Source organism: Pelomonas caseinilytica (genome assembly GCF_021353235.1).
Taxonomy (GTDB): Bacteria; Pseudomonadota; Gammaproteobacteria; order Burkholderiales; family Burkholderiaceae_C; genus Pelomonas; species Pelomonas caseinilytica.
This window is the reverse complement of the sequence record NZ_JAJTWT010000006.1, coordinates 112,613-222,892: the sequence shown is the minus strand read 5'-3', so window position 1 is coordinate 222,892 and position 110,280 is coordinate 112,613. Positions and strand designations below refer to the sequence as shown.

Sequence of the window (110,280 nt, the reverse complement as noted above, 5' to 3'; positions counted from 1 at the left end):
GCCACTCGAGCAGCCGCACCAGCCACAGGTTGCGCTCGGCGAGCGCCGCCTGCGGGTCGGCGGCGTTCAGCAGCGCCGTGAGGTCCCAGTTCCGTTTCGTCAATTCAGTGGTCCATGATGCTGCGCATTGCGGGCCGAGCGCTGGGCCGCCCCCGAGCCGGCCCGCGCTGGCGATGTGCTTGCGGCTCAACGCCGCAAGCATCGCCGTCCCCCCGGGGGACCGACCAGACTCGCTCGCGTTCAGCGATGCGAGGTTGGGCGAGGGGCTTCAATGCAAGCTGGCGCTGTCGGCGAGCAGGAATTCGGCGACCTCGGCGTAGAAGACCTCGCAGCCCTCGGTCACGCACAGGAAGCGCCCGCGCATGGTGCCCTGGGGCGTGCCGATCTGGGCCCAGGAGCTGTACTGGAAGCGCTGCCCCGGCGCCAGCACCGGCTGGTGGCCGACGACGGCCAGGCCGTCGACGACCTGCACCTGCCCGCGGGCGTCGGTGATCTCCCAGTGCCGGCCGACGAGTTGGGACAGCACGTCGCCGGTGTTCTCGATCGTGATCGTGTAGCTGTACGCGTAGAGCCCCTGCTCGAGATGGGTCTGCTCGGGGAGGGACTGGACTGCGACGCTGCAGCTGAATCGGGGGTTCGCCATCGGTGGATTCTCGGGCCCGAACGCTATGCTGGGCGCATGTTCCTCGGGAAGCGTGATCCTAATTGCTGCGCTGGCTCTGGCTGCCTGCCGCGCTGCTGAGCCTGGCGGCGCCGGCCCAGGAGCTGGTGCTGCGAACAGTTCAACAGAGCGGCTCGCTGATCAAGTACGACCCCGACGGTGCCACGGCGCGGCCGGGGCTGTGCCTGGAGATCCTGCGGGCCGTCGAGCGCGCCGATCCCGGACTGCGCTTCTCCGGGCTGGAGCAGCAGGTACCGCTCAAGCGCGTGGAGCGCCTGCTGGCCGACGGCCTGGTCGACGCCTTCTTCTGCCTGCTGCGCTCGCCCGACCGCGAGAAACAGTGGCGTTATGCCTCCGTGCCGCTCTATGCCATCCGGCACGTCATCGCCCAGCGTGCCGACGACTCCCGCCGCGTCGAAAGCCTCGCCGAACTGGCGGCCCTGAGCCAGCACAAGCCGGTGCTGGTGACGCGTGGCACGGTGCTGGCCCGGCGCCTGGCGACCGCGGACGTCGCCATCGCCGAGGTCGGTTCCGAGCGCGAAGCCCTGCAGATGCTGGCGCTGGGCCGCGCCGACGCGGTCTACGGGCAGGACATCAGCCTGGCCCGCTACATCACCGACGGCCCACTGGCCGACAAGCTCAGGCTGGGCCGCACCGTCTTCCATGAAGAATCCCAGTACGTCGCGCTGCGCGCGGACCTGCCGGTCGCCACCGAAGAGCGGCTGACCCTGGCCCTGCGCAAGCTGGAGCGCGACGGCACGCTGCGTCAACTCGCCGAGAAATACCGATGAAGCCCCTGTACCTGCCCCCCGACGGCCGGCCGCGCTGTGCTTGGTGCGCCGCCGCCGCTGGCGATGTGCTCTACCTGCGCTACCACGACGAAGAATGGGGCCGGCCGGTGGCCGACGACTTCCGGCTCTTCGAGAAGCTCTGCCTCGAGGGCTTCCAGAGCGGGTTGTCGTGGCGCACCATCCTCAACAAGCGCGAGGCCTTCCGCGCGGCCTTCGCGGGCTTCGACTTCCACAAGGTCGCCGCCTTCGGCGAGGCCGACGTGGCGCGGCTGCTGGCCGACTCCGGCATCGTGCGCCACCGCGGCAAGATCGAGGCGGCCATCCACAACGCCGGCCGCTGCGTCGAGTTGGTGGCCCAGGAGGGCTCGCTCGCCGCCTATCTCTGGCGCTTCGAACCGCCCAAGAACTCGGTGGCCCACAACCTGTCGCAGTCGGCGCCCTCCGAGGCCCTGTCCAAGGACCTGAAGAAGCGCGGCTGGAAGTTCGTCGGGCCCACCACCATGCATGCGCTGATGCAGGCCATGGGCCTGATCAACGACCACCAGCCCGGCTGCCACCACTGGGCCGAGGCCCAGAAGGCGCGGGAGGCCTTCCGCCGCCCCAACTCCTAGAATGCGCGGCCATGGCCGCCGCACCCGACTACCGCATCGCCCCCAGCCTCCTGTCCGCCGATTTCGCCCGCCTGGGCGAGGAGGTCCGCAACGTGCTCGCCGCCGGCGCCGACTGGATCCACTTCGACGTGATGGACAACCATTACGTGCCCAACCTGACCTTCGGCCCCATGGTCTGCGAGGCGCTGCGCAAGCATGCGGTGAAGCCCGACGGCAGCCCCGCCGTCATCGACGTGCACCTGATGGTGCAGCCCGTGGACAGCCTGGCCCAGGCCTTCTGCCGCGCGGGCGCCGACATGGTGACCTTCCATCCCGAGGCCAGCGCCCACGTCGACCGCACGCTGCAGCTGATCAAGGCCGAGGGCAGGCAGGCCGGGCTGGTGTTCAACCCGGCCACGCCGCTGGACGTGCTGGAGTGGGTCATCGACAAGGTGGACATGGTGCTGCTGATGAGCGTCAACCCCGGCTTCGGCGGCCAGAGCTTCATCCCCTCGGCGCTGAAGAAGCTGCGCAAGGCGCGCGAGATCATCCAGGCTCATCAGCGCGAGACGGGCCGTGACATCCGCCTGGAGATCGACGGCGGCGTCAAGGTCGACAACATCCGTGAGATCGCCGCAGCCGGCGCCGACACCTTCGTGGCCGGCTCGGCCATCTTCGGCAAGCCCGACTACAAGGCCGTCGTCGACGCGATGCGTAGCGAGCTGGCAAAGGCCTGAAATGCAATACGACCACAGAGGCACAGAGGCACAGAGCAAGCACAGAGATGAACCGCCTCTGTGCCTCTGTGCCTCTGTGGTTGCATTTCTTCGCTCAGCACTTCACTGACATGGCCGCCGTCCTGCTCGTCTGCACCGCCAACATCTGCCGTTCGCCCATGGCCGAGGCCATCTTCAAGGCGAAGCTGGGCGAGGTGTTCAAGACCATCGCCTCGGCCGGCGTGCATGCCGACCCGCGCGGCGGCCCGGTCGACGCCCGTGCCGCCGCCGCCCTCGGCCGGCACAACTACAGCCTCGACCGCAAATGGCGCTCGCGCCGCATCGAGCCCGAGCAGCTCGGCCAGTACGACCTCGTGCTGGCGATGGAGGCCGATCACGTGGAGGCTCTGCGCAGCAAGGCCGCCCCCGAGCACCACGCCCGCATCCTGCTGCTGACCGACTTCGTGCCGGAGCTGGCCGGCCAGGACATCCCCGACCCCTACTTCGGACCGGCCCAGGGCTTCGACGCCGTCATCGGCATGCTGGAGCGCGCGGCCCAGCGGCTGCTCACCGAGAGCCGCGAGGGCCGGCTCAGGCTGGGCTGATCAGGCCGCCTTGCTGGCGAAGCTGGCGACCTCGCGCGTGTCCGGCCCGGTGCCGCTGAAGCGGTCCAGCGCCAGGTAGATGACCGGCGTGACGTAGAGCGTCACGGCCTGGGACAGCACCAGGCCCCCCACCACCGCCAGGCCCAGGGGCTGGCGCAGCTCGGCGCCCGCGCCCAGGCCCAGGGCGATGGGCAGGGCCCCCATCAGCGCGGCCAGCGTCGTCATCATGATGGGCCGGAAGCGCAGCACGCAGGCCTCGCGGATGGCCTCGGCCGGCGCGAGGCCCTGGTTGCGCTGGGCGTCGAGGGCGAAGTCGATCATCATGATCGCGTTCTTCTTGACGATGCCGATCAGCATGACGATGCCGATGGTGGCGATGATGGTCAGCTCCATGCCCGCGAGTTGCAGCGTGATCAGCGCGCCCACGGCCGCCGAGGGCAGGCCGGCGAGGATGGTGATGGGGTGGATGTAGCTCTCGTAGAGCACGCCCAGCAGCACGTAGATGACCGCCAGCGCCAGACCGATGAGCAGCAGCTGGCCACCCTGCGAGTCGCGGAACACCGCCGCGTCGCCGCCGTAGCTCGTGATGACGCTGGCCGGCAGATGGATCTCGCGGCCATAGGCCTCCAGCGCGCCGGTGGCATCGCCCAGCGGCACGCCGGGCGCCAGGTTGAAGCTGATGGTGATGGCCTGCAGCTGGCCCTGGTGGTTGACGGCCGTCGGCCCCAGGCCGCGCTGCACCGTGGCGAAGGCGCTCAGCGGCACCTGCGCGTTGTTGCGTCCGCGCAGGTAGATCTTGTCGAAGGCGTCCTCGCTCGCGCGGTCGGGGTCGCTGGCCTCCATGATGACCTGGTAGGTGTTGCTCTCGGCATAGATGCTGGAGACCTGGCGCTCGCCGAAGGCGTCGTAGAGGGCGTTGCGCAGGTCGCCCATCTGCACGCCCAGCACGGCGGCGCGCTCGCGATCGATGACGAGGTTGGCCTGCAGGCCGCGCAGCTGCGAGTCGCTGGTGACGTCGCGGAAGCGCTCGTCGGCACGCAGCTTGTCCTGCAGCTTCACCGACCAGGAGTTCAGCTCGCCGGCCGACACCGACTGCAGCGTGTACTGGTAGCGACTCTTGCTCTGCCGGCCGCCGAGCTGCAGGTTCTGCACCGGGCTGAGGTAGACAGCGATGCCAGGCACGGCGCGCAGCTTCTTGCGCAGGCCTTCCAGCACCTGCGGCATGGCCTGGCGGTCCTTGCGGGGCTTGAGGTTGATGAAGAGGCGGCCCGTGTTGGTCGCGTTGCCCCCGCCGCCGATGCCGGCCGAGACGCTGGCCACGTTGGGGTCGTTCTGCACGATGGCCGCGACCTTCTCCTGCAGCAGCGTCATGGCCGTGAAGGAGATGTCCTCCGACGCCTCGGTGCTGCCGCGGATCTGGCCGATGTCCTCCTCGGGGAAGAAGCCCTTGGGGATGGCGATGTAGAACCACACCGTCGCCGCGAAGCTCACGACTGCCATGCCGATGACCCAGCCGCGGTGGCGCAGCGCCAGGTCCAGCGTGCGCGTATACAGGCCCAGCACGGCATCGAAGGCGCGCTCGAAATGGCGGCCCAGCCAGCCTTCCTCGTGCGCCTCGTGATGCTTGAGCAGCCGGCTGCACAGCATGGGCACGAGGGTCAGAGAAACCACCGCCGAGACGAGGATGGACAGCGACACCACGACGGCGAACTCGTGGAAGAGCAGGCCGATGACGCCGGGCATGAAGAAGATCGGGATCAGCACCGCCACCAGCGAGATCGAGATCGACATGATGGTGAAGGCCATCTCGCGCGCGCCGCGGATGGCGGCGTCGAAGGGGGCCATGCCGTCCTCGATGTGGCGGTGGATGTTCTCCAGCATGACGATGGCGTCGTCCACCACCAGGCCCACGGCCAGCGTGATGCCCAGCAGCGAGATGTTGTCCAGCGAATAGCCGAGGGCGAACAGCAGGGTCAGCGCGCCGATCAGCGAGATGGGCAGGGACAGCGTCGGGATCAGCGTCGCCACGGCGCGGCGCAGGAAGATGAAGATGACCATCACCACCAGCACGACGGTCAGGGCGAGGGTGAAGTAGACGTCGTGCAGGGACTCGCGGATGGACACCGACCGGTCGTTGAGCGTGTCCATCTTGATGGAGGCCGGCATCTGCGCCGCGAAGCGCGGCAGCATGGCCTTGACCGCGTCGACCACCTTGACAGTGTTGGCGTCGGGCTGGCGCTGGATGGCCAGCACGATGGAGCGCTCGCCCTGGAAGCTGCCGAAGCTCTTGACGGTCTCGAAGCTGTCCTGCACGTCGGCCACGTCGCGCAGGTAGACGGGCGCACCGTTGCGGGCGGCGATGACGATGTTGCCGAACTCGGCGGCGCTCTTGAGCTGCTTGTTGGCCTGGATGGTGAGGGTCTGGCGGCTGCCGTCCAGCACGCCGACGGGCGTGTTGGCATTGGCCAGGCGGATGGCGCCCTGCAGCTCCTCCAGCGTGATGTTGCGCTGGTTGAGCAGCTCGTTCCTGACCTTGACCCGCACCGCGAAGCGCTTCTGGCCGAAGATCATCACCTGGGCCACGCCGTCGATGGTGGACAGGCCCGGCGACAGCAGATTCTCCGCGTAGTCGTTCAGTTCGGAGAGGTTGATGGACGGCGAGGTCAGCGCCACCAGCAGCACCGGCGCGTCGGCCGGGTTGACCTTGCGGTAGCTCGGCGGCGTCGTCATCTCGGCCGGCAGGGCGCGCAGGGCGCGGAACAGCGCAGCCTGCACGTCCACGGCCGCGGCGTCGATGTTGCGCGACGGATCGAACTCCAGCGTCAGCGAGGTGTTGCCCAGGGTGTTGACGGAGGAGATCGTCTGCAGGCCGGCGATGGTGGAGAACTGCTTCTCCAGCGGCAGCGCGACCGACGACGCCATGGTGTCGGGCGCGGCCCCGGGCAGCACCGCCTGCACGTTGATGATGGGCGTGTTGTAGGACGGCAGGGCCGCCACCGGGATGCGGCTCCAGGCCGCCAGGCCCGCGATCACCAGCGAGATGTTCAGCAGGACGGTCATCACCGGCCTGCGGATGAAGAGCTCCGCCCACCTCATCGGGACGCTCCGGGCGCCGCCTCCGAAGCGGACTGCGCCCCCGCGACGGAAGCCGCCGATGCGGCGATGCCGCCCGGCTTCACCACCGGCGCCTGCAGCCGCACCGGCGTGCCCGGGCGCAGGTTCTGCTTGCCGTCCACGACGACCTGCTGGCCGGGCTGGAGGCCTTCGACGACGGCCTGCTCGCCCATGCCCGCGCGCACCTGCACCGGCACCAGCCGGGCCGTGTCGTCGGGCGCCACCACGTAGACGAAGCGCTCGTTGCCGCGCAGGATGACGGCCACCTGCGGGATGACGGTCGCGCCCTTGAGGGTGCGCAGCGTCATGCGCACGCGCACGTACTGCCCGGGCCACAGCGCCTGGGCCTTGTTGTCGAACTCGGCCTTGACCTTGATGGTGCCCGTGGCCGTGTCGACGAGGTTGTCCACGACGGTGACGCGGCCCTTCGCGGCGGCGGCGCGGGGCAGGCCGGCCGACGCCGGGCTGGCCGCCAGGGCCTCGACCGCCAGCGGCCCGGCGCGCGTGGCGTCCAGCAGCGCGCCGAGCTGGGTCTCGGGCAGGCTGAAGGCGATGCTGATGGGGTCGAGCTGGGCGATGTTGACCAGGGGCGCGGCGGTGGCGCTGGCCTGCACCAGGCTGCCGGGGAAGACGCTGACGATGCCGGCACGGCCGCTGATGGGCGCGCGCAGCGCGTTGTAGCCCAGGGTCACCTGGGCGGCCTGCACGGCGGCCTCGTCGCTGCGCAGCAGGCCCAGGGCGGCGTCGAGGTTGGCCTGGGCGGTGTCGACCGCGCTCTGGGCGATGAAGTTCTGGGCGACCAGCTCGCGGGCACGCTTGAGCTGGCGCTCCAGGTCGGCGGCCGAGGCGCGGTCGCGCGCGAGCTGGGCACGCGCCTTCTCCAGCGCGGCGCGGTCGGCACGGTCGTCGAAGCGGAACAGCAGCTCGCCCCTCTTCACCGACTGGCCGTCCTTGACCAGCACCTGCGCCACGGTGCTCGTCGTCTGGGCCCGCAGGTCCACGCTCTGCAGGGCGGTGACGGTGCCGCTGGCCTCGACGGTGATGGGCACGTCCGCCTGCACCACCGGCACGACACCCACCGTCTGGGCCACCGCGCTCGCGGCACCGGCGGGCGCCGCGGCCCCGGGCGCCGCGACGTCGGCCTTGCGCCCGCAGGCGGCGAGGGTCGCCGTCAACAGCAGGGCCGGCAGCAGCGTCAGGGCGGGGAAGGGAGCGGTCGAGGTGGCGCGCATGAGGCTGGATCTGCCGGAAGTCATGGGGATTGACGCGAAAAACAGTCCAGCTTAACCGCCCTCCTTTGCTCGATGGTTGCTGACGGCATCCAATGCGGCGGGGCCGTTCAGGGTCTGTTCACCCGAGGTTCGGAGTGGGCGGCCTAACTCGACAGTGCGCACGCCAGCCGCGCGCCGGCCACGGCGTTGTGCTTGACCAGGGCGATGTTGGTGGCCAGGCTGCGCCCGCCCGTCAGCGCCTTGATGCGCGCGAGCAGGAAGGGGGTGATGGCCTTGCCCTGCACGCCCTGCGCCTGAGCCTCGGCCAGGGCCTGGGCGGTGATGGCGTCGATCTCCTCGCGCGGCATGGCCTGGGCGGCGGGCACCGGGTTGCTGACGACCACGCCGCCCTCCAGGCCCAGCGCCCACTTGGCGCGGATGAAGCGGGCCTGTTCGTCCGGCGCGTCCATGCGGAAGTCGGCCTTCAGGCCGCTGTCGGGCGTGAAGAAGGCGGCGAAGTTGTCTTGCCCGATGCTGAGCACCGGCACGCCGTGGGTCTCCAGGTACTCCAGCGTCAGCGCGAGGTCGAGGATGGACTTGGCGCCCGCGCAGACCACCGTCACCGGCGTGCGCGCCAACTCCTGCAGGTCGGCCGAGATGTCGAAGCTCTCGGCGCCGCCGCGGTGCACGCCGCCGATGCCGCCCGTCACGAAGACCTCGATGCCGGCCAGGTGGGCGCAGATCATCGTGGCGGCCACCGTCGTCGCGCCGAGGCGCCCGGTGGCGACGGCATACGGCAGGTCGCGGCGGCTGAGCTTCATGGCGTCGGGCGCCTGCGCCAGCTGTTGCAGTTCGGCGTCGGCGAGGCCCACGCGGATGCGTCCGCCAATGACGGCGATGGTGGCCGGCACGGCGCCCTCGGCGCGGACGACGGCCTCGACCTCGCGGGCCGTCTCCAGGTTCTGCGGCCAGGGCATGCCGTGGGCAATGATGGTGGACTCCAGCGCGACGACGGGCCGGCCTTCGGCGCGGGCGGCGGCCACTTCGGGCGAGAGTTGGATCAGTTCATGCATCGGGGGGCTCATCGTTCTTTGAGGAAACTCGGGTCGAGGTCGGGATGGACGCTGTCCTCGGTCTGCAGCGTCAGGGCGGCGAGGTCCAGGCCCAGCCGGGCGGCGGCGCCGAAGTCATCGCGGTCGCGCAGCAGGGCGGCGCAGATGCCGGCCGAGAGCGCGTCACCCGCGCCGGTCACGTCGACGACGTCCACCTCGGGCGCCGGCCAATGGCGGGGTTCGCGGCCCGGCTCGCTCAGCAGCAGGCCGCGGGCACCTTCCGACACCAGCACGCGGGCCACGCCGCGCGCATGCAGGGCCGCGAAGGCCGCGGCCGGCTCGGCCGCCACGGTGGACAGCTCGCCGGCATTGAGGATGAGCAGGTGCAGGCCGTCCAGGCGATCCGGCAGGCGCTCCATCTTGGCCTCGGACACGGCCACGCACACCAGCGGCGCGCCGCCGTCGCGCGCCTCGGCGAGCAGCAGCGGCCAGGCGTCGGTCGGCAGGTTGCCGTCGGCGACGACCAGGGCGGCGCCCGCGCGCAACGCCTTGCTCGCCTCGAGCGCCCAGGGGTTGAGGGTCTCGACCAGCGGCATGGCCGCCAGGCCCAGCTCGAGGCTGCCGTCGGGCGCCAGCACGGCGGTGTAGCTGTCGCTGGCGTGGCGGCGCAGGCGGATGACGGCGCGGGTGTCGATGCCGACCTGGGCGGCCTGCTCGAGCAGCATGCGCCCGCCCGCGTCGTCGCCCACGGCCGCCACGAGCGCGACGGGCAGGCCCAGGCGCGCGAGGTTCTCGGCGACGTTGCGCACCACGCCGCCGGGCGTCTCGTGCGATTCGCAGGGGTTGGACGAAGCCGGCAGGGCACGCGCCAGCAGGCGCAGCTTGCGGTCGATGTTGAGGCCGCCGATGCAGACGATGGGGGCGGCAGGGGTGTTCATCGCGCGATTCTAGGAAGCCCCGTGGCGGCCTTGCGTTAGAGTCCGCAGCGGTGCGGCGCCATGCCGCCCACGTCGCTCGGACGGTTCCGGGCGCTCACGTGACACTGCCATGACCTCTTCTTCCGGCTCTGCCTCCGGCAGCAAGCGCCGCTTCGCACGCATCGACCGCCTCCCGCCCTACGTCTTCAACATCACGGCCGAGCTCAAGCTCGCGGCCCGCCGGCGTGGCGAGGACATCATCGACATGAGCATGGGCAACCCCGACGGGGCCACCCCGGCGCACATCGTCGCCAAGCTCTGCGAGGTGGCCCAGCGGCCCGACACCCACGGCTATTCGGCCAGCAAGGGCATCCCGCGGCTGCGCCGCGCCATCTCGCACTGGTATCAGCGCCGCTACGGTGTCGACATCAACCCCGACGCCGAGGCCATCGTCACCATCGGCTCCAAGGAGGGCCTCGCCCACCTGATGCTCGCCACGCTGGACCGCGGCGACACCGTGCTGGTGCCCGACCCGAGCTACCCCATCCACATCTACGGCGCCGTCATCGCCGGCGCCGACATCCGCGCCATCCCGGTCTCCAGCGAGGTGGACTTCTTCGCCGAGCTGGAGAAGACCATCCGCGGCAGCTACCCCAAGCCCAAGATGATGGTCTTCGGCTTCCCGTCCAACCCGACGGCGCAGTGCGTGGACCTGGCCTTTTTCGAGCGCGTCGTGGCCCTGGCCAAGAAGCACGACATCCTCGTCGTGCACGACCTGGCCTATGCCGACATCGTCTACGACGGCTACGTGGCCCCGTCCATCATGCAGGTGCCCGGCGCCAAGGAGGTGGCGGTGGAGTTCTTCACCCTCAGCAAGAGCTACAACATGGCCGGCTGGCGCGTCGGCTTCATGGTGGGCAACGCCGACCTCGTCGCGGCCCTGGCGCGCATCAAGAGCTATCACGACTACGGCACCTTCACGCCGCTGCAGGTGGCCGCCATCGCCGCGCTCGAGGGCGACCAGCAGTGCGTGAAGGACATCGCCGCCAGCTACCAGCGCCGCCGCGACGTGCTCTACAAGGGCCTCACCGAGGCGGGCTGGGCCGTCGACTGCCCCAGGGCCAGCATGTACATCTGGGCCCCCATCCCCGAACCCTACCGTGCGCTGGGCTCGCTGGAGTTCGCCCGCCAGTTGCTCGACAAGGCCAAGGTCTGCGTGTCGCCGGGCATCGGCTTCGGCGACCACGGCGACGGCCACGTGCGTTTCGCCCTGATCGAGAACGAGTCGCGCATCCGCCAGGCGGTGCGGGGCATCAAGGCGATGTTCAAGGCGGACGGGGTGCTCAAGGCATGACGACGAAGCCCCTGGCCTTCATCCTCGACCTCGACGGCACTCTGGTGGACACGCTGGGCGACTTCGTCGCCGTGCTGGGCCTGACGCTGGCGGACCTCGGGCTGCCCGGCGTCGACCGGGGCTTCGTCGAGCGCACCATCGGCCGCGGCGGCGAGAACCTCGTGCGCCAGACCCTCGCCCACGTGGGCGCCAAGCCGGGCCTGTTCGACCACGCCTGGGCGCTCTACCAGGAGCATTACGCGGCGGTCAACGGCGCCCATGCGGCGGTCTACCCGGGCGTCGTCGAGGGGCTGGAGCTGCTGCGCGCCACCGGCCGGCCGCTGGCGGTGCTGACCAACAAGCCGGCCGCTCCGGCGCGCGAGCTGCTCAGGCGCAAGGGGCTGGACGGCTACTTCAGCCACGTCTTCGGTGGCGACGACTTCCCGCGCAAGAAGCCCGACCCGCTGCCCCTGCTCAAGACCTGCGAGGCCCTCGGACAGCGGCCGGCGTCGACGTGGATGATTGGCGACTCACGCAACGATGCCGAGGCCGCGCGCGCGGCCGGCTGCCCGGTGGTGCTGGTGACCTACGGCTACAACCACGGCGAGGACATCCGCGCCGTGCCGGCCCTGCGCCACCTGGACCGGCTCGACGAGATCAGCGCCTGCGTTCGCGCTTGATGCCGAGCAGGGCGTCCTTGAGGCTGTCGTCCGCGGGCTTGTCGCCCAGCCAGATGCGCAGCAGGGCGGTGAAGAACTCGGGCTCCTTGATGGGGTCGGTCATGATGGTCTTGCCGTTGAGCAGCAGCGTGGAGCCCACGCCGGGGACGTAGTCGACCGAGAAGTTGTCACCGCTGTTGAGCTGCTTGCGGCTGGCGAAAACCTCGCTGAGCTTGAGCACGCCGTTGATGCACTTGACGAACTCCTCGCGCGGCGCGTTGGCCTCCATGCCCTTGGTGAAGAGCTTGCCCAGCTCGTTGCCGTCGATGTCGCGCAGCATCTGGATGTGGATGCGCTTGGGTCCGGGCGCGGCCAGCACCTCGGCCGTGGTGCCGGCCTTGTGGGTCAGGTACAGGCCGGCCGTGTAGACCTTGACCACGAACTTGTAGCGCACGCCGGCGCCGTTGAGCACCAGCTTCTGCCCGGCCAGGTCGAGCGTGGGCTCGTACTTCACGTTGGCCACCTCGACGGCCTGGGCCCAGGCCGCTTCTCCCCCCAAACTGCCCACGGCCAGGAGGGCCGCGACGATATATGCGCGCATGTCTCGCTCCGTTGTCCTGCCGCGATGGCGGCATCTTCGTGAACCGAAGTATGGCCCGACAAGCGCGGGAGGCCGCTGCTACACTGGCCCGGACATGTTCATCACGCGCAAGTACATCACGGGGTCGAGCGACCGGGGAGCCTGGCCCTGGCGTCGCTGCTTCACTGCCGATTGATGCCCCGTCGTCCTGGGCCATGTAGGCTTTCAGCCATGCCCAAGACTCTTGTTTGAACGTTCTCCCACTCGAGACGCGCCGATGCCGCCGCAGGCTGGCATCACCTTCCAGCAGACAGCGCGGATCCGGCTTTGCCGGGCCAATGCTGTCGCCCCCTTGAGGGGGCGCGCGCAGCGCGTAGGGGGTGGGCCCATGACATGATCACCGAACTCGAATTCCAGAGCCTGGCCGCCGAAGGCTACAACCGCATCCCCCTCATCGCCGAGGCGTTTGCGGACCTCGAAACCCCGCTGTCCCTCTACCTCAAGCTCTGCGCGGGCTCCGGCCCCTGCCGCAACAGCTTCCTGCTGGAGTCGGTCGTCGGCGGCGAGCGCTTCGGGCGCTACTCCTTCATCGGCCTGCCCGCGCGCACGCTGATCCGCGCCACCGGCAACCACTGCGAGGTGGTGACCGACGGCGCCACGGTCGAGACCCACGAGGGCAACCCCCTCGACTTCATCGCCGCCTACCAGGATCGCATCAAGCCCAAGATCCCCGCCGGCCTGCCGCGCTTCTGCGGCGGCCTGGCCGGCTACTTCGGCTACGAGGCGGTGCGCGCCATCGAGAAGAAGCTGGCCCACCGTCACCCCGGCGAAGGCCTGGACACGCCCGACATCGTGCTGCTGCTGTCGGAGGAGGTCGCCGTCATCGACAACCTCTCCGGGCGCCTCTACCTCATCGTCTGGGCTGACCCGCGCCAGCCTGAGGCCTACTTTCGCGCCACCAAGCGGCTCTCGCAGCTGCGCGACAAGCTGACCTACTCCGTCAGCGTGCCGCGCGTCAGCCGCAGCGAGTCCCACCCGGTCACCCGCGGCTTCGCCAAGGCCGACTACCTGGCCGCCGTGCAGAAGGCCAAGGACTACATCGCCGCCGGCGACCTGATGCAGGTGCAGGTGGGCCAGCGCCTGTCCAAGCCCTACAAGGCCGAGCCCATCGCGCTGTACCGGGCCCTGCGGGCGCTCAACCCCAGTCCCTACATGTACTTCTACGACCTGGGGGACTTCCAGATCGTCGGCGCCAGCCCCGAGATCCTCGTGCGCGAGGAGCATTCCGGCGACGGCAGCCGCAAGGTCACCATCCGCCCGCTGGCCGGCACCCGCCCGCGCGGCTCGACGGTGGAGCGCGACCTCGAACTCGAGGCCGAGCTGCAGGCCGACCCCAAGGAGCGCGCCGAGCACCTGATGCTGATCGACCTGGCCCGCAACGACATCGGCCGCATCGCCCGCACCGGCAGCGTCAAGGTGACCCAGGCCTTCGTCGTCGAGCGCTACTCCCACGTCATGCACATCGTCAGCAACGTCGAGGGCGTGCTGCGCCCCGAGGTCGGCCAGCTCGACGTGCTCAAGGCGACCTTCCCCGCCGGCACGCTGACCGGCGCGCCCAAGGTCAGGGCCATGGAGCTGATCGACGAGCTCGAGCCCGTGCAGCGCGGCATCTACGGCGGCGCCTGCGGCTACCTGAGCTTCGCCGGCGACATGGACCTGGCCATCGCCATCCGCACCGGCATCATCAAGAACGGCATGCTCTACGTGCAGGCGGCGGCGGGCGTCGTGGCGGATTCGGTACCCGAGCTGGAGTGGCAGGAGACCGAGGCAAAAGCACGCGCCCTGCTCCGCGCCGCCGAACTCGTCGAGGAGGGTTTCTAAATGCTGTTGATGATCGACAACTACGACAGCTTCACCTTCAACCTCGTCCAGTACTTCGGTGAACTGGGCGCCGACGTGAAGGTGGCGCGCAACGACGAGATCACGGTCGCCGAGATGGCCGCGCTCGACCCCGACCACATCGTCTTCTCGCCCGGCCCCTGCACGCCCAACGAGGCGGGGGTCTGCGTGGAGGCCATCCAGCATTTCCTCGGCAGGAAGCCGCTGCTGGGCGTCTGCCTGGGCCATCAGTCCATGGGCCAGGCCCTGGGCGGCAAGATCATCCGCGCGCAGCGCCAGATGCACGGCAAGGCCAGCACCCTCACCACCGACCAGCGCGGCGTCTACACCGGCCTGCCCAAGGACTTCTCCGTCATCCGCTACCACTCCCTCGTCATCGAGGAGGCGAGCTGCCCGGCGGTGCTGGAGATCACCTCGCGCAGCGACGACGGCGAGATCATGGGCGTGCGCCACCGCGAGCTGGCCGGCACCGCCACGCCCATGGAAGGCGTGCAGTTCCACCCGGAGTCCATCCTCAGCGAACATGGCCACGCGATGCTGCGCAACTTCCTGGAATTGAAATGACAGCCCCTCGCCCGGTCTTGCGCCGGCTGGACGCCGGCAAGCCCAGTCGGTCCCCCGAGGGGACGGCGCTCGCCCCGCGCGCCTGTTTGCCACATCGGAAGCCACGCCATGGCTGACTACGCACACTTCGAGAACGCTGGCTCTCGCTCTCCGGTGGTTGTCGACCTGCGCAGCGACACGGTCACGAAGCCAACGGCCGCCATGCGCGAGGCCATCGCCCGCGCCGAGGTCGGCGACGACGTCTTCGGCGACGACCCCACCGTCAATGCGCTGCAGGAGCGCGTCGCCGCCCTGCTCGGCAAGGAGGCCGCCCTCTTCATGAGCAGCGGCACGCAGAGCAACCTCTGCGGCCTGCTGGCCCATTGCGGCCGGGGCGACGAGTACATCGTCGGCCAGCTCGCCCACACCTACCGCTACGAAGGCGGCGGCGCGGCGGTGCTGGGCAGCATCCAACCCCAGCCCCTGCCCAACCAGCCGGACGGCACGCTGAAGCTGGAGGACATCGAGGCCGCCATCAAGCCCGACGACCCGCACTTCGCCCGCACGCGGCTGCTGGCGCTGGAAAACACCTGGAACGGCAACGTGCTGCCCAACGGCTACGCCGAGGCCGCCTGCGAGCTGGCCCGCGGGCGCGGCCTGGCCACGCATCTGGACGGCGCCCGCCTCTTCAACGCCGCGGTGGCCTCGGGCCGCACGGTCGCCGACCTCGCCCGCCCCTTCGACTCGGTGTCCCTCTGCTTCAGCAAGGGCCTGGGCGCGCCCGTCGGCTCCATGCTGGTGGGCCCGCGCGAGCTCATCCAGCGCGCCCACCGCGTGCGCAAGATGGTGGGCGGCGGGCTGCGCCAGGTCGGCCTCCTGGCCGCCGCGGCCGACCATGCGCTGACCCACCACGTCGAGCGCCTGGCCGACGACCACGCCCTGGCGCGCCGCCTGGCCGAGGGCCTCGCGGCCCTGCCGGGTGTCACGGTCACGCCACCGCAGACGAATATCGTCTTCGCCCAGGTCGGGGGCGGCCGCGGCGCGGCCCTGCTGGCCCACTTGAAGTCGCGCGGCGTGCTGGCCACCGGCCTGATCGGCCTGCGCTTCGTGACCCACCTGGACGTCGACGCGGCCGGCATCGACCACGCCATCGCGGCAGCCCGCGAGTTCCTGGAAGCCTGAGCATGTCCACGTCCACCCTGCTGACCTCGCTCTTCGAGCACAAGGCCTGGATCGACCCGCTGTTCTTCGACCAGCTCGACAAGGTCGATGCCGCGGCCCATCCCGAGGCCCACCACCAGGCCTTGCGCATCCTCAACCACATCCACACGGTAGACCGCATCTGGGCCGGTCACCTCAAGGGCGAACCCCACGGCCTGACGGGCACCAACACCGAGGACACGCCCACGCCCGCCGAGCTGCGCGCCGCCTTCGCGCGCCTGGACGCCTGGTACCTGGACCACGTCCGCTCGCTGCGGCCCGAGCAGCTCGACGAGGCCATCGCCTTCCGCTTCACCGACGGCGACGCCGGCCGCATGACGCGCGGCGAGATGCTGGCCCACGTCGTCACCCACGGCAGCAACCACCGCGGCGCCGTGGGCGTCTGGCTGCGCCAGGCCGCAGGCGCGCCACCGCGCGACCTGCTGACCCGCTATCTGCACCAACACGAGCCCGAGCGCCGTGCATCCTGAGCCGAGGTCCGACATGCCCATCACCGACACCGAAGCCCTGACCCGCGTCATCGAGCACCGCGAGATCTTCCACGACGAGATGCTGACGCTGATGCGCCGCATCATGGCCGGCGAGATGTCGCCCGTCATCGCCGCGGCCCTGATCACCGGCCTGCGCGTCAAGAAGGAGACCATCGGCGAGATCACCGCCGCGGCCCAGGTCATGCGCGAGCTGTCCAACAAGGTGCCGCTCGGGCCCCTGCCCCACCTCGTCGACGTGGTCGGCACCGGGGGCGACGGCGCCCACAGCTTCAACATCTCGACCTGCTCGATGTTCGTGGCCGCCGCGGCCGGTGCCCAGGTGGCCAAGCACGGTGGGCGCAGCGTCAGCAGCAAGACCGGCAGCGCCGACGTGCTGGAGGCCCTGGGCGCCAACATCCAGCTGACGCCGCGCCAGGTGGCCGCGTCCGTCGCCGAATGCGGCATCGGCTTCATGTTCGCGCCCAACCACCACCCGGCGATGAAGAACATCGCCCCGGTGCGCCGCGAGCTGGGCGTGCGCACCATCTTCAACATCCTCGGCCCCCTGACCAACCCGGCCGGCGCGCCCAACATCCTGATGGGCGTCTTCCACCCCGACCTCGTCGGCATCCAGGTGCGCGTGCTCCAGCGCCTGGGCGCCGAGCATGCCCTCGTCGTCTACGGCAAGGACGGCATGGACGAGATCTCCCTCGGCGCGACCACGCTGGTGGGCGAGCTCAAGGACGGCGCCATCCGCGAGTACGAGGTGCACCCCGAGGACTTCGGCTTCGCGATGGCCAGCAACCGCAGCCTCAAGGTCGAAGGGCCCGAGCAGTCGCGCCAGATGCTGCGGGCCGTGCTGGACGGCAGCACCGGCCCCGCGCGCGACATCGTGCTGCTCAATGCCGGCGCCACGCTGTATGCCGCCAACGTCGCCGCCAACCTGCCCGACGGCATCGCCCGCGCCCGCCAGGCGCTGGACAGCGGCGCCGCCCGCGCCAAGCTCGATGCCTTCGTCAAGGCCACGCAGGGCCTGGGAGGCGCGATATGAACGGAGCATCCAGAGAACGAGTGGCGGGCCGAGCGCTGGGCCACTCCCGAGCCGGCCCGCATCCCCTCGGGGGATCGGCCGGCGTACTCGACGGCCGAGGGGCACCATGAGCGATATCCTGAACCGCATCGTCGAGGTCAAGTGGGAGGAGGTCGCCGCCGCCAAGGCGCGACGTTCGCTCGCCTCACAGCGCGAGGAGGCCGAGGCCCGCAAGGACGAGCGCCTGGGCTTCGAGCGCTCGCTGCGCGCCACCATCGCCCAGGGCCATGCCGGCGTCATCGCCGAGATCAAGAAGGCCAGTCCCAGCAAGGGCGTGCTGCGCGAGGACTTCAAGCCCGGCGTCATCGCCGAGACCTATGCCCGCAACGGCGCGGCCTGCCTGTCCGTGCTGACCGACGAGCGCTTCTTCCAGGGCTCGGCCGCCTACCTGCGCGAGGCCCGCGCCGCCTGCGAGCTGCCCGTGCTGCGCAAGGACTTCATGGTCGACGAATACCAGGTCATGGAAGCCGGCGCCATGGGAGCCGACTGCATCCTGCTGATCGCCGCCTGCCTGGCCGATTCGCAGATGGCCGACCTGGAAGCCGCCGCCCGCGCCGTGGGGCTGGACGTGCTCGTCGAGGTGCATGACGGCGCCGAACTTGACCGTGCGCTGAAGCTGAAGACGCCGCTGGTCGGCATCAACAACCGCAACCTGCGCACCTTCGACGTGACGCTGGACACCACGCTGGCCCTGCTGCCGCGCGTGCCCGCCGACCGCCTGCTGGTGACCGAGTCCGGCATCCTCAGCCAGGCCGACGTGAAGCGCATGCTCGATGCCAACGTCAACGCCTTCCTCGTCGGCGAGGCCTTCATGCGTGCGCCCGACCCAGGCCAAGCCCTGGCAACATTGTTCGGATGAAGCTTCCGCTCGAGATTCCCGACACCGACTGGCGCCCCGTCGTCGAGGCCTGGGCGGCCTCGCCCGCGGGCCAGAAGCTGCAGGCCTTCCTGGCCGAACGGCAGGCGGCGGGCGCGGTCATCTACCCGCCCGAGCCGCTGCGGGCGCTGACGCTGACGCCGCTGTCGCAGACCCGCGTCGTCATCCTGGGCCAGGACCCCTACCATGGCCCCGGCCAGGCCGAGGGCCTGTCCTTCAGCGTGCCCGAGGGCGTGCGCCACCCGCCCAGCCTGCAGAACATCTTCAAGGAGATCGAGCGCGACCTGGGCGTGCCGCGGGCCCGGTCGGGCAGCCTGGTCCATTGGGCCAAGGGCGGCACCCTGCTGCTCAACGCCGTGCTCACCGTGGAGGACGGCCAGCCCGCCAGCCACGCCAACCGAGGCTGGGAGGCGTTGACCGACGCCATCATCAAGGCGGCGGCCGAAGACCCGGCACCCAAGGTCTTCATGCTGTGGGGCAGTTATGCCCAGGCCAAGGCGCCCCTGATCGCCGCGGCCGGCCAGGACCACCTCGTGCTCAAGGCCAACCATCCCTCGCCGCTGTCGGCCCTCAAGCCGCCGCGGCCCTTCATCGGCTGCGGGCATTTCTCGACGGCCAAGGCCTGGCTGGAGGAGCGCGGCCGAGGCGCGCCACGCAAGGCCTGAGGGCGGCGCTTCAAGGGCCGGATTGTTCCGCCCGCAGCAACTCGCCGTTCTACCGGGCCGGCTTTTTCCCGAAAGGCCGGCTGCCTACAGTGACAACTTATCGGCACTCCCCAACAACAACCAGGGTGTCGATCAGGAGAGTCACCATGAACACCCGATCCCTTTTCACGCTGATCACTGCCGCGACGGCCGTCACGGCGCTGGCGGCGGGCATGCTGCTGGCGATCAGCGCGCCGGCACCCGCGGCCGAGGACTTCGGCCAGGCGATGCAGGTCGCCGCCGCCAAGGACGAGGCCTGAGGCGACAGCCTCAGGTCGAGCAGCGCATCTTCACTCCGCCCAGCGCCTCGCGGCCGATCAGCTCGACGACCCAGTCGACGAAGACCCTCAGCTTGCTGCTGAGGTGCCGGTTGGGCGGATAGACCACGTAGATGGGCACCGGGTCGGTGTCCCAGTCCTCCAGCAGCCGCACCAGCTCGCCGGTCTTGAGCAGCGGCCCCGCCATGAAGCAGGTCACCTGCACCACGCCGAGGTGGGCCAGGCCCGCATTCAGGTAGGCGTTGGCATCGTTGACGGCCAGCACGTGGTTGCCCACCACCTCCACCACCTCGTCGCCACGGCGGAAGTTGTCCGGCATGACCTTGCCGGTGCGCGCCGAGAAATAGCCCACCATGCGGTGCGGCGGCTGGCCCAGCTCCAGCGGATGCGCCGGATTGCCGTGACGGCGCAGGTATTCCGGCGTCGCGCAGGTGATGAAGCGGAATTCGCCGATGCGCCGCGCCACCAGGCTCTGGTCGGTCAACTCGCCGCCGCGGATCACGCAGTCGATGTTGTCGCTGATGAGGTCCACCGTCCGGTCGCTGACGCCGAGTTCGATCTGAATGTCTGGGTATTTGGCGTAGAAGTCCGGCAGGTGGGGAATGATCATCTCGCGACCCACCACGCCCGGCACGTCGATGCGGATGCGGCCGCGCGGCGTCATGCGCGCCTGGCTCATGCTGCCTTCCAGCTCCTCGAGGTCGCCCAGCAGGCGCATGGCGCGCTCGTAGTAGGCGGCGCCGTCGGGCGTGACCGTCACGCGGCGCGTGGTGCGGTTCAACAGCTTGGTGCGCAGGTGGCTTTCCAGCGTCTGGATGAGGCGGGTGACCGTGGCCTTGGGCAGGTCCAGCGAGTCGGCCGCCTTGGTGAAGGTGCCGGCCTCGACGACCCGGACATAGGCCTGCATCGCAGTGAGTCGGTCCATGGCATTGGGCTGGTAGGAAGAAAACCGATTGTTCCACGTCGAGGAAAAGTGAGTCGCCCCACAGGGCGTTTATCCCAGCGGCCTCGATCACTATCTTTCGGCCCATGGACAAGATCGCCTCCCCTGCCACCTTGCGCCTCGGCCCCGCCCCGGGCCTGGTGGCGCAGGTCTACACGGCGCGCCGCCCGCTGGACGGTGACGACCGCGCCCTGCTGCTGTGGCTGCACGGCGGCAACTTCACCAGCGGCTCGCTGGAATCCACCCGGGCACGCAGCGAGATGCTGGCCGAGGCCGGCGCCGATGTCGTCGCCCTGGACTATCCGCTCGCGCCCGAGCACCCCTTCCCGGCCGGGCTGGGCGCCGCCTTCGAGGCCTTGCAGGCCCTGGCCGCCAAACCGGCCAAGTTGACGGGTTCCGCGCATACCGCCCTCTTCGTCGCCGGCGAGGAAGCCGGGGGCAACGTCGCCGCGGCGCTGGCGCTGATGGCGCGTGACCAGCGCGCGCCCCAGCTCGCGGGCCAGTTGCTCGTCTCGCCCATGCTGGACCCCCAGCTCGGCAGCCCTTCCATGCGCGAGGGCGAATGCGGGGGCTGCGAGTGCATCTACACCAAGGGTTGGCAGGCCTACCTGGGCGACAGCGCCCGCGCCGACCACCCCTATGCCGTGCCCCTGGCGTCCAGCCGCCTCGCGGGCCTGGCGCCCGCCCTGGTGCTGAGCATCGCCGGCCATCCGCTGAACGACGAGTCGCGCCGTTATGCCGCGGCGCTGCGCGAGCACGGCGGCAGCGCCGCCGAGAGGACGCTGCCCGCCATCGCGCCCGGCTACGTGCTCAACCCCGTCCACGAGTTCCTGCGAGAGGCGGCGCGCCGCGCGCTGTCCCTGCCCGCCTGATTCCTGCCTGACCTTCGGAGAGAAATAGAAATGCTGTCCACCCCACGTTTGAATCGTCGCTTCGGCCTGATCGCCGGCGCCGCCGCGCTCGTCGCCCTGGGCGCCGTCGGCATCGGCCAGTTCGGCAGCCATGCCGCGCAGGCTACCCCCACCTCGGCCGCGCCACCGGCCACGCCGGTCTCGGTGGCCCAGGTCGTCAGCCAGGAGGTCTCGGCCTGGAACGAGTTCTCCGGCCGCCTCGAGGCCGTGGACCGCGTCGACGTGCGCGCGCGGGTCTCGGGCGCCGTGCAGGCGGTGCATTTCCGCGAGGGCAGCCTCGTCAAGGCGGGGGACCTTCTCGTCACCATCGACCCCGCGCCCTACCAGGCCGAAGTCGCCCGCGTCGAGGCCCAGGTCGCCGCCGCGCAGGCGCGGCTCACCTACACGCAGAGCGAGCTGGCGCGATCCAAGGCGCTGCTGGACGAGCGCGCCGTCGCCCGCCGCGACTACGACGAGCGCGACAACGCCGCCCGCGAGGCCGCCGCCAACCTGCGCGCCGCCCAGGCCGCGCTGCAGACGGCCCAGCTCAACCTCGGCTACACCCAGGTCCGCGCCCCCGTGGCCGGCCGGGTCGGCAAGATCGAGGTGACCACGGGCAACCTCGTCGCCGCCGGCGCGGGCGCGCCGGTGCTGACGACGCTGGTGTCGGTCAGCCCCATCTATGCGAGCTTCGACGCGGACGAGAAGATCGTGCGCGATGCCCTCGCCTCGTTGCCTGGCGGCGCGGCCGAGCGCAAGGGCATGGAGCGCATCCCGGTGGAGATGCTGGCCGGCTCGGACAAGAGCCTGACCGGCCGCTTGCAGCTCGTCGACAACCAGGTCGACGCCAGGAGCGGCACGCTGCGGGTGCGCGCCGTGTTCGACAACAAGGACGGCAGCCTCATCCCCGGCCAGTTCGCCAAGCTGCGCATGGGCCAGGCCCGCAACGAGGCCGCCCTGCTCGTCAACGAACGCGCCGTCGGCACCGACCAGGACAAGCGTTACGTCATCGTCGTCGGCGAGGGCAACCAGGCCGAGTGGCGCGGCGTGACCCTGGGCGCCAGCGTCAACGGCCTGCGCGTCGTGACCAGCGGCCTCAAGGGCGGTGAGCGTGTCGTCGTCGGCGGCGTGCAGCGCGTCCGGCCCGGGTCCGTCCTCGCGCCCAAGGAGGTCGCGATGGACGCCAAGCCGGAGCTGACGGCCCAACAGGCCGCCGCCAAAGCGAGCTAGCCCACCCCCTACGCGCTTCGCGCGCCCCCTCAAGGGGGCAGCAGCCAGTGGACCGGCAAGGCCGGATCCACGGCTTTCGCTCGATCTCGCGACGGCCTCAGGCGTCGCAGTCCTTGAAAGGACAAGCTCAATGAATCTCTCCAAATTCTTCATCGACCGCCCCATCTTCGCGGGCGTGCTGTCGCTGCTGATCTTCATCGGCGGCCTGCTGTCGATCCGCGCGCTGCCCATCTCGGAATACCCCGACGTGGTGCCGCCCTCGGTCGTCGTGCGCGCCCAATACCCTGGCGCCAACCCCAAGGTCATCGCCGAGACCGTGGCCACACCCCTCGAGGAAGCCATCAACGGCATCGAGGACATGCTCTACATGAGCAGCCAGGCCACGACCGACGGCCTGATGACGCTGACCGTCAGCTTCAAGCTCGGCACCGACCCCGACAAGGCCCAGCAGCTGGTGCAGAACCGCGTCTCGCAGGCCGAGGCGCGCCTGCCCGAGGAGGTCAAGCGCCTGGGCGTGACGACGGTCAAGAGCAGCCCCGACCTGACCATGGTCGTGCACCTGACCTCGCCCAACGAGCGCTACGACATGACCTACCTGCGCAACTACGCGGTGCTCAACGTCAAGGACCGCCTGGCGCGCATCCCTGGCGTGGGCCAGGTGCAGCTGTTCGGCGCGGGCGACTATTCCATGCGCGTCTGGCTGGACCCGCAGAAGGTGGCCGAGCACGGCCTGTCCGCCAACGACGTGGTGCAGGCCATCCGCGAGCAGAACGTGCAGGCCGCCGCCGGCGTCGTCGGCGCCTCGCCCGGCCTGCAGGGCATCGACCTGCAGCTGTCGGTCAACGCCCAGGGCCGGCTGCAGTCGGTCGAGGAGTTCGGCGACATCATCGTCAAGACCGGCGCGAACGGCGCCGTGACGCGGCTGCGCGACCTGGGCCGCCTGGAACTCGGCGCCTCGGAGTACGCGCTGCGCTCGCTGCTGGACAACAAGCCCGCCGTGGCGGTGCCCATCTTCCAGGCCCCGGGCGGCAATGCGCTGGACATCTCGAAGAACGTGCGCGAGACCATGGCCGAGCTCAAGGCCGGCATGCCCGAGGGCGTGGAGTACACCATCGTCTACGACCCGACGCAGTTCGTCCGCGCGTCCATCGAGTCGGTCATCCACACGCTGCTCGAAGCCATCGCCCTGGTGGTGCTGGTCGTCATCCTCTTCCTGCAGACCTGGCGCGCCTCCATCATCCCGCTGCTGGCCGTGCCGGTGTCCATCATCGGCACCTTCGCGGTGATGCACGGCTTCGGCTTCTCCATCAACGCGCTGAGCCTCTTCGGCCTGGTGCTGGCCATCGGCATCGTGGTGGACGACGCCATCGTGGTGGTGGAGAACGTGGAGCGCAACATCGCCGCCGGGCTGTCGCCGCGCGAGGCGACCTACCGCGCCATGCGCGAGGTCTCCGGGCCCATCATCGCCATCGCGCTGACGCTGATCTCGGTCTTCGTGCCGCTGGCCTTCATCACCGGCCTGACGGGGCAGTTCTACAAGCAGTTCGCGCTGACCATCGCCATCTCGACGGTGATCTCGGCGATCAACTCGCTGACCCTGTCGCCGGCCCTGGCCGCCATGCTGCTCAAGGACCACCACGCGCCCAAGGACGCGCTCACCCGCGGCATGGACCGCGTGCTGGGTGGCTTCTTCGGCCGCTTCAACCGGTTCTTCGCCCGCAGCTCGGAGAAGTACGGCAGCGGCGTGAAGACGCTGATGTCGCGCAAGGCCGTGATGATGGCCGTCTACCTGCTGCTGGTCGCGTCCACGGCGGGCCTGTTCAAGGCCGTGCCGGGCGGCTTCGTGCCGGGGCAAGACAAGCAGTACCTGATCGGCTTCGCCCAGCTGCCCGACGGCGCCACGCTGGACCGCACCGAGGACGTCATCCGCCGCATGACCGACATCACGCTCAAGACCCCGGGCGTGGAGCATGCGGTGGCCTTCCCCGGCCTGTCGATCAACGGCTTCACCAACAGCTCCAGCTCGGGCATCGTCTTCGCGACGCTCAAGCCCTTCGACGAGCGCAAGGGCAAGGCCCTGTCGGCCGGCGCCATCGCCGGTCAGCTGAACGCGCAGTACGGCCAGATCGAGGACGCCTTCATCGTCATGTTCCCGCCGCCGCCCGTGCAGGGCCTGGGCACGACGGGTGGCTTCAAGCTGCAGCTGCAGGACCGCGGCGGCCTCGGCTACGAGGCGCTGGACCAGGCCCTCAAGGCCTTCATGGCCAAGGCGTCCAAGACGCCGGAGCTGGCCGGGCTGTTCTCCAGCTTCCAGGTCAACGTGCCGCAGCTCTATGCCGACCTCGACCGCACGCGCGCCCGCCAGCTCGGCGTGGCCGTGACGGACGTGTTCGACACCATGCAGATCTACCTCGGCAGCCTCTACGTCAACGACTTCAACAAGTTCGGGCGGACCTACTCGGTGCGGGTGCAGGCCGACGCGCCCTTCCGCGCCCGGGCCGAGGACATCGGCGCGCTGAAGGTCAGGTCGAGCACCGGCGAAATGGTGCCGCTGTCCGCGCTGATGAAGGTCAAGCCCAGCTTCGGCCCCGAGCGCGCGCTGCGCTACAACGGCTTCCTGGCCGCCGACATCAACGGCGGCGCCGCGCCCGGCTATTCGTCGGGCCAGGCCCAGGCCGCCGTCGAGCGCATCGCCGCGGAGACGCTGCCACCCGGCATCGGCTACGAGTGGACCGACCTGACCTACCAGGAAAAGATCGCCGGCAACTCGGCCATCTGGGTCTTCCCGCTGGCCATCCTGCTGGTCTTCCTGGTGCTGGCCGCGCAGTACGAGAGCCTGGCCCTGCCGCTGGCCATCCTGCTGATCGTGCCCATGGGCCTGCTCGCGGCGATGACCGGCGTGTGGCTCAGCCATGGCGACAACAACGTCTTCACGCAGATCGGCCTCATCGTGCTGGTGGGACTGTCGGCCAAGAACGCCATCCTCATCGTCGAGTTCGCCCGCGAGCTGGAGTTCGCCGGCCGCACGCCGGTGCAGGCCGCGCTGGAGGCCGCGCGGCTGCGGCTGCGGCCCATCCTGATGACGTCCATGGCCTTCGTGATGGGCGTGCTGCCCCTGGTGCTCTCGACCGGCGCCGGCGCCGAGATGCGCCAGGCCATGGGCGTGGCGGTGTTCGCCGGAATGATCGGCGTGACCGGCTTCGGCCTGTTCCTGACGCCGCTGTTCTACGTCATCGTGCGTCGCCTGTCGGGCAACGCGCCGCTGAGGCATCACGGCGGGCAGGTCGCTGCGCCGGCATCGCCCGCCCAGCAGGCGCAAGCCGCGGCCGCCCTCGACCACGACGCCCTGCCGCAAGGAAAGTGATCATCATGAAATTGACTCTGACCCCACTTTTTGCAGCACTGCTGCTGGCGGGCTGCGCCTCGGTCGGCTCGGTCGATCCGGCCCGGCTGCCGCAGCCGCCGGCCGCCTACAAGGCGGTGTCCGCGAACGAGGCGCCTGCACTGACCGCGAGCTGGTGGCGGCCCTTCGCCGATCCGGTGCTCGAGGATCTCGTCGCCCGGGCCATGGCCGCCAATACCAGCGTGCAGTCGGCCGCCAGTCGCCTCGCCCTGGCCAGGGCCGCGCTTGGCAACGCCGGCGCGGCGCGGCTGCCGCAGGTCGGCGTGTCGGCCGGTGCCGGCCGCTCGTCCGCGCCGGGACAACCGGTCCCGCAACCCGCGACGCAGTACAGCGCTGGCCTCAACCTCGCCTACGAGCTGGACCTGGGCGGGCGCCTGCTGCACGAGCGCAATGCCGCCGCGCTGGACGTGCAAGCCCAGGAGCAGCTGCTGGCCGATGCGCGTCTGCTGGTGCAGGCCAACGTCGCCCGCGGCTACCTCGCGCTGCGGGCCCTGGACACCGAGCGCGAGATCGTGCGCGACACCGTCGCCGCCTACGGCGAGACCCAGGCGCTGACGGAGAAGCGTGCTCGCGCCGGCGACGTGGCCGACCTGGACGTGGCCCGCGTGCGCGCCGAACTGGCTGCCAACGAGGCCGAAGCCCTGGCCCTGGACCGGCGCCGCCTCGAACTGGAGACGGCCCTGGCCGTGCTCGTCGGCGAGGCGCCGTCCAGTTTCAGCCTGGCGCCGGCCCCCTGGACGACCGCCCTGCCGACCGTGCCTGCCGGCCTGCCCAGCGAGCTGCTGCAGCGGCGGCCCGACCTCGCCGCCGCGCGCAGCCGGCTCGAGGCCGCCCAGGCCCGCGTGGGCGTGGCCCGCGCCGCCTGGTGGCCCAGCCTCTCCCTGACGGCCCAGGGCGGCGGCGTGTCGGGCGAACTGTCCAACCTGCTGAAGAGCGGCGCCAGCACCTGGGGCATCGGCCTGCTCGGGGCCCTGCCGATCTTCGATGGTGGCCGCCGCCAGGCGGGCGTCGATGCGGCCAAGGCGCAGATGGATGGCGAGGCCATCGCCTTCCGCGAGCAGTTCCTGCTCGCGCTGAAGGATGTCGAGGACCAGCTCGGCGCGCTCACGCTGCTGCAGGCCCAGGGCGAGGCCAGCGCCCGCGCCGTCAGCGCCGCCGGTCAGGCCCTGAAGCTGTCGGACACGCGCTACCGCAACGGCCTCGTCAGCCAGCTCGAACTGCTGGACGCCCGCCGCAGCGAACTGGCCAACCGCCGCTCGGCCCTGCAGGTGCGCTCGGCGCAGTACCAGGCCACCGTCGGCCTGATCCGGGCGCTGGGCGGTGGCTGGAGCCCCGACGCGGGCGTCAAGCTGGCGGGCGTTTGAGGACGGCGATGTTCACCAGTGTCCGCGTCACGAAACCCAGGCTTTCGTAGAGCACGATCGCCGTGGTGTTGGTCGTCCAGGCGTGCAGGAAGGCCTGCTCGCCGCGGTGCTGGATGTCGGCCGTCACCGCGGCCGACAGCCGGCGCGCCAGGCCCCGGCCGCGGAAGTCGGGGTGGGTGCAGACGCCGCTGACCTCGACATGGCCCGGGAAGCGCATGCGTTCTCCGGCCATGGCGGCCAGACGGCCGCCGACGCGCAGGCCGATGAAGCGGCCCATGGTGTGGGTGCGCGGCAGGAAGGGCCCGGGCTCGGTCAGCGTGGCCAGGACCAGCATCTCGGCGGCGTCGGCATCGGTGAGGACCTCCACGCCCTCATCGGCTTCGAGAACACGCGTCGCCATCATCTGCACGGCGAGGGCCTCCTTCACGGCCACCAGGCCCGGCGGCACGACGGGGGGCGGCACCTGGGCGAGGAAGACGGCGTCGTCGCCCGGCTGCACGAGTGCGGCGAGCGCCGCCAGGCTGGCTGGGCTCTCGTCGGGCGTGGCGGCAAAGCGGTTGATGTCGGCCTTGAAGCGCCGCGCGCGCTCGTCGCCGATGGCCCAGTGCGGCTGGTGCTGCAGGCTGGCCCAGACGGGGCGGTCGAGATCACGACTCATGATGGCACCCGCTGCATCAACGGCGCTTCGATCAGGGCATCCTCCAGAGCCGCGAGCTGGGCCAGAAGATCGCCTTCCAGCCCAGCGCAGGCCTGGGCCACGGCTGCCTCGATGGCTGGCCAGGCTTCGCGCCGGGAGCGCTCCACCAGCTTCTGCCCGCGACCGCTGAGGCCGATGCGGCGCACGCGCCGGTCCTGGTCCGAAGACGCCGAGCTGACCAGCCCTTCGTCCTCCAGCCCTTTCAACGAGCGTGTGACGACCGGCTGGCTGACGCCCACCGCCTGGCTCAGCTCACCGACGCTGAGCGGCCCCAGCCGGTCCAGCGCCGCCAGCAGCGGAAACCAGGCCGCCGGCTGCTCGAAGCCATGCGCCGCCAGCACGGCCTGGGTCTGCGCCTGCAGCGTCTCGCCAATCCGCTTGAGCCGTGTGCCCAGGCTCAGGTGGCCCAGCTCCTTGACGACGTCCTCGACCATGCGCTGCCTTCCATTGCGATATGCATATCATGCTATGCATATGGCGGCAGGGCGTCAACGGCGGGTCGTGGCAAGGGCGCGGGGCGAAATGACCCGCCAATGAGGGCCGACGTGGGCCGACGCTAGGGCAGCGTCTTGCAGCTGGGCTTGCAGACCACCTCGTTGCGGCCGAGCAGCCGGATGGACTGCAGGCTGGCCGGGGCGCGGTGCTTGCCGCATTTGAAGCAGGAGCGGGTGTGGCCGCTGCCGAGGAAGGGCGATCCGCCCACCTTGGATGAATAACGCAGGCCATCTTCGCGAACCGCGGTCACGGTGTCTTTGCTCATCTTCGTACGGGTCGGAACGAAGCGTGCATTGAGTCACAGGCCAGATGACAGCGCCACCTCGCTAGCCCCAGTTTCCGGCCGAAACACGCCCAAACCGCGGGCTTCCCCTAGTCCCCATTCGCGGGATCGGCGGGCGGAGACAATGCCGCCCCCATGGCCAAGCTCTTTTTCCGCTACGCGGCGATGAACGCCGGCAAGTCCACCGCCCTGCTGCAGGTGGCGCACAACTACGAGGAGCGCGGCCACCGCGTGCGCATCTTCACCGCCCGGCTCGACGACCGCTACGGCCGCGGCTTCGTGACCTCGCGCCTGGGCCCGCAGCGCGAGGTGGAGCAGTTCGACGCAAGCACCGACTTCATCGCGCTGATGAACGACCAGCCCGGCATCGCCTGCATCCTCGTCGACGAGGCGCAGTTCCTGAGCAAGCACCAGGTCCAGCAGCTGCACGAGATGGCCCATCTGCGCAACCTGCCGGCCATCTGCTACGGCCTGCGCACCGATTTCCAGGGCGAACTCTTCCCCGGCTCGGCCACGCTGCTGGCCCTGGCCGACGAGATGGACGAGATGAAGACCATCTGCGACTGCGGACGCAAGGCGACCATGAACATGCGCGTGGACGCCCACAACCGCAAGGTCACCGAAGGCGCGCAGGTGGAGATCGGCGGCAACGCGCGCTACCGGTCGGTGTGCGGACGCTGCTTCCGCCAGGGATGACGGAGGCGCCGCTGCCCGATTCGTTGAGGGGCCACGGCCCCCCAATGAATCGGCCCCTCGCGGGGCCGGCGGCGGCTACTTGGCCGCGATCTGCGCGTCCAGTTCCTTGCAGGAGGGCGAGCAGACGGGCTGGGACTTGCCCAGCAGCTTCTTGGACTTGAGCATGGCGCGCGGCCGGTGCTTGCCGCAGAGGAAGCAAGACATCGTCGCTGCACCGAAGGAAGAGGTCGCCGCGAAGGGCGAACCGGGAGCTTTGGAGCGGTAGCGCAGACCATCCGCTTCGATGGTGGTCTTGGTGGTTTCTTTGGCCACGCTGGTCCTGTCGAAGAGTGTTGTGAAGGGGGCGTGTGGGCAAACACGCGGGCCCCATATTTTCCACGATGTGCGAAACCGCGGGGCTAGGGCTTTCAACACCCCTTGAACGAAGCCGGCCTTTTTCCCGCCCAGGCGGCCTGGCCCTCTGCCAAATCGGCCGAATCCCGGGCCTTGACGATGTCCGCCGCCAGCGCCGCCTCGTCGAGGCGGCCGGCGGCGATGGCGTTGAGATGCCGCTTCATCGGCAGCAGCGCCAGCGGCGCCATGGCGAGGAGTTCGGCCGTCAGGGCAGCGACGGCGGCGTCCAGGGTCTGGACGTCGGGCAGCAACTGGTCGAGGTAGCCGCAGCCCAGCAGCGCCGTGGCGTCCAGCGTGCGGCCGGCCAGCAGCACCTGTTTGGCGGTGGCCAGGCCCAGGCGCTCGACGAAGCGCCGCAGACCGCCGGCGTAGAAATGCAGGCCGATGCGCGTGGCCGGCACGAACATCTCGACGGCCGGCGCGCCGAGGCGGAAATCGCAGGCCAGCGCCAGGTCCGAGGCGCCTCCGTAGACGCCGCCGTGCAGCCGCGCGAGCGTGATGGGCCGCGCCGCCTCCATCGCATCGGCCAGCTCGCCGAAGCGAGCGCCGGCATCGACCGTGCCCAGGGCGCCGAGGTCGAAGCCGCTGCAGAAATGCCGGCCCTCGCCCGCCAGCACGAGCACACGCACGGCGTCGTTCGCATCGACGGCGGCAATGAAGCCGCGCAGTGTCGCCAGGTCGTCGACCGCCAGGCGGTTCGCCTGGCGTGGCCGCCGCAGGGTGATGCGTGCGACGGCGCCCTGGATGTCCAGCAGCGGCGGCTGGCCGGTCGTCATGAATGCCTCCGCATCACCCGCCCCTGCCGCGCATAGCCCGCGCCGATGCGCGCGAGGCTGGCTTCGCGCTCCTGCTCGGCCAGTTCGCGCAGGGCGGCGGCCTGCGCGGGTCGCAGGGCGGCGTCCCGGCGAACGACGAGTTCGGCCAGCAGCGCCCAGTCCACGTCGAGGAGGTCGGCCCGCCACAGCTCGGCGTCCGGCGGCAGGTCGTCGAGCAGGGCCCGCAGGGCCTGAGTCGCGGAGTCGGCATCGACGACGGCTGCCAGCTCCGGCCAGCGCGCAAGCAAGGGCGGCGCATCGCCCAGGGGCGGCCACAGCGCGCACAGCCATTGCGGCGCGTGATGATGCACTTGCGAGCCGCCGGCCGCCTGCCGCACCTCCACGCTGGCATCGGCCAGCCGCCTGACCAGCGCCGTCCAGGCCTGCGGCTGCCAGGCGGCCAACAGGCGCGGATGGCCTTCGCCCGAGGGGCTCACCAGCGGGATGTCGAGCACCGGAGCCTCGTGCGCCGCGGAGGGCGGCGGCACCTGGGGCAGCTCCAGGCTTTGCAGCACCTGGCGGGGATCGGGCGTCGGCGGCGGCGAGGCCTGAAAGTCCAGCGTCGGCGCGTCGACGGCAGGCGGCTCGGGTTGCGGCTCCGCGGCCGCGGCGGTGTCGATCGACGGCTCGACGGGCTCCTGCAGCAGGTCGGCTTCGGCGAACCCGCGCGGGTAGACGGGCTCGGGCGGCGGCGGCGCGATGACCAGCACCGAGGCTTCGAGCACGGCGAAGTCCGACACGGACTCGGGCAGCTCCACGTCCTCGATGTCCAGGGTCTCGTAGCCCCGCGCCTTCAGCCACGCCACCTTGGCCTCGTCCGGCCGCGGCCGGCCCGCGCGCAGCAACGAGCGCAGCTGCAGGTCCAGCGGCGCGGGGGCCGGCATCTGCCAGCCGTCCAGCGCATGCGTCGGGTCGAAGCCGTCGGCCTCGGCTTCGACGGCAGCCGCCTGCAGGCACGGCAGGGCCAGGTCGGGCTCGGCGTCCTGCGGCGACGACAGGCCTGCGAGCGCCAGGTCCACCGGCGCGGGCGCGGGCACACGCCAGCCGTCCAGCGCGTGGGTGGGGTCGAAGGCGTCCGGCTCGGCCATGGCGTTTACAAGCCAGACATTGTCATGCCGTAAGCTCGCCGCCCCACCGTCACAAAAACGTCATGTTGCACACCCGCCGCCGCCTGTTGGGCCTGGCTCTGGCCGCCCTGTCCCTCGTCAGCGCCTGCACGACGACGCCCCCGCCGACCGCCGCCGCGCCGCAGCGCCCCAAGCTCCTCGTGCTCGTCGTGATCGACGGCCTGCCGATGCGCCAGGTCACCGGCTACCGGGACCAGCTCGCGCCCGACGGCTTCGCCCGTTTCCTCGACCACGGCCGCTGGTTCTCGCAGGCCCATTACGGCCACGGCCACACCGTCACGGCGGCCGGGCACTCGGTGATGCTGACCGGCGCCTACCCGCAACGCAGCGGCATCATCAGCAACGAGTGGCGCGACCCCGTGACCGGCGAGCCGGTCTACAACACCGGCGACGCGGCCTACACCTACCTCGACAACCCCACGGCGCCGCTGTCGGGCACCAGCCCGCGCAACCTCAAGGTGGAGACCCTGGGCGACGTGCTGCGCACGCGCTCGCCGCAGTCCAAGGTCATCGGCATCTCCGGCAAGGACCGCGGCGCCATCCTGCCGGCGGGCCACAAGGGCACGGCCTACATGTACATGAGCGAGACGGGGCAGTTCTCGTCCAGCACCTATTACATGGCCGCGCGGCCGCAGTGGGTCAAGGACTTCAACGCCGCCAGGCCCGCCGACGCCTTCTTCAAGAAGACCTGGGCGCCGCTGCTTCCCGAGTCGACCTATTCCCGGTCGGTGCCCGACGGCCAGCCCTGGCAGATCGCCAGCGGCAACGGCAACCGCCTGCCCGCCGTGGTGGGCGACAAGATGGACGCCCCGGGCCCGCGCTTCTACGGCAACCTGCTGGCCTCGCCCTTCGCCGACGAACTGACGCTGGCCTTCGCCCGCGCCGCGGTGAAGAACGAACAGCTCGGCCGCCGCGGCGTGCAGGACATCCTGTCGGTGAGCCTGTCCAGCCACGACTACATCAACCACGCCTTCGGCCCCGAGTCGCGGCTGTCGCACGACCACCTGCTGCACCTGGACCGCCATCTGCAGGCTTTCTTCCAGTTCCTGGACCGGGAGGTCGGCGCCGGCAACTACCTGCTGACGCTGACCGCCGACCACGGTTTCACCGACACGCCCGAGTGGGCCACCAGCCAGGGGCGCGATGCCGGACGCTTCACCTGGGGTCCGTCGCTGGCGGCGGTGAACGCCGGCCTGGCCGCGAGGTTCGGCGTGGACAAGCTGGCCTGGAACTTCTCCGCCTCGGGCCTGCTGCTCGACGAGAAGCTGGCCGCCGAACGTGGCCTGAAGTTCGCCGACGTGGAAGCCGCCGCCCGCGAGGAGCTGCTGAAGCTGCCCGGCGTGGAGGCCGTCTTCACCCGCGAACAGCTGCTGGGCAGCGACACGACGACGCCCTACCTGGAGGCCATGCGCAAGTCCTACGACCCGACGCGTGCCGCCCAGCTGCAGATCGTGCTCAAGCGCCACTGGATCATGAGCTACCGCCCCGGCGGCAGCACCCACGGCAGCCCGCACGACTACGACACCCACGTGCCGCTGCTGTTCTGGGGTCCGGGCTACGTCGGCCAGGGCGAGGTGAAGCAACGCGTCGAGATCGCCGACCTGGCGCCCACGCTGGCCGCCATCGCCGGCCTGCCCGCGCCGGCCCAGGCCCAGGGCCGCGACCTCCAGCTCAAGCCCTGAGCAGCAGCTCCGTCGCCGATTCGCCCCACTGCGCCTCCGTCAGCGCCAGCCCCCCGAGGCGCCCGACCAGGGCGGCCGCCTGGGCCGGCCCGGTGGACGGCAGGATGAGCAGCAGCCGGCCGTCGTCCAGCCGGGCGCAGCCGTCTTCGGCGCGGATGCCGGCGAGCAGGGGCGCCGCATCGGCGCCGGGCGCCGTCGTCGCGACGCACAGCGGCCAGGCGCGTGTATCGCTCAGCAGCGACTGCAGCAGCTCCAGGCCCGCCTGGGCGAGCAGCAGCTGCCCGGCCGGCGGGCGCGGGCGGGCCAGGGCGCTGATGTCGACGCCGGTACAGGCCCGGCCGCCATCGGGCGTCGGCTGCTCCACCCACCAGAAGCGGCGCCCATCGCGCCATGATTGTTCATAGCCGACCCGCGGGGCGCGCGGGCCGCGGCCTTCGGGCTCCGCCGGGCCGATGCCGGCCGCCTGCGCCGCGCTTGCCATCTCCACGCGCGTGGGATGCTCGCCCTCGGCCAGGCCCCAGGCGGCGCGGTAGGCCGCATTGGCCAGGCGCAGCCGCCCGTCGGCATCGAAAAGAGCCAGCAGCAGCGGGCCATCGGCCAGCGCTTGCCACCAGAGATCGCTCGGATTCACCCGGGCATTGGAACCCAGTCCAGCGACGGTGGAGTCAGCGACGCTGGATTTCGCCCGAGCCGCTGACGCTTTGGCGCAACTGCGGCCGGCCGGCGTAGCTGAGGTCGCCGGAGCCGCTCAGTTCGGCGTCCAGCTGCTCGGTGACGCCCAGCGATGCGTCGCCCGAGCCGTTCAGCTCGACACGGGCGCTGCAGCCGGCCAGCGAGCGCGCGTCGACGTCGCCGGAGCCGCTGATACGCCAGGTCTGCTGCTCGGCGCGGCCCGACACCCGCACGTCGCCAGAGCCGCTGATGCTGACGGTCAGCACCTTGAGATCCACCAGGCCGAGGTCCACGTCGCCCGAACCTTCGACGTCCAGGCCGAGGCTGTCGCCCTTGAAGCGCTCCACAGCCAGGTCGCCCGAGCCATTGACGGCCACGGCCTGGAGGGTGCGGGCATCGACGCGCACCGAGGGGGCCCTGCGCGTGCTGAAGCCGGCATCGCGCTTGACGCGCACGACCAAGGTGCCTCCCTCCACCGCCGTCTCGACCAGGGGCTCGATGTTGTCGTCGGCGACGACGGTCGCCTGGTCGGCGGCGGCCTGGGACAGCCGCACGTCGACCGGGCCGTCGATGCGCAGCCGGGTGAACGGCGCCAGCGCCCGGACCTTCTCGACCTTGACGCCCGAACCGCGCACCCGGTTGCGCCCGCTGCCGTAGTCCATGGGCCCGTTGAAGCTGGCCGACCAGCCGTCAACCTCCTTCTTGATGCGCAACCGCCAGTCGTTGTCGCCGGCGAAGGCGGCACCGGCGGCAAGCAGGGCGAGGGCGGCGCAGAGGGTCGGCAGGGCGAGGCGTTTCATGGAGGGCTCCCGGTCGGCAATGCGGCAGTCTGTCGCGGCGGCATGGCGCTTGCCGGCGCGGCGCGATGGACTGCAGATCCGCGGTGATGGACCGTAGGATGACGGGACCAGCAGGAGAGATTTCATGAAGTGGGAAGGCCAGCGGGAGAGCGAGAACGTGGAAGACGTGCGCGGCAGCAGCGGCGGCGGCGGCCTGCCCATCGGCGGGCGCGGACTCAGCCTGGGCGGCGTCGTCATCGCCCTGCTGGCCTCCTGGATCTTCGGCGTCAACCCCCTGGCGGTGCTGGGGCTACTGGACGGCGGCGGCGGCCCGGCGCAGGCGCCCACGCCGGCCCAGACCCATCCCCAGGACCCCGAGGCGCGCTTCGTCAGCACGGTGCTGGCCGACACCGAAGACGTGTGGAGCGCCTATTTCCAGCGCACCGGCCAGGCCTACCCTGCGCCCAAGCTGATCATCTACCGGGGCCGCTACCCCACCGCCTGCGGCGCGGGCGAAGCCGCCATGGGGCCTTTCTACTGTCCGGCGGACCGCAAGGTCTACATCGACCTGGGCTTCTACGACACGCTGCGCGAGCGACTGGGCGCGCCGGGCGACTTCGCCCAGGCTTATGTCATCGCCCACGAGGTCGGCCACCATCTCCAGAACCTGATGGGCACCACCGACAAGCTCGACGCCGCCCGGGGGCGGGTGTCGCAGCGCGAGGCCAACGCCATGAGCGTGCGGCTGGAGCTGCAGGCCGACTGCTTCGCCGGCGTCTGGGCCAACCTGTCGCAGCGCGGCAAGGGCTGGCTGGAGCAGGGCGACGTGGAGGAGGCCCTCAATGCCGCCACCCAGATCGGGGATGACACCCTGCAGAAGCGCGCCCGCGGCACCGTGGTGCCCGAAAGCTTCACCCACGGCAGCAGCGCCCAGCGGGTCGGCTGGTTCAAAAGGGGGCTGGAAGCCGGCGACCTGAAGGCCTGTGACACATTCAACAAGTCGTCGTCGGCAGGCTGAGCGCCACCCGTTCGAGGGGGGATGAGGCCTACCGACCTGCCCGGCTTCTGTGAAACACTGTCTTAGACGGCTCACATGCCTGCACTAGCATCGCGGCCGTCCAAGCCATGCAACCGGTGTTGCGCAGGCCAAGCAGGGTTCCAAAAATGAATGAGCGCACTCCCTCCGATCCCGAACTGGGCGGGCCTGCCGGCCCGTCCGCACCGCCTGCCGCGTCGGGCCGGGTGGTGGCGTCTCGCCGGCAATTCGCCAAGGCGGGCGCGGCGGCGCCCGTCGTGCTGGGCAGCCTGCTGAGCAAACCGGCCCTGGCCTCCCAGGCCTATAACTGCACCGTTTCGGGGCAGATGTCCGGCAATGCCTCGCCCCGCCCCGGCAAGGTGGACTGCAAGACCATCGGCAAGTCGCCCGGCTACTGGAAGAACGCGGCGAGCTGGCCGGCCGGCACCGTCAAGGGCGTGATGCCCGCCGGCAACTGCAGCTTCGCCAACAATACCAAGGGCACCGTCTTCGGCGGCTTCACGAGCGGCGGCCAGGCGCTCGTGGACGCCTTCCGCTACAAGTCCGAGTCGTCCAACTGCAACGTCTACGGCTCTCGCGACCCCGTCTTCTCCACCTGCTCGTCCAAGGCGTCGATGCTCCAGGTGCTGAACACGCCGGGCGGCCTGAACGACACCATGATCTACGCCCTGGGCCGCGCCACCGTCGCCACCATCCTGAATGCCCTGAGCGTCGGCACCGACTACCCCATCACCGTGGCGCAGGCCATCAAGATGTTCAACGCGGTCTGCCCCCTGGGTGGCAAGTACCAGGTCAACGGCAGCGTGTACTGGGACGACAACCAGGTGCTGGCCTACTTCCAGAGCCTGTACTCCTGAGCACCGGCGCAGTCGATGTGACACTTCGGGCGTCCACTGCGACGCCCGAAGTCATTTCAGTCCCGACCGCTTCCGTGACCCGGCCCCCCTCCTCGTCCCCGCCCCGCTGGACGCTCACCCACGGGGCCGACCTGTCCATCCACGTCTGGGGCGACGACTGCCTCGTCCACCACGCCCTGTCCAACGACACCCATCGCCTGGCTGCCTGGCTGGTGCCGGCGCTGCGACGGCTGGGGCAGCAGCCGCCAGCGACGCTGGAGGAACTGGCCACCCTGATGGAGGCCGACGAGGACAGCGCCCGCGACGCCCTGGAGCAGCTCGAGCGGCTGCTGCTCGTCGAGCCATGCTGACCGTCGGCAGCCTCGAGCGGCCCGAGCTGCTGCGCCGCCTGCGCGAGGGCCTGACCCTGCGGACCGGCCCCTTCGCCTACCGCATCCACAGCCGCTGCGCTCCCGTGGCTGACGGCCTGGCCACCCTGTATGCCGACTTCGAGGTGGAGGCGCCGGGGGGCATCGCCGACTTCCACGTCCACGTGCGGCCGGTGCGCGGGCCGCGCCGCTGGTGGCGCCCACAGGTGGAGTTCCGGCTCGACCAGCACAGCCCCTTCCTGCCCCTGCCCGCCGACCACGCCTTCGCGCTGCTGGAATGGGGCATGAACTGGTGCCTGGCCAGCCAGGCCAACCATCACCTGCTCTTCCACGCCGCCGTGCTGGAGAAGAACGGCGAGTGCCTGGTCATGCCGGGCGACCCCGGCGCGGGCAAGAGCACGCTGACGGCCGCGCTGATGCTGTCGGGCTGGCGGCTGCTGTCCGACGAGATGGCCATGATCGACCGCGACAACGGCCTGGCCGTGCCGCTCGCCCGGCCCGTCAGCCTCAAGAACCGATCCATCGACATCATCCGCGCGTTCTCGCCCCAGGCCGTCCTGGGCGAGGCCGCGCGGGACACGCACAAGGGCACGGTCTCGCACCTGCGGGCCTCGCCAGCCAGCGTGGCGGGGCGGCTGATCCCGGTGCGGCCGACCCAGCTGCTTTTCCCGCACTGGAGCGCCGGCGCCGCCACGCGGCTGACGCCCGTTCCCAAGGGCGAGGCCTTCGAGCGCCTGGCGTCCCACGCCTTCAACTACAGCCTGCTCGGCCGTCTGGGCTTCGAACTGACCGCCGCCCTCATCGATGGCTGCCAGTGCTGGGACTTCGGCTACTCCGACCTGCCCGACGGCCTTGCCGCCCTGGAGGGCCTGCGCTCATGACGCCCCACTGGCAGGCCCTGCTGCTGGCGCTGCGCGAACCGGCCCGCATGGCCGCGTTCGACGACGCCACCTGGGACCTGCTGATGCGCCAGGCGCTTTCAGCCGGCGTGCTGGGGCGGCTGGCGGCGCTGGCACGGCAGGCCGGCATCGAGGCCGCCCTGCCCCTGCCGGTGCGCCGGCACATGGGGGCGCTGCTGGCCGTGTCGGACCAGCAGCGCCGCGCGGTGCGCTGGGAGCTGGTCCTGCTGAGCCGCGACCTGGCCGCCCTGCGCGGGCCGGTGCTGCTGCTCAAGGGCGCCGCCTACGTGGCCGGCGAGCTGCCGCCGGCCCCCGGCCGGTTGTTCTCGGACATCGACCTCCTGGTGCCGCGCGACCAGCTCGACGAGGCCGAGGCGGCCCTCATGCTGGGTGGCTGGGTCAGCGCCGCGGGCACCGCCTACGACGAGCGTTACTACCGCCAATGGATGCACGAGCTGCCGCCCATGGTCCACCTGCGCCGGCAGACCAACCTCGACCTGCACCACAACATCCTGCCGCTCACGGCCCGCATCAAGACGCCGTGCGGCCCGCTGCTGGCCGCGGCGCAGCCGGTGCCGGAATTCCCGCGCTTCAGCGTGCCGGCCCCCGTCGACCAGGTGCTGCACAGCGCCACTCACCTGATGCACGAAGGCGAGTGGGGCCATGGCCTGCGCGACCTCGCCGACCTGGACAGCCTGCTGCGCCTGCATGGCCGCGAGGCCGGCTTCTGGGAGGCCCTGCTGGCGCGCGCCGCCCTGCTGAACCTGGGCCGGCCGCTGTTCTACGCGCTGACCCAGTGCCGGCGCTGGCTGCACACGCCCGTGCCCGACGACGTGCTGGCGCGCTGCCCCTCGCGCCCCGGCCGCCTGGCGCAGCGCCTGATGGACGCCGTGCTGCAGCGTGCGCTGACCAGCGCCCACCGCGGCTCGACGGCACCGGGTACACGGCTTGCCGAATTCATGCTCTACGTGCGCAGCCATTACCTGAGAATGCCCCTGCACCTGCTGCTGCCCCACCTGATCGTCAAGGCCGTGAGCCGGCCGCCGCCGGGCAGGGACCAGCAGGACGAGGCCGACCCGGCCGCCCAGCCCTGAGCCCGCATGGACAACAAGCCCAAACCGTTCTCGATGATCCGCGAGTTCCATCTCGCCGACTGGTTCACCCTGGGCAACGCCTGCGCCGGCATGGGCGCGTTGTTCTCGGTGATGAGCTTCCTGCGGGGCGGCGACACCCGCCACCTGCAGTACGCCTGCGCCCTCATTCCGCTGGCCCTGGCCTTCGACGTGCTGGACGGGCGCATCGCCCGCTGGCGGCAGAAAAGCTCGGCCCTGGGCCGCGAGCTGGACTCGCTGGCCGACGTCATTTCCTTCGGCGTGGCGCCGGCGGCCATCGCCTACGGCTGCGGCATGCAGGGCCTCTACGACCGCATCGTCCTGGTCTTCTTCGTGGCCTGCGGCGTCAGCCGGCTGGCCCGCTACAACGTGACGGCCGAGAAGCTCAGCGGCGGCACCGGCAAGGTGGCCTACTTCGAGGGCACGCCCATCCCGACGTCGATGCTGCTCGTGGCCGTGCTGTGGGTGGCCGCCGCCCAGGGCGCCATCGGCGAGGCGCTGTGGGGCGGCGTGTGGTGGCTGGGCGGCTTTCGCCTGCACCCGCTGGTGCTGCTGTTCGCCGTCTCGGGCTCGCTGATGGTGAGCCGGATCCGTATCCCCAAGCTCTGAGCCGCGTTCAGGCGGTACGGCGCGACAGCCAGCTCAACGGCGAATCCTGGGCCCCGCGCGGCGACTGCGACTCGAGGAAATCGCTGGCCGGCTGGCTGCGGTATTCGCTGACGGCGCCGCCATCGAGGCAGGCGTCCAGGCCGAAGGCGGTGCCGAGGTCGGCGGGATCAGGTTCGCCGCGCACAGCGGCGTCACGGCGGAAGAAACGCAGCGCTGGTACGAATCGCATGGCGGAACCTCTCTGGCTTGGCGCCGATAACCTCATCGGCAACGTGGCCAGTGTGAGGGATTCATATGACAAGAGAACCCCCCGACTGTGAGTAAATATTGCCCCGGCTGGCATTACCACACATCCAGGGTGGGCCGTTTCCCCAGTAGGCATCGGGGTTTGTGGCTGATTCGCATCAGCGCGGGAGCGTTGTGCGATTGCAAATCCAGAGCCATCCCCCCAGGTCTATTGATCCAAATCGGTCCGGTTGAGCTTAAGCTGCGCCCTCCCTGACCCCCCCGGGCTTTCCCGCATGACCTCAGCAGTACTGAAATGGATCGCCAATGGCCTGATCGGCCTCGTCGTGGCGGGCACGCTGTGGATGGCCCAGGCCGTGCAGACCGGCGACCACGGCGCCGCTTCGCTGATGCTGGCCCAAGTCAGCGCTCCCGACGCCGCCGCGTCCGCCCCGGCCGCCCCCGTCGCCCGCTGATCAGCCGAGCGCCCGCCGCGCACCTTCGGCCAGGGCCTGGCCGATCTGGTCGAGCAGCGCCCCGCGCCCCTGCAGTTGCCACTGGTGCCAGTAGAGCGCCACGTCCACCCCCACCTCCGGCCTGAGCACGACGAGCTGTCCCGCCTCCACGAAAGGCCGCAGCTGGATCTCCGGCGCCACACCCACACCCCAGCCCATCACGGCGGCGCGCACATAGGCTTCGCTCGACGGCACGAAGCGCTCGCGCAAGCGCGGCGCGCGCACCCCGAAGGCCTGTGACACCCACTGCACCTGGCTGTCGTCCTTGCGGTTGAAGACGAGGAAGGGCGTATCGGCGAAATTGCCGGCATGCAGTCCCTCCCGCAGATAAGCCGCCTGGAAGCCCGGGCTGGCCACGGCCACATAGCGCATCACGCCCAGCGCCTGCACACGGCACCCCTGCAGGGCCTCCGCCACCGTCGAGACGCAACCCAGCACCGCGCCCTGGCGCAGGCTGTCGTGGGTGAAGTCCTGGTCGTCCACCACCAGCTCCAGCCCGTAGCCCTCGCGCAGTCCCTGTTGCACGAGACCGTCCAGCGCCGGCAGCACCCAGGTCGCCAGGCTGTCGGCGTTGACGGCGATGGCCAGCCGCGACTGCGGCGACACCCTCTCGCCCAGCTCCCGCGCCACGTCCACCCGCAGCGCCTGCAGCTGGCGGGCGAAGCGCAGCAGCACCTTGCCCGCCTCCGTCAGGCGCAAGGGACGGGAGCGCACCACCAGCGGCTGGCCGACCTGGGTTTCCAGCGCCCGCAGCCGCTGGGAAACGGCGCTCTGGGTGATGGACAGCCGCTGCGCGGCGCGCTCGAAGCCCTGCTCGTCGGCCAGGGCGGCGAGGCAGTCGAGCGCAGCGGGGTCGTATTCGTTCATAAGCACCGCTAATGTATGGCGAAGAATATGAATGGCCCTTCTTGAAACGGCTCGCCCTGCGGAGAATCGCCCGATGCCTGCCTCCGCCCTGGCCTCCCCTGCCGCGACCGCCGTGTTCGCCCAAGGCTGGGCCATGGGTGCGGGCCTGATCCTGGCCATCGGCGCGCAGAACGCCCTGGTGCTGCGCCAGGGCCTGCGGCGCGAGCACGTGGGCGCCGTCGTCGCCGTGTGCACGCTGTCGGACTGGCTGCTGATCGCCCTGGGCGTCTTCGGGCTCGGCACCCTGATCCAGGCAAGCCCGATGCTGCTCCAGGTCTTCCGCTTCGGCGGCGCAGCCTTCCTGCTGGCCTATGCCGTGCTGGCCGCGCGGCGGGCCTGGCGGCCCTCGGCCGGACTGCAGGCGGGCAGCCACCCCGCCACCCTCGGCGCCACCTTGTCGGCCGCCTTCGCCTTCACCTACCTCAACCCCCACGTCTACCTGGACACCGTCGTGCTGCTCGGCGGCCTGGGGGCTCGCCAGCCGCCCCAGCTGCGCGCGGCATTCGCGATCGGCGCCGGCCTCGCGTCGGTGATGTGGTTCGGCCTGCTGGGCTTCGGCGCGGCGGCGGCGGCGCCGCGGCTGCGCCATGCCCGCACCTGGCAGATCATCGACACCGGGGTCGCGCTGCTGATGGCGACCCTGGGCCTGCAACTCCTGCTTCAACCCCTCTGAGAACCTCCATGAAGATCGTCGTCCTCGGCGCCGGCATCATCGGCATCGCCACCGCCTGGTATCTGCTCGACGAAGGCCACGAGGTCATCGTGATCGACCGCCAGGCGGACGCCGCGCTGGAGACCAGCTTCGCCAACGGCGCACAGATCTCGGTCAGTTTCTGCGAGCCCTGGGCCAATGCCGATGCGCCCTTCAAGGTGGCCAAGTGGCTGCTGCGCGACGACTCGCCGCTGCTCTTCCGCCCGCGCCTGGACCCCAACCAGTGGCGCTGGGGCCTGGCCTTCCTGATGCAGTGCACGAACGCCGCGTTCGAGCGCAATGTGGAGCAGCTGGTGCAGCTCGGCCGCTACTCGCACGCCTCGCTGAAGGAGCTGGTCGCGCGCACCGGCATCGAGTACGACCGCCTGGAGCGCGGCATCCTGCACTTCTTCTCCAGCCAGGCCGATTTCGATGCCGGCGCCTCGGGCGCCGAGATCATGCGCCGCCACGGCGTGGACCGCCGGGTGCTGAGCCGCGAGGAGGTGCTCAAGGTGGAACCGGCGCTGGCCGCCTTCGGCTCGCGCATCGCCGGCGGCACCTTCACGCCCAGCGACGAGAGCGGCGACGCCCGCGTCTTCACGCAGAAGCTGGCCCAGCTCTGCGCGGCGCGCGGCGCGCAGTTCCTCTACGAGCACGACATCCTCGGCCTGCAGCGCTCGGGCGATGGCATCGAGGCGGTGCAGCTGGCCGACGTGCGCAGCGGCGAGCGCAAGTCCCTGAAGGCCGACGCCTTCGTCGCTGCCATGGGCTCCTACACGCCGGCCCTCGTGAGGCCGCTGGGCGAATCGCTGAACATCTATCCCGCCAAGGGCTACTCGGCCACGCTGCGGCTCAAGCGGCCCGAGGCCGCCAGCGTCGTCAGCCTGCTGGACGACAGCCGCAAGATCGCCATCTCGCGCCTGGGCGACCACGTCCGCATCGCCGGCACGGCCGAGCTGTCGGGCTTCGACACCTCGCTCGACACCCCGACCGCCCAGGTGCGCTGCGCGGCCCTGGTGCGGCGCTACGAGGAGCTCTTCCCCGGCGTGGCCGACACGACCGAACCGAACTACTGGACGGGCCTGCGGCCGAGCACGCCGACCAACATCCCCTACATCGGCCGCAGCACCCGCGCCCGCAACCTGTGGCTCAACGCCGGCCACGGCACGCTGGGCTGGACGCATGGCGCCGGCTCGGGCCGAGCCATGGCGGAACTCATCGCCGGGCGCCGCCCCGACATGGCCTTCGGCTTCTACGGCTGCTGATCAGAGCGTCTTCAGCAGGGCGTCCACGTCCTTCTGCTGCGGGAACTTCTTGCCCAGGCGGGACAGGCCTTCCAGCTCCGTCCTGGCGGCCGCCTTGTCGCCGGACTGGATGAGGATCTGCGCCAGGTTGAACTTGTAGCTGGGCTGGTCGGGCTGGTCGGCGATGAGCTGGCGCTGCACGCTCAATGCCTTGTCGAACTGCTTCTCGTTGGCCAGCACGGTGGCGTAGGTGTCGCGCAGGGCGCCGTCGTCGGGCTTGAGCTTCAGGCCGCGCTCGGCCAGCTCGCGCGCGCCGGGCTTGCCGGTCTTGCTGCGCAGCCAGGCGACGTTGTTGATGAGGGGGATGGCGTCGGGGCTGCGCTTGAGCAGCACTTCGTAGCGGGCCAGCGCGCCTTCCACGTCGCCGCGGGCCAGCGTCACGTCGGCCACGGTCGCGGCGAAGTTGGCGTCCTGCGGATGAGCCGCCTGCCACTGCGCCTCGAAGGACAGGGCCTCGTCGCGCTTCTTGGCCGCCAGCAGGGCGGCGAACAGGCGCGCCGGCGCGTCGCCCGGGTCGCGCAGCTGGATGGCCTTGCGCAGGGCGGCGATGCCGGCATCCATGTGCTGGCGGCCGAGCTCGATGTCGGCCTCGGCGATGAAGGCGTAGGCCTCCTGCGGGGATTTCTTCTGGCGCTCGTGCAGCGTGGCCAGGGCTTCGTCCACGCGGCCCTGGCGCACGGCCAGCGTGATCAGCAGCCGCTGCGCGGCCACCGAACCGGGCTCGGCCTCCAGCGCGCGCTTGACCTCGCGCTCGGCGCCGGCGTAGTCCTGCTCCACGAAGCGCAGCTGGGCCAGGCCCAGCCAGCCCTGGGCACGCGACGGCGCCAACGCCGTCAACCGGGTGTAGGTCTTGGCGGACTGCGCCTTGTCGCCCGTGGCCAGCTGGATGCGGGCCAGCCGCTCGAGCAGGTCGGCATTCAGCGGCAGCGCCGCCGAGGCCTCCTGCGCTGCCTGGCCAGCCTTCACCGCGTCGCCCAGGCGCAGGTAGTGGTCGACCAGCGCCAGCCGCAGCGACGCCTCGGTCGGCTCCTCGCGCACGGCATTGCTCAGCACCTCGGTGATGCGCTCGACGGGCGCCTTGGTCTGCACCAGCAGGTCGGCCAGGGCCAGGCGGGCCTGGGGAACGGCCTTCTGGGTGGCGACGAAGTTCTCCAGCCGCTTGACGGCGGCATCGCCGCGGCCGGCCTGCATGTCGATGGCCACGAGGCCGAGGACGGCCGGCAGGTAGCCGGCGTCGGCCTTCAGCGCGGTCTCGAAGGCCGCCTGGGCGGCCGCCGTGTCCTTGCGCACCAGCTGGATGCGCCCGCGCAGCGCGTCCGGCACCGGGCTGCCCTTCATCTTGGGCTCGAGCTTGTCGATGGCCGCCAGCGCCGCCGGCAGGTCCTGCCGGCGCATCAGCGTGTTGACGAGCATCAGGTCGTAGTTGCTGCCGACGTCCTTGGCGGCCAGTTCGCGCAGCTGGACGATGGCGGCATCGGCCTTGGCCCGGCCGCCGCCGCCCGGCGTGGCGCTGTCGCGCACGATGGCCGCCAGGGCCAGGGCAGCCTGGGTCTTGGCGTCGTCGGGCCGCAGCTTGGCCGCGCCGCCGAAGGCCTGGTCGGCCGCCTCGAAATTGCCCTGCATGAGCTGGGCCTTGCCGGCCAGAAGCAGGGTCTCGGCATCGGCCTTGCCGCCTTCCACCACCGGGCGCAGGGTCTCCAGCGCCTTGGCCGGCTCGCGGCGCTGCAGCTGCAGGCCGGCGAACTGGCGGCGCAGCGAGGTGTCCTCGGGCGCCAGCTTGAGGGCCTGGTTGAGCAGGTTCTCGGCATCGGCCAGCTCGCCGAGCTGCTGGTGGGCGCCCGAGGCCAGGCGCAGCAGCGGCAGGTAGTTGGGCATCGCCTTGAGCAGCGGCTGGGCCAGCTCGCGCGCCTTGGCGGCATCGCCCTTGGCCAGCGCGACCTGAGCCTGCAGGAAACGGCCCTGCGGCTTCTTGGCGACGGCCGGCGGCATGTCTTCCACGAGCTTGGCGGCCGCCTCCACCTGCTGGCGGCCGAAGGCCAGGCGGACCAGCAGCGAACGGGCGTCGAGGTTGGCGGTGTCCAGCGCCAGCACCTGCTGCAGCAGCGGCTCGGCGTCTGCCGGCTTGCCGCGCGACAGCAACACCTCGGCCTTGAGCAGCAAGGCCTTGGCGGACTTGGGCGCGCGCTGCAGCAGCCCGTCGAGTGCGGCCAGGGCCTCGTCCGCGGCGCCGGAGGCCAGCTTGACGCGGGCGCCCGCGACGACGGCCTCCTCGCTGTCCGGCGCCAACTGCAGGGACTGCGCCGACGCCTCCTTGGCCTGGTCGAGATGACCCTGGGCCAGATAGGCCAGCGCGAGCTGGCGCTGCAGCGCGGCCATGGCCTGGGGATTGGCCAGCTTCTGCTCGCCGAACTCGCTGATGAGCTTGCGCGACTGGCCCGAGCTCAGCAGCGTCTGGGCCAGCAGCGGCACCAGCTCGTCCGGCGGGGTGCCCAGCTCCGAGGCCCGGCGCAGCTCGATCTCTGCGCCGGCCAGGTCGCCGCTGTCGAGCAAGGCCTTGCCGAGCAGGAAGCGGGCCTGGGCGTTGTAGCCGTTCTGCTGCAGCAGGTTCTTCAGCTCGATGACGGCGCCGGCCGTGTCCTTCTGGTCCATGCGCTTCTGCGCGGCGGCAAGCAGGTCCTGCTCCGAGCGTTGGCCGCAGCCGGCAAGGGCGGCGGCAAGCAGGACCGGGGCGAAATGGCGCGTCTTCATCGGTTCTCCGGGAAACTGGCGCGCGATTGTGTTCCTAGAATCCGCCCCCCTTGTCAGGACTGGCCCCAGGGCCGGCAAGATGTCATGAGCACCCGCCCCGCCTTCTGCGCCATCGACTTCGGCACGTCCAACTCGGCCGTGGCCGTGCCCGATGCCGCCGGGGCGATGCAGCTCGTCGAGCTGGAACCCGGCCAGCGCACCATGCCCACGGCGGTCTTCTACTTCGCCGAAGGCCGGCACGACGCCGACGGCCCGCCGCGCGCCTTCGGCCGCGCCGCCGTGGCGGCCTACGTCGAAGGCCACGATGGCCGGCTGATGCGCTCGATGAAGAGCATCCTCGGCTCCAGCCTCATCGAGCAGACCACCGACGTCGGCGGCGGCCGCGGCGCCAAGTACGCCGACATCGTGTCCGGCTACCTCAAGCGGCTGCGCCGCCTGGCCGGCGAGCCGGGCCGCGCGGTGCTGGGCCGGCCCGTCTTCTTCGTCGACGGCGAGCCCGAGCGCGATGCCGCGGCCCAGGCCCAGCTCGAGGCCTGCGCGCGCGCCGTCGGCTTCGCCGAGGTGCACTTCCAGTACGAGCCGATCGCCGCTGCCTTCGACTTCGAGCGGCAAGCCCGCCACGAACAGCTCGTGCTGGTGGCCGACATCGGCGGCGGCACCAGCGACTTCTCCATCGTGCGCGTCGGCCCCGAGCGCATGTCTCGGCTGGAGCGCCGGGACGACATCCTTGCCAGCCACGGCGTCCACATCGCCGGCACCGACTTCGACCGCCACATCGAGCTGGCCGGCCTGCTGCCCGAATTCGGCTACCGCGCGACCGGTCCGAGCGGACGCGAGGTGCCCAGCGGCATCTACTTCGACCTCGCCACCTGGCACCTCATCAACACCTGCTACGCCCCGCTGCGCGTGGCCGAGTGGCGCGGCATGAAGAGCTGGTTCGGCGACGTGCGCCACCATGCGCGGCTGATGACGGTGCTGGAAGAGCGCCTCGGCCACGAGCTGGCCGCGCGCGCCGAGGGCGCCAAGATCGCCATCTCCGGCGGCGCCGACACCACCGTCGACCTCGGCCACGTCGAGCCGGGCCTGGTGCTGCCGCTGAGCGAGCGCCTGGCCGTGGACGCCCTGCGCGCCGACCTCGACCGCATCATCTCGACGGCCCACGAGACCGTGGCCCTCGCCGGGCTGCGGGCCGACGACATCGACGCCCTGTACTTCACCGGCGGCTCGACCGGCCTGCGCCTGCTGGTGGACGGCATGGCCGCGGGCTTCCCGCGGGCCGCTCGCGTCAGCGGCGACCGCTTTGCTTCGGTCGCGACCGGCCTGGGCCTGCACGCCCGGCGGCTGTTTGCCTAGGCTTCAAGGGCCGCGACACGTCCGCGATCATCAGCACCGCGCTGACCAGGCCCTCCACGGCCTCCTCCAGATCCGCCGGCGGCTCCAGGGATTCGATCTCCTCCAGCAGCGCATCGGCATCCTCGAGGTCGTCGGGGTCCAGGTGCATGTAGATCGCGGCCAGCGGCTCCAGCAGCGGCTCCTCGGGCAGGCGCATCAACGCCGGGTGGGCGTCCAGCGCGTGGGCGAAACCGGCCACCCAGGGCAGCACCGTCTCGCTCGGCCCGGCCTCGTCGTCCAGCTCGAAGACCCAGGGGTCGAACCACTGGCGGGCGGCGATGGCGACGTTGAGCTCCTTGTGGCGGCGGCGCAGCAGGGCCAGCAACTCGTCGTCGACCCGGGACGGCACGGGATGCCCGCCCTCGCTGTCCAGCAGCGGGGGCAGCCAGGCGGCCAGCGGCACCGGCTCGGGCTGCAGCAGCACGCCGCACAGATAACCATCCAGCATGCTGACATCCAACGGCTCCAGCGGCGCCGGCAAGGCGTCCAGCAGGGCTTGCAGGCGCTCCAGGTCGGCTTCGGTGAAGGCTTCGGCGCGTGGCGCGGAGGTGGGTGCGGGCATGGGCGGGATTATGGGCAGGCGGCGCGTGGGTGAATATTGCCCACCTCTGCCGACGCCTCGCCCCTAAAGTGCGGCTTCCCAACGACGCCCTCGCTTGAGGGCTTCATGACCCGGCAGTCCGCTGACCGGGTCTTTTTTTGGCGGTACGCGTCATCCCTTCACGCGGCGGCTGCGCTGGCGGCGCGGCTTCCGGGACAGCGCTTTCATACTGCCGGCCATGCCCGCCGACCTCGCGTTGCGCTTCGACCCCGCGGTCGTCGTGCTGTCCTACCTCACCGCCGCCTTCGCGTCCTTCGTCGCGCTGGACCTGGCCCAGCGCGTGCGCGCGCCCGACGCGGCGGTGGCGCGCGGCTGGTGGCTCGCCGGTTCGCTGTCCCTGGGCACGGGCATCTGGGCCATGCGCTTCGTCGGCATGCTCGCGCTCAGGCTGCCCTTCGCCGTCGGCTACGACGCCGCGGTCACCCTGCTGAGCTGGCTCGCCGCGGTGGCGGTGTCCGCCATCGCGCTGCGTGTCGCCGCCGAGGACCGGCTCACGCCGCGGCGGCTGGCGATCGGCGCCCTGAGCATGGGCGCGGGCATCTGCGCCATGCACTACACCGGCATGGCCGCCCTCGTGCTGGCTCCAGGCATCCGCTGGAACTGGGCGTTGGTGGCCGCCTCGGCCGGCGTGGCCACGGGCGCATCCGCAGCGGCGCTCGGCATCTTCTTCTGGCTGCGGCGGCTGCCGCACGACTGGGCGCGCTGGGGCCAGGGCCTGGCGGCGCTGGTGATGGGCGCGGCCGTGGCCGGCATGCACTACACCGGCATGGCCGCCGCCGGCATCGACGCGGCCTCGGTCTGCCTCAGCGCCGGCTCGCTCGGTGGCGACAACCTCGGCAGCCTGGTCGCGGCCGCCACCTTCGCGCTGCTGCTGCTGACGCTCTTCACCTCGGCCCTGGACGCCCGCAGCCAGCGCCGCACCAGCCGGCTGCAGCAGTCCCTGCAGGCCGCCACGACGGAGCTGCACGAGCAGGCCCTGCGCGACCCGCTGACCGGCCTGGCCAACCGCCAGCTGCTCGACGACCGGCTGCAGCACGCCGTCGCCCGCGGCCGGCGCGAGGGCGTGCGCCTGGCTCTGCTGACGGTCAATCTCGACGGCTTCAAACCCATCAACGACAGCTTCGGGCTGAGCGCCGGCGACCACGTGCTGCGCGAAGTGGCGCGGCGGCTGCAGGGCCTGGCCCGCGGCCACGACACGCTGGCGCGGCTCGGCGCGGACGAGTTCGCCCTCATGCTCGAAGGCGAGGTCGGCGAGACGACGCTGGCCCAGGTGGCCCAGCGCCTGCTCGACGCCCTGGCCGCGCCCATGGCCGGCGTGCCGGGCGCCGGCAGCCAGCCGCTGCGCCTGTCGGCTTCGGTGGGCATCGCCTTCTACGGCGGCGAGGGACCGGGCGAGGCCCTGATCGCCCAGGCCGACTCGGCGGCCCGGTCCGCCAAGCGTGCCGGCGGCAACGGCTTCGCCTTCTTCGAGGCCCACATGCAGGCCGGCGTGCGCGAGCAGGTCGAGCTGGCCCGCGACCTGCGCGCCGCCCTCGCCGGCGAGCCGGGCGGCGGCACCCTCGCCCTGCACTACCAGCCCAAGGTGGCCACCGAGGAGGGCGACATCACCGGCGTCGAGGCCCTGCTGCGCTGGCAGCATCCGCAGCGCGGCGCCGTCGGCCCGGGCGTCTTCATCCCGGTGGCGGAGCGCTTCGGCCTCATCGTGCCGCTGGGCGACTGGGTCATCGCCGAGGCCTGCCGCCAGCTCGCCGCCTGGCGCGACGAGGGCCTGCAGATGCGCGTGGCCATCAACCTGTCCGTGCAACAGCTGCGTCAGCCCGATGCCCTGGTGCGGCGTTTCGAGGAGGCCCTGGCACGCCATGCCATCGCGCCCGGGCAGCTGACCTGCGAGATCACCGAGTCCGTCGCGATGGACGACGCCAGCGCCACCCAACGCGCCCTGCAGCGCCTGGCCACCCTCGGCCTGGCCCTGTCCATCGACGACTTCGGCACCGGCTATTCCAGCCTGGCCTACCTGCGCCGCCTGCCGGTGTCGCAGTTGAAGATCGACCGCAGCTTCGTCCAGGACCTGGAGACCAGCGCCGATGCGCGCGCCATCGTCAAGGCCGTCATCGAACTCGCCCATGCCTTGAGCCTGCAGGTGGTGGCCGAGGGCGTGGAGACGGAAGGCCAGGCCGCCGTGCTGCGGGGCAAGCGCTGCGACAAGCTCCAGGGTTTCCTGTTCGCGCGCCCCATGCCGGCCGAGGAACTGAGCCGCTGGGCCCGCGACCACCGCGGGTCGGCCACGGGGCTGCGCTTCAGCGACTCGCTCTACAGCGAGCTGGACGAAGGGGCCAACGTCTAGCCCCGCGGCCCGGCGCGGCGTTCAGACCGCCATCCGCTCGGGCGCGACGTAGAAGCGCCGGAACTCCTCGAAGTCCATGGTGTCGGCCGCCTCGATGCGGGCCTGCTCGGCCAGCGAGTCGGCCGCCATCTTCTCGAAGCGGCGCTGCAGCTCGTCAGGGAAAGGCAGGGCCAGCAGCCCGGCACGCGTGGCATCGCTCTGGCGGCTGATGAAGGCGACGTGGCTGTCGTCGAAGTCCTGGGCCATGACCGCAAGCACGCGGGCCGAAGGGCACAGGTCCGGCTGGGCGAGCCGCTGCGCCACGCGGGCCAGCGCGGCGCCGTAGGCATTGCCGCCGTGGGCCGCGTCCAGGGCCCGGGCATGCACGGCGCAGGCCGCGAGGATCTCGCCGGCCCAGTCGGCCAGCGACCGCTCGCCACCCTGCCAATGCTCCAGCATCAGGCCGGGCTCGCGGCCACGCGCGGCGACGCGGTGCTGGTTGCGCGCGTTGGCGGCGATCTCGGCGGGCGAATCGTGCGGGCTGTCGGCGTGCAGGCAGTGCAGCAGGAAGGCGTCCAGCACGCGGATGGTGTCGGCGCCGATGCCGACCGGCTCGAAGGGGTCGAGGTCCATCAGCCGCACCTCGACGTACTCGACGCCGCGCTCGCGCAGCGCATGCAGCGGGCGCTCGCCCGAGCGGATCACGCGCTTGGCGCGGATGGTGCTGTAGAACTCGTTCTCGATCTGCAGCAGGCTGGTGGACAGCTGTTGGTAGTCGCCGCCGGGCGTCTGCACGCCGATGGCCTCGTAGGCCGGGTAGGGCCGGGTGAGCGCGTCCTGCAGCGAGGCAGCATAGCTCTCCAGGCAGTTGTAGCTGACGGCGATGCTGGCCTGGGCGTCGCTCTGGTAGCCCAGCCGTCCCATGCGCAGCGACGTGGCGTGCGGCAGGTAGAGGGTGTGCTCGGACAGCCGCTGCAGGCCGTGGTCGCGGTCGTGGACGAAGCTGTCGCACAGCGCCGGGCTGGCGCCGAACAGGTAGAGCAGCAGCCAGCCGTGGCGGCGGAAGTTGCGGATCAGGCCGAAATAGCCGTCGGTGCCCACCCCCGGCAGCGACCAGTTGTAGTGGATGCCGGAGATGGTCTGCATGCGCCGGCCGTAGCGCTGGCCCAGGCCCACGCGGTAGACGCTCTTGGCGCGGCCGACGTTGCTGCTGCCGTAGCGGCCGATGGGAATGGTCTCGTCGGTCGGCAAGCCGCAGGGCATGGAACTCACCCACAGCCGTTCGTCGGCAAGCGCCCGGTAGACGGCCTGGTGGATCTCGGTCAGCTCGCGCAGGCAGTCGTCAACGCCGGCATGCACGCCGGTGATGAGCTCCAGCTGCGACTCGCTGTAGTCGGTCGTGATGTGGGGGTGCGTCAACGCCGAGCCCAGGGCCAGGGGATGCGGGGTCAGCGCAAGGCCGCCCCCGGGCAGGGCACGCAGGCTTTCCTTTTCGATGCCGCGGCGGATGCCGAGCAGTGTCTCTTTGTCGTTCATGGCGTCCGGGGGACCAGATGGGCCCGAGACGGTAGCAGAACCGCGCTACAGCTGCCCCGGCGCGTCGTGGTCGGCCAGGCTGGGCCTCAGGGCATGTTCGCCGGCCTGGATGCCTTGGTGATGGCTGAGGTAGAGCGGCACGTGGTAACGCTCCAGCCAGCCGACGGCCTTGAGCCGGTCCAGCACCGGGCCCTTGACTTCGGAGAATTCCAGGCCCAAGTCCTCGGCGGCCAGGGCCGCGTGCAGCTCCTGCAGGGCCACGAGGCCGGAGACGTCGATGTGGTTGACCGGGCCCATCAGCAGCAGCACGCGGCGCGGCTCGCCCACCTTGGCGCGATGCTCGGCCACCAGGGCCAGCACCACGTCCACCAGGCCGCGGGCGTTGGTGAACACCAGGCTTTCGTCGATGCGCAGCCCCACCACCTCGGGCCGGCACTCGACGACATGGCGCTCGACGTTGCGGTAATGATGGGTGCCCGGCACCCGGCCGATGCGGGCGACGTGGGGGCGGGCCGTGCGCTGCAGCAGCAGGGCGATGGAGCCGACGACGCCCAGGGCCAGGGCCGCGCCCACGCTCCACAGCAGCACCGCCGCCGTGACGGCTGCCATCAGCAGGCCCTCGGCGCGCGCATAGGCCCAGGCCTCGCGGTAGTGGCGCAGCGTGAAGCCGCCGAGCACCGCCACGAGGATGGTCGCCGCCAGCACCGGCTTGGGCAGATAGGCCAGGGGCCGGGCCAGCAGCAGCATGGCCAGCAGCATGAAGACGGCGACGAAGACCAGGCTCCAGCGGCTGCGCGAGCCGGCCTCGTGCAGCAGGATGCTGCGCGAGAAGCTGCCCGCCACCGGCATGCCGCCGGTGAACGAGGCGACCAGGTTGGCCGCCGCCAGGCCGCGCAGTTCGGCCGCGGGCAGCAGCTTCTCGCCCCGCCGCTGGGCGAGGGATTCCGACACCGCCAGGCTGGACACGAAGGCCATCAGCCCCACCAGGGCGGCCGAGGGCAGCAGCTGCAGCCACAGGGGCTTGTCCAGCGACGGCAGGGCCAGGGGCAGGGCCAGGGACGGCAGCGCCCCGACCTGGGCCACGCCGGAAGCGGCCGGCGTGAAGGCCGACAAGCCCATGGCCCCCACCAGCAGCAGCAGCGGCGCCAGCCGCGCCAGCAGCCGCGGGCCGGCCCGGCGCGACAGGAGCAGCAGGGCCACGGCGCCGCCGCCCCACACGGCGCTCACCGGCCGCAGGCCGCCATGCACGGCCGACGTGGCGAGGTCGGGCAGCGTGAAGCCGGCGGCGGCGCTGCCCAGCAGCACGGGCAGCTGGCCGGCGGCGATCATCAAGGTGGCGCCGTTCTCGAAGCCCCGCAGGGCCGGCACCGACAGCAGGCTGGACAGGGCGTCCAGCCGCAGCAGGGCCGCCAGGCCCAGCAGGGCGCCGACCTCGGCCGCCAGCACCAGGGCGCCAGCCTCGGCCGACACGCCTGCCGGCAGCCCGGCCAGGGCCTGCGCGATCATCAGCGCCAGCACCGCGACGGGGCCGAGACCGAGCACCGGGCTGGAGCCCAGGGCCGCGTAGGCCAGCAGCGGCAGCAGGCTGGCGTACAGCCCCACCTGCGGCGGCAGGCCGGCGAGCATGGCGTAGGCCAGGCTCTGCGGGATCAGCAACACGGCGACGATGGCGCCGGCCATCAGGTCGGCGCGCCAGGTGGACTTCATGTCAGTTGTCCATTCCGCGTTCGCGGCATCGGCGACGCGTGAAACGAATGCGGGGTTTCATCCCGGCCGGCCCGGTATGGCGATGGACTCCCGTCCAGCGATGCAAGTTCGGGCGAGGGCCCCATCAATCCACCTTGGCCCCGGAGACCTTGACGACCCGCGCCCACTTGGCCGTCTCGGCGGCGATCAGGGCGGCGAACTCGGCCGAGCTGCCGCCGCCGGCGACGGCCCCCTGCCCCGCCAGCCGCTCGCGCAGGGCCGGCGTGGCCAGGGCCGCGGCGGCCTCGCGCTGCAGTCTCGCCACCTGGTCGTGCGGCTGGCCCGCCGGGGCCAGCAGCCCGAACCACGAGCTGGCCTCGAAGCCCTTGAGCGGCGCGCCGCCGGCTTCGGCGATGGTGGGCAGCTCGGGCACGGCCGGGCTGCGCTGCGCGCTGGTCACGGCCAGGGCCAACAGCTTGCCGGCCTTGATGTGGGGCAGGGCCGAAGGCAGGTTGTCGAACATCAGGTCCATGTTGCCGGCCATCAGGTCCATCAGCGCCGGGCCCGAGCCGCGGTAGGGGAAGTGCAGCATGTAGCTGCCCGTCATGGCCTTGAACAATTCGCCGGCGAGGTGGATGGACGTGCCGTTGCCGCTGGAGGCCATGTTGAGCTTGCCGGGGTTGGCGCGGGCGACGCGAACGAGGTCGGCGACGCTGCGGATGCCATAACGCGCGGCATTGGCGGGGTTGAGCACCAGCACGTTGGGCACCGAGGCCACCAGCGTGACGGGCGCGAAGTCCTTCACCGGGTCGTAGGGCAGCCTGGGGTAGAGCGCCGCATTGATGGCGTGGGTGCCGACGGTGCCCATCAGCAGCGTGTGGCCGTCCGTGGCCTTGGCCACCTCGGCGCTGCCGATGTTGCCGCCGGCACCGGGCTTGTTGTCGACGACGACCGCCTGGCCCAGGCGCTGCTGCAGCTCGGGCGCCATGGCGCGGGCCAGCAGGTCGGTCGTGCCGCCCGGCGTGAAGGGCACGACGAGGCGCACGGGCCGCGACGGCCAGCCGGCCTGGGCCAGGGCGGGCAGAGCGAGGCTGCCGGCCAGGGCAGCCGCTTGTCGGCGGTTGAACTTCATCATGGTCTCCATCAGTCATCAGCGTTCCGGCCGAGCGGCGGGCCGCGCTAGGCCGGGCCGCCTGGCGATGCGTCCAGCGCCGTGCGCCTGGGCGAGGGGCACCCTCCCCCCACTCTATCTGTCGACCTTGACCCCGGACAGCTTGACGACCCGCGCCCACTTGGCCGTCTCGCCGGCGATGAGCTTGGCGAACTCGGCGCCACCGCTGCCCTGCACCAGCAGGCCGCGCGCGCCCAGCCGTTCGCGCAGGCCCGGCCCCGCCAGCGCCGCGACGGCGTCGCGCTGCAGCCGGGCCACCTGCTCGGCCGGCTGGGTGGCCGGCGCGAAGAGCCCGACCCAGGCGCTGGCTTCGTAGCCCTTGAGCGCCGGCCCGCCGGCTTCCTCCAGCGTGGGCAGCTCGGGCAGGCTGGGGCTGCGCCTGGCCGTGGTGACGGCCAGCGCCAGCAGCCGGCCCGAACGGATCTGCGGCAGGGCCGAAGGCAGGGCGTCGAACATCAGGTCCATGTTGCCGGCGATGACGTCCTGCTGGGCCGACACCGTGCTGCGGTAGGGGAAGTGCAGCATGTAGGTCTGGGTCAGGCGCTTGAAGAGTTCGCCGGCCAGATGCGACGGATGGCCGTTGCCGCCCGAGGCGATGTGCAGCCGTCCGGGCTGGGTGGTCGCGGCGTGGACGAGGTCGGCCACGTTGCGGATGGCGAGGCTCTGGGCAACGCCGGGGTTGATGAGCAGCACCAGCGGTGCCGTCGCGATCAGGCTGATGGGGGCGAAGTCCTTGACGGGGTCGTAGGGCAGGCGGCGCGACAGCAGCGGGTTGATGGCATGCGTGCCGACCGAACCCATCAGCAGCGTGTGGCCGTCGGTGGCGCTGGCGACCTCGGCGCTGCCGATGTTGCCGTCGGCGCCGGGCCGGTTGTCGACGGCCACGGGCTGGCCGAGGCCGCGCTGCAGTTCGGGCGCGAGCAGCCGCGCGGCGATGTCGGCCGAGCCGCCGGCCGCGTAAGGCACGACGATGCGCAACGGCCGGTTGGGCCAGGCGTCGGGCCGCTCGGGCCGGTCTGGCTGCGCCGAGGCGGCCGAGGCGGCCAGCCACAGCAACAGGCCGCGGCGCCGCGGCAGGGCCTGCGTCATGACGGACCGAGCAGGACAGTGAGACGCACCTGGCCGTTGAGACAGGCGGCATCGAAGTCCTGCAGGATGGAGGCCAGGGTGTCGGCGTCGGGGGCCTCGACGGCGGTGATGCCGACGCCGCGATTGCGGCCCTCGGCCTTGGCCTTGTAGAGCACCATGTCGGCCCAGTTGACGGCCTGCTCCCAGTGCAGGCGCAGGGCCGGCGCGCCGGTGGCGGCGGCGCCGCCGAGGGGGAAGCTGGCGAAGCCGATGGAGGCGGTCACGCGCAGCGGGCCCTCGGGCGTCTCGACGTCCTCGCCGCCCACGCTGCGCAGGATGCGGTCGGCCATCTGGCCGAGGTCGTGGGCCTGCATCTCGGCGGCGAAGACGAGGAACTCCTCGCCCCCCCAGCGCACGACGAGGTCGGTGTCGCGCACGGCGGCGCGGATGCGCCGGCCGACCTCGACGATGACGGCGTCGCCCGCCGCATGGCCGTGCCAGTCGTTGACGTTCTTGAAGTGGTCGATGTCGATCATCATCAGCGCGCCATGGAAGGCATCGGCCGGCGCCTCGCGGGTGCGCTGGTCCATGACGGCGAGGAAGTGGCGGCGGTTGGACAAGTCGGTCAGCGGGTCGCGTTCGCTCTGGGCGCGCAGCAGGCTCTGGTTGGCGGTCAGCCGTGCCTGGGCCCGGCGCATGCGCAGCAGCGTAACGCCGATCAGCGCGATGGACAGCAACAGCAACACGCCGACGGCGACGCCGACCTTCTGCGCCAGCCGCTGGTTCTCCAGCTGCTGGTCCTTGAGCTGGCCGTCGCGGGCCAGCAGCTCGAGGTCGCGCTGCTTGGCGGCGCTGTCGTACTTGCGGCGCAGCTCCTCCAGGGCGCTGGCGCGGTTGCGCTCGTTGGCCAGGGCGTTGAGCCCGCGCTCGTCGTGGAAGGCGGCCAGGGCCTCTTTGTACTGGCCGGCCTCGGCCCAGGTGTCGCCGAGCTCGCGCAGCTGGCGGGCGCGCGGCACCAGCTCCGACGGGTCCACGCCGATCTCGCCGACCTTGGCGAGCTCCTGGCGCGCGGCGTCGAACTGGTGCAGCTTGATGTGGGCGACGGCCAGGTTGTGGTGCAGGTTGCGCTCGAAGGCCTTGTCGCGGAAGCGCTGCAGCACGGGCAGGGCCTTCTGGCCGGCGGCCAGGGCCTCCTTCGGCAGGCCGAGGTGCATGTAGGCGTCGACGAGGTTGGAGCGCGTGACGGCGGCGAAGTGAGGCGCGTCGGCCTGCTCGGCGAGCACCAGGGCCGCCTCCAGGGCGCTGCGCGCGGCGCCGAGATCGCCCGCGCGGCGCTCCACCACGGCCTGGAAATTGCGCACCCGGCCCGCGGCCGTCAGGTGGCCCTGGGCCTCGACCTCGGCGGCGCGCAGCTCGGCGCGCGCGGCGTCGACGTGGTCCTGGGCCTGCAGCACCAGGGCCAGGTTGCCCAGGCTCATGGCGATCAGGTAGCGGTCCTCGCCGGCGCGGGCCAGGGCCAGGGCGCGGCGCGCGGTGGCCTCGGCCTCGACGACGACGCCCTGGCCGGTCTGCTCGCGCAGCAGCAGGCGCAGGGCTTCCCAGGTGCTGCGGAAGTCGCAGCCCAGTTCGCGCAGGGCGCGCGCCTCGTCACCCGCGGGGCAATGCTTGTCCAGGCCCGAGAGGGCACGCGTCGCCAGCCCGCCGGCCGGCTTGCCGGCACGCTCCTGGATGAGGGCGCGCAGCAGCCAGCCGCGGTCCACGCCGTCCTCGCGGCCCATCAGCCGCGCGGCCACGGCATCGGCCGCCTCGGCCTGGCCGGCCGCCAGCAGCACGCGGCCCCGCGCCAGCAGCCAGGCGGGCTCGCGCGGCTGGCCCGGGCCGGCGTGGGTGGGCCAGCGGCGGTTGAGCTCGGCCAGCATGGCTTCGGGGTCGTCGTAGGCGCGGCGCGTGATGCTGGCCAGCAGGGTGTCCTCGGCCGCCGGGTCGGGCCCCGTGACGGGCGCCGCCGGCACGGCAGTGGCGGCAAGCGCCAGGGCGAGGGCGAGGGCGGCCTTCCTCATGCGCCGACCGGCCGCGGGCCGTCATCGAAGGGCAGGAAGCCGCTGCCCGCCACCGACACGGCCCCCGGCAACGGAGGGGGGCCGCTGAGGGCCATCAGGCCGACGCGACCCTCGCTCCAGGCGGACTCGAGGCGGGCCGTCAGCTGGGCGGCGGCCAGGGCGTCTTCGGCATCGATGCGCTCGACCCCGTAGGCCTTGTTGCGGCCATGGGCCTTGGCGAGATACATGACGGTGTCGACGAGGTCGATGGCGCGCTCCCACGACAGGCGCAGGCCGTTCGGCGGCACGGGCAGGCTGACGAAGCCGATGGAGGCGGTGGCGTGGATGTCCCGGCCCTCGTGGCGCACGGGCCGGCCGCCGATGAGGTCGAGCAGGCGCTGGGCGAGCTGGGGCGCGAACACGCCCTCGCGGGTGCGCGCGACGATGAGGAACTCCTCCCCGCCCCAGCGCACGATGAGGTCGTCGTCGCGCACCGCCTCGCGCAGCCGGCGCGCGATCTCGACGAGCACGGCGTCGCCCGCGGCGTGGCCGAAGCCGTCGTTGATGCGCTTGAAGTGGTCGACATCGATGAGGAAGACGCTGGCCGAGAGGCCGTCCTGGCCCGACAGCGACTTGATGGCGGCCTGGAAGTGCCGGCGGTTGGCCAGGCCGGTGAGCGGGTCGGTCTCGCTCTGGCGCTTGAGCGAGGCATTGCTGTGGGCCAGGGCCTCGTTGGTGCGGCGCACGCGGCGGAAGGCCTGGTAGAGCAGGCCCAGCGAGACGGCCACGCAGCCGCCCAGGGCCGTCCACAGCGTCAGCGCCAGGTTGCGCTGGTGGACCTGCTCGGCCTTGAGGGCGTTGTCGCGGTTGAGCAGCTCGATGTCGCGGGCGCGCTGCTCGGCGTCCTGGCGCTCCTGGGCTTCCAGCAGCAGCTTGCGCGTCTCGTCGCGCAGCACGCGGTCCACCATGCGGCGGTGCTCCTGGTAGGCGGCGACCGCCCCGGCCAGGTCGCCGGCGCGCTCGAGGTAGCCGGCCAGTTCCTTCCAGCCGTCGGAGGCATAGGACAGGGCCCCCTGCTGCTCGTCCAGCGTGATGGCGGCGCGCGCTTCGGCACGGCCTTCGGCGATGCGACCGAGGGCGATCTTGGCCAGGCCGATGTTGGAGCGGGCCACGGCCTCGGCGCCGGTGTTGCGCGTGGCGCGGGCCAGCGGCAGGGCCTGCTGCGCGAGCTCCAGCGCACGGGCGGGGTGGCCCTGGCGCAGGTGGTAGTCGGCGAAATTGGCCAGGCCCAGCGCCCGCACCGAATCGGCGCCCGCGGCGGCGGCCTGCTCCAGGGCGTCGGAGTTGGCCTGCAGGGTGATGCTGGAGTCGCTGTCGTCGGCATGCACGATGCCGCGCATCGTGTGGACCTGGTTCAGCGTCATGGGGTCGGGGTCCTTCTGGGCCTCGGCCAGGGCCTGGGCGACCAGTTGGCGCGCCCGCGCGGGCGTGTCGGCGCGCAGGGTCGTGAAGGCCTGCTCCACCAGCGACAGGGCCACGCGCCAGGGCTGGCCGATCTCCTCGGCGACGCGCAGCGCGCGGTGGCCCTGGGTGAGGGCCGCGTCCAGCTCGCCGGCATCGCTGCTGATGGCCGCGAGCTGGCGGTAGTAGCGCCAGCGGTAGATGGGCGGCGCGGCATCGACCTGGGCGGCGTCGATGGCGACCAGCTGCTTGCGGGCCTCGCGCAGGTCGCCATGCTGGCGCAGGAACTCGGCGTTCGCGCCGGCCGCCGCGAGCACCGCGGCGGCGCGCTGCCCGGGCACGGGCCAGGCGCGCAGCTCCTGGGTGATCTGGTCGGTCAGGGCGCGGTCGCGGGCGATGGCGGCCAGCAGGCCGCGCAGGGCCAGCACGTCGAGCCGGCCGGGGCTGTCCGCCGGCAGGGCCTCGCCCCGCGCTCGCAGCTCCTGCTCGTAGATGGCGGGCTTGGCGCGGCTGGCGCGCTCGATGCGGTCGAGGTCGTGGGCCAGGCTTGCGTCGACGGACGCCGATGCCGCGGCAGCCGGCGCGCGGGGAGCGTCCGGCCCGCCGCCTTCGCCCGGCGAACAGGCGGACAGCAGCGCCAGCGCGGCCAAAGCCGCGCACAGGCTGGAACGTGGGGCCGGAGATCGGTACATCGGGGCGACTGAAGCACGAGCCGGGGCTCGTGGCCCCGAATCGTCCATTTCAGCGCGGATCGGCATGCCGGTTGCCGGGGCGCCGCGCCGAGTCCGTTGAAATTGCACGCGCCGCCCGACCGGCGGGTCAGGCCGGCCGGCCCTGGTAACCCCGCGGCACGGCACCCAGCAGGCGGCGCGTGTACTCCTCACGCGGCGCGGCGATCAGCGCGGCCGTGGGCGCCTGCTCGACCACGTCGCCGTTCTGCATCACCAGGACCTCGTCCGAAATGAACTTCACGACGGCGAGGTCGTGGCTGATGAAGATGTAGCTCAGGCCGAACTCGTCCTGCAGGTCCTTCAGCAGGTTGAGCACCTGGGCCTGCACCGACACGTCCAGCGCCGAGACTGCCTCGTCCAGCACCAGCACCTCGGGCTGCAGCGTCAGGCAGCGCGCGATGGCGATGCGCTGGCGCTGGCCGCCGCTGAACTCGTGCGGGTATTTGGCCAGGGCCGATTCGTCCAGGCCCACCCGCTCCAGCAGGGCCACGGCGCGGGCCTGGCGCTCGGCGGCATCGGCGCCGATGCCGTGGATCTCCATCGGCTCGCGCAGCGTCTGGCCGATGGTGAAGCGCGGGTTCAGCGAGGCATAGGGGTTCTGGAAGACCACCTGGATGCGGCGGCGCATGTGCAGCCAGTCGGCGCCGCTCATGCGCAGCAGGTCACGACCCTCGAACAGCACCTGGCCCCCGGAGGGCTCGTGCAGGCGCAGCAGGGTCAGGCCCATCGTCGTCTTGCCGGAGCCGGACTCGCCGACGACGCCCAGCGTGTGCCCCTTGCGCAGCTTGAAGCTCACGCCCTTGACGGCCTGGAACTCGCGCTTGCCGAACAGGCCCTGCTTGAGCCAGAAGCTCTTGCGCAGGCCGGTCACCTCCAGCACGACCGGGGCGTTCGCGTCCTTGGCCTTCACGTCGGTGGAGGCGGCGCGGCCCGCGATGTGGTCGTCGATGACCATCAGCCGCGCCGGGTTCTCGGTGAGCGACGGCCGGCAGGCGAGCAGGGCCTTGGTGTAGGCGTCCTGCGGATCGTTGAAGATGCGCTCGACCGGCGCGTTCTCGCGCACCTGCCCGTGGCGCATGACGACGACCTGGTCGGAGATCTCGCCGACGACGCCGAGGTCGTGGGAGATGAAGAGCAGGCTCATCCGGTGGCTTTCCTTGAGCCGCGCCATCAGCTCCATCACCTGGCGCTGGATGGTCACGTCCAGGGCGGTGGTCGGCTCGTCGGCGATGAGCAGCTTGGGCGCGCAGGCCAGGGCCACGGCGATCATGACGCGCTGCTGCTGCCCGCCCGACATCTCGTGCGGGTAGGCCTGCAGCCGCCGCCGCGGCTCGGGAATGCCCACCTCGGCGAGCAGCTCCTCGGCGCGCGCCAGCGCCTGGCGGCGGCTCATGCCCAGATGCTTCATCAGCGGCTCGCAGATCTGCGTGGCCACGGTGAAGACCGGATTGAGCGAGCTCATCGGGTCCTGGAAGACGCAGGCGATGTCCTTGCCGCGGATGGCCTGCAGCTCGCGCTGGCCGGCCTGCAGCAGGTCGCGGCCCTGGAAGAGGATGCGGCCCTCGCGCTCGGCATTGCTCGGCAGCAGGTTGAGGATGGACATGGCCGTGACGCTCTTGCCCGAGCCGGACTCGCCGACCAGGGCGACGGTGCTGTTCTCGGGCACGTCGAAGCTGACGCCCTTGACGGCCAGTTGGCGCTGCGCCTGGCCGCCGACCTTGCCCATGCGGAAGGCGACCTTGAGGTCTTGGATGCTGAGCAACATGAAGCTTTACTCCAGACCGCGAAGCTTGGGGTCCAGCGCATCGCGCAGCGCGTCGGTGAACAGCGCGAAGGCGGTGACGAAGACGGCCATGAACACCGTCACGGCGCCGAGCTGCCACCAGTAGCCGAGGATCATCTCGTTCTGCGCCTCGGCCAGCATGGTGCCCCAGGAGACCTGGTCCACGCCCACGCCCAGGCCCAGGTAGCTGAGGATGACCTCGCTCTTGATGAAGCTCACGACGTGCAGCGACAGCTGCACCAGGGCCACGTGCGAGACGTTGGGCAGGATGTGCTTGAACATGCGCGAGGCCTGGGAGGCGCCGATGGCCTCGGCCGAACGCACGTACTCGCGCCCGCGGTGCTTGATGAACTCCGCGCGGATGAGGCGGTAGATGCCGGTCCAGCCCGTCAGCGCCAGGATGGCCACGACCGAGCCCACGCCGCGGTGGAAGATGGCCGCGAACGCGAAGATCAGCAGGATGCTCGGGATGGCGGTGAAGACGTTGTAGACCCACTCGAGGAAGTCGCCCACCTTGCCGCCGAAAAAGCCCGAGACGGCCCCGAGCAGCGTGCCGATCAGCGTCGCGGCCAGGGCCGCGGCCAGGCCCACGAAGATGGAGACCTCGGCGCCCTTGATGACCTTGGCCAGCACGTCGCGGCCGAGGCGGTCGCCACCCAGCGGCAGCGTCTGGGACCGCACGGCTTCCTCGGTCTTGAAGGCCTTGGCACGCTCGGCCCACTCGGCGTAGCGCGGCGCCAGCGGGTCGATGTCGCTCAGGTCGACGTTGGGCCCCTTGGGCGCGGCGATGGCGCCGGTGTCCTCGGGCGGCTGCGGGCCGAGCAGGGTCGGCGGCGCGTTGGGCACGCCGATCTCCTTCTGCCAGCCGGCCGCGACGAGGTTGGTGGCCGCCGCCAGCACCAGCACGAGGAAGAGGCCGACGACGACCATGCAGGCCATGCCGACGCGGTCGGTCTTGAGCCGGCGCCAGGACGCGGCCCAGACGCCGCCGGAGGAAGAGGACAGGACGGCGCTCATTTGAGGACGACTCGCGGATCGACGAACTTGTAGAGGATGTCGACGACGAGGTTGACCGTCATCGTCAGCGCCGCCAGGTAGACGGCGAAGGCCTGGATGACGGGGTAGTCGCCGCGGTTGACGGCCAGCAGCAGCTCACGGCCCAGGCCCGGGATGGAGAAGAAGACCTCCAGCAGGAAGCTGCCGACCAGCACGCCCGGCAGCAGCACCGACACGTTGGTGAGGATGGGGATCATGGCGTTGCGCAGCACGTGCTTGAGCAGCACCGTGCCTTCGGCCAGGCCCTTGGCGCGGGCGGTGCGGACGTAGTCGTGGCCGATCTCGTCGAGGAAGAAGCTGCGGTACAGGCGGATCTGCGGGGCCATGGACACCGCCACGGCCACCAGCACCGGCAGCGGGGCGTAGGTGGTGAGGTTGGTCCAGGTGCTGGCCGTCCAGCCCTGCACCGGGAACCAGCCCAGGCGGAAGGCGAAGAGGTACTGGGCCAGGATGACGTAGACCAGCAGCGAGATGGACACCGCCACGGTGGACACCACCATGACGGCGCGGTCGGTGAGGCTGCCGCGCACGGCCGCCACGGCCATGGCGAAGGGGATGGCCAGCAGCACCTCGAGCACCAGGATGGGCACGGTGACGGTGAGCGTGGCGGGCAGCCGCGTGGCGAACAGGTGGCCGACCGACTCGTTGGTGGCCCAGCTCTTGCCCCAGTCGAAGGTGACGATCTGCTTCACGAAGATGAGCAGCTGCTCCCAGACCGGCTTGTTCAGGCCGAGCTGCTCGCGGATGGACTCGATCTGCTCCGGACGGGCGTTGAGGCCGCCGAGGATGATGGCCGGGTCACTGCCGAAATACTTGAAGAGGAAGAACACCAGCAGCACGACGCCGAGCAGGGTCGGGATCATCTGCCACAGGCGTCGGACGAGATAGGCCGCCATCACGGAGCTCCAGAAACCACAAACCCCGCCAGAGCGCGGGGTTACACGAAACGGGCGGAGTCTATGCGAGCGCAACGTCAGGCAGGCATGCCGGTTTCACTAGACTCCGCGACTTCCCCGCCACCGCGCGCCGCCGCCATGAAGTTCTCCGCACTGCTGACGACCCTGCTGATGGCCTGCGCCGCCACCGGGGCACAGGCCACCGAAAAGGTGCTGCGCTACGCCTTCCGCGTGGCGGAAACCGGCTTCGACCCCGTGCAGGTCACCGACAAGTATTCCAAGGACGCGATCGCCAACATCTTCGACGCGCCGCTGGAGTACGAGCTCGGCACCCGCCCCTTCAAGCTGCGCCCGGCCACGCTGGCCGAGATGCCCGAGGTCAGCGCGGACTTCAAGACCCTGACCTTCCGCGTCAAGCCGGGCATCTACTTCTCCGACGACCCGGCCTTCGGCGGCAGGAAGCGCGAACTGGTCGCCCAGGACTACGTCTACTCGATCAAGCGCCACTACGACCCGCGCTGGAAGAGCGGCAACCTCTACCTGCTGGAAAACGCCAAGATCCTCGGCTTGTCGGAGCTGCGCAAGGAGCTGATGGCCGCGAAGAAGCCCTTCGACTACGACCGCGAGGTGGAGGGCCTGAAGGCCCTGGACCGCTACACCTTCCAGATCAAGCTCGGCGTCCCCGACCCGCGCTTCATCAACAACTTCGCCGACGCCGGCACCTTCGGCGCCGTGGCGCGCGAGGTCGTCGAGTTCTACGGCGACCGCATCATGGAACACCCGGTCGGCACCAATGCCTTCCGCCTCGCCGAGTGGCGGCGCAGCTCGCGCATCGTGCTGGAGCGCAACCCCAACTTCCGCGACATGCGCTACGCCGAGGTGCCGCCGCCGGGCGCCGATGCGCGGCTGAAGGCCGAGGTCGCGGCGCTGCAGGGCAAGAAGCTGCCGCTGGTGGACCGGGTGCAGATCGACATCATCGAGGAGAACCAGCCGCGCTGGCTGTCCTTCGTGAGCGGCGAGTTCGACGTCATCGAGGAAGTGCCGGCCGACTTCGCCGGCGAGGCCATGCCCAAGGGCCAGCTGGCGCCCAACCTCGCCAAGCGCGGCATGCACATGCAGCGTTATCCCCGCGTCGACGTGTCGGTCAGCTACTTCAACATGGAAGACCCCGTCGTCGGCGGCTACACGCCCGAGAAGATCGCCCTGCGCCGCGCCATCAACCTGGCCGTGGACCTGGACAAGGAGATCAACCTCGTGCGCCGGGGCCAGGCCATCAAGAGCCAGGGCCCCATCCCGCCCATCGCCTTCGGCGGCTCGCCCGACTTCAAGACCGAGATGAGCGACTTCGACCCCGCCCGGTCCAAGGCCCTGCTGGACCTGTACAGCTACGTCGACAAGGACGGCGACGGCTGGCGCGACCTGCCCGACGGCCAGCCGCTGGTGCTGGAATACGCCACCTCGCCCGACGCGCAGAACCGCCAGCTGACCGAGCAGTGGCAGAAGAACATGGCCGCCATCGGCATCCGGATCAAGTTCAAGATCGCCCAGTGGCCCGAGCAGCTCAAGGCCTCCTCCGCCGGCAAGCTGCAGATGTGGGGCGTCGGCTGGGTGGGCACCACGCCGGACGGCGACACCTTCATCGCCATGGGCTCCAACAAGTCCAAGGGCGCCGCCAACCGGGCGCGTTTCGACCTGCCGGCCTACGAGGCCCTGTACGACAGGCAGAAGGCCCTGCCCGACGGCCCCGAGCGCCAGGCCGTCATGCAGGAAGCCCAGCGCCTGCTCGTCGCCTACGCGCCCTACAAGTTCCACGTCCACCGCGTCTGGACGGACATGGCCCAGCCCTGGGTCAAGGGCTACAGCCGCAACCTCTTCGTGCGCGACATCGGCAAGTATGTCGACATCGACACCCAGGCCCTGCCCCAACGCCGTTGAAGCCACCGTTGAAGCTCTGCCCATGAAACACCTGCTCGCCGCCCTCGCCGTCTGCCTCGGCCTGCACGCCTCCGCACACGGTGCCGAGCCCGTCAAGACGCTGCGCTATGCCTTCAAGGTCGCCGAGACCGGCTTCGACCCGGCGCGCCTGTCGGACATCTACTCGCGCACCCTCACCAGCCACATCTTCGAGAGCCTCTACACCTACGACCCGCTGGCCCGGCCGACCCGGATCGTGCCGCTGATCGCCGCGGGCGAGCCGGAGATCAGCGCCGACTACAAGACCTTCACCGTCAGGGTGACGCCGGGCATCTACTTCGCCGACGACCCGGCCTTCAAGGGCAGGAAGCGCGAGGTGACGGCCCAGGACTTCGTCTACAGCGTCAAGCGCTTCGCCGACCCGGCGACCAATTCGCAGGGCTGGAGCAGCTATGAGGACCAGGGCATCGTCGGCCTCAACGAACTGCGCGAGCAGGTGCTCAAGACCAAGAAGCCCTTCCCCTACGACACCGAGATCGCCGGGCTGAAGGCCCTGGACCGCTACACGTTGCAGATCAAGACCCATGAGCCGCGGCCGCGGCTGGTGGAGTCCATCCTCGCGGGCAACGACCTCTACGGCGCCGTGGCGCGCGAGGTGGTCGAGTTCTACGGCGACCGCATCATGGAGCACCCGGTCGGCACCGGCCCCTTCGTGCTCAAGGAGTGGCGGCGCAGCTCGCAGATCGTCTTCGAGCGCAACCCGACCTACCGCGAGCGCCACTACGAGGCCACGCCCGCGCCGGGCGACAAGGAGGCCCAGGCCATCTACGCGAAGTTCAAGGGCCGTCGCATCCCGATGATCGACCGCGTCGTCGTGGACATCATCGTGGAGACGCAACCGCGCTGGCTCGCCTTCCTGAACAACGAGCACGACTTCATCGAGCGCATGCCCGAGGAGTTCATCACCCAGGCCGCGCCGGGCGGCAAGCTCGCCCCCAACCTCGCCAAGCGCGGCATGCGGGCCGTGTTCACGCTGTCGCCCGACGTGACCCTGACCTGCTTCAACATGGACGACCCCATCGTCGGCGGCATGGCGCCGGCGAAGATCGCGCTGCGGCGGGCGATGTCCCTGGCCTACGACGTCAACCGCGAGATCCAGCTCGCGCGCCGCGGCCAGGCCATTCCGGCCCAGGCGCCCTCCATGCCCAACACCTCGGGCTACGACCCGGCCTTCAAGAGCGAGATGGGCGACTACGACCCCGCCCGCGCCAAGGCCCTGCTCGACATGTACGGCTACGTCGACAAGGACGGCGACGGCTGGCGCGACATGCCCGACGGCTCGCCCCTCGTGATCGTGCGCAACACCGAGCCCAACTCGCTGAACCGCTCCATCGACGAGCTCTGGGACAAGGCGCTGCGGGCGGTGGGCATCCGCATGGAGATCAAGATCCAGCAATGGCCCGAGAACCTCAAGGCGGTGCAGGCCGGCAACTACCAGAGCTGGCCGGTGGGGTCGATGGCGTCGCAGCCCGACGGGCAAGGCCTGCTGCAGCGCTACTACGGTCCCGCCAGCGGCACGGCCAACCTGACGCGCTTCAAGGACGCCCGCTTCGACGCCCTCTACGAGCGCATGCAAGCCCTGCCCGATGGCCCCGAACGCGACGCGCTGTTCAAGGAAGCCAAGCGCATCGCCGTCGCCTACATGCCCTACAAGGTGCACGTGCACCGCATCGTCACGGACATCGAGCAGCCCTGGATGAGCGGCTTCTACCGGCCGCTGTTCTGGCAGGACTTCTGGCAGTTCGTCGACATCGACCCCGCCAAGCAGCCCGTCCGATGATTTCCGCGGGTGCGTCCCGCTGGATCGACAGCCTGTCGCAAGGCGCTGGCGGGCCCGCGCCCTGCCGCTAGGCTTCGCCTCATCAACACCGCAAGGAGCCCACGATGAACGATGCCGAAGAACTCGCCAAGCTGGCCGACCTGCACGCCCGCGGCGTGCTGACCGACGAAGAGTTCGCCAAGGCCAAGGCGCGCCTGCTCGCCGGCACGGCGGGCCCGGCCGCGAGCGCGGCACCGGCCCCCAACCTCGGCGCCGTCAACGGACTGCGCCGTTCGCGCATGGACCGCTGGATCGGCGGCGTCTGCGGCGGCATCGCCCGAGCGACGGGGCTGGACTCCTGGGTCTGGCGCCTGATCTTCACGGTGCTCTTCCTGGCCTTCGGCAGCGGCATACTCCTGTACATCCTCCTCTGGATCTTCGTTCCGGAGGAATAACGGAGGCCGCTAGGCCGACCCCTCAAGCGACTGCCACGGATCCGGCTTTGCCGGGCCGTCGGCAGTGCCCCCTTGAGGGGGCGGCCGTCAGGCCGTAGGGGGTGGTCTCATGAAACAGCTGGCAGGACTCGACGCGAGCTTCCTTTACCTGGAAACGCCGCAGATGCCGATGCACGTCGGCGCCCTGCACCTGCTGGAGCTGCCCGAAGGCTACGACGGCGACTACGTCGAGGACCTGCGCGAGCACATGCGCGCACGGCTGCCGCTGCTGCCGGCCCTCAGGCGCAAGCTGCTGGCCATGCCCCTGGGCCTGTCCAACCCCGGCTGGGTGGACGCCGACCCCGACCTCGACGAGCACATCGTCGAGATCGCCCTGCCCGAGGGCAGCGGCATGGCCGAGCTCGAGGCCCAGGTCGGCCTGCTGCATCCGGTGCTGCTGGACCGCAGCCGGCCGCTGTGGAAGTTCCATGTCTTCACCGGCATCGAGCCCGGCCCCGAGGGCCAGCCGCGCGTGGCCCTGTACACGCAGTTGCACCACGCCGCCGTCGACGGCCAGGCCGCCGTGGCCCTGGCCCAGGTCATCCTCGACCTGAGCCCGGAGCCGCGCGCCATTGAGACCCTCGCCGCGCGTGGCAGGAAGCGCGGCCAGCTCGGCACGGTCGGCCTGCTCCGCGCCGCCGTGTCGCAGCAGTGGAAGCAGACCGTCAAGCTGGCCCGCTCGCTGCCCAGCGCCGCCGGCATCGTCGGCAACATGGCGGCGGGCTATGTGGGCGGTGCGGCGGCCGGCGCGTCCATCGACAAGCTGCGGGCCCTGCTGGCCGGCGTGGCCTCGCAGACCACGGCCGTGGTGCGCGGCAAGACCTCGGTCGCCAGCCTCGGCCCGGCGCCGCGCACGCGCTTCAACGTGAGCCTCTCGGCCACGCGCTCCTTCGCCGGCGTGACCCTGCCGCTGGCCGAGCTCAACCGCACGCGCAAGCGCCACGGCGCCAGCCTCAACGACGCGGTGCTCTTCGTCATCGGCGGCGCGCTGCGGCGCTTCCTGACCAAGCACGGCCCGCTGCCGCGCAAGAGCCTGGTCGCCGCCGTGCCGGTGTCCACGCGCGCTGCCGGCGACACCACCTCCAACAACCAGGCGACGATGACCTTCATGAGCCTGGGCACCCACCTGGCCGACCCGGCCGAGCGCCTGGCCCACGTGATGGCCTCCAGCCAGGCCATGAAGGCCCAGATGGCCCAGCTCAAGAGCCTGATGCCGACCGACTTCCCCAGCCTGGGCATCCCCTGGCTGATGCAGGCCGGCGCCATGCTCTACGGCCGCGCCAAGGTGGCCGAGAAGCTGCCCGTGGTGGCCAACGTGGTGATCTCCAACGTGCCGGGGCCGCAGGTGCCGCTGTACCTGGCCGGCGCGAAGATGCTCACCAACTACCCGACCTCCATCGCCGTGCACGGCCTGGCGCTGAACGTGACGGTGCAGACCTACAACCAGTCCCTGGACATCGGCCTGATGGCCTGCGGCGAGGCCCTGCCGGAGACGGCGGAGCTGGCGGCCCACGTCGAGACGGCCTTCATGGAATTCCAGGCCCTGGCGGTGGCCGATGCCGAGCCGGCTCCGGTCGCGACGAAAAAGGCCGCTGTGAAGACGTCAGGAAAGAAGCCCGCCGCCAAGGGGGCCAGCCCGGCGCGGCGCAAGACGGGAGGCAAGGCCGCCGCCCGCCGGGGCGCAGGGCGCAGCGCCTGACGCGGCCGGGCGGCCCGCCGTCACCTCGGCCAGCCGCGACGGATCCAGTCGAGGAGCACGCCGCCGCTGAGCAAGGCCAGGACCCAGATCGCCATCTGGCTGCCAGCGCCGTCCCCAGGCACCGCCGACGCCGCCGGCTGCGGCACCTCGGCGGCGAAGGGATCGGCCGGAGCCCCGCGTCGCTGCCCGGCGGGCGCCTCGGACCTTGCCGCGACCAGGGCCGGCGCCGGAGAGGCCGCAGGCTGCCCGGTCCACCGCAGGGCGACGCCCTCGTCGCGGCCGGCCGGCGCCTGTACGGTGGCCGTGTGACCGGCCGAGGTCGTCAAGACCGCGGCCAGCACACCGGAAGCGACCATCCATTTCCTGTTCATCCCTCTCTCCCTGTCGACGAAGCGCGCGGACGGACACACCTCGAAAAGCGGCGAGCCTAGGCAACCGACGGCGCCGTGCCGGTGCGAATGGCGCCACTCGACCTGCGCAGCCACGAAACGCCTTTCGCGGGCATCGAGCCGGCCCGCCGCGGCAAACCCGCAGACGACGCGCTGCAGCGACTGGCTAACATGCCCGGGTCCATCCCCGCTCACGCCGCATGCCCGCCACCCGTTCGCCGCGCTTTGCGCGCTGGCAGTCCCACCCCGCCGAGGTCAATCCCGACTGGTCCGATCTCAAGGCCCCCAACGCCTGGCTGCTGATGCTGGAGGGCCGCGCGCCCTGGGAATACGCCGCCCTGCTGGCCGCCCTGCCCTGGCTGCGCAAGCTCCCTCCCGGCGACGGCCATCCCGTCCTCGTCTTTCCCGGCCTCGGCGCCAACGACCTGACCACCGCGCCGCTGCGCGCCCTGCTCGACTCGCTGGGCTACACCACCCAGGCCTGGGGCCAGGGCTTCAACTTCGGCCCGCGCGCGGGCGTGCTGGAGCAATGCAAGGCCGACCTGCAGGCCCTGCAGCGGCGCCATCACCGCAAGGTCAGCCTGCTGGGCTGGAGCCTGGGCGGCATCTATGCCCGCGAGCTGGCCAAGGAGTGCCCCGACCTCGTGCGCTGCGTCGTCACGCTGGGCACGCCCTTCACCGGCCATCCGCGGGCGACCAACGCCTGGCGCTTCTTTGAGCTGGTCAGCGGCCACTCGGTGTCCGACCACGAGCTGATCGAGCAGATCCGCCAGCCGCCCCCGGTGCCGACGACGTCCATCTACTCCAAGAGCGACGGCGTGGTGGCCTGGCGCTGCAGCGTCAACGAGCCCTCGCCGCTGGCCGAGAACATCGAGGTGCAGGCCAGCCACATCGGCCTGGGCGTGAACCCGATCGCGCTCTACGCACTGGCCGACCGCCTGGCCCAGCCCGAAGGGCAGTGGCAGCACTTCGAGCCCAAGGGCGCGCGGCGGTGGTTCTACAAGACGCCCTCGCGGCACGGCTGAGTACCTCGGCCGGAACCCCACTGCCGGGCCGGCGGCGCTTCTCGCGGTAAGGTATGGCCTTCAACCCGGACATGACCATGCAACACCACACCCTCGCCGCCGAAGACAAGGCCGCCAAGAAGGACGCCGCCCCCGAGAAGATGGAGGAGCAGCTGCTCTTCAAGAGCCGCTACGTGATGGTCTTCGGCGAGATCGACGACAAGGTCGCCCACGCCACCTGCCGCCGCCTGCTGGCCCTGAGCCAGGAGTCGGACGCGCCCATCACCCTGCTGCTGTCCTCGCCCGGCGGCCACGTGGAGAGCGGCGACGCCATCCACGACATGATCCGCTTCGTGCGCGCGCCGGTCACCATCATCGGCACCGGCTGGGTCGCCAGCGCCGGCACCCACATCTACCTGGCCGTGCCCAAGGAGCGCCGCCTGGCGCTGCCCAACACCCGCTTCATGATCCACCAGCCCGCGGGCGGCGCCGGCGGCCAGGCCAGCGACATCGCCATCCAGGCCAAGGAGATCATCCGCGCCCGCGAGCGCATCGCCGGCGTCATCGCCCGCGAGACCGGCCAGCCGCTGGAGCGCGTGCGCGTCGACATCGAGCGCGACTTCTGGATGAGCACCCAGGAAGCCATCGACTACGGCCTGGTGTCGCGCGTCGTCGAGAAACAGAGCGAACTGGGATGAGACCACCCCCTGCTCGCTTCGCGAGCCCCCTCAAGGGGGCGCTGCCAGTGGCCCGGCAAAGCCGGTTCCACGGCAGCCGCGCGCGAGACGGCGGCGCTTCGCGCGCCTCGGGGCATGGTGGCATGCTGCCGCCTGGCTGGGGCGGCGCATCGGCTTTGCAGCACTGATGCAGGTCTCGGCCAACGGCGTCCGCATCGAGGTCGACATCCACGGCCCCGACGACGGGGAGCCGCTGCTGATGATCATGGGCCTGGGCATGCAGCTCATCGCCTGGCCCGACGGCCTGGTGGACGAGCTGGTGGCGCGTGGCTTCCGGGTCATCCGCTTCGACAACCGCGACATCGGCCTGTCCCAGCCCTTCGACCACCTCGGCCTGCCCAACATCCCGCTGGCGGCCCTGCTGCACACCTTCCACCTGCCGGTGAAGGCGCCCTACCAGCTGGCCGACCTGGCGCGCGACGCCGTCGGCGTGCTCGACGCCCTGGGCATAGGCCGCGCCCATGTCTGCGGAGCCTCCATGGGCGGCATGGTCGCCCAGCACCTGGGCTTCTCGCACGGCCAGCGGCTGCGCAGCCTGACGCTGATGATGACCACCAGCGGCCACCGCGGCCTGCCCAAGGAAAGCCTCAAGGTGAGGCGCGCCCTGCTGTCGCGCCCGCGCCCCGGCCGCACGCCCGAGGAAAAGCTCGACAACATCCTCGACCACTACGTGGGCCTCTACGGCGTCATCGGCAGCCCCGGCTACCCGGCCGAGCCCCGCCAGCTGCGCGAGCGCATCGCCCACGGCGTGAAGCGCGCCTTCCGGCCGCAGGCGGTGGCCCGCCAGCTCGTCGCCATCGCCGCCGACGCCCACCGCGCCGAGAGGCTGGCACGCATCGAGGCGCCCACGCTCATCCTCCACGGCCAGGACGACCCGCTGATTCCCGTGGCCGCCGCACACGACCTGGCGCAACGCATCCCCGACAACCAGCTCGAGATCATCCCGGGCTGGGGCCACGACCTGCCCGAGCCGCTCTGGCCGCGCCTGGCCACGGCCATCGCCGCCGTGGCCCAGCGGGCTTGAGCGGGCGTTCCGTCAAGCGCTTCCCTGGGGCGGCCCGGGCGATCACCGCTGGATGAGCTCGACCCGATGGCCGTCAGGGCATGCGTATAGGCGGCCGCACTCCGTCCCCGCGGTGACTATGACCGCCGGATGCCCTGGTCCGCCGACCTTCACCGGAAAAGCGACCTTGGTCCCCGACAGTGTGATGAAGCCTTCTGCTGCGAGCGCCTCGACGAGGTCAACACGCAGATTGCGGCGGTCGTCTGAAGTGAAACCACCCCCGGCCCAACCCCGCGCGCTGAACGCGGCGCGGGTCTGGTCCGCCCCCCGAGGGGGCGGCGATGCTCGCGGCTTCGAGCCGCGAGCACATCGCCGGCGCGGGCCGGCTCGGGAGCGGCCCAGCGCTCGGCCCGCAAATGCCCCGTTTCATTGGCTGCGGGTGGTGAGCAGCACCATGGACAACTGAGATGGCGGCTCGCCATGACGAGGGCCACGTCGTGTTTGCCACAACGCCTCCACCGGCCGTCGCCCCCGCGCTCACCACCGCCGCAGGGGCCCGAGAGCCCGTCGTGGGCTAGTTTTCGACTCTATTTGCTCGGAACAGCCCCCGGGCTTGACGGTCACCGTACACGTGTACTATCATACTAGTACACATTGGCAGTTCGCATGACTCCCACCGACTTCGTCCACATCAACACCGGCTCGCCCGAGCCCATCTACCGCCAGCTCATCGAGCAGGTGAAGCGGCGGGTGGCGGCGGGGCAGCTGAAGGCGGGCGACGAGATTCCGTCGGTGCGGGAGCTGGCCCAGGCCCTGGCCGTGCACCCCATGACCATCTCCAAGGCCTACTCCATGCTGGAGATGGCCGGTGTGCTGGAGCGCCGCCGCGGCCTGTCCATGGTCGTGGCGGCCCAGCACCACCGGGCGCAGCCGGCCGCCTCGCGCATCGAGCTGCTGCGGCCCTCGCTGCAGAAGGCGGCCGACGAGGCGCGGCAGCTGGAACTGCCCAAGGCCGAGGTCCTCGGCCTGTTGGAACAACTGCTGGACGGAAACACCCCATGAAGCCCCAGACGCCGCACTTCCCGCACACCGAGACGCCCAGCGCCGACCTCCGCGGCGTGAGCCTGGCCTACCCCCGCGGCGCGCGGGTGCTGGACGGCCTGGACTGGCAGTTGCTGCCCGGCCAGGTGGTGGGCCTGCTCGGCCGCAACGGCGCCGGCAAGACCACGCTGCTGGAGACGCTGCTGGGCCTGCGCGATCCGGACGCCGGCTCGGTGGCCCTCTTCGGCCAGGACGTGAAGCGCCTGGACGACGAAGCCCGCAGCCGCATCGGCTACGTGCCGCAGCAGAGCGACCTTTTCGAGGGCTTCACGCCCGCCCAGCTGCTGGCCTATTTCCGCAGCTTCTACCCGCGCTGGAACGAGGCCCGGGTGGAGGGTCTGCTGTCCCGCTGGGACATCGCCCGCGACAAGCCCATCCGCAAGCTCTCCGGCGGCCAGAAGCAGCGCCTGTCCATCATCCGCGCCCTGGCCCATGAGCCCGACCTGCTGGTGCTGGACGAGCCCGTGGCCAGCCTCGACCCCGTCGGCCGGCGCGACTTCCTGCGCGAGCTGGTGGAGCAGGTGCTGGACCGCGGCACCACCGTCGTCTTCTCCACCCACATCCTGTCCGACCTGGAGCGCGTCGCCTTCAACCTGGCCTTCCTCAGCGAGGGCCGCATCGCCCTGCAGGCGCCGCTGGACGAGCTGCTGGAGCAGGTGCGGGCCTTCACGGGCACGGTGACGGAGCTCGCCGGCCTGTTCGCCCGGCTCGGCGCCCAGCCGCTCAAGCGCACGCCGCTGGAGGCCGGCCGCGAACGCGTGCTGGCGCGGCTGCCGGCCGGCGTGGCGGCGCCGCTGGATGCGCAAGCCGTCAACCTCGAAGACCTGTTCGCGGAGCTGACCTGATGAACGCCGCCGCCTGGAACCAGATGCTGCTGGCCCCCTGGCGCCAGCGCGACCGCATGGCACCGTGGGGCCGGCGCCTGCTCGCCGCGCTGATGCTGCTCAGCATCGCCGCGGCCCTGTACGTGGCGCCCGGGTTGTGGCCGCAGGTGGTGGCCGCCAGCCTGGCCCTGGCCGCCGCGACGCTGTGGATGGTGCTCATCGGCAGCCTGCTGGTGCAGAACCACCCGCATGCCGCGCGCTTCGTGCCTGGCCATGCGCGCCAGCTGCGGCAGGCGGCGCTGGCGGCCTGGGCGCTGCTGTCGGCCACGGCCGCCGTCCTGCCCTGGCTGTTGCTGCCGGGCACGCCCTCGCTGCCGGCCCTGCTGCTGCTGAGCGCAGCCGTCCTGGCCTTCGCGGCCTGGGCCGTGCGCCAGTGGATGCTGTGGTTCCTGCTGTCCTTCGGCCCGGCCCTGTTCTTTGGCGCCGGGCTGGACCGGCGGCTGGCGCCGCTCTGGCAAGCCCTGCGCGCGCTGTGGGAGGCGCAGACCCTGCCCGTGCTGGCGCTGGGCCTGTTCGGCCTCGGCTGGGCCGTGGCCCGGCTCTTCGGCGACGGCGATGCCGCTCACTTGCAGGCCTATGCCTGCCGGGCCCGCCTGCAGCGCGCCGCGCGCGGCGGCATGAACGGCAAGCGGGACGACGCCGGCGCCTTCGGCCGGCCGGGCGAATGGCTGGCCCGCCCCTTCGACCGGGCCGCCGCCGCCTGGCTGCGCCACACCCTGGCCACGGCGCGGCCCGACGAGGCCAGCGTCATGCAGCGCGCCGAGATCGTCCTGCACGGCCAGCAGCACTGGCTGCGCCAGGCCCTGGGCACGCTGTTCGCGCTGGGCCTGGCGGCGCTGGGCTTCCTGTTCGCCTTCACGATGGCCGGCAAGGACCTGCAGGGCCACTGGCAGCAGGGCGCCTACGGCATGGCCATCGGCCTGGCCAGCATGGGCTTCAACCCCGGCTTCTCGCTGCCCAACATGCTGTGGCACAGCCGCCGCGAGCAGGCCCTGCTGCGCTTGCTGCCGGGCATGCCGCTGGGCGCCCGCCAGAACCACGCCCTGGCCTGGATGCAGTTGCGCCAATGCCTGGTCGCCTGGACGTTGACGACGGCGGCGCTGGCCGGGCTGGCTCACGCCACCGGCGACACGTCCCTGTTGTGCCTGGCCCTCGGCACGCTGCCGCTGAGCCCCGGCGCGCTGCTGCGCCCGCCGGCCCGCATGAAGGCGCCGTCCGCCTGGACGGTGGCCCTGCCCATCTTCGGCTTCCTGGTGCTGGGCTGGGGCCTGTATGCGCTGCAGAAGCACTGGAGCGTGCCGCTGCCGCTGCTCGCCGCCGCGAGCGTGGCAGCGACGCTGGCCGTGGGCGCCTGGTGCTGGCGGCGGGCCCTGCGCGCACCCGACGCGCTGCCGGCCGGGCGCTGCGCCTGATCCCGGCCCCCTTACTGACGGATCTCGGGCTCGGCCAGCTGGGCCAGCAGCGTCAGCGATTCCTGCCAGCCCAGGTAGCAGGCCTCGGCCGGAATGACCGCCGGAATGCCTTGCTGCGTGATGCGCACCTCGGTGCCGCAGAACACCGCGCGCAGCTCGACGGTCGTCTGCATCTCGCCCGGCAGGTTGGGGTCGTCGAAGGTGGCGGTGTAGCGCAGCCGCTGGCCCGGCTCCAGCTCGAGGTAACGGCCGCCGAAGCTGTGACCGTCGCCGGTCGTGAAGTTGGTGAAGGACATGCGGTAGCTGCCGCCGACCTGGGCGTCCATCTCGTGGACGGTGCCCGTGAAGCCGTGGGGAGGCAGCCACTTGGCCATGGCGGCGGGGGTCGTGAAGGCGCGGTAGACGCGCTCGGGCGGGCAGCGCAGCACGCGGTGCAGGGTGACGGTGGTGGTCATGGTCGGGTCTCGGTGTGGTCAGAGGACGGCCCTCTGACCTTGACGACGATCAGACCGCGCCCGGATCGACAGCGCCATCCCGAAAAAGCCCGAAGCCCCCGGCGGGCCGAGCGACGGGCCACCCTTCAGATCACAACGGCAGCTCGGTGAAGTAGCGCCCGCCGTGGAAGATCAGCGGCTGTGCGCCCGGCCGTGCGGTGCAGCGCTCCACCTCGCCCACGAAGATGACGTGGTCGCCCTCCTCATAACGGCTCCGGTTGGCGCATTCGAAAGCGGCAACGACGCCGTCCAGCACCGGCGCGCCACCCGCGCCCTCGCGCCAGGGCACGCCGGCGAAGCGGTCGATGTCGCGCGTGGCGAAGCGCTGCGCCAGCTCCTTCTGGTCGGCCGCGAGGATGTTGATGGCGTAATGCGTGCCGCGGGCGAACACCGGCAGCGAGCCGGCCCGCCGGGCCAGGCTCCACAGCACCAGCGGCGGGTCCAGCGACACGGAGTTGAAGGAATTGGCCGTCAGGCCGACCAGGCCGCCCTCCTCCGAGCGCACGGTGACGATGGTCACGCCGGTGGCGAAGAGCCCCAGGGCGGCGCGGAATTGCTGGCTGTCCATGGGGGGATTGTCGCTACTGCGGACATCGCACAATGACGGCATGGATGCCGACGACTTCACCGTTTCCGACGATCTCCGCTTCACCCACCCGCTGCCGCGCGGCTTCGGCGCCTGCACCGATTGCGCCGCCGGCCGCTGCACGCCGCCACGCCAGCGCAGCCGCCGGCTCTTCACCGGCCTGCTCGGTGCCGCGGGCGCCGCGGCGCTGGTGCCCGCCTGGGCGCGCGAAGGCGTGGACGTGGGGCCCAAGAGCAAGTTCACCGGCTTCGTCTCGGCCGACCAGCTCGAGCAGGCCGGCGGCCAGCAGTACGCGCAGATGATGCGCCAGGCCGCCCAGCAGCGCGCCCTGGCCCCGATGGACCACCCCCAGCTGCACCGCCTGCGCTACATCGCGCAGCGCATCATCCCCTTCAGCTACGAATGGAACGACCGCGCGCGCGAGTGGAAGTGGGAGGTCAACCTGCTCGGCAGCCCCGAGCTCAACGCCTTCTGCATGCCCGGCGGCAAGATCGCCTTCTTCTACGGCATCCTCGAAAAGCTCAAGCTGGAGGACGACGAGGTCGCCGCCATCATGGGCCACGAGGTCTCGCACGCGCTGCGCGAGCATGCCCGCGAGCGCATGGGCAAGACCACGGCGACCAACGCCGTCGTCGAGCTGGGCTCGGCCCTGCTGGGCCTGGGCAACGTCGGCCGCGGCCTGGCGGGCATGGGCGCCCAGCTGCTGTCGCTGCGCTTCAGCCGCGAGGATGAGACCGAGGCCGACCTCGTCGGCATCGAGCTGGCCGCCCGCTCGGGCTACGACCCCGCCGCCGCCGTGCGGCTGTGGGAGAAGATGATGACGGCCAACAAGGGCGCGCCGCCGCAGTGGCTGTCCACCCACCCGGCGAGCACGACCCGCATCCGCGACATCCAGGCCAACCTGCCCAAGGTCGAGGGCCTGTACCAGCGCGCGCCCAAGCCGGACCAGCGCTTCCCCGTCGCGCCGCCGCTCAAGTCGCGGTCGCAGTGAGGCCGGGCCCGCCCTGCCTCACCAGCGCGCCGGCAGCGTCTTGAGCCGCTGGTACTGGCTGGCAGCGATGCGCTTGAGATAGCCCCCCTGCTCCAGATCCTTGACGAGCTTGGACACCATCTCGCGCGAGCAGCCCAGGCGCTGGGCGATGCCCTGGTGGGTCATCTCGAGATGGCGGCCGTCCTGGGTGGCCTCGTCCACCAAGGACCGCAGGCGGCCATAGACGTCGTTGAGGGCCAGCTGCTTGGTCGACAGCGTCGCCGCGCGGGCGCGGCGGATGACCTTGGTCAGCAGTTCGAAGGCGAACTCCGGGTGCACGCTGATGTGGGTCAGCAGGCTGGCCCGGGTCACCATGACGAGGCGGCTGGGCACCTCGGTCATGACGCTGGCCGAGCGCGGCCCGCCGTCCAGGCTCATCTCGCCGACGTATTCGCCGGGGCCGTAGACGCCGTAGGTGATCTCGCGTCCGCGCGCATCGCTGCTGTAGGCGCGCAGCGAGCCCGACAGCACGAGGTAGAGGTTGTCGCCGAGCGAACCTTCTTCGATCAGCACCACGCCCTTGCGGTAGCTGCGCGCGATGCCGCGCGCCGCCAGCGTGCGCAGCGAAGGGGGCAGGGCCTGCAGTTCGGGGTCGAGAGCGTGGTCAGCCATCCGGGCAAGGCGGCGCGCATGAGGCGCGCCGCGGGCCGGATGTTAGGGCCTGTTGACGCCGCGGACACCGGCCGCGGAATCTCCCGTCAATCGCCGCTCAATCGCCGCTCAATTGACCAGCTTGGCCGGCCTCAGGGAGGACACCAGCGGTGGCAGCAGGGCCAGCTGGCGCATGAGCTCGCCGATGCTGTCGGCGCCACTCTTGGCGCGGATGCTCTGGATCTGGCTGCGCACGGTGGAGATCGCCACGCCCTGGCGCTGGGCGACCTCGGTGGGCTTGACGCCGTTGGACAGGGCCTTCAGCACCTCGGTCTCCGCCGGCGTGAGCTGGTAGCGCAGCGCGAACCACTGGGCGGCGAGGTCGCCGCAGAGCTGGCGCCGCTCCAGCACCAGCAGCACGGCCGCCTGGCTGACATCGCGGTTGAGCGGCACGACGACGACATTGGCGCGCCCGCATTCGGCCCGCTCGTCACCCAGGCGCAGCAGGCAGCGCCGGCCACTCGCCTCGGCGCCCTCCAGGGCCTCGGCCAGAGGCACGGCGTCGGTCAGCAGCCGCGCACGCAGGTGGGGGCCGACCATCTCGAGCGGATGGTTGCCCTCCAGCGACGCGCGCGCCGCGAGGTTGGTGTGAAGCACCCTGCCCGCGCCATTGAGCAGCACGACGCCGTGGTCGAGCTCCTCGAGCACCAGGCTCATCCACTGGCTGGACAGCGAAGCCGCAGCCCGGCGCTCGCGAGGGCGAGCCCCCTGCACCTGGCCTGGCTGGACAAACTCGGACATCCACATGGCAGCACTCCTCGGCCCACCCTTGCAGGCCATCCCCAGAGCGTAGGAGAGCACTTTTCCGGCGGGGCGTAAATGTTGCTGGGTGTGTTTGTGAACGAATCACGGCGGTGGCGCCGCGTGATTCAGACGCCCTCTGCAACATAGGGATTGCCGGCCCGCTCCCGCCCGATGCTGGTTTCCGGACCGTGGCCCGGCACGACGATGGTCGCATCGCCCATCGGCCACAGCCGGCCGCGGATGGAATCGATGAGCTGCCGGTGGCTGCCGCCCGGAAAGTCCGTTCGGCCGATGCTGCCGGCGAAGAGCACGTCGCCTACGAAGACGCGGCCCGCCGAGGCCGAATGGAAGACGACGTGGCCCGGCGTGTGGCCCGGGCAGTGGCGCACCGACAGCACCTCCTCGCCGATGCGCACGGTGTCGCCGTCATGCAGCCAGCGGTCGGGCTCGAAGGCCTCGGCCGGCGGGAAGCCGAACATGCGGCTCTGCTGCGCCAGGCCGTCGATCCAGAACTGGTCGCCGGGATGGGGCCCGACGATGGGCAGCCCCTGCTCGCGGGCCAGCTGGCCCGCGCCGCCTGCGTGGTCGATGTGGGCATGGGTGAGCCAGATGGCCTTCAGGTGCAAACCACGTTCCTGCACGGCAGCCAGTAGCCGGGGCAGCTCGCCGCCGGGGTCGATGACGGCGGCTTCATGGGTGACGTCGCACCACACGATGGAGCAGTTCTGCTGGAAGGGCGTGACGGGGAGGGTCAGGGACTGGAGCATGGGAGGGCGGTTCGACCGGACATCGGGCGTCGCCGCGCCCGCCCCGGCATTGTCCTGTCAGCGGCGCCGGCTCGTCCGGGCATCCAGCTTGCCCGGCAAGCCGCCATGCCAGCCCACCAAGCCGCCCGGCCGAACCCCGCCCAAGACGATGCCGTCGCCTCGGCCCGGGGCGCGCTGCGGGCCGCCTCGCGCGGGTCCGCGTCGACCTGGTGGAGCCTGCTCAAGGCCTCGGTCTCCGCCTGGGTCGACGACTACGCGCCCAGCATGGGCGCGGCCTTGTCGTACTACACCGTCTTCTCGCTGGCGCCGCGGCTCGTCATCGTGCTGTCGGCTTCGGGGCCGCCGGCTCGCTGGCCGTCGTCTTCGTCTGGGTCTACTACTCGACCCAGGTCCTCCTCGTCGGCGCCGAATTCACCTGGGTCTACGCCCAGCGGCTGGGCTCGCGCCGCGGTGTGGCGGCGCCTCCGGCCGCAGGCCCGGAGCCTCCCAACTCTTGAGGTTTTGCCGGGGCGGCGCTTTCCCTCCAATACCCGCACGCGACGACGCGTGACCTGGGAGAGCGCCTCATGAACCCGTCCACCACCCCCCTCGCGGCCGGTGCCGCCCTGCTGGCCACCGCCTTCCTGCTCGGCGGCTGCGGCGCCTTCGAGCGGGCCTTCACCGGCGGCGCCGACGCCATCGACGACCGCAGCGGCCAGGAGGCTGCACGCATACGCCTGAGTCCGCCGCAGGTGTTCACGCGGGAGCAGCTCATCAACGACCGCATGCGCGAGGACAGCTTCCTGCAGGAGCAGCTCGGCCATGCGGCTTCGGCGCCGCTGGGCAGCAGCCTGTCGCGCGACCTGCAGGTCGTCTCCACCCTGGCCGCCCAGCTGTCGCTGAGCGTCGATCCGGCGCTCAAGCTCAACTTCCAGCGCGCCAACGAGCAGGCCGACCTGCAGCAGCAGATCAACGTCACCCAGCTCAAGTCGCAGCTCGTCGTGCTGCAGGCGCAGCTGGCCCAGCTGAGCGCCGCCGGCCCCGCCGCCGCCGCTTCGGCCGCCCCGCCCGCGAGCGCCACCGTGGGCGCCTCGCCGACGCTGGCCTCCGGCTCGACGGCGCTGAGCGACAGCCGCATCACGGCGCTGCAGGGCCGCATCGACGAGGCCCTCAAGGGCTTGGCGGCGATGGGCCAGACGGCCCGCACGGCCGGCGTGCCCGGCACGCTGGAGGATGAGTTCGAAGACCGGCTCGCGCTGCGCTCGCGCATCCGCGAGGAGATCAACGCCAACCTGCTGGACGACGCCCACGACGTGGACGGCAACTCTCTGTACCACCTGCAGTTCACGTCCACCGTCATGCCCGGGCCGAACAAGGCGCAGTACGGCATCGCCCGCCTGACCATCGAGCACGACGAGGCCAGGGAGGACCTGGACCTGCTCTATCACACCTGGCTGGCCGCCATCACCAACCGGATGAACCAGAACCTGGCGCAGCGTGGCGGCAACGGCAAGGAGCCGCTGAACTACGCCGTGCTCGGACCCATGACCGGCCTGTACGACGTGGCCATGCTGCCCCTGTCCGGCCGGCGCCAGGACGGCAAGCCGGAGGTGCTGCAGCTGGCCGTCCACCCCGGCAAGCGCAACAGCTTTGCCGTCCAGCCGGCGGAGGACCTGCGCTATGCCCTGCGCAGCATTTCGCAGCGGCTCAGGGACGAGGCCCGCCAACCCTCGGGCCAGCCCTGCCTGCAATGGCTGCTCGCCGCGACGGCCGCTTCGGCACCGGCCGTGGTGGCCGATGCGATGACGACGGCCGACGACGGCAGGCCGCGTCCTTGCCAGTTGCTCATGGAACCCAGCGACGAGAGCTTCCGGAGGGCACTGCGCGAGGAGTCGCTGCCGCTGGTGCCGACGCCCCGGTTCAGGACGGGCGCCGATGTCCTTCGCAGCGCCAGGGGCGTGCTGGAGCTCGCGCCCTCCGTGGAAGTGGGCGTGCATTCCATCGGCGACCGCAGCCTCATCGCCGACGGCACCAAGCGCAGCGGCAAGCAGGCGCTGGACCAGTACCGCGAGGCCTTCCATGCGGCCAAGGAGCTGCTCGACAGGCTGTACGAGGCCTGCCGGGCCGCGTCCCCCGAGGCGGACTGCGCCCGATACGACGGCCAGAGCATCATCCGGGAGGCGTCGGCGGCGCCGGCGCCGTTCAAGACGGCGCTCAAGCAGGCGGCCAGGGGGCCGGTCGTCGCCTTCCCCTACAGCGCCGATCCGATGATGCGCGTGCAACGCCTGTCCACCGTGGCCAGCGCCGCCAATGCCGTGGAGCTGGCCGCCGGCCTGGCTGCGCAGATGCCCGGCTCGGGCGCCAGCCTGGGCGCCGGCGTGGGCTATGCGCGCCGCGCCTCCGGCCGGGTCGACGCCATGGAGCGGGTGCCCGAGGTCATCGGATTCGCCGGCCGCACGGAGGACGACGGCGACTATGAATTCGGCTGGGTGTTCGGGCCGCGCCTGAGCGTGGACACGGCCGGCAACCGGCTGCTGCTGCGCCAGCAGGCCCGCACGGTGCCGGTGAGCGCCGACGTCTCGGTACCCGGCTGGTGGACCCGGGCCACGCTGAAGGTGCAGGTCGCCTGGCGCGGCAACTTCGACGGCAGGGGCGCCCTGCTCGACGCCGCCGCGGACAAGACCGACCACTACGCGCTGCCGGTCCGCTTCAGGCTCAACCGCGCCTCCTACGACGCGCTCACCGTGACGCTGATGCGCGCCCTGACCTCCCAGGGCTATCACCAGGCCCGCATCGACAGCATCCGCCCCGAAGTCCTGCCCATCTGCAAGGACACGCCCAATGCCCGGCTGACGCTGCTGATCTACGGCGTGGACCTGTGGCGCAACCCGCGCGTCTTCCTGGGCGGTGCAGCGGTGCCGCAGGAAGGCGTCGCGGTGCTGCCCGACATGACCGGCCTGTCCGCCACGGTGGACGTCGGCACGCTCAACAAGCAGGCGCTGCGCGCCGACGGCACGGTGGTCGTGTGGACCAACCACGGCGTCGCCGAGGCCAAGCTGCGCACCCAGTTCAAGGGCAATTGCGAGGGCGCCGCGGGCCAGGCCACCGCCCTCACCGAGACGACGGTGGCCACGGCCATCGAGCGTGTGTCGCCCAGCCAGGTGTCGAGCTGCGAAGACCGCCTGACGCTGGAGTTGAGCGGACGCGGCCTGCCCGACGACTGGCGGCGCTACCGCCTCGGGGTGCTCCAGGCCAGCGCGGTGCGGACGGTCGAGTCCGACGGCGACGTGCGCACCGTGGCGGTCAGCTTCGACGGCCTGCGCAAGGCCAACCGCGGCCTGACCCGGCTGGCCCTCAGCGCCACCGGCAGCGACGGCATGGTCAACGTGCCCATCGAGGTGGTGGAGGGCCAATGCGCCAAGGCCCCCGAGCCCAGCTACAGCTTCGAGGCGGGCGTGGAGCGCATCGCCGCCAAGGACGACACCGGCGTCCTGCGCGTCAAGCTCTCGCTGCCGGCGGGCAAGAAGCCGGCCGTCACGCTGACGGCCAGCGGCGGCGAGATCGCCGAGGCGACGCTCGACAAGGGCGTCAGCCTGCCCAAGGGCATGAGCTTCGCGTTCAAGGACGGCACCGTGACCCTGGCCTCCAGCGGCGAGCTGAAGAAGGAGTCCGACACCGTCGCCCTCCAGCTCCGGCTGCGCAACCTGCTCGCCGGCCAGTCCGTCGTCCTCACCGCCAACCCGCCCGAGGGCAACCCCACCGGCAAGCTCTCGCTCACCCTGCCGGTGGGCGAGCCGGCCGGCCAGGCGGTGGCCAAGGCCGGCCGCTGACGGGGTCAATCTCCCAGATGAGAATTATTCGCAATATGATGGCAGCGCGCGGCCCACCGGGTCGCGTCCCGTCGCCCGCCAGCCCGCCGAAAGCCAGCCCGCCGTGACTCCGATGTCCCTTCACGGAGCTGCTTTCGCGAGATGCGCCCCTTTCTCGTCCTGCTGCATCGCTGGTTCGGCCTGGCGGCGGCGGGCTTTCTCTTCATCGCCGGGCTGACCGGCGCCGTCATCGCCTTCGATCACGAGCTGGACGCGGCGCTGAACCCCGCGTTCTTCGAGGCTCGCGGCACGGGCCCGGCGCGCTCCGCGCTGGGGCTGGCCGATGCGCTGGAAGCCGCCGAGCCGCGGCTGCGCCTGCGCTACCTGCCCCTTCAGGCGGAGCCCGGCCACACGCTGCTGGCCATGGTCGAGCCCCGCGAGCCCGGCACCCCGCTGGGCTACAACCAGGTCGCCCTCGACCCAGCGACGGGCCAGGTGCAGGCCCGGCGCCAGTGGGGCGCGCTGTCGCTGTCGCGCGAGAACCTGCTGCCCTTCCTGTACGCCCTGCACTACAGCCTGCACCTGCCCGAAGCCGGCGGCATCGCCTGGGGCATCTGGCTGATGGGGCTGATCGGCATCGCCTGGGTGCTGGACTGCTTCGTCGCCCTCGCGCTGTCCTTCCCCAGCCCGCGGCAGTGGCGCAAGTCGCTGGCCTTCCGCTGGGCCAAGGGCGGCCATGCCCTGACCTTCGACCTGCACCGCAGCGGCGGCGTCTGGCTGTGGGCGCTGGTCCTCGTCATCGCGCTGACCTCGGTGGCGATGAACCTGCGCCAGCAGGTCGTCGTGCCGCTGGTGTCGCGGGTGTCGACCCTCACGCCCGGCCCCTTCGAGACGCGCACACCCGGCGCGACGCCGGTCGCGCCGCGGCTCACGCGCGCCCAGGCCGTGGCCGCGGCCGAGGCCCTGGCCCGCCAGCGCGGCGTCTCGCAGCCGGCCGGCGGCGTCTTCCATGCCGCCGAGATCGGCGTCTACGGGGTCGGATTCTTCGAGGCCGGCAACGACCACGGCGACGGCGGCCTGGGCAACCCGTGGATCTACGTCGACAGCCGCGACGGCCGCTTCGCAGGCGCCGTCATCCCCGGCCAGGGCACGGCCGGCGACCTCTACCTGCAGGCCCAGTTCCCGCTGCACTCGGGCCGCATCCTGGGCCTGCCCGGCCGCATCCTCGTCGCCGCGCTGGGCCTCGCGGTCGCCGCGCTGTCGGCCACCGGCGTGCTGGTCTGGCTGCGCAAGGCCCGCGCCCGCCGCCACGCCGCCCGCCTTTCCTCCCCTCCTGCCCTCGAGACATCCCGCGCATGAAGAACAAGAAAGCCCTCGTCCCCAGCCTCGCCTGCGTCGCCCGCCTCGCCGCTCCCTCCGTGGCGCTCGCGGCCGCCACCGCCCTGGCCCAGCCCGCACCGGGCGACGATCCCCCCGCCAACACCTTGCCCGTGGTGCGCGTGCAGGCCCAGTCGGCGAGCGATGAGAAGAGCAGCAGCGCCGCGACGCGGCTGGAGCTGACGTTGCGCGAGACGCCCCAGTCCATCACCGTCGTGGGCGCGCAGCAGATCCGCGACTTCGGCCTCACCGACATCAACACGCTGCTCGATCACGTGCCCGGCGTCCTGGTCGAGCGGGTCGAGACCGACCGCACCTATTTCAGCGCCCGCGGCTTCGACGTCACGAACTTCCAGGTCGACGGACTCGGCCTGCCCTTCGCCAACGGCGCGCAGTGGGGCGCCCTCGACACCGCCGCCTTCGAGCGCGTGGAGGTGCTGCGCGGCGCGACCGGGCTGCTGGCCGGCACGGGCAACCCCTCGGCCACCGTCAACTTCGTCCGCAAACGCGCCGCCGCGCGGACCCTGGCCGCCAGCGGCGGGCTGACGCTGGGCTCCTGGAACCAGCGCCGCGTCGAGGCCGACGTTGCCTCCGCGCTGACGGCCGATGGCTCGCTGCGCGCCCGGGCCGTGCTCGCCGACGAGGACAAGGACAGCTGGCTGGACCGTTATGGCCAGCACCGCAGCCTGGCCTACGGCGTGCTGGAAGCCGACCTCGCCCGCGGCTCGCTGCTCACCCTCGGCGTCAACGCCCAGCGCAGCCAGGCCCGCAGCCCGATGTGGGGCGCCCTGCCGCTGGTGGACAGCACGGGCCGGCGCATCGACTACCCGCGCAACACCAGTTCCGCCGCCGACTGGGCCTGGTGGACGAACCGCGACACCGAGGTCTTCGCCGAGCTGACGCAGGACCTCGGCCAGGGCTGGCAGGCGCGCGCCACGCTCACGCGCCGCAGCCGCAGCACGCCGAGCGAGCTCTTCTACGTCTACGGTGCGCCCAAGCCCGGCAGCACGCCCGGCAGCACGCCCGACAGCGGCCTCTTCGCCTACCCCTCGGCCTTCGACGGCCACTACGTCGACACCGTGGCCGATGTCTTCGTGTCCGGCCCCTTCACGCTGCTGGGCCGCCGCCACCAGCTGATGGCCGGCCTGGACGCGGGCCGCCAGACGCTGGACGAACTCTCGCGCTACGCCGCCAACATCGGCGCCCCGGTGCCACCGCTGGCCGGTTGGGACGGCCGCTTCCCCAAGCCCGCCTTCGGCGCCACCACCGACGGCTCGGACGTGACGCGACGCCGCGACAGCGCCTACGCCGCCGCCCAGCTCGACGCTGGCGACGCGCTCAAGCTCGTGCTCGGCCTCAACGCCACCCGCGTGCGCAACGCCGGCCGCAGCTACGGCGTCGACCAGGCCGCGCGCCACGGCGCCATCAAGCCCTACCTGGGAGCCGTGCTCGACCTCAGCGCCACCTACAGCGCCTATGCGAGCTATGCCTCGGTCTTCAACCCCCAGCTCGAGGCCGACCGCGACCACCGCACGCTGGACCCGCTGGAAGGCAGCAACCTCGAAGCCGGCCTCAAGGCGGCCTGGGACGGCCTCGACGCCAGCGCCGCCGTCTTCCGCACCCGCCAGCGCAACGTGCCGTCAGCCGCCGGCCAGCGCCCCGACTTCAGCACCTATTACGAGGGCATCATCGCCACCAGCACCGGCTACGAGCTGGAGGTCTCCGGGCGGCTCGCCGCCGACTGGACGCTGGCCGGCGGCTGGACCCAGCTGCGCCTGAAGGGCAGCCGCGGCGACGACGTGAACCGCTACGTGCCGCGCCGCGTGCTGCGGCTGAGCTCGACCTGGCGCGCCCTGCCCCGCCTCAAGCTGGGAACCGCGCTGCGCTGGCAGAGCGACATCGCCGACGCCAGCGGCGCCGTGCGCCAGGCGTCCTACGCGGTCGTCGACCTGAACGCGAACTACGAGTTCAACCGGCAGTGGAACGTGGGCCTCGCCGTCGCCAACGTGGCCGACCGCAGCTACCTCGCCAGCCTCAAGTGGGACCAGGCCTACTACGCCGCGCCGCGCAGCGTCACCGCGACCCTAAGCTGGGCGTATTGAGCCCCTCGCCCGGTCTTGCTCCGGCTGAACGCCGGCAAGCCCAGTCGGTCCCCCGTGGGGACGGCGAGGCTTGCGGCATTGAGCCGCAAGCACATCGCCAGCGCGGGCCGGCTCGGGAACGGCCCAGCGCTCGGCCCGCAAATGCCCCGTTTCATGCTTCGCGTGTGCCACGAACGGGGAATGGACCACCGAGCAGCCCGCGGAGGCTCAGCGCGTTGGCCCAGGCCGCGCCCGACGCCGTGTTGTCGAAGATGCACCAGCCCTGCACGCCGTCGGGCAGGGCGCGCAGGGCCGCCGCCCGGTCGCGCAGCCAGGCCTCGTCGTAGGACGAGCGGTAGATGCGCGGCGAGCCGTGCCAGCGGCCGTAGCTCACCTGCCCGAGCCAGCCGCCCGGCTCGCCCGCCCCCGGATGGCGGGCGGGGTCCGCGGCGGCACGGCAGACGCGGCATTCGCTCAGCAGGGCCTGCGCCTCGGCCGTGAACCAGCTCGCGTGGCGCGGCTCGCAGACCATGGCGCCGTTGAAGCCACGCCGCAGGCGCTCGAAGAACCGGCCGGCGATGCGCGCGTCAAAAGCCAGCGATGGCGGCAGCTGGGCCAGGGCGACCGCCCATTTCGGCCCCAGGCCTGCGGCCTCGTCCAGGAAGCGGGCCAGCGCCTCGTCGGCCTCGGCCAGGCGCAGCTCGTGAGTGATGCGCCGCGGCAGCTTGACCGAGAACCGGAAGGCGGCCGGCGTGCTCGCGGCCCAGCGCTCGTAGGTCGCGCGGCGGTGGGGGCGGTGGAAGGAGGAATTGATCTCCACGCCGTCCAGCACGGCGGCATAGCGCTGCAACTGCGTGCCCGCCTCGGGCCCGCCGGCCGGGACGGCCCAGCCGGCGGTGCCGATGCGCGGCGCCACGACGCGGGTCAGTGGTGGGCGCGCGCCGCCGCGTTGCGCTTGCGCGTGGCCGCGGCCTTCTTGGCGGAGGCCGAGCGCTCGGCCGCGGTGCGGTGGGCCACGGCCTGGCCGCCGAGGTGGCCGCCCTTGCGCGAGGGCTCGTGGTTCTCGGCCTTGCCGCGGCCGGAGCCGGACTTCTTGCCGCCGCCGGTCTCGGCGTTGACGGTCGCCCAGGCACGGCGCTCGGCTTCCTTCTTGGGCAGGCCGCGGTGCTCGTAGCCGGACTCGATGTGCTCGGCCTGGCGCTTTTGCTTGTCGGTATAGGAGGACTTGTCGCCTTGCGGCATGGTGGTCTCCTGGAGTGGATGGAGACGCCACCTTGCGCCGCCGCCGCCGTGCCCGATGTAGGACCTCGTCCCACGCTAACCATCTATCGGCGCTGACCTACAGCGCGATGGCACGGCTGCCTGCGATGGCCCCGCCCCGCGGGCAGGAGCATGCCTTGCCCCATCCGGACACCCCATCAAAGGAGCATCCCATGCCCACCGCATCGACCCGCACCGCCACGTCCAAGTCGTCGTCCCGCTCCCGCGCCAAGGACGCCATCGGCATGCTCAGGGAGGACCACAAGAAGGTCCTCGGCCTGTTCGAGGACTACGAGAAGGCCCGCTCGGCCACCGTCAAGAAGCGCCTCGTGCAGCAGATCTGCGAGGAGCTCACCATTCACACCCAGATCGAAGACGAAATCTTCTACCCCGAGTTCAAGGCCGCGCTCAAGGACAAGGAACTGGTGCCGGAGGCCCGCGTCGAACACGACTCGGTCAAGGCCCTGATCGCCCAGGTGCAGGACAAGGAGCCCGACGGCGAGGACTTCGACGCCAAGGTCAGGGTGATGGGCGAGTTCGTCAAGCACCACGTCAAGGAGGAGCAGAACGAGATGTTCCCCAAGGCCAAGGACAGCCGCATGGACCTCGTCGAACTCGGCGAGCGCATGGCCGCGCTGAAGGAGCAGCTGACCCTGCAGCTGCATTGAAAGGAAAAAGCCAAAGGCAACCACAGAGGCACAGAGCCACAGAGAAAAGAACTCTGTGTTGCCTCTGTGCCTCTGTGGTTGCATTCCGCTTCGGGCTTCATGCCGTGCGGGTTCCGCGCAAGCGGCATGAACCACCGAGCGGCGGCCTTCAGCCCTTGCCCGGCCAGCGCGGCAGCGCCTGCCGGGTGGTCCAGTAATCGGCCCAGGGGTCGGCGCTCTCGAAGGAGAGGTGGTCGCGCGCGGTCTGCACCGTCCATTGCGCGCCGCCCTTGAGTTCGCCGAGCTGCTCCCAGGCCACCGGCATGGACACGCCCAGGCCCGGCCGCGCCCTTGCGGAGAAGGCCGCCGCCGTGGTCTGGCCGTGGCCGTTGCGCAGGTAGTCGATGAAGATGCGGCCGACGCGGTTGGCGGCGCCGCTCTTGGCCACGAAGCGCTGCGGGATGGTGCGCGCCATGTGGTCGGTGACGGCATGCGCGAAGGCCTTGACGCGCTCGTCCGTCGCGCGGGCAGCCAGCGGCACGACGACGTGCAGGCCCTTGCCGCCGCTGGTCTTGAGCCAGCTGCGCAGGCCCAGCTCCTCCAGCATCGTGCGCGTCAGCAGCGCCGCCTCCTGCAGCTGGGCCCAGGGCACGCCTTCGCCGGGGTCGAGGTCGAAGACGACGCGGTCGGGCTTGTCGATGCTGCGGGCGGTGGAGTTCCAGGTGTGCAGCTCCACCACGTTCATCTGCGCCGCGGCCACGAGGGCCTCGGCCGTGTCGACGGCCAGCAGCGGCGCATGGCCGGGCCAGAGGCTGGCGTCCAGCTCGGTGAGGCCCCGGAACTTGGCCTCGGCGTGCTTCTGGAAGAAGAGCTGGCCGGCGATGCCCTGGGGCGCGCGGACGAAGGCCACCGGCCGGCGCCGCAGATGGGGCAGCATGCGCTCGGCGACGCTCTCGTAGTAGCGCACCAGGTCGAGCTTGGTGAGGCCGGTCGACGCGTCGATGACGCGTTCGGGGTGGGACACCTTGATGGCCGGCGCCGCCGCGCCCTTGCCGGCTTTGCCGACCTTGGGCGCCTTGGGCAGGGCCGCCGCCGGCACGCCTTCCTCGCGCACGATGGCGCGGGCCGGCTTGTCGGCGCGCAGGCCACGGAAGCTGGCATGGCGGATGTGGCCGTCGGGCGTCCACTCGCCGAAGGCCACCTCGACGACGACCTCGGGCCTGACCCAGCGCTCGCGCCCGCGCGCCGGGCCGCCGCGGCGGCTGGGCGGCGGCGCCTCGGCATGCACCGGCGGCTTGGGCACTTCCAGCGCGACGAGGCGTTCGTGCAGCTCGCGGCCCTGGGCGTTGGACCAGCCCGTGCCGACGGCCCCGGCATGGCGCAGCCGGCCGCCCTCGTCGTGGTAGCCGAGCAGCAGGGCGCCGACCTCCTGCGGCGCGTTGGTGCGGTCGGTGAAGCCGACGACGACGAACTCCTGGCGGCGCTGGCACTTGAGCTTGAGCCAGGTGTCGGTGCGCCGGCCGACGTAGGGCGAGTCGGCACGCTTGAGCATCACGCCCTCCAGCCCCAGCCGGCAGGCGGCCTGCAGCACCTGCGAAGGCGGCGCGGGCAGGTCCTCGCTGAAGCGCACGCGCTCGCCGCCGTGCCCCTGCAGCAGCTCGCGCAGGGCCGCGCGCCGGCTTTCCAGCGGCACGCGGCGAAGGTCGCGGTCGCCGAGGAAGGGCAGGTCGAAGAGGTAGAGCAGGATGTCCCGGTTGGCGGGGCCGTCGATGGCGTCCTGCAGCCGGTTGAAGTTGGGCACGCCCTGCTCGTCGAGCACGACGATCTCGCCGTCCAGCCAGGCACGGGCCACGCCGAGGCGGCCGAGTTCTTCGGCGAGGGCGGTGAGGCGGTCGGTCCAGTCGTTGCCGTTGCGGGTGATGAGGCGCGCCTTGCCCGCTTGCAGGCGCACCAGCAGGCGGTAGCCGTCGAACTTGTTCTCGACGATCCAGCGCCCCTCGGCCGGCACGCCCGTCGCCAGTGTGGCGAGCTGGGGCTCCAGGGTCCTGGGGAAGGCGGCCTTGACGGCGGCCGAGAGGTCGGACCCCGCAGGCGTGGCGGCCGGCACGGCGCCGTGGGGCTCGCGCTCCTCGACCAGCCCGAGCGGCGTCTCGACCACGCTGTCGGGCAGGGCCGTGACGACGTCGTACTCGCTCTCGGGCCGCGCCCAGGCATCGCGCTTCTTCAGCAGCAGCCAGCGCTCCTGCCGGTCGCCGGGCTTGCCGGTGCGCACCAGCTCCCAGCGGCCGGCGAGCTTCTCGCCATGCAGGTCGAACACCAGCTTGCCGGCTTCCAGCCCTTGGCGCGGGACGCCCGCGGGCGTCCACGTCCCGCGGTCCCAGACGATGACCTTGCCCGCGCCGTAGTGGCCCTTGGGAATCTCGCCCTCGAAGCGGTTGTAGCTGACGGGGTGGTCTTCCACGCGCACCGCCATGTGCTTGACGGCAGGGTCGTAGCTCGGCCCCTTGGGCACGGCCCAGCTGAGCATGACGCCGTCGAGCTCGAGGCGGAAGTCGTAGTGGAGCCGCGAGGCCCAGTGCTTCTGCACGATGAAGGCCAGGGCCTTGGCGCGCTTGCGGCCGACGCGGCCTTCGGGCTCGGCGGTGGCGCTGAAGTCGCGCTTGGCGTTGTAGCGGGCCAGCGGCGTTTCGCCGCCGCGCGCCCCGGTGGCGCGGGCGCGCGTCATGGCGGGGCCAGGCGCCGGTAGGCGCTGAAGTGGCGCAGCGAGCCCTGGGCGTCGCCCAGGCGCTCCAGCAGCAGGCCGAGGTTGTAGTGGGCGTCGGCCAGGCGTGCGTCCAGCTGCAGGGCGCGTTCGTAGGCCGCCGCGGCTTGGCGGGGCTGGCCGGTGTCCTCCAGCGCGATGGCGCGGTTGTAGTGGACGAGGGGGCTGGCCTCGCACCACACCAGGGCCTGGTCGTAGAGGGACAGGGCCTCCTCGTGGCGGCCCGCCTCGCTGAGCAGGGCGCCGAGGTTGACGTAGGCCAGGGCACAGGCGGCGTCCTGCTCCAGGGCGCGGCGGTAGGCGGCCTCGGCGGCGGCGTCGTCGTGCGCCTCGGCGGCCAAGGCCGCGGCCAGGGCCTGCGCCACGGCCGCGGCCGGGCGGCCCAGGGCCTGCACGCCGGCGCCGGCCGCCGCGTCGTCGAAGGGCAGCAGCATCTGACCCGACAGCGCATCGAAGCGGCGCGGCCCCGCGCTGGCCTCGATGGCCCCGCCGCGGGCGCGCAGCCTGACGCTGGCGAGATGGGTGGAGGCCAGGCCTGCCTTGACGTTGCGCAGGGCCTGCACCACCTTGCGCGCCGGCACCTCGGCGTCGCGCAGGGCGCGCGCCGTCCTCAGCACGACGAGGTCCTGGTGGCTGAAGCGCTGGCCGTCGAGCGGCTCCAGCACGCCCAGCTCCACCAGCGTCGCGATGAAGCTCTCGGGCAGGCCGGCCAGCCGCCGCACCTCACCCAGGGTGTAGGCCGCCTCGCCGTCCATGCCTACTTCTGCGCGCGGCGCCGCGGCGCGGCCTCGGGCTCGGGCGCCGCGCGCTTGGCGGCCTTGCGGGCCGGCGCGGCGGCCAGCTCGGTGACCTTGGCGGCCGGCGCCTTCGCGGCCTTCGCGCTCTTGGCCGGCCGGGCACCGAGGCTGGCACGCAGGGCGTCCATCAGGTCGATGACCTGGCCACCCGCCACGGCCCCATGCTCCTCGCGGGACGAGGCGACGATCTTCCTGCCGCGCACCTTTTCGTCGATGGCGGCCAGCACGCGGGCCCTCTCCTCGTCGTGAAACTGCTCGGGGTCGAAGTGGTCGGCGGCGATCTGGTCGACCAGCTGCAGGGCCAACTGCAGCTCGGGCTTGGACACCGTGGCCTTGGGGATGTCGAGGTCGGCCAGTGACCGCACCTCGGCGGCATAACGCAGCTGCTGCAGGATCAGGCCGTCGTCGTTGGCGCGCACCTGGGCCACGTACTGCTTGGCCTTCCAGGCCCATTTCGCCAGCGCGCAGCGGCCCGACTGGCGCAGCGCCTCGGCCAGCAGGGCATAGGGCTTCTCGCCGCGCTTGTCGGGCGCCAGCAGATAGCTCTTGTCGTAGTAGAGCGGGTCGATGGAGGCCTGGGGCACGAAGCTCACGATCTCGATGACGTGGCTGCTGCCCTCCTCCAGCTGCTTGAGCTCCTCGGCCGTGAAGAGTACGAACTGGTTGTCCTCCACCTCGTAGCCCTTGACCATGTCCTTGCGCTCGACGACCTTCTTGGTGCGCTCGTTGACGTACTGCTGCTTCAGGCGCGAGCCGTCCTTGTCGAGCAGGTTGAAGCGGATGTCGGCGCCCGGCTCGGTGGCCGAGTACAGCCGCACGGGCACGTTGACGAGGCCGAAGCTCAGCGTCAGCGAGGCGATGGAACGGGCGGAGGTGGCCATGGGATCTCCTGTGCGCGTCCCGCAAAGCTACGCCGCCGGCAGGCCGCGGTGAGCGGAAAAGGCCGCATCGGCGTGTAGGACGCGGCGCCCGCGCCTGACGGCCCGTTCGAGCGGCTTCGGGCACGTGCCTTGCCGGCGGGAATGGCGTCGGCCCGGGCCTACAGGCCGAAGGCCAACGGCCCGACGACCGGCGCGCGGCATCGCGAGCACAGTGTTCGGCAGGTGTTCACACCGCGGCGCGGCCACGGGGCCCGCCGATCCCCACCCAACCCCAGGAGTCCACCATGAACAGCCCGTATCCCACCATCTCCTCGTCCAAGGTCGAAGGCACCAACGTCTACAACCTGCAGGGTGACAAGCTCGGCTCCATCGACGACCTCGTCATCGACAAGCGCAGCGGCCAGGTGCGCTACGCGGCGCTGGAGTTCGGCGGCTTCCTCGGCGTCGGCACCGACCGCTATCCGCTGCCTTGGAACATGCTGAAGTACGACACCACCAAGGACGGCTACGTCGTCAACCTCGACAAGACGCAGCTCGACAACGCGCCGCGCTACGCCGAGGATGAAGCGCCCAACTACACGGACGAGTACGGCCGCAAGGTCTACGACTACTACGGCTTCCCCTGGATGTAAGCCTCAGGCCGCCGGCGCCAGCAGCCGGCGGTCGCCCCGCCTGACGCCGCTCGGCGGGCAGCCGAACTCGCGGCGGAAGGCGCGGTTGAAATTGGAGAGGTCGGCCCAGCCGGCCTCGTAGGCCACGTCGATCACCGGCAGGGCCGTGTCCCTCAGCAGCCGCAAGGCGTGCAGCAGGCGCTGCCGCATCAGGTACTGGTGCAGCGTGACGCCGAAGGACTGGCGGAACACCCGCAGCAGCTGGAAGCTGCCCAGCCCTGCCGCCCGCGCCACCTCCGCCACCGAAACCGCCTCGGCGCTGCGCGTCTCGATGCAGTGCGCGGCGGCGCGGGCGCGCTCCTCCTGGCGCGGCAGCGGCACGGGCGCAACGCCAGCGTCGAGGGCGCGCCGCACGTGGGCGACGACGGCCAGGGCCGTCTCCTCGAGGGCGAAGCCTTCATCGCCCTCGCGGTCCAGCGCCTGCAGCAGCGCCGCCACGCGCGGCAGCGGCGGCAGGCCGGCCCGCGTGAAGCGGCCCACCGCGGCCGAGGCGCCCAGGGCCTCCAGCGCGTCCTCCAGCTGCGGTGCGGACAGCGACAGCACCGTGCAGTCGTCGCCCGTGCCGTCGCTGTCGTCGTGGGAGCAGGCATAGCCCTCGCCGGCATTGCCCAGCATCAGCCAGCCGGGGGCCAGGCGCACCGAGCCCGCCCGCGTGCGGTAGCCGAAGTGGCCGCGGTCCACCAGCGTGATGGAGAAGGCGGCATGCTCCTCGTCCAGCGCGGGGTCGCCGCGGCGGGCCTGGCAGCGGCAGTGCAGCAGCCGCAGGCCCGGGCCGCGCTGCAGCGGGCGATAGCGGCGCTCGGCCTCGGGAGCTGTTGTCGGCATGGCCGCATGCTAGGCATGCCGCTGCACGGAGCTGTCAGCAGGCCGCGCAGTTTTTGCAAAGTGCGCGGCGGCGGACCTGCCTAGGCTTCGCCCCATGACACGCCCAAGCCCTTCCGCGACGCGCCGCCTGGCCGGCGGCTCAACCTCGTCATGGACATCGTCGGACGGCGTTTTTCCGACCAGGTCCAGTACGTCTTCCACGTCGACAGCGGCCCCGCCCTGGGCCGCACGCGGGCGGGCACCCGGTTGCTCTGCCAGTTCGACACCGCCGGCCGCGCCCGCTGCTGGGCCGGCGGCGAGGAAGCGCTCGAAGGCGATGCCAGCGCCGCCGAAGGGCTCGCCAGCCGCAGCGGGCGCCTGCGCGTCTTCGCCGGGCTGCGCGACGACCCCTACTTCAACAACGTGCGCGGCACCCGCCGTGCGTTGACCATCGCCGCCGAAGCCCTCCGCGCCGGCCAGGCGCCGCGCACGGCGAGCGGCCTGCCCCGCTTCGACGCGCCGACGCTGGCGCGCATCGCCGCCGAGTGGCGCCGGACCGACGGCGGCCCGGCACGCAACTTCCTGGCCGGCTGGACGACCTCGGCCATCGTGCTGTCGGTCGACCTCGACGTCGTCGCCACCGGCGGGCCGCTGCTGGCCGTGTGGGCCCGCACCGAGCGCCGCCAGGCGGTGCCGGCCGACGGCGCCATGCCCGCGCCCGGCGCTCCCATCGACCGCATGGGCCGGGCCCTGACCGGCAATGCCCTCGTCGGCACCCTGGCCGAGGAAGACATCGCCGACCAGCTCAAGGAGGCCTACAACCGCGCCGAACCCGCCGGCTGGGCCGGCTTCGCCACCGAGATCGCCCGCAACCTCGCGCTCTACGACGGCCTGGACGGCGTGGCCGGCAACCAGTGGCTGGCCGACGCCAAGGACGACTCGCCCGCGCGCTACCGGCGCCTGGCCGAGCTGCTGGCCGACGACCGCCTCTGGGTGGACAGCCGCCAGACGCGCTGCCGGCATTACCTCGCCGTCGAGCGCCAGGCCTTCGGCGTGGCGCTGCCGCCCGATTGCGGAGGCCGCACGCCGCTGCACGAGGTCAACGCCGTCTTCCGCTCGCTGCTGGTGCGCGGCACGCCCGACGTCGCCGACGACGGCCTGCGGCACGACGACCGCGAGCACTCCACCGTGGACTTCCCCTTCCTGAGCGCGCCATGAACCGACTCGCCCTCCTCCTCACCGCCCTGGCCGTGCTGGCCGGCTGCGCATCCGGGCCGCCGCCCGCCGCGACGGACGGCAGCATCGCCCTGGCCAACCTCGATGCCCAGATCCGGCAGCAGGGCGACGACCCCGGCGCGCTGGAGCTGTGGCTGCTGCGCCTGCAGTTCCTGGCCGACGCCGGCATGCTGGACCGCATTGCGGCGCTGGCCGACGCCTCCGCCGCCACGCCGGCCGAGCGGCTGCGCCGCGCGCGCGCCCGCATGGCCTTGCACCGCTTCACCGACGCCGAAGCCGACCTCGACGCGGGTGCCGCCACGCCGGCACAGCGCGCCGCCCTGCTCGTGGCCACAGGCCGGGCCGCCGAGGCCCTGCCCGTGCTGCGCGCGCATGCGGCCCGCCAGCCCGGCTTCGCGAGCCTGGACGCCCTGGCCCGCGCCGAAGCCGCGGCCGGCCACCTGGAGGCGGCGGACGGCCTCTACGCCCAGGCGCTGGACCGGCTCGACACGACCTCGCCCTTCCCCGCGGCGGCCATCGCCTTCGCCCGCGGGCTGATGTGGTCCGAGCAGGGCGGCGACCCGGAACGCGGCGCACGCGCCTATGCGCAGGCCCTGGGCCTGGTGCCGGAGTTCGCCGCCGCGGGCGTCCACCTCGCCGAGCTGGACCTGGCCCGGGGCGACGTCGCGGCGGCCGAAGCGCGGCTGCTGTGGGTCGTCATCCACACCGGCGAGCTCGAGGCCCTGGCCCGGCTCGGCGAACTGCACCGGCGCCAGGGCGACGTGGCGCGCGGCAACGACGAGATCGCCGCTGCCGGCCGCCGCTACGAGGCGCTGCTGGCCCGCCACCCCGCCGCCTTTGCCGACCATGCGGCCGAGTTCTACCTCGGCCCGGGGGCCGACCCCGAGCGGGCCTGGACCTGGGCCCAGGCCAACCTGCGCGAGCGGCCGACGCGGCGCGCCTACCGCCTGGCCGTGCGGGCCGCCGAGGCCACCGGCCGGCCGGACGAAGCCCGCGCCCTGCGCGACCGCATGCAGGCCCGCCACCCGCCGCGCGCCGCCTGACGAGACGGTCGGGCGGCGGGCCATGCCGCCGCGAGGAGCCATGGCCCGTTCAGGCGATGCGCCCGCGCGGTCGGCTGCCTAGAGTCCGCAGCCTCGCTTCCAGCCCTTGCTCCTGCCATGTCCCGACGCCTTCCCTTCGCCCGCCTCGCCGCCTGCGCCCTGCTCGCCGCCTCGGCCGCGCAGGCCCAGCCCACCACCAGCCTCGCCCAGTTGCTCGCCGCCCTGCCCGAGCCCCCTGCCACGCCGGAACAGGCGGCAAGCTGGGTCGACGGCCAGGGCAAGCCCGCTCACGCCGGGCTGCTCGCCCAGCGCCAGGCCATGGAAGCGCACAAGGCCGCGGCCAACCGCCTCCTGGCCGGCGACGCCGAGGCCGCCCGCACCCAGACCGGCTACCGCACCGAGGCCCTGGGCCAGGGCATGGCCGACATCGGCATCGACATGCAGCGCATGCAGTCCGACCCCGCCTACGCGGCCCAGGTGCAGGAGCGGCTGCGCCGCATGACGCCCGCGGAGCAGATGGCCCTGGCCCAGCGCATGAACGCGCCCATGCAGCAGGACCGGCGCATCACCAACGAAGCCCGCTCCATGGCCGAGGACAGCCCCGCCGCCACCGCCGCCACCGCCGCCTACGAGGCCGGCCAGGCCTACAGCCAGGCCGGCGCCTTCACCGAGAGGCGCAACCGCGAAGCCCGGCTCTGGCAGGACGCCGAGGCCGCCGTGGCCCGGGTCAACGCCCGCCGGCTGGACCCCGGCCTGCCCAAGCCCCGCATGGCGTACGACAACATCGGCTGCGAGGCCGGCTGCCGCGCCCAGTGGCAGGCCTACGCCGACCGCATGCTGCCCTTGATGGTCGCCCGCGAGACCGAGGTGCTCAAGCTGCGCACCGCCGCCCTGCGGAAGCAGCGCGCCTGGCTGGCGGCGGAGCTCGCGCCGGTGGACCGCCACCTCGCCGCCACGGCCTTCGGCGCCGGGTCGACGAGCCGCGTGCACCGCGAGCAGATCGTGGCCTACGACGTCAGCGCCGTCGGCGAAATCCAGGCCCTGCACGACCGCCTGGCCGAGACCGTGCGCCAGGCGGCCGTCGTCGTCCGATGCGGCAAGCAGGCCGTGCTGGTACCGGGCGCCGTGTGCACGCCCTGAGCCGGCGCTAGAACGTCACCTTCACCGAGGCGGCGCTGCGGCGCGCCTCGCCGTGGAAGACGGCCTCGATGTTGTTGCCGTCGGGGTCGAGCGCGAAGGCGGCGTAATAGCCCGGGTGGTAGGGCCGCTCGCCCGGCGCGCCGTTGTCGGTGCCGCCGGCGGCCAGCGCCGCGCGGTGGAAGGCGTCGACCATGGCGCGGTCCCGCGCCTGGAAGGCCAGGTGCACCCGCCCCGTCAGCCGCCCCTGGGCCGAGTGGCTCTGCGCCGTCGAGACGAAGAGTTCGTCCGCCCAGAAGTGGTCGTCGGCGCTGCCGCCCATCGGCACCTCCAGCACCTCGAAGACGGCGGCGTAGAAGCGCCGGCTGGCGGCCAGGTCGCGCACGACGAGATGGAGGTGGTCGATCAGTCGGCCGCGATGGAGTTCCCGGGTTTGCATGCGCGCTCGCTCCAGCAGGTGTGAGAGTGACCAAGATGTTAGGCAGCGCGCCGCCACCCTGCAACCGCGAGTGGCCCTGGCGTCGGCACGCGTGCCGTCGTGCTCGATATAGTGAAACGTCTTCGTGCCTGGGGCCGCCATGTCCTCGTTCCGACGCCTGCCTCCCATCCATGCCCTGGCCGCCTTCGAGGCCGCCGCGCGGCTGGGCACGTTCGCGCGAGCGGCCGAGGAGCTGTGCATCACGCACAGCGCCGTCAGCCATCGCATCCGCCAGCTCGAGGAGCAGCTCGGCACGACCCTGTTCGAACGGGGCCACATGCAAGTGACGCCCACGGCCGAGGGAGAGCTTTTCCTCAAGGACGTGCGCCAGGCGATGCGCCAGCTGGAGCAGGCCACCGGGGCGGTCGGCCACGAAGCCAACCGGCGGCTGCGCGTCACGGCCTCGCCGGCCTTCGCCGCCCACGTGCTGGCACCCAACCTGGCCGACTTCCTCGCCGCCCACCCGGGCCTGCAGATCGAGATCGACGCCTCGACCCGCAGCATCGACCTCGGCGAAGGCGGCTTCGACGTCGCGCTGCGCTTCGGTCGGCCGCCGTGGCCGCAGTGCGAGGCGCGGCTGCTGCTGGCCGAGCGCGTCATGGCCCTGGCCTCGCCCGGCTATGCCGCGCGCTTCGGGCCGAGGCGGTCCCTGGCCGACCTGTCGCGCGCAGCCCTGGTCGACAGCCGGCCCTTCGGGTGGGAAGCCTGGCGGCGGGCCGTCGATGGCCCGCCCCTGGGTGCCGGCGCGGCGCGGCCACATTTCGGCGACAACTGGGCCGCGGTCGACGCCGCCGGCCATGGCCTGGGCGTGGTGCTGGCCAACCGCCTGACCTCCAGCGCCGCCCGCCGCGACGGCCGGCTCGTGCGCTTCGTCGACGCCGAGGCCGACCTGGCCCAGCATTACTACGGCGTCTACCCCTCGAACACGCCGCGGCGCGAGGCCATCGTCACCTTCCTCGACTGGGTGGCGGTGACCGCAGCACGCGTGCAGGCGGCCGGCGAGGCTCAATACGGACTGCCGTCCTTGTGCGTGAAGCGCCAGCCGCCGTCGTCGCCGAGCCGGGCGCGCAGGTCGTCGTGAGGGTAGAGGCCTTCGTCGCCCGGTGAGCGGTCACCCACCTCGAGATAGAGCACCTCGGCGCCGCTGCGGTTGACGAGGTGGTGGGCCTGGCCCTCGGCCGGGAAGCCGGCGCAGTCGCCGGGCGCCAGCAGGCGCTCGCCAGCGTCCGTGCAGAGGGTCGGGTAGCCCTGGAGCACGTAGACGAACTCGTCCTGCCGGGTGTGGCGGTGGTGGATGGAGGAGGCCGCGCCTGGCGGCAGCCGGGTCAGGTTCACGCCGAAGTTCTTCAGGCCGAAGAAGTCGCCCAGGGCGCGCTTCTCGCGGCCGGCCAGCCGCGCCGCGAACTCGGCGGGGTAGCGGCTGGCCTGCGCGCGCGGCGGCACGTCCAGGGCGCGCGCGGCGACGCGGGGGCCTTCGGCAGGCCGGGGCGCGAGCGCCGCGCTGCGGGCCTCCAGCGCCTGGACGACGGCCGCCATGTCGAGCTTGGCGGCGCCCAGGGCGAGGGTCTCGGCGTACAGGGCCTCGCAGGCGTCGACCAGCGGCAGGGCCACGCCGCGGGCGCGCGCGGCGCCGGCGACGAGGCGGCTGTTCTTCAGCACGTCGGCGATGGACGCCTGCACGTCGAAGTCGCGGCTGGCGAGCTTGGCCATCTTCATGCGCGACACCTGGCTCGCCATCGGGCCGGCGTCGAGCACGGCGCGCAGCAGGTCGAGCTCGATGCCGTGGCGCTGCGCGAAGTGGGCCGACTCGGCCAGCGCCGTCACCATGCCGATGAGATAGGCGTTCACGGCCAGCTTGAGCACCAGGGCGGCCGGGACGGCGCCGCAGACGAAGGCCTCGCGGCAGGCTGGCCGCAGCAGCTGGCGCACCGCCTCGACACCGGCCGGCTCACCCGCGAGCATGCAGACGAGCTGGCCCGCCTCGGCCGGCCCGCGCGAGCCCGAGACCGGTGCCTCGACATACCACCCGCCCGCCGCCCTCACGTCCTCGGCCAGGGCCGCCGACCAGGCCGGCTCGAAGGTGCCCATGTTGACGAGGGTGCGGCCGGCGACGCGGGCGGCGAACTCCGGCGTGCCGCGCGCGAGCACGCCGTCGTGGGCCGCCTCGTCGAGCAGCATCAGGATGACGGTCGACGCCGCGCCGAAGACCTCGGCCGGCGATGCCGCCACGCGGGCGCCGGCCTGGCGCAGGGGCTCGCAGCGCGCGGCCGTCCGGTTCCACACCGCCAGCGGCACGCCCGCCCGCGCGAGGTTCAGCGCGATCGGCTGCCCCATGACTCCCAACCCGATGAATCCCACCGTCGGCATGCTGCATCTCCTTGGCCCGCGGGCGGAACGAAGCCGTCGTTCACCGACCCGCCGCGGCAGTGTGGGCGCGGCGTCATGCGACAGGCCTGAAAGTTATTCATCGGCGCCGCTCAGCCGAGCCGCACGGCCTCGGGCGCCGACGCCGCCTGGCGCCACAGCAGCAGCCCGCAGGCCGGCAGCCCGACGACGAGGACAGGTCCGGCACCCTGCACCACGTGCTCGTCGCCCGGCACCAGCACCACGTCGCGGGCCGAGCCGTCCTCGGTCAGCCAGGCCGTGCCGGCCGTGCAGCGGACGCGGACGCCGCGCATGCCGTCCAGCCGCAGCACGGCGGCGCTCATCAGGCCGCCCGTCGCGGCACCCTCCCTTCGCATGGCGAATCCTCCAGGACAAGACCGATGCGGGCAGGCTGGCAGCCCGGCGGGGCGGGCGCCAGAGAATTGATTTCAGGCCGGTGGGCCTACATTGCCGGCTCGGCGCAGCCGGTCCGGAGGAATCCCCTTGTCATCACCGCCACCCCCCGGTTCCAGCCCCTCCCTCGAACGTCCCGGTCCGGTGGGCCTGGGCGAAGCGCTGCGCTTCTGGCTCAAGCTCGGTTTCGTCAGCTTCGGCGGGCCGGCGGGGCAGATCGCCCTCATGCACGCCGAGCTGGTGGAGCGCCGGCGCTGGATCAGCGAGAAGCGCTTTCTCCACGCGCTGAACTACTGCATGGTGCTGCCCGGCCCCGAGGCCCAGCAGCTGGCCACCTACATCGGCTGGCTGCTGCACCGCAGCCGGGGCGGCATCGCGGCCGGCGCCCTTTTCGTGCTGCCTTCGCTCGTGCTGCTGATCGCGCTGAGCTGGGTCTACCTCGCCTGGGGCCGGCTGCCGGTCGTGGCCGGCCTGTTCTACGGCCTGAAGCCTGCCGTCACGGCCCTGGTGGTGCACGCCGCCCACCGCATCGGCAAGCGGGCGCTGCGCAATGGCTGGCTGTGGGGCATCGCGGCGGCGGCCTTCGCCGCCCTCTTGCTGCTGGACGCCCCCTTTCCCCTCATCGTGCTCGCCGCGGCGCTGGCGGGCATGGCGGGCGGCCGGCTGGCGCCGCAGGCCTTCGCACCGGGCGGCGGCCATGCCGCGGCACAGCAGGGTTATGGCCCCGCCTTCATCGACGACGACACGCCACCGCCGCCGCATGCCCGCTTCAGCCGGGGCCGCCTCGCGCGCGTGCTGGCCGCGGGCATGGCGCTGTGGCTGGCAGCGATGGCCGCGCTGGTGCTGGCCTTCGGGCTGGACGGGGCGCTGGCGCAGATGGGCTGGTTCTTCACCAAGGCCGCGCTGCTCACCTTCGGCGGCGCCTACGCCGTGCTGCCCTACGTCGTGCAGGGTGCCGTCGAGCAGCACCACTGGCTGAGCGGCGCGCAGATGATCGACGGCCTGGCCCTGGGCGAGACGACGCCGGGGCCGCTCATCATGGTGGTGGCCTTCGTGGGCTTCGTGGGCGGTTGGACGAAGCAGCTCTTCGGCCCCGACGCCCTCTTCCTCGCCGGAGCCACGGCAGCCGGCGTGGTGACCTTCTTCACCTTCCTGCCGTCCTTCGTCTTCATCCTGGCCGGCGGGCCGCTGATCGAGTCGACCCACGGCAGGCTCGGGTTCACCGCGCCGCTCACGGCCATCACGGCCGCCGTCGTCGGCGTCATCCTCAATCTGGCGGTGTTCTTCGCCGGCCACGTGCTGTGGCCCCAGGGCCTGGCCGGCCGGTTCGACGGCGTCGCGGCGCTGATCGCCCTCGGCGCGGGCGTGGCGCTGTTCCGGCTGCGGCTGGGCGTCATGCCGGTGCTCGGCCTGTGCGCCGGCCTCGGCCTCGCGGCCACCTGGCTGGGCGCGGCCTGAGCCAGGCGGCGCCGTCGACGGCTCAGCGGCCGACGCTGGCGGCGCTGGCGGCCACCGACTGCAGCTCGCCGCTCTCGCGGGCCTTGCGGCCGTAGACGGCCTCGAACAGCGGCGTGGCCATCATGGTGGTGACCACGGCCATCAGCACCAGCATCGAGAACAGCGCCGGGCCGATGATGCCCTTCTGCAGGCCGATGTTGATGATGATGAGTTCCATCAGGCCGCGGGAGTTCATCAGGGCACCGATGCCCAGCGCCGTGCGGTTGTCCTCGCCCGACATGCGGGCCGCCACGTAGCAGGCGCCGAACTTGGCCAGCACCGAGGCCACCAGCACGCCACCGGCGATGAGCAGCAGCTCGGCCGAATTGATCATGTCCAGCCGCGTGTTCAGGCCCGAGTAGGTGAAGAACATCGGCAGCAGCAGGATCACCGTGATGGGCTCGACCTTCTTCTTCAGCTCCGCGGCGAAAGCGCCGCGCGGCATGACGGCGCCCAGGATGAAGCCGCCGAAGATGGCATGGATGCCGACGGCGTCCATGACGAAGGCCGACGTGCAGAAGGCGATCAGCGTGATGCCCAGCACCGTGTGGCTCATGTGCCCGTCGCGCTCCACGGCACGGCCCAGCGGCGCCAGCAGCCGGCGGCCGAAGAGCAGCACGAAGGCGGCCCACAGCACGCCGCCGCCGATGGCCAGCACCGCCACGCCCGGCCCGGCGCCGAAGGCGGCCAGCACCAGGGCCAGCACGCACCAGGAGGCCGCGTCGTCGAAGGCCCCGGCGGTCAGCGCCAGCGTGCCCAGCGAGGTGTTGGCCAGGCCCTGCTCGTTGATGATGCGGGCGAGCATGGGGAAGGCCGTCAGGGCGATGCAGGCGCCCATGAAGAGGGTGGCGTTGGTCGTCGAGATGCCCTCGGCGAACAGCCCCGGCACGCCCAGCAGCAGCGGCGTGATCAGGAAGGCGATGAAGAAGGGCGCCGCGATGCCCGACACCGACACGCCGATGGCGCTGCGCGCCTTGGTGGCGAAATGGTCCAGCCGCAGCGTCGTGCCCACCAGGAACATGTACAGGCCCACGCCGAGCTGGGCGCCGCTGTACAGCACGCTGCGCATCTCCTTGGGGAAGAGGGTGGCCTGGACCTCCGGCAGGAAGAGCCCGAGCAGGGACGGGCCGAGGACGACGCCGGCGATCATCTCGCCGACCACCTGGGGCTGGCCCAGGAACTTGCGGCCCGCCCAGCCGACCACCCGGCAGGCCAGCATGATGATGCCCAGCTGCAGGAAGAAGTGGACGCTGAAGTCGCCGGGCGAATAGGTCTGCGCCGCCGCTGGCGCGGCCGGCCCATGCTTGGCGAAGACGTCGCCGAGGATGGCGAAAAGGTCGAAATCCATGCCGTGCTGCCTGTCGTGGTTCGCATCCGTCGCCGCGGCCGGCTCCTCCAGCCGGCGAGGCGACAACGTTGTCTCCGGCGCCTTCCATCGAACGCGAAAGGGCCGCTGCGCACTGTGCCAGCCCGGATGGCGCTGTCCATCGGGTCCGACCTCGGTGCAGCGACGTACCTACGCCCGGATTGCCAGCTTGCAGGTATGTAGGTACATTGCCGGCACGATGAAGCTGCTCACCGCCCGCGAGTTCAACCGCGACGTCAGCCAGGCCAAGCGCGCCGCCCAGGCCGAGCCGGTGCTGATCACCGACCGCGGCCAGCCGACCCACGTGCTGATGAGCATCGCCGAGTACCGCCGCCTCACCGGCGAGGGCGAGAGCATCCTGGAACTGCTGGCCATGCCCGAGCCGGCGCCCCTGGACGCCGCCGACGCCGCCTCCGACGGCGCCTGGGACCACCGCGAGCCCATGCCATGACGGCCATGTTCCTGCTCGACACGGCCATCGTGCTGGAGCTGCGCAAGGCCAAGGCCGGGCAGTCCGACGCCGGCCTGGCCGCCTGGGCCGCCGGCATCCCGCGGCAGAAGCTCTTCATCTCGGCGCTGACCCTGCTGGAGATCGAGAACGCCGCGGCCCGCCTCGCCCGCAAGGACCGCGCCGCCGGCCTGGCCGTGCGCGACTGGATCGACAACCGCGTGATGCCGGCCTTCGAAGGCCGGGTGCTGCCCGTGGACGCCGCCGTGGTGCGCCGCCGCGCCCAGCTGCCCTATGCCAACACGCGCGACGGGCTGCTGGCCGCCACGGCGCTGGAGCACGGCCTCACCTTCGTCACCCATCGCATCTCGGCCTTCCGGGCCGGGCGCGTGAAGCTGCTCAACCCCTCGGGCTATGTCGCCGCCCAGGCCGGTTCGGACGAGGACGAGGACTGGGCCCATGGCACGCAAGCCGGCCACCAGTGGCTGAAGAACCTCTACGTCCGAACATGACCCCCAAGCGCCGCATCCTCATCGTCGGCGGCGGCACGGCCGGCTGGCTGACGGCCGCCCACCTCGCCAAGGCCCTGCGCCTCGCCGAGCGCCCCCACCTGGAGCTGACCGTGCTCGAGTCGCCCGACATCGGCATCGTCGGCGTCGGCGAAGGCACCTTCCCGACCATCCGCACGACGCTGCAGTTCCTGGGCATCTCCGAGCCCGCCTTCATCCGCGACACGGCAGCCACCTTCAAGCAGGGCATCCGCTTCGTGGACTGGGGCCGCGCGCCCGGCGCCGCGGGCGCGCGCCACGCCTTCTTCCACCCCTTCGAGGCGCCCTACTACGCCGAGGACCTCAACCTCGTGCCCTACTGGCTGCTGCAGGACGAGGCCGCGCGCGAGCCCTTCGCCCGGGCCGTGACGCTGCAGCAGCGCGTGGCCGAGGCGCAGCGTGCGCCCAAGCGGGCCGGCGAGGCGCCCTTCGCCGCGCCGCTGAACTACGCCTACCACTTCGACGCCTTCAAGCTCGCGCGGCTGCTGGCCGAGCGCGCCCGCCAGCTCGGCGTGCACCATGTCCAGGGCACGGTGACCGACGTCGTCCTCGACGAACGCGGCGCCATCGCCCGCCTGGAGACGGCCGAAGCCGGCCGCTTCGAGGCCGACCTCTACGTGGACTGCACCGGGTTCCGCGCGGAGCTGATCGGCCGCGCCCTGGGCAGCGGCTTCAAGTCGGCCCGCCGCCATCTCTTCGCCGACCGCGCCCTGGCCTGCAAGCTCCCCGACCCGGCCCCCGACGACCCCGACGCCCCGCTGGAGAGCTGCACCATCGCCACCGCCCACGAGGCCGGCTGGCTATGGGACATCGCCCTGAACGGCGCGCGCGGCATCGGCTGCGTCTACTCCAGCGACCACCTCGGCGACGAGCGCGCGGCCGAGATCCTGCGCGGCTATGCCGGCCCCGCCTCCCGCGACCTCGCGCTGCGCAGCATCCCCTTCGCCCCCGGCTACCGCGAGCGGCAGTGGGTGAGGAACTGCGTGGCCGTCGGCCTGTCCGCCGGCTTCCTCGAGCCGCTGGAGTCCACCGGCCTCGTCCTCATCGAGGCGGCCGTGGGCATGATCGCGGAGATGCTGCCGCACAGCGGGCCTATGGAGGCGCCGGCGCGGCGCTTCAACGAGCTGATGACGACCCGCTTCGACAACATCATCAACTTCCTGAAGCTGCACTACTGCCTGAGCGGACGCAGCGAGCCCTTCTGGCGCGACAACGCCGAGCCGGCCACCCTGCCCGAGCGCCTGGCCGAGCTGCTGGAGCAATGGCGGCTGCGGCCGCCGGGACGCTTCGACTTCGTGCTCGACACCGAGACCTTCGCCTTCTTCAACTACCAGTACATCCTCTACGGCATGGGCTGGCGCACCGACCTCGGCGCCGCGCGCGAGGACTTCCCGCAGGCTGCGCAGGCCGAGCGCCTGTTCGCCAAGATCCACCGCTTTGCCGACCGCGCCGTGGCCGACCTGCCCAGCCACCGTTCGCTGATCCGCCAGATCAACGCCGGGACGGCACCGGCGCGCTGAACTGCCGCGCCGCGAAGCGCCAGGCCATGCGCGAGGCGTCGGGCCCGTTGGCGTCGGCAAAGCGCTGGCGCGCCGCGCCGCCGCTCCAGGCGTGGCCGAGGCGGTCCACCTCGACGAGGGTGGCGACCACCTCGCGGGCGCGGCGGAACTGCGTGACGCGCATCGGGTAGCGCTTGCCGCGCCGCAGCTCGCGCGGCGCCTCGGCATGGGCGCCCGCCGCCTGCGACCACAGGGCCGCGGCGGCACCTGCGTTGCGGGACGAGACGACGCCGTCAGCCCCGCCGTGGATGACCATCAGCGGCGGCCAATCGGCGGCCGTGGCCGCAGCGGCCGGTTCATGGCGGCCCCGCATCGCGCCGACCGCCGAGGCGGCGCTGCCGGCCGCGCCCGGCGGCACGCCCGAGTGCATCACCAGTGCCTTGAAGCGCCGCGGGTAGCGCGTGGCGAGCAGCGCGGCCATGCTGGCGCCAGCCGATAGCCCGGCGATGGCGATGCGCTCGCGGTCGGCCGCGTGGAAGAGGCAGGCCTGGTCGATGGCCTGCATGATCCAGGCCGCCTCGCCGTAGGCGCGGCCCGAGCGCGTCTCGAACCAATTCCAGCAGCCCTGGGCGTTGGACAGCCGAGGCTGCTCCGGGTAGAGCACCAGGAAGCGCTCGCGGGCCGCCACCGCGTTCATGCGGGTGCTGGCGGCGAAGCTCCTGGCGTCCTGGTGGCAGCCGTGCAGCATGACCATCAGCGGCAGCCGTTCGCCGAAGCGCACGCCCTCGGGGCGGAACAGGGCATAACGGCGCGGTCCGGCGGCCGACATGACCAGGCCTTCCAGCCATTGGCCGGCGCCCGGCGGCGGGCGGCGCGTGTCTCGCAGGGGCTTGAGGGCGCGCCGCACCAGCGTGGCCTGGCGCCCGAGCAGCGCCGACCACGACGGCGGCTTCATGCGCCGCCGCCCTGCTGAAGATCCTCAGGGGCGGGATGCTCGCGCAGCGCGGCGTTGAGCTGGTCGATCTGGATGACCCAGTCGCCATCGTCGGCATGCCACTGCTCGCGCAGGAAGGCCACCTGGCTCGGGGTCCAGAACGGCGCCTCCGACAGGTTCAGCGTCTGCGGCAGCGGCCGGTGCTCGCGGATGAAGCGGCGGATGTCCTCCTCGGAGTCCGGCAGGCCGAGCTGGGTGAAGAGTTCGTGCAGCGGATGGTGGGTGGTGGTGTCCATGGCATGTCCTTTCACGCCCTTGCCGGGCCACCGCCCCAACTTAGCCGGGCATGGGCCGCCACGGTGTCAGCCGAGGCCTCGTCGCGCAGAGGCGCCGTGTCGGCCCGCGCCCACACCGCCCGCGGCGTTCGGCTGACAGACCGGCCCGCCGGCGGCGCCTAGGGTCGTGGGATTGCTGAGCGACGCCCCCTGGAGCCCCGAATGATCTGGAACGATTTCACCCACCGCGTCGCCGCCTCGTGGCCCCAGGTGGGCTGGGACGAGGTGCTGCCAGCCGTCCTCGCCGGGCTGGTCACCGTCCTCGTCATCAAAAGCGGCATGCGGCTGCTCGCCAATCGCTTGCGCGCCCTGTCGCGGCGCACGCAGACGACGCTGGACGACGGCCTGGTCAGCGTGCTGGAACACACCAGCGGCCCGCTGGTTGCCCTGGCCGGCCTGCTGGTGGGCCTGTCCATGCTGCCGCTGGACGCGCGCTGGCAGGCGCGCGTCGACCAGGTCTGGTTCGCCCTCGTGGCCCTGCAGCTGGGCCTGTGGCTGCAGCAGGCCCTGTCGCAGGTGCTGGCGGCCCAACAGCTGCGCCATGGCGGCGGCACGGCGCTGTCGGCCTCGGCCACGCTGCTGGGCTGGGCCCTGCGGGCGACGCTGTGGGCCGTGGTGGTGCTGGCGGTGCTGTCCAACCTCGGCGTCAACATCACGGCCTTCATCGCCAGCCTGGGCATCGGCGGCATCGCCCTGGCGCTGGCGGTGCAGAACATCCTCGGCGACATCTTCGCGTCGCTCGCCATCGCGGTGGACAAGCCCTTCGAGGTGGGCGACTCGGTCACCGTCGGCGATGTGACCGGCACGGTCGAGCGTGTGGGGTTGAAGACGACGCGCATCCGCAGCCTCGGCGGCGAGCAGATCGTCATGTCCAACGCCGAACTGCTCAAGCGAACGGTGGCCAACTTCAAGCGCCTGCAGACGCGCCGCGTGCTCTTCAGCTTCGGCATCACCTACGAGGCCTCGGCCGACGAAGTGGCTGCCGTGCCGCCGCTGGTGCGCGAGCTGATCGAGGCCGACCCCAAGCTCGAGTTCGCCCGCGCCCACTTCAAGGGCTTCGGTGACAACTCGCTCGACTTCGAGGTCGTCTACCGCGTGCAGGACCCCGACTACGACGTCTACATGGACCGCCAGCAGGCCCTGTACCTGTCGCTGATGCGGGCGCTGAAGCAACGCGGCATCAAGCTGGCCTTCCCGGCCAACACCGTCAACGTGGTCGGCCTGAACGCCCAGGGGGTGGCGCCGCGAGGCGCCGCCCCGGACGCGCCCGACCATCCCTTGCCAGCGGCAGGCTGACATGGGCCACGGCGCCCTCGCGGCGGGGCCGGACCTCCTGACGGCCGCCATGGCGGCCCTCGTCATCGTCGCCATCGCCGGCGCCCTCTACACCCAC

At 71.7% G+C, this 110,280-nt stretch carries 104 protein-coding genes and 1 pseudogene (2 of these 105 only partly in view); 57 read left to right on the top strand and 48 right to left on the bottom strand.

Annotation, left to right across the window (positions count from 1 at the left end; genetic code table 11):
- Positions 1-103 carry the 5' end (the start) of a site-specific recombinase gene (locus LXT12_RS15940; RefSeq protein WP_233393186.1) on the bottom strand. 1,868 nt of this gene lie to the left of the window's left edge, so 103 of the gene's 1,971 nt are visible here — the first part of the coding sequence; its start codon is at positions 101-103; the stop codon falls past the left edge of the window.
- 165 nt (positions 104-268) lie between these two features.
- Positions 269-643, bottom strand: a complete 375-nt coding sequence (apaG, locus tag LXT12_RS15935) for a Co2+/Mg2+ efflux protein ApaG (RefSeq protein WP_233393185.1) — start codon at positions 641-643, stop codon at positions 269-271.
- Positions 644-705: 62 nt separating this feature from the next.
- Between apaG and LXT12_RS15930 the strand changes: the two genes are divergently transcribed.
- The 4 genes from LXT12_RS15930 to LXT12_RS15915 all read left to right on the top strand — a co-directional run bounded on the left by LXT12_RS15930 (position 706) and on the right by LXT12_RS15915 (position 3,363).
- Positions 706-1,452: a substrate-binding periplasmic protein gene (locus LXT12_RS15930; protein ID WP_233393184.1), complete on the top strand. Its 747-nt coding sequence runs from the start codon at positions 706-708 to the stop codon at positions 1,450-1,452.
- Positions 1,449-2,063: a DNA-3-methyladenine glycosylase I gene (locus LXT12_RS15925; RefSeq protein ID WP_233393183.1), complete on the top strand. Its 615-nt coding sequence runs from the start codon at positions 1,449-1,451 to the stop codon at positions 2,061-2,063. Before LXT12_RS15930 ends, LXT12_RS15925 begins: the two co-directional genes overlap by 4 nt.
- 11 nt (positions 2,064-2,074) lie before the next feature.
- Positions 2,075-2,779, top strand: a complete 705-nt coding sequence (rpe, locus tag LXT12_RS15920; RefSeq protein ID WP_233393182.1) for a ribulose-phosphate 3-epimerase — start codon at positions 2,075-2,077, stop codon at positions 2,777-2,779.
- Between the two features lie 110 nt (positions 2,780-2,889).
- Complete coding sequence (locus LXT12_RS15915; protein ID WP_233393181.1) at positions 2,890-3,363, top strand: low molecular weight protein-tyrosine-phosphatase; 474 nt, start codon at positions 2,890-2,892, stop codon at positions 3,361-3,363.
- Here the strand turns inward: LXT12_RS15915 and LXT12_RS15910 are convergent, their stop codons facing one another.
- The 4 genes from LXT12_RS15910 to LXT12_RS15895 all read right to left on the bottom strand — a co-directional run bounded on the left by LXT12_RS15910 (position 3,364) and on the right by LXT12_RS15895 (position 9,678).
- Complete coding sequence (locus LXT12_RS15910; RefSeq protein WP_233393180.1) at positions 3,364-6,459, bottom strand: efflux RND transporter permease subunit; 3,096 nt, start codon at positions 6,457-6,459, stop codon at positions 3,364-3,366.
- Positions 6,456-7,733, bottom strand: coding sequence for an efflux RND transporter periplasmic adaptor subunit (locus LXT12_RS15905; RefSeq protein WP_233393179.1), 1,278 nt, complete (start codon positions 7,731-7,733; stop codon positions 6,456-6,458). The genes LXT12_RS15910 and LXT12_RS15905 overlap by 4 nt, the downstream gene beginning before the upstream one ends.
- A 119-nt stretch (positions 7,734-7,852) precedes the next feature.
- The gene (locus LXT12_RS15900; protein WP_233393178.1) at positions 7,853-8,761 is read right to left on the bottom strand and encodes a pseudouridine-5'-phosphate glycosidase; all 909 of its coding nucleotides are present in this window, start codon (positions 8,759-8,761) and stop codon (positions 7,853-7,855) included.
- An 8-nt stretch (positions 8,762-8,769) separates the two neighbouring features.
- The gene (locus tag LXT12_RS15895; RefSeq protein ID WP_233393177.1) at positions 8,770-9,678 is read right to left on the bottom strand and encodes a carbohydrate kinase family protein; all 909 of its coding nucleotides are present in this window, start codon (positions 9,676-9,678) and stop codon (positions 8,770-8,772) included.
- Positions 9,679-9,787: 109 nt separating this feature from the next.
- Here LXT12_RS15895 and alaC point away from each other — a divergent pair, with 109 nt between their 5' ends.
- Positions 9,788-11,011: an alanine transaminase gene (gene alaC / locus LXT12_RS15890; protein ID WP_233393176.1), complete on the top strand. Its 1,224-nt coding sequence runs from the start codon at positions 9,788-9,790 to the stop codon at positions 11,009-11,011.
- Entirely contained in the window at positions 11,008-11,670 is a 663-nt protein-coding gene (gph, locus tag LXT12_RS15885; protein WP_233393175.1) for a phosphoglycolate phosphatase, read from the top strand. The genes alaC and gph overlap by 4 nt, the downstream gene beginning before the upstream one ends.
- Here gph and LXT12_RS15880 read toward each other — a convergent pair.
- The gene (locus LXT12_RS15880) at positions 11,648-12,250 is read right to left on the bottom strand and encodes a chalcone isomerase family protein (RefSeq protein WP_233393174.1); all 603 of its coding nucleotides are present in this window, start codon (positions 12,248-12,250) and stop codon (positions 11,648-11,650) included. The genes gph and LXT12_RS15880 overlap by 23 nt on opposite strands.
- Before the next feature lie 372 nt (positions 12,251-12,622).
- On the opposite strand from LXT12_RS15880, the gene trpE reads away from it, so the two are divergent.
- The 8 genes from trpE to LXT12_RS15840 all read left to right on the top strand — a co-directional run bounded on the left by trpE (position 12,623) and on the right by LXT12_RS15840 (position 19,293).
- Positions 12,623-14,110 carry an anthranilate synthase component I gene (gene trpE, locus LXT12_RS15875; RefSeq protein ID WP_233393173.1) on the top strand — a complete coding sequence of 496 codons (1,488 nt, stop codon included), beginning with the start codon at positions 12,623-12,625 and terminating at the stop codon, positions 14,108-14,110.
- Positions 14,111-14,692: an anthranilate synthase component II gene (locus LXT12_RS15870; RefSeq protein ID WP_233393172.1), complete on the top strand. Its 582-nt coding sequence runs from the start codon at positions 14,111-14,113 to the stop codon at positions 14,690-14,692. It begins immediately after the preceding gene.
- 108 nt (positions 14,693-14,800) lie between these two features.
- Positions 14,801-15,853, top strand: a complete 1,053-nt coding sequence (ltaE, locus tag LXT12_RS15865) for a low-specificity L-threonine aldolase (protein WP_233393171.1) — start codon at positions 14,801-14,803, stop codon at positions 15,851-15,853.
- Between the two features lie 2 nt (positions 15,854-15,855).
- Entirely contained in the window at positions 15,856-16,362 is a 507-nt protein-coding gene (locus LXT12_RS15860; protein WP_233393170.1) for a DinB family protein, read from the top strand.
- Positions 16,363-16,375: 13 nt separating this feature from the next.
- Entirely contained in the window at positions 16,376-17,413 is a 1,038-nt protein-coding gene (trpD, locus tag LXT12_RS15855; RefSeq protein ID WP_233393169.1) for an anthranilate phosphoribosyltransferase, read from the top strand.
- 106 nt (positions 17,414-17,519) lie between these two features.
- A complete protein-coding gene (gene trpC, locus LXT12_RS15850; RefSeq protein WP_233393168.1) occupies positions 17,520-18,311 on the top strand; it encodes an indole-3-glycerol phosphate synthase TrpC in 792 nt (263 codons plus the stop codon).
- Positions 18,308-18,994 carry a uracil-DNA glycosylase gene (locus tag LXT12_RS15845; protein WP_233393167.1) on the top strand — a complete coding sequence of 229 codons (687 nt, stop codon included), beginning with the start codon at positions 18,308-18,310 and terminating at the stop codon, positions 18,992-18,994. Before trpC ends, LXT12_RS15845 begins: the two co-directional genes overlap by 4 nt.
- A 146-nt stretch (positions 18,995-19,140) precedes the next feature.
- On the top strand, positions 19,141-19,293 hold the full coding sequence (locus LXT12_RS15840) for a hypothetical protein (protein WP_233393166.1): 153 nt from the start codon (positions 19,141-19,143) through the stop codon (positions 19,291-19,293).
- Between the two features lie 10 nt (positions 19,294-19,303).
- Here the strand turns inward: LXT12_RS15840 and LXT12_RS15835 are convergent, their stop codons facing one another.
- Positions 19,304-20,236, bottom strand: coding sequence for a LysR family transcriptional regulator (locus LXT12_RS15835; RefSeq protein WP_233393165.1), 933 nt, complete (start codon positions 20,234-20,236; stop codon positions 19,304-19,306).
- Between the two features lie 104 nt (positions 20,237-20,340).
- Here LXT12_RS15835 and LXT12_RS15830 point away from each other — a divergent pair, with 104 nt between their 5' ends.
- From LXT12_RS15830 to LXT12_RS15815, 4 genes are all read left to right on the top strand, one after another.
- Positions 20,341-21,126, top strand: coding sequence for an alpha/beta hydrolase (locus LXT12_RS15830; RefSeq protein WP_233393164.1), 786 nt, complete (start codon positions 20,341-20,343; stop codon positions 21,124-21,126).
- A 30-nt stretch (positions 21,127-21,156) separates the two neighbouring features.
- Entirely contained in the window at positions 21,157-22,374 is a 1,218-nt protein-coding gene (locus LXT12_RS15825) for an efflux RND transporter periplasmic adaptor subunit (protein WP_233393163.1), read from the top strand.
- A 130-nt stretch (positions 22,375-22,504) separates the two neighbouring features.
- The gene (locus tag LXT12_RS15820) at positions 22,505-25,738 is read left to right on the top strand and encodes an efflux RND transporter permease subunit (RefSeq protein ID WP_233393162.1); all 3,234 of its coding nucleotides are present in this window, start codon (positions 22,505-22,507) and stop codon (positions 25,736-25,738) included.
- Between the two features lie 5 nt (positions 25,739-25,743).
- Positions 25,744-27,141 carry an efflux transporter outer membrane subunit gene (locus LXT12_RS15815; RefSeq protein WP_233393161.1) on the top strand — a complete coding sequence of 466 codons (1,398 nt, stop codon included), beginning with the start codon at positions 25,744-25,746 and terminating at the stop codon, positions 27,139-27,141.
- On the opposite strand, the gene LXT12_RS15810 is transcribed toward LXT12_RS15815, so the two are convergent.
- The 3 genes from LXT12_RS15810 to LXT12_RS15800 form a co-directional block, all read right to left on the bottom strand.
- On the bottom strand, positions 27,122-27,799 hold the full coding sequence (locus LXT12_RS15810; protein WP_233393160.1) for a GNAT family N-acetyltransferase: 678 nt from the start codon (positions 27,797-27,799) through the stop codon (positions 27,122-27,124). The two genes, LXT12_RS15815 and LXT12_RS15810, sit on opposite strands and share 20 nt — an antisense overlap.
- Positions 27,796-28,272 carry a MarR family winged helix-turn-helix transcriptional regulator gene (locus LXT12_RS15805; protein WP_233393159.1) on the bottom strand — a complete coding sequence of 159 codons (477 nt, stop codon included), beginning with the start codon at positions 28,270-28,272 and terminating at the stop codon, positions 27,796-27,798. The genes LXT12_RS15810 and LXT12_RS15805 overlap by 4 nt, the downstream gene beginning before the upstream one ends.
- A 122-nt stretch (positions 28,273-28,394) precedes the next feature.
- A complete protein-coding gene (locus LXT12_RS15800; protein ID WP_233393158.1) occupies positions 28,395-28,598 on the bottom strand; it encodes a hypothetical protein in 204 nt (67 codons plus the stop codon).
- Between the two features lie 153 nt (positions 28,599-28,751).
- Here LXT12_RS15800 and LXT12_RS15795 point away from each other — a divergent pair, with 153 nt between their 5' ends.
- Positions 28,752-29,312: a thymidine kinase gene (locus LXT12_RS15795; protein ID WP_233393157.1), complete on the top strand. Its 561-nt coding sequence runs from the start codon at positions 28,752-28,754 to the stop codon at positions 29,310-29,312.
- 75 nt (positions 29,313-29,387) lie between these two features.
- Here LXT12_RS15795 and LXT12_RS15790 read toward each other — a convergent pair whose 3' ends face one another.
- The 3 genes from LXT12_RS15790 to LXT12_RS15780 all read right to left on the bottom strand — a co-directional run bounded on the left by LXT12_RS15790 (position 29,388) and on the right by LXT12_RS15780 (position 31,608).
- A complete protein-coding gene (locus LXT12_RS15790) occupies positions 29,388-29,624 on the bottom strand; it encodes a hypothetical protein (protein ID WP_056266878.1) in 237 nt (78 codons plus the stop codon).
- Positions 29,625-29,719: 95 nt separating this feature from the next.
- The gene (locus LXT12_RS15785) at positions 29,720-30,481 is read right to left on the bottom strand and encodes an enoyl-CoA hydratase/isomerase family protein (protein ID WP_233393156.1); all 762 of its coding nucleotides are present in this window, start codon (positions 30,479-30,481) and stop codon (positions 29,720-29,722) included.
- Positions 30,478-31,608 carry a hypothetical protein gene (locus LXT12_RS15780; protein WP_233393155.1) on the bottom strand — a complete coding sequence of 377 codons (1,131 nt, stop codon included), beginning with the start codon at positions 31,606-31,608 and terminating at the stop codon, positions 30,478-30,480. Before LXT12_RS15780 ends, LXT12_RS15785 begins: the two co-directional genes overlap by 4 nt.
- 62 nt (positions 31,609-31,670) lie before the next feature.
- On the opposite strand from LXT12_RS15780, the gene LXT12_RS15775 reads away from it, so the two are divergent.
- Complete coding sequence (locus LXT12_RS15775) at positions 31,671-33,329, top strand: alkaline phosphatase family protein (RefSeq protein WP_233393154.1); 1,659 nt, start codon at positions 31,671-31,673, stop codon at positions 33,327-33,329.
- Here LXT12_RS15775 and LXT12_RS15770 read toward each other — a convergent pair.
- A complete protein-coding gene (locus tag LXT12_RS15770; protein ID WP_233393153.1) occupies positions 33,319-33,960 on the bottom strand; it encodes a hypothetical protein in 642 nt (213 codons plus the stop codon). The genes LXT12_RS15775 and LXT12_RS15770 overlap by 11 nt on opposite strands.
- Positions 33,961-33,994: 34 nt before the next feature.
- Positions 33,995-34,801, bottom strand: a complete 807-nt coding sequence (locus tag LXT12_RS15765) for a head GIN domain-containing protein (RefSeq protein ID WP_233393152.1) — start codon at positions 34,799-34,801, stop codon at positions 33,995-33,997.
- Positions 34,802-34,925: 124 nt separating this feature from the next.
- Between LXT12_RS15765 and ypfJ the strand changes: the two genes are divergently transcribed.
- The 6 genes from ypfJ (at position 34,926) to pssA (ending at position 39,661) form a co-directional block, all read left to right on the top strand.
- Positions 34,926-35,798, top strand: a complete 873-nt coding sequence (gene ypfJ, locus LXT12_RS15760; protein ID WP_233393151.1) for a KPN_02809 family neutral zinc metallopeptidase — start codon at positions 34,926-34,928, stop codon at positions 35,796-35,798.
- Positions 35,799-35,944: 146 nt separating this feature from the next.
- Positions 35,945-36,673, top strand: a complete 729-nt coding sequence (locus LXT12_RS15755; protein WP_233393150.1) for a hypothetical protein — start codon at positions 35,945-35,947, stop codon at positions 36,671-36,673.
- 74 nt (positions 36,674-36,747) lie between these two features.
- Entirely contained in the window at positions 36,748-37,023 is a 276-nt protein-coding gene (locus LXT12_RS15750; protein ID WP_233393149.1) for a hypothetical protein, read from the top strand.
- Complete coding sequence (locus tag LXT12_RS15745) at positions 37,017-37,922, top strand: HprK-related kinase A (protein WP_233393148.1); 906 nt, start codon at positions 37,017-37,019, stop codon at positions 37,920-37,922. Before LXT12_RS15750 ends, LXT12_RS15745 begins: the two co-directional genes overlap by 7 nt.
- Positions 37,919-39,034 carry a nucleotidyltransferase domain-containing protein gene (locus LXT12_RS15740; RefSeq protein ID WP_233393147.1) on the top strand — a complete coding sequence of 372 codons (1,116 nt, stop codon included), beginning with the start codon at positions 37,919-37,921 and terminating at the stop codon, positions 39,032-39,034. Before LXT12_RS15745 ends, LXT12_RS15740 begins: the two co-directional genes overlap by 4 nt.
- Positions 39,035-39,040: 6 nt before the next feature.
- On the top strand, positions 39,041-39,661 hold the full coding sequence (gene pssA, locus LXT12_RS15735) for a CDP-diacylglycerol--serine O-phosphatidyltransferase (RefSeq protein ID WP_233393146.1): 621 nt from the start codon (positions 39,041-39,043) through the stop codon (positions 39,659-39,661).
- A gap of 7 nt (positions 39,662-39,668) precedes the next feature.
- Here the strand turns inward: pssA and LXT12_RS15730 are convergent, their stop codons facing one another.
- The gene (locus LXT12_RS15730; RefSeq protein ID WP_233393145.1) at positions 39,669-39,890 is read right to left on the bottom strand and encodes a hypothetical protein; all 222 of its coding nucleotides are present in this window, start codon (positions 39,888-39,890) and stop codon (positions 39,669-39,671) included.
- Positions 39,891-40,182: 292 nt separating this feature from the next.
- Between LXT12_RS15730 and LXT12_RS15725 the strand changes: the two genes are divergently transcribed.
- Complete coding sequence (locus tag LXT12_RS15725; RefSeq protein ID WP_233393144.1) at positions 40,183-40,362, top strand: hypothetical protein; 180 nt, start codon at positions 40,183-40,185, stop codon at positions 40,360-40,362.
- Here LXT12_RS15725 and LXT12_RS15720 read toward each other — a convergent pair whose 3' ends face one another.
- Complete coding sequence (locus LXT12_RS15720; RefSeq protein ID WP_233393143.1) at positions 40,363-41,268, bottom strand: LysR family transcriptional regulator ArgP; 906 nt, start codon at positions 41,266-41,268, stop codon at positions 40,363-40,365.
- Positions 41,269-41,341: 73 nt separating this feature from the next.
- On the opposite strand from LXT12_RS15720, the gene LXT12_RS15715 reads away from it, so the two are divergent.
- Together LXT12_RS15715 and LXT12_RS15710 are read left to right on the top strand one after the other, a co-directional pair.
- Positions 41,342-41,980 carry a LysE/ArgO family amino acid transporter gene (locus LXT12_RS15715; RefSeq protein WP_233393142.1) on the top strand — a complete coding sequence of 213 codons (639 nt, stop codon included), beginning with the start codon at positions 41,342-41,344 and terminating at the stop codon, positions 41,978-41,980.
- An 8-nt stretch (positions 41,981-41,988) separates the two neighbouring features.
- Entirely contained in the window at positions 41,989-43,263 is a 1,275-nt protein-coding gene (locus tag LXT12_RS15710) for a D-amino acid dehydrogenase (protein ID WP_233393141.1), read from the top strand.
- Here LXT12_RS15710 and prsT read toward each other — a convergent pair whose 3' ends face one another.
- The gene (gene prsT / locus LXT12_RS15705; protein WP_233393140.1) at positions 43,264-46,050 is read right to left on the bottom strand and encodes an XrtA/PEP-CTERM system TPR-repeat protein PrsT; all 2,787 of its coding nucleotides are present in this window, start codon (positions 46,048-46,050) and stop codon (positions 43,264-43,266) included.
- An 84-nt stretch (positions 46,051-46,134) separates the two neighbouring features.
- On the opposite strand from prsT, the gene LXT12_RS15700 reads away from it, so the two are divergent.
- Positions 46,135-47,403, top strand: a complete 1,269-nt coding sequence (locus LXT12_RS15700) for an Hsp70 family protein (protein WP_233393139.1) — start codon at positions 46,135-46,137, stop codon at positions 47,401-47,403.
- On the opposite strand, the gene LXT12_RS15695 is transcribed toward LXT12_RS15700, so the two are convergent.
- Positions 47,336-48,004 carry a YecA/YgfB family protein gene (locus LXT12_RS15695; protein WP_233393138.1) on the bottom strand — a complete coding sequence of 223 codons (669 nt, stop codon included), beginning with the start codon at positions 48,002-48,004 and terminating at the stop codon, positions 47,336-47,338. The genes LXT12_RS15700 and LXT12_RS15695 overlap by 68 nt on opposite strands.
- A 217-nt stretch (positions 48,005-48,221) precedes the next feature.
- Here LXT12_RS15695 and LXT12_RS15690 point away from each other — a divergent pair, with 217 nt between their 5' ends.
- On the top strand, positions 48,222-50,387 hold the full coding sequence (locus tag LXT12_RS15690; RefSeq protein WP_233393137.1) for a putative bifunctional diguanylate cyclase/phosphodiesterase: 2,166 nt from the start codon (positions 48,222-48,224) through the stop codon (positions 50,385-50,387).
- A gap of 21 nt (positions 50,388-50,408) precedes the next feature.
- Here LXT12_RS15690 and gshA read toward each other — a convergent pair whose 3' ends face one another.
- From gshA to LXT12_RS15645, 9 genes are all read right to left on the bottom strand, one after another.
- Positions 50,409-51,902 (bottom strand): glutamate--cysteine ligase, encoded by a 1,494-nt coding sequence (gshA, locus tag LXT12_RS15685; RefSeq protein WP_233393136.1) that lies wholly within the window; start codon positions 51,900-51,902, stop codon positions 50,409-50,411.
- 45 nt (positions 51,903-51,947) lie between these two features.
- Positions 51,948-53,609 carry a SulP family inorganic anion transporter gene (locus LXT12_RS15680; protein ID WP_233393135.1) on the bottom strand — a complete coding sequence of 554 codons (1,662 nt, stop codon included), beginning with the start codon at positions 53,607-53,609 and terminating at the stop codon, positions 51,948-51,950.
- Between the two features lie 124 nt (positions 53,610-53,733).
- The gene (locus LXT12_RS15675) at positions 53,734-54,720 is read right to left on the bottom strand and encodes a tripartite tricarboxylate transporter substrate binding protein (RefSeq protein WP_233393134.1); all 987 of its coding nucleotides are present in this window, start codon (positions 54,718-54,720) and stop codon (positions 53,734-53,736) included.
- Positions 54,721-54,834: 114 nt separating this feature from the next.
- A complete protein-coding gene (locus LXT12_RS15670; RefSeq protein WP_233393133.1) occupies positions 54,835-55,848 on the bottom strand; it encodes a tripartite tricarboxylate transporter substrate binding protein in 1,014 nt (337 codons plus the stop codon).
- Complete coding sequence (locus tag LXT12_RS15665; protein WP_233393132.1) at positions 55,845-57,887, bottom strand: GGDEF domain-containing protein; 2,043 nt, start codon at positions 57,885-57,887, stop codon at positions 55,845-55,847. The genes LXT12_RS15670 and LXT12_RS15665 overlap by 4 nt, the downstream gene beginning before the upstream one ends.
- Positions 57,884-60,019, bottom strand: a complete 2,136-nt coding sequence (locus LXT12_RS15660) for a GGDEF domain-containing protein (RefSeq protein WP_233393131.1) — start codon at positions 60,017-60,019, stop codon at positions 57,884-57,886. Before LXT12_RS15660 ends, LXT12_RS15665 begins: the two co-directional genes overlap by 4 nt.
- 127 nt (positions 60,020-60,146) lie before the next feature.
- Positions 60,147-61,823 (bottom strand): ABC transporter ATP-binding protein, encoded by a 1,677-nt coding sequence (locus LXT12_RS15655; protein WP_233393130.1) that lies wholly within the window; start codon positions 61,821-61,823, stop codon positions 60,147-60,149.
- A gap of 6 nt (positions 61,824-61,829) precedes the next feature.
- Positions 61,830-62,858, bottom strand: a complete 1,029-nt coding sequence (locus LXT12_RS15650; protein ID WP_233393129.1) for an ABC transporter permease — start codon at positions 62,856-62,858, stop codon at positions 61,830-61,832.
- Positions 62,855-63,793, bottom strand: coding sequence for an ABC transporter permease (locus LXT12_RS15645; RefSeq protein WP_233393128.1), 939 nt, complete (start codon positions 63,791-63,793; stop codon positions 62,855-62,857). Before LXT12_RS15645 ends, LXT12_RS15650 begins: the two co-directional genes overlap by 4 nt.
- A gap of 138 nt (positions 63,794-63,931) precedes the next feature.
- On the opposite strand from LXT12_RS15645, the gene LXT12_RS15640 reads away from it, so the two are divergent.
- The 4 genes from LXT12_RS15640 to LXT12_RS15625 all read left to right on the top strand — a co-directional run bounded on the left by LXT12_RS15640 (position 63,932) and on the right by LXT12_RS15625 (position 69,719).
- Positions 63,932-65,728 carry an ABC transporter substrate-binding protein gene (locus tag LXT12_RS15640; RefSeq protein WP_233393127.1) on the top strand — a complete coding sequence of 599 codons (1,797 nt, stop codon included), beginning with the start codon at positions 63,932-63,934 and terminating at the stop codon, positions 65,726-65,728.
- 22 nt (positions 65,729-65,750) lie between these two features.
- Positions 65,751-67,547, top strand: coding sequence for an ABC transporter substrate-binding protein (locus LXT12_RS15635; RefSeq protein WP_233393126.1), 1,797 nt, complete (start codon positions 65,751-65,753; stop codon positions 67,545-67,547).
- Between the two features lie 104 nt (positions 67,548-67,651).
- On the top strand, positions 67,652-67,981 hold the full coding sequence (locus LXT12_RS15630; RefSeq protein WP_233393125.1) for a PspC domain-containing protein: 330 nt from the start codon (positions 67,652-67,654) through the stop codon (positions 67,979-67,981).
- A gap of 109 nt (positions 67,982-68,090) precedes the next feature.
- Positions 68,091-69,719: a WS/DGAT/MGAT family O-acyltransferase gene (locus LXT12_RS15625; RefSeq protein WP_233393124.1), complete on the top strand. Its 1,629-nt coding sequence runs from the start codon at positions 68,091-68,093 to the stop codon at positions 69,717-69,719.
- Between the two features lie 20 nt (positions 69,720-69,739).
- Here LXT12_RS15625 and LXT12_RS15620 read toward each other — a convergent pair whose 3' ends face one another.
- Complete coding sequence (locus LXT12_RS15620) at positions 69,740-70,090, bottom strand: hypothetical protein (protein WP_233393123.1); 351 nt, start codon at positions 70,088-70,090, stop codon at positions 69,740-69,742.
- 218 nt (positions 70,091-70,308) lie between these two features.
- On the opposite strand from LXT12_RS15620, the gene LXT12_RS15615 reads away from it, so the two are divergent.
- The 6 genes from LXT12_RS15615 to LXT12_RS15590 all read left to right on the top strand — a co-directional run bounded on the left by LXT12_RS15615 (position 70,309) and on the right by LXT12_RS15590 (position 76,249).
- On the top strand, positions 70,309-71,133 hold the full coding sequence (locus LXT12_RS15615; protein ID WP_233393122.1) for an alpha/beta fold hydrolase: 825 nt from the start codon (positions 70,309-70,311) through the stop codon (positions 71,131-71,133).
- Positions 71,134-71,210: 77 nt separating this feature from the next.
- Positions 71,211-71,810, top strand: coding sequence for an ATP-dependent Clp protease proteolytic subunit (locus tag LXT12_RS15610; protein WP_255763646.1), 600 nt, complete (start codon positions 71,211-71,213; stop codon positions 71,808-71,810).
- 166 nt (positions 71,811-71,976) lie between these two features.
- Positions 71,977-72,873 carry an alpha/beta fold hydrolase gene (locus tag LXT12_RS15605; protein ID WP_233393121.1) on the top strand — a complete coding sequence of 299 codons (897 nt, stop codon included), beginning with the start codon at positions 71,977-71,979 and terminating at the stop codon, positions 72,871-72,873.
- A gap of 645 nt (positions 72,874-73,518) precedes the next feature.
- Positions 73,519-73,914, top strand: coding sequence for a GntR family transcriptional regulator (locus LXT12_RS15600; RefSeq protein ID WP_233393120.1), 396 nt, complete (start codon positions 73,519-73,521; stop codon positions 73,912-73,914).
- Positions 73,911-74,798, top strand: coding sequence for an ABC transporter ATP-binding protein (locus tag LXT12_RS15595; RefSeq protein ID WP_233393119.1), 888 nt, complete (start codon positions 73,911-73,913; stop codon positions 74,796-74,798). Before LXT12_RS15600 ends, LXT12_RS15595 begins: the two co-directional genes overlap by 4 nt.
- Complete coding sequence (locus LXT12_RS15590; RefSeq protein WP_233393118.1) at positions 74,798-76,249, top strand: hypothetical protein; 1,452 nt, start codon at positions 74,798-74,800, stop codon at positions 76,247-76,249. Before LXT12_RS15595 ends, LXT12_RS15590 begins: the two co-directional genes overlap by 1 nt.
- A gap of 11 nt (positions 76,250-76,260) precedes the next feature.
- Here LXT12_RS15590 and LXT12_RS15585 read toward each other — a convergent pair whose 3' ends face one another.
- Positions 76,261-76,704 carry an SRPBCC family protein gene (locus tag LXT12_RS15585; protein ID WP_233393117.1) on the bottom strand — a complete coding sequence of 148 codons (444 nt, stop codon included), beginning with the start codon at positions 76,702-76,704 and terminating at the stop codon, positions 76,261-76,263.
- Positions 76,705-76,834: 130 nt separating this feature from the next.
- Positions 76,835-77,311, bottom strand: coding sequence for a flavin reductase family protein (locus LXT12_RS15580; protein WP_327573010.1), 477 nt, complete (start codon positions 77,309-77,311; stop codon positions 76,835-76,837).
- 40 nt (positions 77,312-77,351) lie between these two features.
- Here LXT12_RS15580 and LXT12_RS15575 point away from each other — a divergent pair, with 40 nt between their 5' ends.
- Entirely contained in the window at positions 77,352-78,320 is a 969-nt protein-coding gene (locus tag LXT12_RS15575) for a M48 family metallopeptidase (protein WP_233393115.1), read from the top strand.
- Between the two features lie 18 nt (positions 78,321-78,338).
- Here LXT12_RS15575 and LXT12_RS15570 read toward each other — a convergent pair whose 3' ends face one another.
- The 3 genes from LXT12_RS15570 to LXT12_RS15560 all read right to left on the bottom strand — a co-directional run bounded on the left by LXT12_RS15570 (position 78,339) and on the right by LXT12_RS15560 (position 80,521).
- A complete protein-coding gene (locus tag LXT12_RS15570) occupies positions 78,339-78,971 on the bottom strand; it encodes a Crp/Fnr family transcriptional regulator (protein WP_233393114.1) in 633 nt (210 codons plus the stop codon).
- 108 nt (positions 78,972-79,079) lie between these two features.
- Complete coding sequence (locus LXT12_RS15565; RefSeq protein ID WP_233393113.1) at positions 79,080-79,751, bottom strand: helix-turn-helix transcriptional regulator; 672 nt, start codon at positions 79,749-79,751, stop codon at positions 79,080-79,082.
- Positions 79,752-79,879: 128 nt separating this feature from the next.
- Complete coding sequence (locus tag LXT12_RS15560; protein WP_233393112.1) at positions 79,880-80,521, bottom strand: MBL fold metallo-hydrolase; 642 nt, start codon at positions 80,519-80,521, stop codon at positions 79,880-79,882.
- A gap of 566 nt (positions 80,522-81,087) precedes the next feature.
- Here LXT12_RS15560 and LXT12_RS15555 point away from each other — a divergent pair.
- The 3 genes from LXT12_RS15555 to LXT12_RS15545 all read left to right on the top strand — a co-directional run bounded on the left by LXT12_RS15555 (position 81,088) and on the right by LXT12_RS15545 (position 87,788).
- Positions 81,088-84,330: a hypothetical protein gene (locus LXT12_RS15555; protein ID WP_233393111.1), complete on the top strand. Its 3,243-nt coding sequence runs from the start codon at positions 81,088-81,090 to the stop codon at positions 84,328-84,330.
- A gap of 141 nt (positions 84,331-84,471) precedes the next feature.
- Complete coding sequence (locus LXT12_RS15550; protein ID WP_233393110.1) at positions 84,472-85,668, top strand: PepSY-associated TM helix domain-containing protein; 1,197 nt, start codon at positions 84,472-84,474, stop codon at positions 85,666-85,668.
- On the top strand, positions 85,665-87,788 hold the full coding sequence (locus LXT12_RS15545) for a TonB-dependent siderophore receptor (RefSeq protein ID WP_233393109.1): 2,124 nt from the start codon (positions 85,665-85,667) through the stop codon (positions 87,786-87,788). The genes LXT12_RS15550 and LXT12_RS15545 overlap by 4 nt, the downstream gene beginning before the upstream one ends.
- Positions 87,789-87,939: 151 nt before the next feature.
- On the opposite strand, the gene LXT12_RS15540 is transcribed toward LXT12_RS15545, so the two are convergent.
- On the bottom strand, positions 87,940-88,683 hold the full coding sequence (locus LXT12_RS15540) for a DUF72 domain-containing protein (protein WP_233393108.1): 744 nt from the start codon (positions 88,681-88,683) through the stop codon (positions 87,940-87,942).
- A gap of 8 nt (positions 88,684-88,691) precedes the next feature.
- A complete protein-coding gene (locus tag LXT12_RS15535; RefSeq protein WP_233393107.1) occupies positions 88,692-89,009 on the bottom strand; it encodes a plasmid stabilization protein in 318 nt (105 codons plus the stop codon).
- Between the two features lie 191 nt (positions 89,010-89,200).
- Between LXT12_RS15535 and LXT12_RS15530 the strand changes: the two genes are divergently transcribed.
- Positions 89,201-89,695, top strand: coding sequence for a hemerythrin domain-containing protein (locus LXT12_RS15530; protein WP_233393106.1), 495 nt, complete (start codon positions 89,201-89,203; stop codon positions 89,693-89,695).
- A 148-nt stretch (positions 89,696-89,843) separates the two neighbouring features.
- On the opposite strand, the gene ligD is transcribed toward LXT12_RS15530, so the two are convergent.
- The 3 genes from ligD to ku are packed head-to-tail and all read right to left on the bottom strand — an operon-like array spanning position 89,844 to position 94,113.
- Positions 89,844-92,399 (bottom strand): DNA ligase D, encoded by a 2,556-nt coding sequence (gene ligD, locus LXT12_RS15525; protein ID WP_233393105.1) that lies wholly within the window; start codon positions 92,397-92,399, stop codon positions 89,844-89,846.
- On the bottom strand, positions 92,396-93,190 hold the full coding sequence (locus LXT12_RS15520) for a tetratricopeptide repeat protein (protein WP_233393104.1): 795 nt from the start codon (positions 93,188-93,190) through the stop codon (positions 92,396-92,398). Before LXT12_RS15520 ends, ligD begins: the two co-directional genes overlap by 4 nt.
- A gap of 2 nt (positions 93,191-93,192) precedes the next feature.
- Entirely contained in the window at positions 93,193-94,113 is a 921-nt protein-coding gene (gene ku, locus LXT12_RS15515; protein ID WP_233393103.1) for a non-homologous end joining protein Ku, read from the bottom strand.
- Positions 94,114-94,397: 284 nt separating this feature from the next.
- On the opposite strand from ku, the gene LXT12_RS15510 reads away from it, so the two are divergent.
- Entirely contained in the window at positions 94,398-94,745 is a 348-nt protein-coding gene (locus LXT12_RS15510) for a PRC-barrel domain-containing protein (RefSeq protein WP_233393102.1), read from the top strand.
- 3 nt (positions 94,746-94,748) lie between these two features.
- Here the strand turns inward: LXT12_RS15510 and LXT12_RS15505 are convergent, their stop codons facing one another.
- Positions 94,749-95,609 (bottom strand): helix-turn-helix domain-containing protein, encoded by an 861-nt coding sequence (locus LXT12_RS15505; RefSeq protein WP_233393101.1) that lies wholly within the window; start codon positions 95,607-95,609, stop codon positions 94,749-94,751.
- A 150-nt stretch (positions 95,610-95,759) separates the two neighbouring features.
- On the opposite strand from LXT12_RS15505, the gene LXT12_RS15500 reads away from it, so the two are divergent.
- From LXT12_RS15500 to LXT12_RS15490, 3 genes are all read left to right on the top strand, one after another.
- Entirely contained in the window at positions 95,760-96,806 is a 1,047-nt protein-coding gene (locus tag LXT12_RS15500) for a DUF4331 family protein (RefSeq protein ID WP_233393100.1), read from the top strand.
- The gene (locus LXT12_RS15495; protein WP_233393099.1) at positions 96,803-97,867 is read left to right on the top strand and encodes a tetratricopeptide repeat protein; all 1,065 of its coding nucleotides are present in this window, start codon (positions 96,803-96,805) and stop codon (positions 97,865-97,867) included. Before LXT12_RS15500 ends, LXT12_RS15495 begins: the two co-directional genes overlap by 4 nt.
- Positions 97,868-97,984: 117 nt before the next feature.
- Positions 97,985-99,007, top strand: a complete 1,023-nt coding sequence (locus tag LXT12_RS15490; RefSeq protein ID WP_233393098.1) for a hypothetical protein — start codon at positions 97,985-97,987, stop codon at positions 99,005-99,007.
- Between the two features lie 7 nt (positions 99,008-99,014).
- On the opposite strand, the gene LXT12_RS15485 is transcribed toward LXT12_RS15490, so the two are convergent.
- Positions 99,015-99,443 carry a VOC family protein gene (locus tag LXT12_RS15485; protein ID WP_233393097.1) on the bottom strand — a complete coding sequence of 143 codons (429 nt, stop codon included), beginning with the start codon at positions 99,441-99,443 and terminating at the stop codon, positions 99,015-99,017.
- A 139-nt stretch (positions 99,444-99,582) separates the two neighbouring features.
- Here LXT12_RS15485 and LXT12_RS15480 point away from each other — a divergent pair, with 139 nt between their 5' ends.
- Positions 99,583-100,563 (top strand): LysR substrate-binding domain-containing protein, encoded by a 981-nt coding sequence (locus LXT12_RS15480; protein WP_233393096.1) that lies wholly within the window; start codon positions 99,583-99,585, stop codon positions 100,561-100,563.
- Here LXT12_RS15480 and LXT12_RS26930 read toward each other — a convergent pair.
- The 3 genes and pseudogenes from LXT12_RS26930 to LXT12_RS15465 all read right to left on the bottom strand — a co-directional run bounded on the left by LXT12_RS26930 (position 100,488) and on the right by LXT12_RS15465 (position 102,223).
- On the bottom strand, positions 100,488-100,817 hold the full coding sequence (locus tag LXT12_RS26930) for a cupin domain-containing protein (protein ID WP_349255031.1): 330 nt from the start codon (positions 100,815-100,817) through the stop codon (positions 100,488-100,490). The genes LXT12_RS15480 and LXT12_RS26930 overlap by 76 nt on opposite strands.
- A 165-nt stretch (positions 100,818-100,982) precedes the next feature.
- A pseudogene (locus tag LXT12_RS15470) lies at positions 100,983-101,849 on the bottom strand (NAD(P)-dependent oxidoreductase); the annotation flags it as partial.
- A 110-nt stretch (positions 101,850-101,959) separates the two neighbouring features.
- Complete coding sequence (locus LXT12_RS15465; protein ID WP_233393095.1) at positions 101,960-102,223, bottom strand: DUF2917 domain-containing protein; 264 nt, start codon at positions 102,221-102,223, stop codon at positions 101,960-101,962.
- A 181-nt stretch (positions 102,224-102,404) separates the two neighbouring features.
- Here LXT12_RS15465 and chrA point away from each other — a divergent pair, with 181 nt between their 5' ends.
- The gene (chrA, locus tag LXT12_RS15460) at positions 102,405-103,718 is read left to right on the top strand and encodes a chromate efflux transporter (RefSeq protein ID WP_233393094.1); all 1,314 of its coding nucleotides are present in this window, start codon (positions 102,405-102,407) and stop codon (positions 103,716-103,718) included.
- 22 nt (positions 103,719-103,740) lie between these two features.
- On the opposite strand, the gene LXT12_RS15455 is transcribed toward chrA, so the two are convergent.
- Positions 103,741-105,105, bottom strand: a complete 1,365-nt coding sequence (locus tag LXT12_RS15455) for a cation:proton antiporter (RefSeq protein WP_233393093.1) — start codon at positions 105,103-105,105, stop codon at positions 103,741-103,743.
- 217 nt (positions 105,106-105,322) lie between these two features.
- On the opposite strand from LXT12_RS15455, the gene LXT12_RS15450 reads away from it, so the two are divergent.
- From LXT12_RS15450 to LXT12_RS15440, 3 genes are read left to right on the top strand one after another with little or no spacing between them, the layout of a single operon-like run.
- Positions 105,323-105,574, top strand: a complete 252-nt coding sequence (locus tag LXT12_RS15450; RefSeq protein ID WP_233393092.1) for a type II toxin-antitoxin system Phd/YefM family antitoxin — start codon at positions 105,323-105,325, stop codon at positions 105,572-105,574.
- A complete protein-coding gene (locus LXT12_RS15445; protein ID WP_233393091.1) occupies positions 105,571-106,083 on the top strand; it encodes a PIN domain-containing protein in 513 nt (170 codons plus the stop codon). Before LXT12_RS15450 ends, LXT12_RS15445 begins: the two co-directional genes overlap by 4 nt.
- Positions 106,080-107,639 (top strand): tryptophan halogenase family protein, encoded by a 1,560-nt coding sequence (locus tag LXT12_RS15440; RefSeq protein WP_233393090.1) that lies wholly within the window; start codon positions 106,080-106,082, stop codon positions 107,637-107,639. Before LXT12_RS15445 ends, LXT12_RS15440 begins: the two co-directional genes overlap by 4 nt.
- Here the strand turns inward: LXT12_RS15440 and LXT12_RS15435 are convergent.
- Positions 107,611-108,573 (bottom strand): extracellular catalytic domain type 1 short-chain-length polyhydroxyalkanoate depolymerase, encoded by a 963-nt coding sequence (locus LXT12_RS15435; protein ID WP_233393089.1) that lies wholly within the window; start codon positions 108,571-108,573, stop codon positions 107,611-107,613. The two genes, LXT12_RS15440 and LXT12_RS15435, sit on opposite strands and share 29 nt — an antisense overlap.
- Positions 108,570-108,848, bottom strand: a complete 279-nt coding sequence (locus LXT12_RS15430) for a DUF2789 domain-containing protein (protein WP_233393088.1) — start codon at positions 108,846-108,848, stop codon at positions 108,570-108,572. Before LXT12_RS15430 ends, LXT12_RS15435 begins: the two co-directional genes overlap by 4 nt.
- 201 nt (positions 108,849-109,049) lie before the next feature.
- Here LXT12_RS15430 and LXT12_RS15425 point away from each other — a divergent pair, with 201 nt between their 5' ends.
- Together LXT12_RS15425 and LXT12_RS15420 are read left to right on the top strand one after the other, a co-directional pair.
- On the top strand, positions 109,050-110,183 hold the full coding sequence (locus tag LXT12_RS15425) for a mechanosensitive ion channel family protein (protein ID WP_233393087.1): 1,134 nt from the start codon (positions 109,050-109,052) through the stop codon (positions 110,181-110,183).
- Between the two features lies 1 nt (position 110,184).
- Positions 110,185-110,280, top strand: partial view of a potassium/proton antiporter gene (locus LXT12_RS15420; RefSeq protein WP_233393086.1) — the 5' portion only. The gene runs 1,185 nt beyond the window's last position; the window shows 96 of its 1,281 coding nt (coding positions 1-96); it begins with the start codon at positions 110,185-110,187; its stop codon lies beyond the right edge, outside the window.

Excerpts from the sequence above, each read along its gene's own strand:
- apaG (WP_233393185.1), bottom strand. The coding sequence starts at position 643 with ATGGCGAACCCCCGATTCAGCTGCAGCGTCGCAGTCCAGTCCCTCCCC.
- LXT12_RS15925 (WP_233393183.1), top strand. The coding sequence starts at position 1,449 with ATGAAGCCCCTGTACCTGCCCCCCGACGGCCGGCCGCGCTGTGCTTGG.
- rpe (WP_233393182.1), top strand. The coding sequence starts at position 2,075 with ATGGCCGCCGCACCCGACTACCGCATCGCCCCCAGCCTCCTGTCCGCC.
- LXT12_RS15915 (WP_233393181.1), top strand. The coding sequence starts at position 2,890 with ATGGCCGCCGTCCTGCTCGTCTGCACCGCCAACATCTGCCGTTCGCCC.
- LXT12_RS15910 (WP_233393180.1), bottom strand. The coding sequence starts at position 6,459 with ATGAGGTGGGCGGAGCTCTTCATCCGCAGGCCGGTGATGACCGTCCTG.
- LXT12_RS15905 (WP_233393179.1), bottom strand. The coding sequence starts at position 7,733 with ATGACTTCCGGCAGATCCAGCCTCATGCGCGCCACCTCGACCGCTCCC.
- LXT12_RS15900 (WP_233393178.1), bottom strand. The coding sequence starts at position 8,761 with ATGCATGAACTGATCCAACTCTCGCCCGAAGTGGCCGCCGCCCGCGCC.
- LXT12_RS15895 (WP_233393177.1), bottom strand. The coding sequence starts at position 9,678 with ATGAACACCCCTGCCGCCCCCATCGTCTGCATCGGCGGCCTCAACATC.
- alaC (WP_233393176.1), top strand. The coding sequence starts at position 9,788 with ATGACCTCTTCTTCCGGCTCTGCCTCCGGCAGCAAGCGCCGCTTCGCA.
- gph (WP_233393175.1), top strand. The coding sequence starts at position 11,008 with ATGACGACGAAGCCCCTGGCCTTCATCCTCGACCTCGACGGCACTCTG.
- LXT12_RS15880 (WP_233393174.1), bottom strand. The coding sequence starts at position 12,250 with ATGCGCGCATATATCGTCGCGGCCCTCCTGGCCGTGGGCAGTTTGGGG.
- trpE (WP_233393173.1), top strand. The coding sequence starts at position 12,623 with ATGATCACCGAACTCGAATTCCAGAGCCTGGCCGCCGAAGGCTACAAC.
- LXT12_RS15870 (WP_233393172.1), top strand. The coding sequence starts at position 14,111 with ATGCTGTTGATGATCGACAACTACGACAGCTTCACCTTCAACCTCGTC.
- ltaE (WP_233393171.1), top strand. The coding sequence starts at position 14,801 with ATGGCTGACTACGCACACTTCGAGAACGCTGGCTCTCGCTCTCCGGTG.
- LXT12_RS15860 (WP_233393170.1), top strand. The coding sequence starts at position 15,856 with ATGTCCACGTCCACCCTGCTGACCTCGCTCTTCGAGCACAAGGCCTGG.
- trpD (WP_233393169.1), top strand. The coding sequence starts at position 16,376 with ATGCCCATCACCGACACCGAAGCCCTGACCCGCGTCATCGAGCACCGC.
- trpC (WP_233393168.1), top strand. The coding sequence starts at position 17,520 with ATGAGCGATATCCTGAACCGCATCGTCGAGGTCAAGTGGGAGGAGGTC.
- LXT12_RS15845 (WP_233393167.1), top strand. The coding sequence starts at position 18,308 with ATGAAGCTTCCGCTCGAGATTCCCGACACCGACTGGCGCCCCGTCGTC.
- LXT12_RS15840 (WP_233393166.1), top strand. The coding sequence starts at position 19,141 with ATGAACACCCGATCCCTTTTCACGCTGATCACTGCCGCGACGGCCGTC.
- LXT12_RS15835 (WP_233393165.1), bottom strand. The coding sequence starts at position 20,236 with ATGGACCGACTCACTGCGATGCAGGCCTATGTCCGGGTCGTCGAGGCC.
- LXT12_RS15830 (WP_233393164.1), top strand. The coding sequence starts at position 20,341 with ATGGACAAGATCGCCTCCCCTGCCACCTTGCGCCTCGGCCCCGCCCCG.
- LXT12_RS15825 (WP_233393163.1), top strand. The coding sequence starts at position 21,157 with ATGCTGTCCACCCCACGTTTGAATCGTCGCTTCGGCCTGATCGCCGGC.
- LXT12_RS15820 (WP_233393162.1), top strand. The coding sequence starts at position 22,505 with ATGAATCTCTCCAAATTCTTCATCGACCGCCCCATCTTCGCGGGCGTG.
- LXT12_RS15815 (WP_233393161.1), top strand. The coding sequence starts at position 25,744 with ATGAAATTGACTCTGACCCCACTTTTTGCAGCACTGCTGCTGGCGGGC.
- LXT12_RS15810 (WP_233393160.1), bottom strand. The coding sequence starts at position 27,799 with ATGAGTCGTGATCTCGACCGCCCCGTCTGGGCCAGCCTGCAGCACCAG.
- LXT12_RS15805 (WP_233393159.1), bottom strand. The coding sequence starts at position 28,272 with ATGGTCGAGGACGTCGTCAAGGAGCTGGGCCACCTGAGCCTGGGCACA.
- LXT12_RS15800 (WP_233393158.1), bottom strand. The coding sequence starts at position 28,598 with ATGAGCAAAGACACCGTGACCGCGGTTCGCGAAGATGGCCTGCGTTAT.
- LXT12_RS15795 (WP_233393157.1), top strand. The coding sequence starts at position 28,752 with ATGGCCAAGCTCTTTTTCCGCTACGCGGCGATGAACGCCGGCAAGTCC.
- LXT12_RS15785 (WP_233393156.1), bottom strand. The coding sequence starts at position 30,481 with ATGACGACCGGCCAGCCGCCGCTGCTGGACATCCAGGGCGCCGTCGCA.
- LXT12_RS15780 (WP_233393155.1), bottom strand. The coding sequence starts at position 31,608 with ATGGCCGAGCCGGACGCCTTCGACCCCACCCACGCGCTGGACGGCTGG.
- LXT12_RS15775 (WP_233393154.1), top strand. The coding sequence starts at position 31,671 with ATGTTGCACACCCGCCGCCGCCTGTTGGGCCTGGCTCTGGCCGCCCTG.
- LXT12_RS15765 (WP_233393152.1), bottom strand. The coding sequence starts at position 34,801 with ATGAAACGCCTCGCCCTGCCGACCCTCTGCGCCGCCCTCGCCCTGCTT.
- ypfJ (WP_233393151.1), top strand. The coding sequence starts at position 34,926 with ATGAAGTGGGAAGGCCAGCGGGAGAGCGAGAACGTGGAAGACGTGCGC.
- LXT12_RS15755 (WP_233393150.1), top strand. The coding sequence starts at position 35,945 with ATGAATGAGCGCACTCCCTCCGATCCCGAACTGGGCGGGCCTGCCGGC.
- LXT12_RS15745 (WP_233393148.1), top strand. The coding sequence starts at position 37,017 with ATGCTGACCGTCGGCAGCCTCGAGCGGCCCGAGCTGCTGCGCCGCCTG.
- LXT12_RS15740 (WP_233393147.1), top strand. The coding sequence starts at position 37,919 with ATGACGCCCCACTGGCAGGCCCTGCTGCTGGCGCTGCGCGAACCGGCC.
- pssA (WP_233393146.1), top strand. The coding sequence starts at position 39,041 with ATGGACAACAAGCCCAAACCGTTCTCGATGATCCGCGAGTTCCATCTC.
- LXT12_RS15730 (WP_233393145.1), bottom strand. The coding sequence starts at position 39,890 with ATGCGATTCGTACCAGCGCTGCGTTTCTTCCGCCGTGACGCCGCTGTG.
- LXT12_RS15725 (WP_233393144.1), top strand. The coding sequence starts at position 40,183 with ATGACCTCAGCAGTACTGAAATGGATCGCCAATGGCCTGATCGGCCTC.
- LXT12_RS15720 (WP_233393143.1), bottom strand. The coding sequence starts at position 41,268 with ATGAACGAATACGACCCCGCTGCGCTCGACTGCCTCGCCGCCCTGGCC.
- LXT12_RS15715 (WP_233393142.1), top strand. The coding sequence starts at position 41,342 with ATGCCTGCCTCCGCCCTGGCCTCCCCTGCCGCGACCGCCGTGTTCGCC.
- LXT12_RS15710 (WP_233393141.1), top strand. The coding sequence starts at position 41,989 with ATGAAGATCGTCGTCCTCGGCGCCGGCATCATCGGCATCGCCACCGCC.
- prsT (WP_233393140.1), bottom strand. The coding sequence starts at position 46,050 with ATGAAGACGCGCCATTTCGCCCCGGTCCTGCTTGCCGCCGCCCTTGCC.
- LXT12_RS15700 (WP_233393139.1), top strand. The coding sequence starts at position 46,135 with ATGAGCACCCGCCCCGCCTTCTGCGCCATCGACTTCGGCACGTCCAAC.
- LXT12_RS15695 (WP_233393138.1), bottom strand. The coding sequence starts at position 48,004 with ATGCCCGCACCCACCTCCGCGCCACGCGCCGAAGCCTTCACCGAAGCC.
- LXT12_RS15690 (WP_233393137.1), top strand. The coding sequence starts at position 48,222 with ATGCCCGCCGACCTCGCGTTGCGCTTCGACCCCGCGGTCGTCGTGCTG.
- gshA (WP_233393136.1), bottom strand. The coding sequence starts at position 51,902 with ATGAACGACAAAGAGACACTGCTCGGCATCCGCCGCGGCATCGAAAAG.
- LXT12_RS15680 (WP_233393135.1), bottom strand. The coding sequence starts at position 53,609 with ATGAAGTCCACCTGGCGCGCCGACCTGATGGCCGGCGCCATCGTCGCC.
- LXT12_RS15675 (WP_233393134.1), bottom strand. The coding sequence starts at position 54,720 with ATGAAGTTCAACCGCCGACAAGCGGCTGCCCTGGCCGGCAGCCTCGCT.
- LXT12_RS15670 (WP_233393133.1), bottom strand. The coding sequence starts at position 55,848 with ATGACGCAGGCCCTGCCGCGGCGCCGCGGCCTGTTGCTGTGGCTGGCC.
- LXT12_RS15665 (WP_233393132.1), bottom strand. The coding sequence starts at position 57,887 with ATGAGGAAGGCCGCCCTCGCCCTCGCCCTGGCGCTTGCCGCCACTGCC.
- LXT12_RS15660 (WP_233393131.1), bottom strand. The coding sequence starts at position 60,019 with ATGTACCGATCTCCGGCCCCACGTTCCAGCCTGTGCGCGGCTTTGGCC.
- LXT12_RS15655 (WP_233393130.1), bottom strand. The coding sequence starts at position 61,823 with ATGTTGCTCAGCATCCAAGACCTCAAGGTCGCCTTCCGCATGGGCAAG.
- LXT12_RS15650 (WP_233393129.1), bottom strand. The coding sequence starts at position 62,858 with ATGAGCGCCGTCCTGTCCTCTTCCTCCGGCGGCGTCTGGGCCGCGTCC.
- LXT12_RS15645 (WP_233393128.1), bottom strand. The coding sequence starts at position 63,793 with ATGGCGGCCTATCTCGTCCGACGCCTGTGGCAGATGATCCCGACCCTG.
- LXT12_RS15640 (WP_233393127.1), top strand. The coding sequence starts at position 63,932 with ATGAAGTTCTCCGCACTGCTGACGACCCTGCTGATGGCCTGCGCCGCC.
- LXT12_RS15635 (WP_233393126.1), top strand. The coding sequence starts at position 65,751 with ATGAAACACCTGCTCGCCGCCCTCGCCGTCTGCCTCGGCCTGCACGCC.
- LXT12_RS15630 (WP_233393125.1), top strand. The coding sequence starts at position 67,652 with ATGAACGATGCCGAAGAACTCGCCAAGCTGGCCGACCTGCACGCCCGC.
- LXT12_RS15625 (WP_233393124.1), top strand. The coding sequence starts at position 68,091 with ATGAAACAGCTGGCAGGACTCGACGCGAGCTTCCTTTACCTGGAAACG.
- LXT12_RS15620 (WP_233393123.1), bottom strand. The coding sequence starts at position 70,090 with ATGAACAGGAAATGGATGGTCGCTTCCGGTGTGCTGGCCGCGGTCTTG.
- LXT12_RS15615 (WP_233393122.1), top strand. The coding sequence starts at position 70,309 with ATGCCCGCCACCCGTTCGCCGCGCTTTGCGCGCTGGCAGTCCCACCCC.
- LXT12_RS15610 (WP_255763646.1), top strand. The coding sequence starts at position 71,211 with ATGCAACACCACACCCTCGCCGCCGAAGACAAGGCCGCCAAGAAGGAC.
- LXT12_RS15605 (WP_233393121.1), top strand. The coding sequence starts at position 71,977 with ATGCAGGTCTCGGCCAACGGCGTCCGCATCGAGGTCGACATCCACGGC.
- LXT12_RS15600 (WP_233393120.1), top strand. The coding sequence starts at position 73,519 with ATGACTCCCACCGACTTCGTCCACATCAACACCGGCTCGCCCGAGCCC.
- LXT12_RS15595 (WP_233393119.1), top strand. The coding sequence starts at position 73,911 with ATGAAGCCCCAGACGCCGCACTTCCCGCACACCGAGACGCCCAGCGCC.
- LXT12_RS15590 (WP_233393118.1), top strand. The coding sequence starts at position 74,798 with ATGAACGCCGCCGCCTGGAACCAGATGCTGCTGGCCCCCTGGCGCCAG.
- LXT12_RS15585 (WP_233393117.1), bottom strand. The coding sequence starts at position 76,704 with ATGACCACCACCGTCACCCTGCACCGCGTGCTGCGCTGCCCGCCCGAG.
- LXT12_RS15580 (WP_327573010.1), bottom strand. The coding sequence starts at position 77,311 with ATGGACAGCCAGCAATTCCGCGCCGCCCTGGGGCTCTTCGCCACCGGC.
- LXT12_RS15575 (WP_233393115.1), top strand. The coding sequence starts at position 77,352 with ATGGATGCCGACGACTTCACCGTTTCCGACGATCTCCGCTTCACCCAC.
- LXT12_RS15570 (WP_233393114.1), bottom strand. The coding sequence starts at position 78,971 with ATGGCTGACCACGCTCTCGACCCCGAACTGCAGGCCCTGCCCCCTTCG.
- LXT12_RS15565 (WP_233393113.1), bottom strand. The coding sequence starts at position 79,751 with ATGTCCGAGTTTGTCCAGCCAGGCCAGGTGCAGGGGGCTCGCCCTCGC.
- LXT12_RS15560 (WP_233393112.1), bottom strand. The coding sequence starts at position 80,521 with ATGCTCCAGTCCCTGACCCTCCCCGTCACGCCCTTCCAGCAGAACTGC.
- LXT12_RS15555 (WP_233393111.1), top strand. The coding sequence starts at position 81,088 with ATGAACCCGTCCACCACCCCCCTCGCGGCCGGTGCCGCCCTGCTGGCC.
- LXT12_RS15550 (WP_233393110.1), top strand. The coding sequence starts at position 84,472 with ATGCGCCCCTTTCTCGTCCTGCTGCATCGCTGGTTCGGCCTGGCGGCG.
- LXT12_RS15545 (WP_233393109.1), top strand. The coding sequence starts at position 85,665 with ATGAAGAACAAGAAAGCCCTCGTCCCCAGCCTCGCCTGCGTCGCCCGC.
- LXT12_RS15535 (WP_233393107.1), bottom strand. The coding sequence starts at position 89,009 with ATGCCGCAAGGCGACAAGTCCTCCTATACCGACAAGCAAAAGCGCCAG.
- LXT12_RS15530 (WP_233393106.1), top strand. The coding sequence starts at position 89,201 with ATGCCCACCGCATCGACCCGCACCGCCACGTCCAAGTCGTCGTCCCGC.
- ligD (WP_233393105.1), bottom strand. The coding sequence starts at position 92,399 with ATGACGCGCGCCCGCGCCACCGGGGCGCGCGGCGGCGAAACGCCGCTG.
- LXT12_RS15520 (WP_233393104.1), bottom strand. The coding sequence starts at position 93,190 with ATGGACGGCGAGGCGGCCTACACCCTGGGTGAGGTGCGGCGGCTGGCC.
- ku (WP_233393103.1), bottom strand. The coding sequence starts at position 94,113 with ATGGCCACCTCCGCCCGTTCCATCGCCTCGCTGACGCTGAGCTTCGGC.
- LXT12_RS15510 (WP_233393102.1), top strand. The coding sequence starts at position 94,398 with ATGAACAGCCCGTATCCCACCATCTCCTCGTCCAAGGTCGAAGGCACC.
- LXT12_RS15505 (WP_233393101.1), bottom strand. The coding sequence starts at position 95,609 with ATGCCGACAACAGCTCCCGAGGCCGAGCGCCGCTATCGCCCGCTGCAG.
- LXT12_RS15500 (WP_233393100.1), top strand. The coding sequence starts at position 95,760 with ATGGACATCGTCGGACGGCGTTTTTCCGACCAGGTCCAGTACGTCTTC.
- LXT12_RS15495 (WP_233393099.1), top strand. The coding sequence starts at position 96,803 with ATGAACCGACTCGCCCTCCTCCTCACCGCCCTGGCCGTGCTGGCCGGC.
- LXT12_RS15490 (WP_233393098.1), top strand. The coding sequence starts at position 97,985 with ATGTCCCGACGCCTTCCCTTCGCCCGCCTCGCCGCCTGCGCCCTGCTC.
- LXT12_RS15485 (WP_233393097.1), bottom strand. The coding sequence starts at position 99,443 with ATGCAAACCCGGGAACTCCATCGCGGCCGACTGATCGACCACCTCCAT.
- LXT12_RS15480 (WP_233393096.1), top strand. The coding sequence starts at position 99,583 with ATGTCCTCGTTCCGACGCCTGCCTCCCATCCATGCCCTGGCCGCCTTC.
- LXT12_RS15465 (WP_233393095.1), bottom strand. The coding sequence starts at position 102,223 with ATGCGAAGGGAGGGTGCCGCGACGGGCGGCCTGATGAGCGCCGCCGTG.
- LXT12_RS15455 (WP_233393093.1), bottom strand. The coding sequence starts at position 105,105 with ATGGATTTCGACCTTTTCGCCATCCTCGGCGACGTCTTCGCCAAGCAT.
- LXT12_RS15450 (WP_233393092.1), top strand. The coding sequence starts at position 105,323 with ATGAAGCTGCTCACCGCCCGCGAGTTCAACCGCGACGTCAGCCAGGCC.
- LXT12_RS15445 (WP_233393091.1), top strand. The coding sequence starts at position 105,571 with ATGACGGCCATGTTCCTGCTCGACACGGCCATCGTGCTGGAGCTGCGC.
- LXT12_RS15440 (WP_233393090.1), top strand. The coding sequence starts at position 106,080 with ATGACCCCCAAGCGCCGCATCCTCATCGTCGGCGGCGGCACGGCCGGC.
- LXT12_RS15435 (WP_233393089.1), bottom strand. The coding sequence starts at position 108,573 with ATGAAGCCGCCGTCGTGGTCGGCGCTGCTCGGGCGCCAGGCCACGCTG.
- LXT12_RS15430 (WP_233393088.1), bottom strand. The coding sequence starts at position 108,848 with ATGGACACCACCACCCACCATCCGCTGCACGAACTCTTCACCCAGCTC.
- LXT12_RS15425 (WP_233393087.1), top strand. The coding sequence starts at position 109,050 with ATGATCTGGAACGATTTCACCCACCGCGTCGCCGCCTCGTGGCCCCAG.